Source organism: Enterobacter sp. JBIWA003 (assembly GCF_019968825.1).
GTDB classification, from domain to species: Bacteria; Pseudomonadota; Gammaproteobacteria; order Enterobacterales; family Enterobacteriaceae; genus Enterobacter; species Enterobacter quasiroggenkampii.
The window spans coordinates 1145042-1258806 of the sequence record NZ_CP074170.1 but is presented as its reverse complement, the minus strand read 5'-3'; the positions used below and the strand labels follow the sequence as shown (position 1 = coordinate 1258806).

Annotated in this window: 107 protein-coding genes, 1 tRNA gene, 1 other RNA gene, 2 pseudogenes and 1 other annotated feature (2 of these 112 running past the window's edge); of the genes and pseudogenes, 51 read left to right on the top strand and 60 right to left on the bottom strand. The window is 56.5% G+C overall.

What is annotated here, in order from left to right; all coding sequences use genetic code 11:
- The 3 genes from KGP25_RS05970 to KGP25_RS05960 form a co-directional block, all read right to left on the bottom strand.
- Positions 1-424 carry the 5' end (the start) of an efflux RND transporter permease subunit gene (locus KGP25_RS05970; RefSeq protein ID WP_223540105.1) on the bottom strand. 2732 nt of this gene lie to the left of the window's left edge, so 424 of the gene's 3156 nt are visible here — the first part of the coding sequence; the start codon lies at positions 422-424; its stop codon lies beyond the left edge, outside the window.
- A gap of 9 nt (positions 425-433) precedes the next feature.
- Positions 434-1495, bottom strand: a complete 1062-nt coding sequence (locus KGP25_RS05965) for an efflux RND transporter periplasmic adaptor subunit (RefSeq protein ID WP_223540104.1) — start codon at positions 1493-1495, stop codon at positions 434-436.
- A gap of 120 nt (positions 1496-1615) precedes the next feature.
- Positions 1616-4324 (bottom strand): cation-transporting P-type ATPase, encoded by a 2709-nt coding sequence (locus tag KGP25_RS05960; RefSeq protein ID WP_223540103.1) that lies wholly within the window; start codon positions 4322-4324, stop codon positions 1616-1618.
- A 479-nt stretch (positions 4325-4803) separates the two neighbouring features.
- Between KGP25_RS05960 and KGP25_RS05955 the strand changes: the two genes are divergently transcribed.
- A complete protein-coding gene (locus KGP25_RS05955; protein ID WP_013097677.1) occupies positions 4804-5052 on the top strand; it encodes a DUF1158 domain-containing protein in 249 nt (82 codons plus the stop codon).
- Between the two features lie 54 nt (positions 5053-5106).
- Here KGP25_RS05955 and KGP25_RS05950 read toward each other — a convergent pair whose 3' ends face one another.
- Both KGP25_RS05950 and KGP25_RS05945 read right to left on the bottom strand, forming a co-directional pair.
- Positions 5107-5448 (bottom strand): RamA family antibiotic efflux transcriptional regulator, encoded by a 342-nt coding sequence (locus tag KGP25_RS05950; protein WP_010428317.1) that lies wholly within the window; start codon positions 5446-5448, stop codon positions 5107-5109.
- A 32-nt stretch (positions 5449-5480) separates the two neighbouring features.
- The gene (locus tag KGP25_RS05945; protein ID WP_223540102.1) at positions 5481-6584 is read right to left on the bottom strand and encodes an MBL fold metallo-hydrolase; all 1104 of its coding nucleotides are present in this window, start codon (positions 6582-6584) and stop codon (positions 5481-5483) included.
- A gap of 190 nt (positions 6585-6774) precedes the next feature.
- Here KGP25_RS05945 and KGP25_RS05940 point away from each other — a divergent pair, with 190 nt between their 5' ends.
- The 3 genes and pseudogenes from KGP25_RS05940 (at position 6775) to nfsB (ending at position 8483) form a co-directional block, all read left to right on the top strand.
- Complete coding sequence (locus KGP25_RS05940) at positions 6775-7365, top strand: TetR/AcrR family transcriptional regulator (RefSeq protein ID WP_048026898.1); 591 nt, start codon at positions 6775-6777, stop codon at positions 7363-7365.
- Complete coding sequence (locus KGP25_RS05935) at positions 7355-7723, top strand: MmcQ/YjbR family DNA-binding protein (RefSeq protein ID WP_023293103.1); 369 nt, start codon at positions 7355-7357, stop codon at positions 7721-7723. Before KGP25_RS05940 ends, KGP25_RS05935 begins: the two co-directional genes overlap by 11 nt.
- 120 nt (positions 7724-7843) lie before the next feature.
- Positions 7844-8483: pseudogene (gene nfsB, locus KGP25_RS05930) on the top strand (oxygen-insensitive NAD(P)H nitroreductase).
- Between the two features lie 35 nt (positions 8484-8518).
- Here the strand turns inward: nfsB and KGP25_RS05925 are convergent.
- From KGP25_RS05925 to KGP25_RS05915, 3 genes are all read right to left on the bottom strand, one after another.
- Entirely contained in the window at positions 8519-8806 is a 288-nt protein-coding gene (locus KGP25_RS05925) for a helix-turn-helix transcriptional regulator (RefSeq protein WP_045909670.1), read from the bottom strand.
- Positions 8787-9116, bottom strand: a complete 330-nt coding sequence (locus KGP25_RS05920; protein ID WP_048026897.1) for a type II toxin-antitoxin system RelE/ParE family toxin — start codon at positions 9114-9116, stop codon at positions 8787-8789. The genes KGP25_RS05925 and KGP25_RS05920 overlap by 20 nt, the downstream gene beginning before the upstream one ends.
- Positions 9117-9255: 139 nt before the next feature.
- Complete coding sequence (locus tag KGP25_RS05915) at positions 9256-10125, bottom strand: helix-turn-helix transcriptional regulator (RefSeq protein ID WP_045909671.1); 870 nt, start codon at positions 10123-10125, stop codon at positions 9256-9258.
- Between the two features lie 107 nt (positions 10126-10232).
- On the opposite strand from KGP25_RS05915, the gene KGP25_RS05910 reads away from it, so the two are divergent.
- Together KGP25_RS05910 and KGP25_RS05905 are read left to right on the top strand one after the other, a co-directional pair.
- On the top strand, positions 10233-11669 hold the full coding sequence (locus KGP25_RS05910; protein ID WP_223540101.1) for an MFS transporter: 1437 nt from the start codon (positions 10233-10235) through the stop codon (positions 11667-11669).
- A 65-nt stretch (positions 11670-11734) separates the two neighbouring features.
- Entirely contained in the window at positions 11735-12979 is a 1245-nt protein-coding gene (locus KGP25_RS05905) for a mechanosensitive ion channel family protein (RefSeq protein ID WP_223540100.1), read from the top strand.
- 104 nt (positions 12980-13083) lie between these two features.
- Here KGP25_RS05905 and pheP read toward each other — a convergent pair whose 3' ends face one another.
- The 4 genes from pheP to KGP25_RS05885 all read right to left on the bottom strand — a co-directional run bounded on the left by pheP (position 13084) and on the right by KGP25_RS05885 (position 18168).
- Entirely contained in the window at positions 13084-14472 is a 1389-nt protein-coding gene (pheP, locus tag KGP25_RS05900) for a phenylalanine transporter (RefSeq protein ID WP_045909674.1), read from the bottom strand.
- 103 nt (positions 14473-14575) lie between these two features.
- Positions 14576-16759, bottom strand: coding sequence for a TonB-dependent siderophore receptor (locus tag KGP25_RS05895; RefSeq protein ID WP_063621050.1), 2184 nt, complete (start codon positions 16757-16759; stop codon positions 14576-14578).
- A gap of 166 nt (positions 16760-16925) precedes the next feature.
- A complete protein-coding gene (locus KGP25_RS05890; RefSeq protein ID WP_048026892.1) occupies positions 16926-17390 on the bottom strand; it encodes a hypothetical protein in 465 nt (154 codons plus the stop codon).
- Positions 17377-18168, bottom strand: coding sequence for a winged helix-turn-helix domain-containing protein (locus KGP25_RS05885; RefSeq protein WP_048225983.1), 792 nt, complete (start codon positions 18166-18168; stop codon positions 17377-17379). The genes KGP25_RS05890 and KGP25_RS05885 overlap by 14 nt, the downstream gene beginning before the upstream one ends.
- A 569-nt stretch (positions 18169-18737) precedes the next feature.
- Here KGP25_RS05885 and KGP25_RS05880 point away from each other — a divergent pair.
- From KGP25_RS05880 to KGP25_RS05865, 4 genes are all read left to right on the top strand, one after another.
- Complete coding sequence (locus KGP25_RS05880; RefSeq protein ID WP_045416609.1) at positions 18738-19178, top strand: winged helix-turn-helix domain-containing protein; 441 nt, start codon at positions 18738-18740, stop codon at positions 19176-19178.
- Between the two features lie 129 nt (positions 19179-19307).
- Entirely contained in the window at positions 19308-20471 is a 1164-nt protein-coding gene (locus KGP25_RS05875; protein WP_223540099.1) for a methyl-accepting chemotaxis protein, read from the top strand.
- A 30-nt stretch (positions 20472-20501) separates the two neighbouring features.
- A complete protein-coding gene (locus KGP25_RS05870) occupies positions 20502-21245 on the top strand; it encodes a methyl-accepting chemotaxis protein (RefSeq protein WP_223540098.1) in 744 nt (247 codons plus the stop codon).
- 53 nt (positions 21246-21298) lie between these two features.
- Positions 21299-22162 carry an EAL domain-containing protein gene (locus tag KGP25_RS05865; protein WP_223540097.1) on the top strand — a complete coding sequence of 288 codons (864 nt, stop codon included), beginning with the start codon at positions 21299-21301 and terminating at the stop codon, positions 22160-22162.
- 2 nt (positions 22163-22164) lie between these two features.
- Here KGP25_RS05865 and yahO read toward each other — a convergent pair whose 3' ends face one another.
- From yahO to KGP25_RS05835, 6 genes are all read right to left on the bottom strand, one after another.
- A complete protein-coding gene (gene yahO, locus KGP25_RS05860; RefSeq protein ID WP_021241596.1) occupies positions 22165-22440 on the bottom strand; it encodes a DUF1471 family periplasmic protein YahO in 276 nt (91 codons plus the stop codon).
- Between the two features lie 149 nt (positions 22441-22589).
- Positions 22590-23621 (bottom strand): ABC transporter ATP-binding protein, encoded by a 1032-nt coding sequence (locus KGP25_RS05855; protein ID WP_045416620.1) that lies wholly within the window; start codon positions 23619-23621, stop codon positions 22590-22592.
- A gap of 1 nt (position 23622) precedes the next feature.
- The gene (locus KGP25_RS05850) at positions 23623-25197 is read right to left on the bottom strand and encodes an iron ABC transporter permease (RefSeq protein WP_223540096.1); all 1575 of its coding nucleotides are present in this window, start codon (positions 25195-25197) and stop codon (positions 23623-23625) included.
- 24 nt (positions 25198-25221) lie between these two features.
- Complete coding sequence (locus tag KGP25_RS05845) at positions 25222-26238, bottom strand: iron ABC transporter substrate-binding protein (protein WP_048026887.1); 1017 nt, start codon at positions 26236-26238, stop codon at positions 25222-25224.
- 357 nt (positions 26239-26595) lie between these two features.
- Positions 26596-27426, bottom strand: coding sequence for a CPBP family intramembrane glutamic endopeptidase (locus KGP25_RS05840; protein WP_223540095.1), 831 nt, complete (start codon positions 27424-27426; stop codon positions 26596-26598).
- A gap of 102 nt (positions 27427-27528) precedes the next feature.
- Positions 27529-27605: transfer RNA gene (locus KGP25_RS05835), tRNA-Arg, on the bottom strand.
- A 278-nt stretch (positions 27606-27883) separates the two neighbouring features.
- On the opposite strand from KGP25_RS05835, the gene KGP25_RS05830 reads away from it, so the two are divergent.
- From KGP25_RS05830 to fimZ, 3 genes are all read left to right on the top strand, one after another.
- Complete coding sequence (locus KGP25_RS05830) at positions 27884-28582, top strand: EAL domain-containing protein (protein ID WP_045909720.1); 699 nt, start codon at positions 27884-27886, stop codon at positions 28580-28582.
- A 24-nt stretch (positions 28583-28606) separates the two neighbouring features.
- Positions 28607-29335 (top strand): response regulator transcription factor, encoded by a 729-nt coding sequence (locus KGP25_RS05825; RefSeq protein ID WP_048225963.1) that lies wholly within the window; start codon positions 28607-28609, stop codon positions 29333-29335.
- Between the two features lie 800 nt (positions 29336-30135).
- Complete coding sequence (gene fimZ / locus KGP25_RS05820) at positions 30136-30768, top strand: fimbria biosynthesis transcriptional regulator FimZ (protein ID WP_008499339.1); 633 nt, start codon at positions 30136-30138, stop codon at positions 30766-30768.
- Positions 30769-30819: 51 nt separating this feature from the next.
- Here the strand turns inward: fimZ and sfmF are convergent, their stop codons facing one another.
- The 6 genes from sfmF to fimA form a co-directional block, all read right to left on the bottom strand.
- Positions 30820-31341, bottom strand: coding sequence for a fimbria assembly protein (gene sfmF, locus KGP25_RS05815; RefSeq protein ID WP_045909722.1), 522 nt, complete (start codon positions 31339-31341; stop codon positions 30820-30822).
- A 9-nt stretch (positions 31342-31350) separates the two neighbouring features.
- Positions 31351-32358 (bottom strand): type 1 fimbria D-mannose specific adhesin FimH, encoded by a 1008-nt coding sequence (gene fimH / locus KGP25_RS05810; protein ID WP_045909723.1) that lies wholly within the window; start codon positions 32356-32358, stop codon positions 31351-31353.
- Complete coding sequence (locus KGP25_RS05805; protein WP_223540094.1) at positions 32351-34912, bottom strand: fimbrial biogenesis usher protein; 2562 nt, start codon at positions 34910-34912, stop codon at positions 32351-32353. Before KGP25_RS05805 ends, fimH begins: the two co-directional genes overlap by 8 nt.
- Positions 34913-34926: 14 nt before the next feature.
- Positions 34927-35619, bottom strand: coding sequence for a type 1 fimbria chaperone FimC (gene fimC, locus KGP25_RS05800; RefSeq protein ID WP_048030144.1), 693 nt, complete (start codon positions 35617-35619; stop codon positions 34927-34929).
- A gap of 34 nt (positions 35620-35653) precedes the next feature.
- A complete protein-coding gene (gene fimI, locus KGP25_RS05795; protein WP_223540093.1) occupies positions 35654-36199 on the bottom strand; it encodes a type 1 fimbrial protein subunit FimI in 546 nt (181 codons plus the stop codon).
- 68 nt (positions 36200-36267) lie between these two features.
- Entirely contained in the window at positions 36268-36831 is a 564-nt protein-coding gene (gene fimA, locus KGP25_RS05790; protein WP_008499333.1) for a type 1 fimbrial major subunit FimA, read from the bottom strand.
- Between the two features lie 310 nt (positions 36832-37141).
- Here fimA and folD point away from each other — a divergent pair, with 310 nt between their 5' ends.
- The 5 genes from folD to KGP25_RS05765 all read left to right on the top strand — a co-directional run bounded on the left by folD (position 37142) and on the right by KGP25_RS05765 (position 41700).
- Positions 37142-38008, top strand: a complete 867-nt coding sequence (gene folD / locus KGP25_RS05785; protein WP_008499332.1) for a bifunctional methylenetetrahydrofolate dehydrogenase/methenyltetrahydrofolate cyclohydrolase FolD — start codon at positions 37142-37144, stop codon at positions 38006-38008.
- Position 38009: 1 nt separating this feature from the next.
- Complete coding sequence (gene ybcJ / locus KGP25_RS05780) at positions 38010-38222, top strand: ribosome-associated protein YbcJ (RefSeq protein WP_028012224.1); 213 nt, start codon at positions 38010-38012, stop codon at positions 38220-38222.
- 283 nt (positions 38223-38505) lie between these two features.
- Complete coding sequence (locus tag KGP25_RS05775) at positions 38506-40005, top strand: PTS transporter subunit EIIC (protein WP_045909726.1); 1500 nt, start codon at positions 38506-38508, stop codon at positions 40003-40005.
- An 83-nt stretch (positions 40006-40088) separates the two neighbouring features.
- Positions 40089-41105, top strand: a complete 1017-nt coding sequence (gene malI / locus KGP25_RS05770) for a Mal regulon transcriptional regulator MalI (RefSeq protein ID WP_223540092.1) — start codon at positions 40089-40091, stop codon at positions 41103-41105.
- Positions 41106-41178: 73 nt separating this feature from the next.
- Positions 41179-41700 (top strand): metal-dependent hydrolase, encoded by a 522-nt coding sequence (locus tag KGP25_RS05765; protein WP_023326825.1) that lies wholly within the window; start codon positions 41179-41181, stop codon positions 41698-41700.
- Positions 41701-41786: 86 nt separating this feature from the next.
- On the opposite strand, the gene cysS is transcribed toward KGP25_RS05765, so the two are convergent.
- Positions 41787-43172, bottom strand: a complete 1386-nt coding sequence (gene cysS, locus KGP25_RS05760; RefSeq protein ID WP_045909729.1) for a cysteine--tRNA ligase — start codon at positions 43170-43172, stop codon at positions 41787-41789.
- A 174-nt stretch (positions 43173-43346) separates the two neighbouring features.
- Between cysS and ppiB the strand changes: the two genes are divergently transcribed.
- From ppiB to mnmH, 6 genes are all read left to right on the top strand, one after another.
- Positions 43347-43841, top strand: coding sequence for a peptidylprolyl isomerase B (ppiB, locus tag KGP25_RS05755; protein ID WP_008499327.1), 495 nt, complete (start codon positions 43347-43349; stop codon positions 43839-43841).
- A gap of 3 nt (positions 43842-43844) precedes the next feature.
- A complete protein-coding gene (gene lpxH / locus KGP25_RS05750; protein WP_063621920.1) occupies positions 43845-44567 on the top strand; it encodes a UDP-2,3-diacylglucosamine diphosphatase in 723 nt (240 codons plus the stop codon).
- A gap of 136 nt (positions 44568-44703) precedes the next feature.
- The gene (locus KGP25_RS05745; RefSeq protein WP_008499325.1) at positions 44704-44913 is read left to right on the top strand and encodes a YdgH/BhsA/McbA-like domain containing protein; all 210 of its coding nucleotides are present in this window, start codon (positions 44704-44706) and stop codon (positions 44911-44913) included.
- A gap of 171 nt (positions 44914-45084) precedes the next feature.
- Complete coding sequence (gene purE, locus KGP25_RS05740) at positions 45085-45594, top strand: 5-(carboxyamino)imidazole ribonucleotide mutase (RefSeq protein WP_023616863.1); 510 nt, start codon at positions 45085-45087, stop codon at positions 45592-45594.
- Positions 45591-46658: a 5-(carboxyamino)imidazole ribonucleotide synthase gene (gene purK, locus KGP25_RS05735; RefSeq protein ID WP_111967319.1), complete on the top strand. Its 1068-nt coding sequence runs from the start codon at positions 45591-45593 to the stop codon at positions 46656-46658. The genes purE and purK overlap by 4 nt, the downstream gene beginning before the upstream one ends.
- 85 nt (positions 46659-46743) lie before the next feature.
- Positions 46744-47814: a tRNA 2-selenouridine(34) synthase MnmH gene (gene mnmH, locus KGP25_RS05730; RefSeq protein ID WP_223540091.1), complete on the top strand. Its 1071-nt coding sequence runs from the start codon at positions 46744-46746 to the stop codon at positions 47812-47814.
- A 90-nt stretch (positions 47815-47904) separates the two neighbouring features.
- Here mnmH and KGP25_RS05725 read toward each other — a convergent pair whose 3' ends face one another.
- The 3 genes from KGP25_RS05725 to ybbA form a co-directional block, all read right to left on the bottom strand.
- Positions 47905-49050, bottom strand: coding sequence for a porin (locus KGP25_RS05725; protein WP_048030137.1), 1146 nt, complete (start codon positions 49048-49050; stop codon positions 47905-47907).
- Between the two features lie 183 nt (positions 49051-49233).
- Positions 49234-51648 (bottom strand): putative ABC transporter permease subunit YbbP, encoded by a 2415-nt coding sequence (gene ybbP, locus KGP25_RS05720; protein WP_223540090.1) that lies wholly within the window; start codon positions 51646-51648, stop codon positions 49234-49236.
- The gene (gene ybbA, locus KGP25_RS05715; protein WP_008499319.1) at positions 51645-52331 is read right to left on the bottom strand and encodes a putative ABC transporter ATP-binding protein YbbA; all 687 of its coding nucleotides are present in this window, start codon (positions 52329-52331) and stop codon (positions 51645-51647) included. Before ybbA ends, ybbP begins: the two co-directional genes overlap by 4 nt.
- Here ybbA and tesA point away from each other — a divergent pair.
- Genes tesA through KGP25_RS05700 form a run of 3 tightly spaced genes read left to right on the top strand, consistent with a single transcriptional unit; the run spans position 52302 to position 54637 of the window.
- A complete protein-coding gene (tesA, locus tag KGP25_RS05710) occupies positions 52302-52925 on the top strand; it encodes a multifunctional acyl-CoA thioesterase I/protease I/lysophospholipase L1 (protein ID WP_028015818.1) in 624 nt (207 codons plus the stop codon). The two genes, ybbA and tesA, sit on opposite strands and share 30 nt — an antisense overlap.
- Positions 52926-52953: 28 nt before the next feature.
- On the top strand, positions 52954-53724 hold the full coding sequence (locus KGP25_RS05705) for an SDR family oxidoreductase (protein WP_023617270.1): 771 nt from the start codon (positions 52954-52956) through the stop codon (positions 53722-53724).
- Positions 53725-53782: 58 nt separating this feature from the next.
- Positions 53783-54637 carry a co-chaperone YbbN gene (locus tag KGP25_RS05700; RefSeq protein WP_048030131.1) on the top strand — a complete coding sequence of 285 codons (855 nt, stop codon included), beginning with the start codon at positions 53783-53785 and terminating at the stop codon, positions 54635-54637.
- 87 nt (positions 54638-54724) lie between these two features.
- Here the strand turns inward: KGP25_RS05700 and fetB are convergent, their stop codons facing one another.
- Both fetB and fetA read right to left on the bottom strand, forming a co-directional pair.
- Positions 54725-55507 carry an iron export ABC transporter permease subunit FetB gene (gene fetB, locus KGP25_RS05695; protein ID WP_023617520.1) on the bottom strand — a complete coding sequence of 261 codons (783 nt, stop codon included), beginning with the start codon at positions 55505-55507 and terminating at the stop codon, positions 54725-54727.
- Positions 55500-56171 carry an iron ABC transporter ATP-binding protein FetA gene (gene fetA, locus KGP25_RS05690; protein WP_048030129.1) on the bottom strand — a complete coding sequence of 224 codons (672 nt, stop codon included), beginning with the start codon at positions 56169-56171 and terminating at the stop codon, positions 55500-55502. Before fetA ends, fetB begins: the two co-directional genes overlap by 8 nt.
- A 143-nt stretch (positions 56172-56314) precedes the next feature.
- Between fetA and KGP25_RS05685 the strand changes: the two genes are divergently transcribed.
- From KGP25_RS05685 to KGP25_RS05675, 3 genes are read left to right on the top strand one after another with little or no spacing between them, the layout of a single operon-like run.
- A complete protein-coding gene (locus KGP25_RS05685) occupies positions 56315-57166 on the top strand; it encodes a hypothetical protein (RefSeq protein ID WP_045909737.1) in 852 nt (283 codons plus the stop codon).
- Positions 57167-57210: 44 nt separating this feature from the next.
- Entirely contained in the window at positions 57211-58125 is a 915-nt protein-coding gene (locus tag KGP25_RS05680) for an SPFH domain-containing protein (protein WP_008499312.1), read from the top strand.
- On the top strand, positions 58122-58574 hold the full coding sequence (locus KGP25_RS05675; RefSeq protein WP_063621005.1) for an NfeD family protein: 453 nt from the start codon (positions 58122-58124) through the stop codon (positions 58572-58574). The genes KGP25_RS05680 and KGP25_RS05675 overlap by 4 nt, the downstream gene beginning before the upstream one ends.
- On the opposite strand, the gene cueR is transcribed toward KGP25_RS05675, so the two are convergent.
- Positions 58571-58981, bottom strand: a complete 411-nt coding sequence (cueR, locus tag KGP25_RS05670; protein WP_045909739.1) for a Cu(I)-responsive transcriptional regulator — start codon at positions 58979-58981, stop codon at positions 58571-58573. The genes KGP25_RS05675 and cueR overlap by 4 nt on opposite strands.
- Before the next feature lie 108 nt (positions 58982-59089).
- Between cueR and copA the strand changes: the two genes are divergently transcribed.
- From copA to ybaK, 3 genes are all read left to right on the top strand, one after another.
- The gene (gene copA / locus KGP25_RS05665; RefSeq protein WP_223540089.1) at positions 59090-61588 is read left to right on the top strand and encodes a copper-exporting P-type ATPase CopA; all 2499 of its coding nucleotides are present in this window, start codon (positions 59090-59092) and stop codon (positions 61586-61588) included.
- A 50-nt stretch (positions 61589-61638) separates the two neighbouring features.
- Positions 61639-62433 carry a TraB/GumN family protein gene (locus KGP25_RS05660; RefSeq protein ID WP_223540088.1) on the top strand — a complete coding sequence of 265 codons (795 nt, stop codon included), beginning with the start codon at positions 61639-61641 and terminating at the stop codon, positions 62431-62433.
- Positions 62434-62632: 199 nt separating this feature from the next.
- Positions 62633-63112, top strand: a complete 480-nt coding sequence (gene ybaK / locus KGP25_RS05655; RefSeq protein WP_008499307.1) for a Cys-tRNA(Pro)/Cys-tRNA(Cys) deacylase YbaK — start codon at positions 62633-62635, stop codon at positions 63110-63112.
- 90 nt (positions 63113-63202) lie between these two features.
- On the opposite strand, the gene ushA is transcribed toward ybaK, so the two are convergent.
- On the bottom strand, positions 63203-64855 hold the full coding sequence (gene ushA, locus KGP25_RS05650; protein WP_045909743.1) for a bifunctional UDP-sugar hydrolase/5'-nucleotidase UshA: 1653 nt from the start codon (positions 64853-64855) through the stop codon (positions 63203-63205).
- Between the two features lie 161 nt (positions 64856-65016).
- Here ushA and KGP25_RS05645 point away from each other — a divergent pair, with 161 nt between their 5' ends.
- On the top strand, positions 65017-66225 hold the full coding sequence (locus KGP25_RS05645) for an MFS transporter (protein WP_223540087.1): 1209 nt from the start codon (positions 65017-65019) through the stop codon (positions 66223-66225).
- A gap of 230 nt (positions 66226-66455) precedes the next feature.
- Positions 66456-68132, top strand: coding sequence for a YbaL family putative K(+) efflux transporter (gene ybaL / locus KGP25_RS05640; protein ID WP_045909744.1), 1677 nt, complete (start codon positions 66456-66458; stop codon positions 68130-68132).
- Between the two features lie 92 nt (positions 68133-68224).
- Here ybaL and KGP25_RS05635 read toward each other — a convergent pair whose 3' ends face one another.
- The 9 genes from KGP25_RS05635 to KGP25_RS05595 all read right to left on the bottom strand — a co-directional run bounded on the left by KGP25_RS05635 (position 68225) and on the right by KGP25_RS05595 (position 77628).
- On the bottom strand, positions 68225-69529 hold the full coding sequence (locus KGP25_RS05635) for an inosine/guanosine kinase (protein ID WP_045909745.1): 1305 nt from the start codon (positions 69527-69529) through the stop codon (positions 68225-68227).
- A 62-nt stretch (positions 69530-69591) separates the two neighbouring features.
- Complete coding sequence (hemH, locus tag KGP25_RS05630; RefSeq protein ID WP_045909746.1) at positions 69592-70554, bottom strand: ferrochelatase; 963 nt, start codon at positions 70552-70554, stop codon at positions 69592-69594.
- 125 nt (positions 70555-70679) lie between these two features.
- A complete protein-coding gene (gene adk, locus KGP25_RS05625) occupies positions 70680-71324 on the bottom strand; it encodes an adenylate kinase (RefSeq protein ID WP_006809841.1) in 645 nt (214 codons plus the stop codon).
- A gap of 229 nt (positions 71325-71553) precedes the next feature.
- Entirely contained in the window at positions 71554-73428 is a 1875-nt protein-coding gene (gene htpG, locus KGP25_RS05620; RefSeq protein WP_045909747.1) for a molecular chaperone HtpG, read from the bottom strand.
- 110 nt (positions 73429-73538) lie between these two features.
- Positions 73539-74144, bottom strand: coding sequence for a recombination mediator RecR (recR, locus tag KGP25_RS05615; protein WP_008499298.1), 606 nt, complete (start codon positions 74142-74144; stop codon positions 73539-73541).
- Positions 74144-74476, bottom strand: coding sequence for a YbaB/EbfC family nucleoid-associated protein (locus tag KGP25_RS05610; RefSeq protein WP_003858972.1), 333 nt, complete (start codon positions 74474-74476; stop codon positions 74144-74146). The genes recR and KGP25_RS05610 overlap by 1 nt, the downstream gene beginning before the upstream one ends.
- Positions 74477-74530: 54 nt before the next feature.
- Positions 74531-76459 (bottom strand): DNA polymerase III subunit gamma/tau, encoded by a 1929-nt coding sequence (gene dnaX, locus KGP25_RS05605; protein ID WP_223540086.1) that lies wholly within the window; start codon positions 76457-76459, stop codon positions 74531-74533.
- Positions 75137-75201, bottom strand: a sequence feature (DnaX frameshifting element). Its footprint overlaps the gene before it by 65 nt.
- Before the next feature lie 88 nt (positions 76460-76547).
- Complete coding sequence (gene apt / locus KGP25_RS05600) at positions 76548-77099, bottom strand: adenine phosphoribosyltransferase (RefSeq protein WP_000127359.1); 552 nt, start codon at positions 77097-77099, stop codon at positions 76548-76550.
- A gap of 151 nt (positions 77100-77250) precedes the next feature.
- The gene (locus KGP25_RS05595; protein ID WP_013095896.1) at positions 77251-77628 is read right to left on the bottom strand and encodes a DUF454 family protein; all 378 of its coding nucleotides are present in this window, start codon (positions 77626-77628) and stop codon (positions 77251-77253) included.
- A gap of 50 nt (positions 77629-77678) precedes the next feature.
- Between KGP25_RS05595 and priC the strand changes: the two genes are divergently transcribed.
- Together priC and rsmS are read left to right on the top strand one after the other, a co-directional pair.
- Complete coding sequence (gene priC, locus KGP25_RS05590; protein ID WP_045909749.1) at positions 77679-78206, top strand: primosomal replication protein N''; 528 nt, start codon at positions 77679-77681, stop codon at positions 78204-78206.
- 14 nt (positions 78207-78220) lie between these two features.
- On the top strand, positions 78221-78403 hold the full coding sequence (rsmS, locus tag KGP25_RS05585) for a pleiotropic regulatory protein RsmS (protein WP_063620991.1): 183 nt from the start codon (positions 78221-78223) through the stop codon (positions 78401-78403).
- Here rsmS and mscK read toward each other — a convergent pair.
- Together mscK and acrR are read right to left on the bottom strand one after the other, a co-directional pair.
- Entirely contained in the window at positions 78400-81747 is a 3348-nt protein-coding gene (gene mscK, locus KGP25_RS05580) for a mechanosensitive channel MscK (RefSeq protein ID WP_045909751.1), read from the bottom strand. The genes rsmS and mscK overlap by 4 nt on opposite strands.
- 113 nt (positions 81748-81860) lie before the next feature.
- Positions 81861-82514: a multidrug efflux transporter transcriptional repressor AcrR gene (gene acrR, locus KGP25_RS05575; RefSeq protein WP_048225918.1), complete on the bottom strand. Its 654-nt coding sequence runs from the start codon at positions 82512-82514 to the stop codon at positions 81861-81863.
- 141 nt (positions 82515-82655) lie between these two features.
- On the opposite strand from acrR, the gene acrA reads away from it, so the two are divergent.
- The 6 genes from acrA (at position 82656) to KGP25_RS05545 (ending at position 89492) form a co-directional block, all read left to right on the top strand.
- Positions 82656-83849 carry a multidrug efflux RND transporter periplasmic adaptor subunit AcrA gene (gene acrA / locus KGP25_RS05570; protein WP_045909753.1) on the top strand — a complete coding sequence of 398 codons (1194 nt, stop codon included), beginning with the start codon at positions 82656-82658 and terminating at the stop codon, positions 83847-83849.
- Between the two features lie 22 nt (positions 83850-83871).
- Positions 83872-87018: a multidrug efflux RND transporter permease subunit AcrB gene (gene acrB, locus KGP25_RS05565; RefSeq protein WP_045909754.1), complete on the top strand. Its 3147-nt coding sequence runs from the start codon at positions 83872-83874 to the stop codon at positions 87016-87018.
- A 508-nt stretch (positions 87019-87526) separates the two neighbouring features.
- On the top strand, positions 87527-87901 hold the full coding sequence (gene tomB / locus KGP25_RS05560; RefSeq protein ID WP_008499288.1) for an Hha toxicity modulator TomB: 375 nt from the start codon (positions 87527-87529) through the stop codon (positions 87899-87901).
- Positions 87902-87928: 27 nt separating this feature from the next.
- Complete coding sequence (locus tag KGP25_RS05555) at positions 87929-88147, top strand: HHA domain-containing protein (RefSeq protein WP_008499287.1); 219 nt, start codon at positions 87929-87931, stop codon at positions 88145-88147.
- Between the two features lie 208 nt (positions 88148-88355).
- Positions 88356-88907: a maltose O-acetyltransferase gene (gene maa, locus KGP25_RS05550; RefSeq protein WP_045909755.1), complete on the top strand. Its 552-nt coding sequence runs from the start codon at positions 88356-88358 to the stop codon at positions 88905-88907.
- Between the two features lie 117 nt (positions 88908-89024).
- Positions 89025-89492 carry a YlaC family protein gene (locus KGP25_RS05545; RefSeq protein ID WP_045909756.1) on the top strand — a complete coding sequence of 156 codons (468 nt, stop codon included), beginning with the start codon at positions 89025-89027 and terminating at the stop codon, positions 89490-89492.
- Here the strand turns inward: KGP25_RS05545 and KGP25_RS05540 are convergent.
- On the bottom strand, positions 89464-90924 hold the full coding sequence (locus KGP25_RS05540; RefSeq protein ID WP_223540085.1) for a PLP-dependent aminotransferase family protein: 1461 nt from the start codon (positions 90922-90924) through the stop codon (positions 89464-89466). The two genes, KGP25_RS05545 and KGP25_RS05540, sit on opposite strands and share 29 nt — an antisense overlap.
- Positions 90925-91025: 101 nt before the next feature.
- Between KGP25_RS05540 and KGP25_RS05535 the strand changes: the two genes are divergently transcribed.
- A complete protein-coding gene (locus KGP25_RS05535; protein WP_223540084.1) occupies positions 91026-91736 on the top strand; it encodes a GNAT family protein in 711 nt (236 codons plus the stop codon).
- On the opposite strand, the gene ykgO is transcribed toward KGP25_RS05535, so the two are convergent.
- Complete coding sequence (ykgO, locus tag KGP25_RS05530) at positions 91733-91873, bottom strand: type B 50S ribosomal protein L36 (RefSeq protein WP_003859006.1); 141 nt, start codon at positions 91871-91873, stop codon at positions 91733-91735. The genes KGP25_RS05535 and ykgO overlap by 4 nt on opposite strands.
- Positions 91874-91875: 2 nt before the next feature.
- A complete protein-coding gene (locus tag KGP25_RS05525; RefSeq protein ID WP_006176933.1) occupies positions 91876-92136 on the bottom strand; it encodes a type B 50S ribosomal protein L31 in 261 nt (86 codons plus the stop codon).
- A gap of 219 nt (positions 92137-92355) precedes the next feature.
- On the opposite strand from KGP25_RS05525, the gene KGP25_RS05520 reads away from it, so the two are divergent.
- Positions 92356-93921 carry an EAL domain-containing protein gene (locus KGP25_RS05520; protein ID WP_223540083.1) on the top strand — a complete coding sequence of 522 codons (1566 nt, stop codon included), beginning with the start codon at positions 92356-92358 and terminating at the stop codon, positions 93919-93921.
- Here KGP25_RS05520 and KGP25_RS05515 read toward each other — a convergent pair.
- On the bottom strand, positions 93914-94186 hold the full coding sequence (locus KGP25_RS05515; protein ID WP_024906840.1) for a metal/formaldehyde-sensitive transcriptional repressor: 273 nt from the start codon (positions 94184-94186) through the stop codon (positions 93914-93916). The genes KGP25_RS05520 and KGP25_RS05515 overlap by 8 nt on opposite strands.
- 133 nt (positions 94187-94319) lie before the next feature.
- Here KGP25_RS05515 and KGP25_RS05510 point away from each other — a divergent pair, with 133 nt between their 5' ends.
- Entirely contained in the window at positions 94320-95141 is an 822-nt protein-coding gene (locus KGP25_RS05510) for a nickel/cobalt efflux protein RcnA (protein WP_223540082.1), read from the top strand.
- 39 nt (positions 95142-95180) lie between these two features.
- Here the strand turns inward: KGP25_RS05510 and KGP25_RS05505 are convergent, their stop codons facing one another.
- From KGP25_RS05505 to KGP25_RS05495, 3 genes are all read right to left on the bottom strand, one after another.
- Complete coding sequence (locus KGP25_RS05505; RefSeq protein ID WP_223540081.1) at positions 95181-98270, bottom strand: beta-galactosidase; 3090 nt, start codon at positions 98268-98270, stop codon at positions 95181-95183.
- A gap of 102 nt (positions 98271-98372) precedes the next feature.
- Positions 98373-99443 carry a LacI family DNA-binding transcriptional regulator gene (locus KGP25_RS05500; protein WP_126534539.1) on the bottom strand — a complete coding sequence of 357 codons (1071 nt, stop codon included), beginning with the start codon at positions 99441-99443 and terminating at the stop codon, positions 98373-98375.
- Between the two features lie 78 nt (positions 99444-99521).
- Positions 99522-100133: a membrane protein gene (locus tag KGP25_RS05495; RefSeq protein ID WP_032656565.1), complete on the bottom strand. Its 612-nt coding sequence runs from the start codon at positions 100131-100133 to the stop codon at positions 99522-99524.
- 86 nt (positions 100134-100219) lie between these two features.
- Between KGP25_RS05495 and KGP25_RS05490 the strand changes: the two genes are divergently transcribed.
- A complete protein-coding gene (locus KGP25_RS05490) occupies positions 100220-101641 on the top strand; it encodes a PLP-dependent aminotransferase family protein (RefSeq protein ID WP_223540080.1) in 1422 nt (473 codons plus the stop codon).
- Positions 101642-101723: 82 nt separating this feature from the next.
- Here KGP25_RS05490 and KGP25_RS05485 read toward each other — a convergent pair whose 3' ends face one another.
- The 3 genes from KGP25_RS05485 to ffs form a co-directional block, all read right to left on the bottom strand.
- Complete coding sequence (locus KGP25_RS05485; RefSeq protein WP_008503298.1) at positions 101724-101939, bottom strand: hypothetical protein; 216 nt, start codon at positions 101937-101939, stop codon at positions 101724-101726.
- Entirely contained in the window at positions 101936-102187 is a 252-nt protein-coding gene (locus KGP25_RS05480; protein ID WP_223540079.1) for a hypothetical protein, read from the bottom strand. The genes KGP25_RS05485 and KGP25_RS05480 overlap by 4 nt, the downstream gene beginning before the upstream one ends.
- Positions 102188-102449: 262 nt before the next feature.
- Positions 102450-102546, bottom strand: an RNA gene (gene ffs / locus KGP25_RS05475) — signal recognition particle sRNA small type.
- An 84-nt stretch (positions 102547-102630) separates the two neighbouring features.
- Between ffs and KGP25_RS05470 the strand changes: the two are divergent.
- Positions 102631-103028: pseudogene (locus KGP25_RS05470) on the top strand (MGMT family protein).
- A 30-nt stretch (positions 103029-103058) separates the two neighbouring features.
- Here the strand turns inward: KGP25_RS05470 and KGP25_RS05465 are convergent.
- Positions 103059-103586: a YbaY family lipoprotein gene (locus KGP25_RS05465; RefSeq protein WP_045909766.1), complete on the bottom strand. Its 528-nt coding sequence runs from the start codon at positions 103584-103586 to the stop codon at positions 103059-103061.
- A 203-nt stretch (positions 103587-103789) separates the two neighbouring features.
- Between KGP25_RS05465 and tesB the strand changes: the two genes are divergently transcribed.
- Entirely contained in the window at positions 103790-104650 is an 861-nt protein-coding gene (gene tesB / locus KGP25_RS05460; protein ID WP_023293157.1) for an acyl-CoA thioesterase II, read from the top strand.
- A 95-nt stretch (positions 104651-104745) separates the two neighbouring features.
- Here the strand turns inward: tesB and amtB are convergent, their stop codons facing one another.
- The 5 genes from amtB to KGP25_RS05435 form a co-directional block, all read right to left on the bottom strand.
- Positions 104746-106035: an ammonium transporter AmtB gene (gene amtB, locus KGP25_RS05455; protein ID WP_047074530.1), complete on the bottom strand. Its 1290-nt coding sequence runs from the start codon at positions 106033-106035 to the stop codon at positions 104746-104748.
- A 35-nt stretch (positions 106036-106070) separates the two neighbouring features.
- Positions 106071-106409 (bottom strand): P-II family nitrogen regulator, encoded by a 339-nt coding sequence (gene glnK / locus KGP25_RS05450; RefSeq protein WP_008503304.1) that lies wholly within the window; start codon positions 106407-106409, stop codon positions 106071-106073.
- Between the two features lie 220 nt (positions 106410-106629).
- Positions 106630-108411, bottom strand: coding sequence for a SmdB family multidrug efflux ABC transporter permease/ATP-binding protein (locus KGP25_RS05445; protein WP_048030098.1), 1782 nt, complete (start codon positions 108409-108411; stop codon positions 106630-106632).
- A complete protein-coding gene (locus KGP25_RS05440; protein WP_223540078.1) occupies positions 108404-110176 on the bottom strand; it encodes a SmdA family multidrug ABC transporter permease/ATP-binding protein in 1773 nt (590 codons plus the stop codon). The genes KGP25_RS05445 and KGP25_RS05440 overlap by 8 nt, the downstream gene beginning before the upstream one ends.
- Before the next feature lie 30 nt (positions 110177-110206).
- Positions 110207-110665: an Lrp/AsnC family transcriptional regulator gene (locus tag KGP25_RS05435; protein ID WP_008503307.1), complete on the bottom strand. Its 459-nt coding sequence runs from the start codon at positions 110663-110665 to the stop codon at positions 110207-110209.
- 115 nt (positions 110666-110780) lie between these two features.
- On the opposite strand from KGP25_RS05435, the gene KGP25_RS05430 reads away from it, so the two are divergent.
- Complete coding sequence (locus tag KGP25_RS05430; RefSeq protein WP_048030096.1) at positions 110781-111827, top strand: PLP-dependent cysteine synthase family protein; 1047 nt, start codon at positions 110781-110783, stop codon at positions 111825-111827.
- A gap of 41 nt (positions 111828-111868) precedes the next feature.
- On the opposite strand, the gene cof is transcribed toward KGP25_RS05430, so the two are convergent.
- Positions 111869-112687, bottom strand: coding sequence for an HMP-PP phosphatase (cof, locus tag KGP25_RS05425; protein WP_045909771.1), 819 nt, complete (start codon positions 112685-112687; stop codon positions 111869-111871).
- A 101-nt stretch (positions 112688-112788) separates the two neighbouring features.
- Here cof and KGP25_RS05420 point away from each other — a divergent pair, with 101 nt between their 5' ends.
- Positions 112789-113765, top strand: partial view of an SgrR family transcriptional regulator gene (locus KGP25_RS05420; protein WP_045909772.1) — the 5' portion only. Its footprint extends 724 nt past the window's final position; 977 of the gene's 1701 nt are visible here — the first part of the coding sequence; it begins with the start codon at positions 112789-112791; its stop codon lies beyond the right edge, outside the window.

The following is a 113765-nucleotide window of genomic DNA, read 5'->3' as shown; positions in this document are numbered from 1 at the left end:
GACTTACCCCCATCATCAGGTTGGTGGCCCGCTTGCGCACCTGCACGCCGTTTTGCTGCGCCTCGGTCGGCAGCTGCGCCACGGCCTGCGCCACGCGGTTTTGCACGTCGATGGCCGCGAGATCCGGATCGGTGCCCGCCGCAAAGGTAATGTTCAGGCTGTAAGTGCCTTCGTCCGAACTGGTGGACTCCATGTAAAGCATATGGTCCACGCCGTTCAGCTGCGTCTCCAGCGGCGTGGCGATGGCCTCCGCCACGTCAGCGGAGCTGGCACCCGGCCAGCTGGCAGAGACGTTCACCACCGGCGGCGTGATCTGCGGGTACTGCTCCACCGGGATAATCCTCAGCGCAATGGCCCCCAGCAGGGTCATGACCAGCGCAATCACCATCGCGAAGCGCGGGCGTTTGATGAAAAACGTCAGCATGATGGCTCCTTAATTCAGTATCTGGAGAGCAGCGCCGGGCTGCACGCGCTGCGCACCGTCAGTGATCGCTCGCTCACCGGGCTTCACGCCAGAGGTGATCTGGAACTGCTGGCTAATCTGACCAGCCACGTTCAGCGGGCGCATTTCGGCGTTGCCGTCGGCATTAACGACCCAGGCAAAGTAGCCGTCGCCGTTCTGCTGGACCGCGGCGGCAGGCAGGGTCAGCACCGGCTGTTCGCTTGCCGGGCGCAAAAACACGTTCACATTGCCGCCGGGCAGCAACTGATGGCGCGGATTGGCAAACTCGGCGCGCAGCATCACGCTGGCGGTACGCGGGTCAACGCGGTTATCCACTGACGTCAGCTCGCCGCTGACGCGCTGGCCGTTGCTGTCGATCAGCGCCTGCCAGGCACGCTTCATGGCGTTGATATCCGCATGCTGTCCGGCTTTGGCGGCAAACGCCCCCTCTTCCAGCGCAAAGGCGATGCGGATCGGGTCAAGCTGCACCACCTCCACTAAAACGCCGCTCGCCGGGTTGACCAGGCTACCCACATGGAAGCTGCTGTGCCCCACGCGGCCGTCAATCGGCGAGGTGATACGGGTGTAGCTCAGGGTGACGTTGCGGGCTTCGAGCCGGGCCTTCGCCTGCTCGAGAGCGGCACTGGCGACGTCGCGCTGCATGCGGGCGTTGTCCACGTCGTGACGGCTGATGGCGTTGCTGCTGCCGAGACTTTCAAAGCGGGAAAGCTGCTGCTGCGCCTGGCGCAGCGTGGCTTCGGCGCTTTTCACTTCGGCCTGCGCCAGGCGCAGGGCGGCGCGCGGCTCGGCGTCGTCCAGTTCAAACAGCACGTCGCCTTTTTTCACGTACTGCCCGTCGCGGAAGTGGATTTTGGCAATCGCGCCTTCCGTGCGCGCCCGTAGCTCAACGGTGTGAATGGCTTCGATGCGGCCCGGGATCTGGCGCTCGGCGGCGTGGGCGGTTTGCCCCACAGTGGCGACGCGAACGGGGATGGCGGCGAATGCGGGTTGCAGGGTGCAGGCGAGGAGCGCGAACAGGACCGGGAATTTCATGGGAGTACCTCAGCGTTGTCTCCCCTCACCCCGGCCCTCTCCCAAAAGGGGCGAGGGAGAAAACCGGGCGGTCCCCTCTCCCCTGTGGGGAGAGGGTTAGGGTGAGGGGTAAGGTTTTCGTTATGCAGCCTTACGGAACCTGCGGGTCAGTCGCTTCTCGATTTCGACGACGAAGAACATCACGCCTGCAACGGCCAGGGTCACAAACCAGTAACGCAGCGGCAGGGCTTCGGTACCGAACAGCATCTGCATAAACGGCAGGTAGATAATCGCCGCCTGGAGCAGGAACAGCACGCCCGTCACCAGCCAGATCCCTTTGTTCGCCAGCAGACCGCGGTTGAGGGAGAACCCTTCGGTGTTGCGGCAGTTAATCATGTATACCCACTGGGCGCAGACCAGCATCTGCAGCAGCACGGTGCGGATAAACTCCGCGCTGTGGCCGCGCGGAGCCAGCCAGGCTTCCAGCGCAAAGGCGGCGATGGCAATCATGGTGCCGACGAAGGCCACGCGCCAGACGGCGTAGGCGTCCATCACGTGCTGCCCGGTCTGACGCGGCGGACGGCGCATGATGTTGCGCTCGGCGGCCTCAAAGGCCAGGCCGAAGGAGAGCGTGGCGGAGGTGGCCATGTTCATCCACAGAATCAGCACCGGCGTCAGCGGAATGATGTTCCCCGCCAGCAGCGCAATCACAATCAGCAGCCCCTGCGCCAGGTTGGTCGGCATGATGAACAGGATGGTCTTCTTCAGGTTGTCGTAAACGCGACGCCCCTCTTTCACCGCGCTGGCGATGGTGGCGAAGTTATCGTCCGTCAGGACCATGTCCGCCGCCTCTTTGGTCACTTCCGTGCCCTTAATGCCCATCGCAATACCCACGTCCGCCTGACGCAGCGCCGGGGCATCGTTCACGCCGTCGCCGGTCATGCCGACGATTTCGCCTTTGTCCTGCAGCGCTTTCACCAGGCGCAGCTTATGCTCCGGGCTGGTACGGGCGAAGATGTCATACTTCACCGCCGCGTCCGCCAGCTCGGCGTCGTCCATCTTCTCCAGCTCATAGCCGGTGACCGCCTGCTCGCTGTTGCTGATCCCCAGCATCTGCCCGATGCTCATTGCCGTCTGCGGGTGATCGCCGGTGATCATCTTCACGCGGATCCCCGCCTGCTGGCAGGCGTTAATCGCGTCAATGGCTTCCGGGCGCGGCGGATCCATCATCCCGGCGATGCCGAGGAAGATCAGACCGTGGCTCAGGTCATCGTGCGTCAGTTCCTGCTCGCCGTTCGCTGGTTTGAACGCCGCGGCGACCATGCGCAGCCCCTGACGCGCATAGCGCTCCATCTCACTTTCCCAGTACGTGCGGTTGAAGGCTTCTGCACCGTGACGGGTCTGCTGCTGCGCACAGAGGGCGAAAATGACGTCCGGCGCGCCGGTGATCAGGATCTGCTCCTCACCGCCAATCTGGTAGTGGGTGCTCATGTACTTGTACTGCGAGTCGAACGGGATCTTGTTAACCAGCGTGGTCATCACCGGCTCAAGGCTGGCTTTCGCCGCCAGCACCTTCAGCGCGCCCTCGGTTGGGCCGCCGGTGATGCCCCACAGCCCGCGATCGTCCTGAATCAGCTGGCTGTCGTTACACAGGTCGATGGTGCGCAGGTACTGCTCCATCACGGTGCCCGGCTGGATCTGCACCGGCTCGTCGCTGCCTTCCAGGTAGATGTTACCCACCGGCTCGTAGCTGTTGCCGTCCACGCGGTAGCAGGCGTCGGCGGTGATGATGGCTTTGACAGTCATCTCGTTCATGGTCAGGGTACCGGTTTTATCCGAGCAGACCACGGTCATCGCGCCGAGCGTTTCAACCGTCGGCAACTTGCGGATAATCGCCCGCTTGCGCGCCATCGCCTGCACGCCAAGGGAGAGGATGATGGAGATAATTGCCGGCAGACCTTCTGGTACGGAGGCCACCGCCAGGCTAATCAGGGAGAGCAGCAGCTCGCCCATCGGGATCTCGCGGAACACCAGGCTGAAGACAAACAGCGCGGCCATCATTGCAAGGATAATGGCGAAGATCGCTTTACCCAGCTTGTCCATCTGCACCAGCAGCGGCGTACGGTGCTTCTCGATACCCGCCATCATCTGGTTGATGTGGCCGAGTTCAGTATCCTGACCGGTCGCGGTGACCACACCGATGCCGCCGCCCGCGCTGACGGTCGTCCCGGAGAAGACCATATTGGTGCGATCGCCCAGCGGTAATTCGCCGCTCAGAGGATTAACGTGTTTATCCACCACGGTGGATTCACCGGTCAGAATCGCCTCTTCCACACGTAAATTATGCGCTTCAATTAAACGCATATCCGCCGGAATACGATCCCCCGCGCGTAATACAATAATATCGCCCGGGACTATTTCAGTTGTGGGGATTGTTTCATGGTTGCCGTTACGAATAACGCGCGCCTCGCTGGCAAGCATATTACGAATACTCTTCAGGGATTTTTCCGCGTTACTTTCCTGAATATGACCAATTAAGGCATTGATTACCGCCACGCCCAAAATAACCAGCGTATCAACCCAGTGGCCCATTACTGCCGTTAATACGGCGGCGGCCAGCAGGACATAAATCAGCACATCATTAAAATGGGCCAGGAAACGCAGCCAGGCGGGTTTGCCTTTTTTCTCCGGCAGCGCGTTCGGCCCTGTTTTTTGCAGACGCGCCTGCGCCTCTGCACGGTCCAGACCGCTGGCCTGGCTCTGCGCGTGTGCAAGCACCTGCTCTACGGTCTGCTGGTATGCCAGCCCGCCGGAAGGCGGCACGTTCGGAATCACTTTTTTTTCAGTCATCGTATTTTTCCTTCAATTTCCGGTGAACAGAAGCCTGAATTCCTTTCGGGCTTAAATAAATTCATTTTAAAGTCTTGCGGGTAAAATTGATCTACCGCAATATAATGACTTCTCGGTTATTCAAAACTGATTAAAACTATTTCGATGATCTGATTTTTACAAAATATTTCTAAACCAAAACTAAACGAGGGGGAACCATGTGGGGTATTTATCGCGGGCGCAGACTGGTGTTATACGTTATCGCGGCCATTGTTATTGCCACGTTAATTGGTTATAGCACCTATACATTTGTAAAATTATTTTCCTGATGCGGACGTTTATTTACATAACGCGATATTAATATAAACGCCGGGTCGTATGTTGTTATTTGTGCGCAGTAATAATGTCTTTGTTTTATTCAAAAAGGTCAGCGGGGCTGATATTGCTTTACGTTACAGAATGCCGGACAATGACATTTTTAACTGACGATTAACATTACGATGAAACACCCGCTAGAATCGCTGCTCACCGCAGGCGGCATTTTATTACTGGCCCTGCTTTCGTGCCTGCTGCTCCCGGCGCCTTCGCTTGGGCTGGTGCTGGCGCAGAAGCTGGTTCAGACCTTTCACATGGTCGATCTTAACCAGCTCTATACCATTCTGTTCTGCGTGTGGTTTTTACTGCTCGGGGCGATTGAGTTCTTCGTGCTGCGTTTCGTCTGGCGACGCTGGTTTTCACTCGCGTCCTGAGCCCATAAAAAAGCCGGGTGGCGGCTACGCCTTACCCGGCCTACACGCGACAGGTTAATGTGTCTGGCTATGGTTCTCTTTACGGTACGCACCCGGCGGCTGGTTGAACGTACGGGTGAAGATACGGGTAAACGTCTGCTGCGAGTCAAACCCGTAACGCAGGCAGATGTCGTACACCCGGGCGTCGGATTCTCGCAGATCGCGCGCCGCCAGCAGCAGCTTACGTTCACGAATATAACGCCCCAGACTCTCCCCTTTGTACTGCATAAACAGCCGCTGCAGGTGCCATTTCGAGTAACCCGCATGGCGGGCAATCTCTTCTATTCGTAATGGCTGGTGCAGATTGTCGTCGATCCATTCGACGATAGTGTCGATGACTTGAGCGGAAATGGTCATACTGCTGTCCCCCTCTGCTTCTCGCTTAAACATTATTCCCACCACGCACGAAAGGTTTGTGCGCTGTCGCTTACCCGGACGGGCTCGCCCAGTTCCGGCGTCAGCAACCGATAATTTTTATCCTTGCTGGCTTTTGCCAGCTGGATCAGCGGATCGTTCCAGGCGTGTTTCGCCAGCACGAAGCGTCCGTTATGCCCGGGCACCACGGCTTTCGCGTTCAGATCCGCCGAGGCCTGCGCCGTTTCCTCCGGCAGCATGTGGATGTACTTCCAGTCCTGGTCGTACTGGCCGTTTTCCATGATGGCGACGTCCACTTCGCCAAACTGTTCACCGATGGCCCTGAAGTGCGGGCCGTAACCGGAATCTCCGCTGTAGTAAACCTTCTGCTCTGGCGTGACGAACATGAAGCTGCCCCACAGGGTGCGATCGCGTTTGATGCCGCGACCGGAGAAGTGACGCGCTGGCAGAACGTGCACCGTCAATTCATCGCTGATGCGTACCGACTGGTTCCAGTCGCGCTCGTCAATAATCTCGGGCTTCATCCCCCAGTAGCGCAGGTGGGATCCCACGCCCAGCGGCGTCACCACCCGCTTCACCTTCGGCAGTAGCGCCTTGATAGTGGCGTAATCCAGATGATCGTAGTGATCGTGCGAGATAATCAGCAGGTCGATCGCCGGCATGCGTTCAGCACGCCACGGATACTCGCCGGCAAAGGCCTTATTGAGGAACGAAAACGGCGCGGCATAGTTGCCAAGCACCGGGTCAATCAGGATGCGTTTGCCTGCGAGCTGCAGATACCACGAAGAGTGACCGAGCCACACCAGGGTGTCCTGCTCCAGCGGCAGGCTCGCAAGATCGGTTTTCACCAGCGGCAGCGGCTGGGCCGGGCGGGCGTTTTCAGTTTTTTTAGTCAGAAACTCCCACATCGCGACCAGCATATTTTTGTCACCGTTATATCCCGGCGTCGGCAGCGTATTGTGGAATTTCCCCTCGCGATACTGTGGGGAGGCCTCCACTTCGGTGAGCCGTTCACCCTGCGGCGGCTGGCCGAATCCGGCATTCAGAACAAACGGTAAACTCGCGGCTGAAGCAATAATCATGATAAACACCACGCAGATGAAGAGAGGTTTTTTCATATCCTGACCCGAAAACGCGCCCCATCCGATAGCGTGCGCAGGGTAAACTTGATTATGAGTGAGTAAGCACTCATTATAGATATGATGATAAAGTCGTCAAGACGTTTTCGATCTTTGACATTCCGCGTTGCAGCGTGTCAAAGCACGTGTTTCAATCAGGGTTTTTATAATTGACAGGAGGAAAAATTTAGTGGCACGTCCGAAGAGTGAAGATAAAAAACAGGCCTTACTGGACGCCGCAACGGCGGCGTTTGCACAGTCAGGCATTGCCGCTTCAACGGCGCTTATTGCCCGTAAGGCGGGCGTCGCCGAAGGCACCCTGTTCCGCTACTTTGCTACGAAAGACGATCTGCTGAATGCCCTCTATCTGCATCTGAAGCAGGATCTCTGCCAGACCATGCTGGCAAACCTCGATCGCACCATCACGCTGCCTAAAGAACATACCCGCAATATCTGGAACAGCTATGTGGACTGGGGTATTCGTAACCCCGTTGCGCATGCGGCGATCCGCCAGATTGGCGTCAGTGAAAAGCTGAGCGTCGAAACGGAACAGGCGGTGAAAGAGATGTTTCCGGAGCTGCATGAACTCTGCCGCCGTTCGGTGCGTCAGGTGTTTATGTCTGATGAATTTAAAACATTTGGCGATGCGCTTTTCTTATCGCTGGCCGAAAGTACGATGGAATTTGCCACCCGCGATCCGTCCCGCGCTGTTGAGTTTAAAGCGCTCGGCTTTGAGGTGATGTGGCGCGGGCTTGCCCAGGAAGAGAGCGATGGACAGTAAAACGTTGCAGGAGCATGCAAAACGCGTGGCGCTTGAACTGCCGTTCACCGAACACTGCTGGCCGTTTGGGCCGGAGTTTGACGTGTTTAAAGTGGGTGGAAAAATTTTCATGATTGTGGCCGTCGCACACGGGCGGCCGCACGTCAGCCTGAAGTCAGACCCGGAGAAATCGCTGTTAAATCAGCAGATTTATCGCGGCGTTGAACCGGGCTATCACCTCAACAAAAAGCACTGGATTTCCCTTTACGGTACGGACGACGTGACGCCGGAACTGGTTACCGATCTCATCAATGATTCCTGGCATCTGGTGGTAGATAAACTGCCGAAAAAAGACCAGAAGTGGATCCGCCCGGTCTGATTGTTCGTCTGAGACGAACAGATTAAACGCTCGAATTGCCCTTATCTTTTTCCCCGTCCCGCTGTAATCTGCTCATCTTTCGCGCCCGCACGCGGGCGAATTTCATCATCAGGAGTTGTTATGGATATCATTTCTGTTGCGCTGAAACGCCACTCCACCAAGGCGTTCGACGCAAGCAAAAAACTGACCGCTGAAGAAGCGGAAAAAATCAAAACCCTGCTGCAGTACAGCCCGTCCAGCACCAACTCCCAGCCGTGGCACTTCATTGTGGCCAGCACCGAGGAAGGAAAAGCGCGCGTGGCGAAATCCGCGGCAGGCACCTATGTGTTCAACGAACGCAAAATGCTGGATGCCTCTCACGTGGTGGTGTTCTGCGCGAAAACCGCGATGGATGATGCCTGGCTGGAGCATGTTGTCGATCAGGAAGAAGCCGACGGTCGCTTCAACACCCCGGAAGCCAAAGCCGCGAACCATAAGGGCCGCACCTATTTCGCCGACATGCACCGCGTGGATCTGAAAGATGACGACCAGTGGATGGCGAAGCAGGTTTAACTTCCTGCTGGGCGTGGGCGCTATGGGCCTGGACGCGGTACCGATCGAAGGTTTCGACGCCGCGATCCTCGACGAAGAGTTTGGCCTGAAAGAGAAAGGCTTCACCAGCCTGGTAGTGGTGCCGGTTGGGCATCACAGCGTGGAAGATTTCAACGCCACGCTGCCGAAATCTCGCCTGCCGCTGAGCACGATTGTGACCGAGTGCTAATCCCTCCTGGCACGCTGGGTTCCGGCGTGCCTGTTTCAATAAAGCGTAATCTGCGGGTGTTTAATCCCACACACCAGCGCATAACGCGTTAACGTATCAAGGCTTGCCCGGGTAATATTCGCTTCCATTCTGGATACCGTGGGTGCGCTGACGCCCATCCGCTCAGCCACCTGCGCGCGCGTCAGGCCAGCATGGTCTCGCCATTGCGCCAGCATCTCTCGCAGGCGTTCCTTGCGCTCTTCTGCATCAAAAGAAGCCTGCACTTCTGAATTGCTTAACAGTTCCGCTCTGAGCTCATCCCAGTCAATAATCTTTTTGCTCATCCAACATCTCCTGTTGTCGTTTCAATGCCAGACGGAGTTCAGCAGAGGGTGTTTTTTGCGTTTTCTTGATAAATACCCGCAGCAGAAAAATTGTCTTTTCCCGCTGATAAACGTAGATCCCACGAGTGTGGATCAGCCCGACGGTTCTGATTTCAAACAAACCATAGGGTAAGGGTTTGCTGTCAGGTTCTCTCAGTACTGTCGGATTGGTGCGTAATTTATCAAGCTGTCGAATCAGCTTCGCCTGCACCCCAGCAGGCAGTGAGAGAATCTCTTCCCTTACCGCCTCATGAACGATAAGTCTGAACACGATATTTCATCCCTGAGAATATTAGCATATAAGGCAATTTGCATTAAAGGCTAATTTAGCTTTTCGTGTCCCACCTTATCCGTTTTTAACAGACAGAACCGGATCCGCTTTGATTACATGAAAGCCCCTCGCAAAAAACTTACTTTCCCTGCGCCGCCAGCCACTCCATTGCCCGCTCTCCCGCTTCATCCACCGGCAGATACACCAGCAGCCGCGATCCGTTTCGCGGCGCGGAATACCAGTACATCTGCTGTAGCGTAAAATCCCCCAGCTCGGGATGGGTAAACAGTTTGAGCTGGTTCTCCACGCCGCGCACGTCGTTGCGCTGGTGCCACAGGGTTTTGAACTCTTCGGACACCGCGAAGAAGCGAGCCAGTTTGGCCTCCCACAGCGGGTCACCCCGGTGTTCGGCCATTGCCGCCCGGAAATAGGAGACAAAGATGGGCAGCACGTCGTCGCGTCTGCCGAGGCGCGCGCGCCACGCCGGATGCGTGAGGAACAGATAAATACAGTTGCGATCTTCGGGAGGGATGTCATTGAAATCGACGCCCATCAGATGCCCGAAGCTGTCGTTCCACGCCACGATATCGAAGTTCGGTTTTTGAATGCTCGCGGGTTTCGGCATCAGCGTATCCAGCAGGCGTCGGGTGCCTTCGCTGATGCCTTCACAGCAGACCGCCTGTGGTGCTTCACCCGGCGGCAAACCCGCTAACACAAACAGGTGCCGGGCCTCGGTCGGGGTGCATTGTAGCGCTTTTGCCACGGCCGCCATCACCGCGCTGGACGGATTGACGTCCCTGCCCTGCTCAAGCCAGGTGTACCAGGTCACGCCCACGTCAGCGAGCATCGCCACCTCTTCCCGGCGCAGACCCGGCGTGCGGCGACGACCGCTGCGCGGCAAGCCGAGACGCTGCGGATCGAGGCTTTCACGCCGGGCGCGTAAAAATGCCCCGAGCTGTTTTCGGGTGTCATCCTGAAGTGAGACGACAGGTTCAGACATCAGCGCCATAAATCCCCCTGCATGGTAGTGCCAGTACCAGTATAAGCAAGAACTGGTACCCGTTTATCTGATGGTAGATGCTACGACCATCTGTTGAATGACGCAATGGAGTTACCATGAATACGTCAGTTGTTTCACCGGGTCGCGCTGGCCTGATATTGCTGTTAACCGGCCAGATGCTGCCGATGATTGATACCTCAATCACCAACGTGGCGCTGGACGCCATTACCCATTCACTGCACGCTACCGCCACCGAACTGGAGCTCATCGTCGCGCTCTACGGCGTGGCCTTTGCCGTCTGCCTCGCGCTCGGCAGCAAGCTGGGGGATAATTTTGGCCGTCGCCGTCTGTTCATTTGGGGTGTGGCGAGCTTTGGCCTGGCCTCGCTGCTCTGCGGCATAGCGGGGAACATTGAACAGCTGCTCGCCGCGCGCATCGTTCAGGGCGCGGGTGCCGCACTGATCATGCCGCAAATTCTTGCCACGCTGCACGTGACGCTCAAAGGTACGGCGCATGCTAAAGCCATCAGCCTGTTCGGCGGCATCGGCGGGATTGCGTTTATCGTCGGGCAGATGGGCGGCGGCTGGCTGGTATCGGCGGATATCGCCGGGCTGGGCTGGCGTAACGCCTTCTTTATCAACGTGCCGATTTGTCTGGTGGTGCTGGCGCTGAGCCGCCGCTTCGTACCGGAAACCCGTCGCGAGACGCCGTCACGCATCGACTGGCCGGGTACCGTGTTGCTGGCCATCATGCTTTGCTGCCTGCTGTTCCCGATGGCGCTCGGCCCGCAGTGGCACTGGTCCTGGCCGCTGAAGGCGATGCTGCTCGCCCTTGTCCCGCTGGCATGGCTGATGGCGCTGAATGCGCGCAAAAAAGAGCGTGAGAATGCCCACCCGTTGATCCCGCCGCGCCTGCTTGCGCTTCGCAGCGTGCGCTTTGGCATTCTGATTGCGATGCTTTTTTTCAGCGTCTGGTCCGGGTTTATGTTCTGTATGGCCCTGACCATGCAAACCGGTCTGGGGATGGCGCCGTGGCAATCCGGGAACAGTTTTATCGCCCTGGGCGTGACCTACTTTGTTTCGGCGTGGTTCGCACCTCGGCTGATTGCCCGCTACAGCACCAGCACCATCCTGCTGACGGGTCTGGCGATCCAGATTACCGGCCTGCTGACGCTGATCGCCACGTTCCGCGTTTGGGGCATGGAGAATACCACCCTGACGCTGGCACCCGCGACCGGACTGGTGGGCTACGGGCAGGCGCTGATCGTGAACAGTTTCTACCGCATCGGGATGCGCGACATTCAGCCTGACGACGCGGGAGCCGCGAGCGCTATTTTAAGCACCCTGCAGCAGGCCGCACTGGGTCTTGGCCCGGCCATTTTTGGCGCCATTTTGCTGCACGCGCTTCAAAACCATCACGGGGATTACACCCAGGCGGTTAACGTCTTCCTCATGGTGGAAACAGCCATGATGGTGGTGCTGGCTCTGGCGACGCTGCGCATCCGCCATCGCCTGTGCCTGCCGGTGGTAAAGGTCTGCCAGACCGCCAAATAAGTTCGTGAATTTGCATAATAGATCCGCAGCCGCCATTATGGGGCTGCAAAAATACAGGAGACGTTATGCAGGAATTGATTGCTCAGGTTGAAGAGTTAGGCATTGAAATTAATCACACCACCTCTTTAGTGATTATCTTTGGGATTATTTTTCTTACCGCCATCATCGTTCATTTTATTCTGCACAAAGGGGTACTTCGCGCATTCGAAAAGCGCGCGCAGGCCAGCAGCCATTTATGGCTGCAGATCATCACCCAGAATAAATTATTTCACCGTCTGGCCTTTACCCTGCAGGGGATAATTGTCAACGTCCAGGCGGTACTGTGGCTGCAAAAGGGCAGCGAAGCAGCGGAAATACTCACCACCTGCGCGAAGCTGTGGGTGATGGTGTATGCCCTGCTCTCCTTCTTCTCACTGCTGGATGTGATTTTCAATCTGTCGCAGAAAATGGCTACCGCGTCACAGTTGCCGCTGAAAGGGATCTTCCAGGGCATCAAGCTGGTGAGCGCCATCCTGGTGGGGATACTGATTATCTCCCTGCTGATTGGCCAGTCCCCGGCGATTCTGATCAGCGGTCTGGGTGCCATGGCCGCCGTCCTGATGCTGGTGTTTAAAGACCCGATACTCGGACTTGTAGCGGGTATTCAGCTTTCTGCCAACGACATGCTCAAGCTTGGCGACTGGCTGGAGATGCCGAAATACGGTGCCAACGGTACGGTGACGGACATCGGCCTGACCACCGTGAAAGTGCGCAATTTCGATAATACGATTACGACCATTCCGACGTGGGCGCTGGTCTCCGATGCCTTTATCAACTGGAGCGGCATGTCGGCCTCCGGCGGGCGACGCATTAAGCGCAGCCTGAACATTGATACCACCAGTATTCATTTCCTCGACGAGCAGGAACAGCAGAAGCTCATTCAGGCGAAACTGCTGAAGCCTTATCTGGCCGCACGTCATGAGGAAATTAACCTGTGGAATCAGCAGAACGGTGAAGGGGAATCGGTATTAAACCTGCGCAAGATGACCAATATCGGCACCTTCCGCGCCTACCTGAACGAATATCTGCGCAACCACCCGCGCATTCGCAAAGATATGACGCTGATGGTGCGCCAGCTAGCGCCTGACGCGAATGGCTTGCCGATTGAAATATATGCCTTCACCAATACCGTGGTCTGGGCAGAATATGAGGAGATTCAGGCCGACATCTTCGACCATATTTTCGCGGTGGTGGATGAATTTGGTCTGCGTATTCACCAGTCGCCGACGGGGAATGATATTCGCGCCCTATCGGGTGTTGTCGCCAAATAATCTTTTTGTAGGCCCGGTAAGCGAAGCGCCACCGGGCGAAAAGGCAGGTGCGCTCTGGAGCCCTCACCCCGCCCCTCTCCCACAGGGAGAGGGAGAAAACGGCGCTACTTTTTGCGCGAGAGCTTAAAAGCAATAAACAGGAACACCACCCACACCGGCAGCAGCATCGCCGAGAGGCGCATCTCATCCATGGTGCACATCAGTACCAGAATCAGCCCCAGGAAAGCGATACAGAGGTAGTTCCCCGCCGGGTAAAGCAGCGCTTTGAACTGCGTTTCGCGCCCCTTGCGGCGCATCGCGGCGCGGAATCGCAGGTGCGCCAGGCAGATCATGATCCAGTTCAGCAACAGCGTAGCGACTACCAGCGCCATCAGCAGGCCAAAGGCCTCTTTCGGCAGCAGGTAGTTGATCAGCACCACCAGCGACGTGATGGCACCTGACAGTAACAAGGAGTTCACCGGCACGCCGCGACGGCTGACGCGGGTTAAGAAGCGCGGTGCGTTGCCCTGAACGGAGAGGCCAAACAGCATACGGCTGTTGGAGTAAACGCCGCTGTTATAGACCGACAGCGACGCCACCAGAATGACGAAGTTCAGCGCAGAGGCGACCACGTTGCTGTTCAGATCGTGGAAAATCATCACGAACGGGCTGCTGTCGGATTTCACTTCCACCCACGGATAGAGCGCCAGCAAGACCACCAGCGAGCCGATGTAGAACAGCAGGATACGGTACACCACCTGGTTAACCGCTTTTGGAATGCTTTTATGCGGGTCGCGCGCTTCGGCGGCGGTAATGCCAATCAGCTCCAGTCCGCCGAAGGAGAACATGATCACCGCCAGGGAAAGGATCAGCCCTTTCCAGCCGGTGGCGAGAAAGCCGCCGTGCTGCCACAGGTTGTCGATCGTGGCGCGCTCGCCGCCGTGGCCTGAGAACAGCAGCCACAGGCCAAAGCCGATCATGCCGATAATCGCCAGCACCTTAATCAGCGCAAACCAGAACTCGGTTTCGCCATACAGGCGGACGTTGACGAGGTTAACGGCGTTAATAATGATGAAGAAGGCCGCCGCCCAGATCCACGTCGGGACATCCGGCAGCCAGTACTGCATATAGATGCCTGCGGCGGTCAGCTCCGCCATCCCCACCAGCACGAACATCACCCAGTAGTTCCAGCCGGACAGGAAGCCGGCAAACGGGCCCCAGTATTTATAAGCAAAGTGCGCGAAGGAGCCTGACACCGGCTCTTCGACAACCATCTCGCCGAGCTGGCGCATGATCAGGAAGGCGATAATCCCGGCGATACCGTAACCCAGCAGCACCGCCGGGCCCGCCATCTGAATAGCGGGGCCGATGCCGAGAAAGAGCCCGGTACCGATTGCGCCGCCAAGGGCAATTAACTGAATATGTCGATTTTGCAAACCACGTTGCAGCGTCGGATTCTGATCCGACGAGGCTTCGGCGCTACCATGGCCTGAAGCGGATGACGCGTCTTTCACGTCCTACCCCTGTCTCTTTTTTAGAAGGGGCACGTTTTAACACTTCATGCTGGAGGTAGCAAGGGATTGGGGCATCCCTGCCCCGGATAACGAGATGGAACGCTTAGAATTCGTAGCCAACCGCGATCTTAAAGGTACGCGGTTCGCCCTGCGTGATGTAGGTACCGGAATCGTCCACGCTGGCCCAGTAGTTTTCATTGGTCACGTTGTCGATGCCCGCGCGCACCGTCATCTGGTTTGCATTGTGGTTCACCGCGAAGCGATAGCGCATCCCCAGATCCAGCGTAGTGTAGCTGTCCAGCTTTTTGGTGTTTGCCAGGTCAGCGTACTGCGCACCGGAGTGGTTGACGCGAGCGGTCGCCGTCAGGCCATCAATCGGCTTGATGTCATACTCTGCACCCAATACGGCGTAAAAGTTCGGAATACCGATCGCATCGTTACCCTGATTGACACCATTTTTGGTTTTGGTCAGCTCGGCCTGCAGCCAGGTGGCGCTGGCGTTGAGGCGCATCCCGAGCATGGGTTCGCCGAAAATGTTCAGCTCCACGCCACGGTTACGCTGTTCAGCATCCAGGCCGTAGTGATTGTTGCTGTCGAGGATCGCCGACGGCATCTTGATTTCAAACAGCGCAAGCGATCCGCCTACGCGGCCAAAGTCCGCCTTTACGCCCACTTCGTTCTGCTTAGAGTGAACGATACCAGTGCTCTGGCCGTAGTTGGTGGCGGTATTAGGCGCGGTTTTGCCCGGCTGCAGCGCTTCGGTATGGTTAGCATAGAGCGAGATTTCCTCCCACGGCTTGTAGACCACGCCGTAGGTTGGCATCCAGCGGCTGCCGTCGAAGCCGTCTGCCGCGTTTTCCGCACCGGTAATTTTGTTATACCCGCGAATGACCACTTTCTGGTGGCGTGCGCCAGCGGTAAACAGCAGTTTGTCGTCCAGCACGCCCAGGGTATCGCTCAACAGCCAGCCCTGGGTACGGGTGCGTCCGCTGGTCAGCGGGTCGCTGTACTTTCCGCCAGATCCGTTGAAGTTGCTGCTGTCCGGCATATCGACCCCGGTGTTGTGGTAGATGTTGGTCGTCGGGTTATCCTTCGTCGCCGACATTTTCCACGCGATTTTTTCGTTTTTGGTCATCGCCGAATAGCCAACGTTGACCTTGTGCGAGATAAAACCGGTATCAAAGTTACCGCGAATGCCCGCCATGCCGCTGACGGAATCGCTGATGCGGTTGGTATCAAGGCGGCTGACCGTTGCCTTACCGCTTTTATCCACCAGCTTCGGCGCGCTGTAGATCCCTTCCTCGTGCGCGTGCTGCGCGCCAAGCCCGGTATAGGCGGTCCAGCCGTCGGTGATGTCGTACTCGCTGCGCCACATCCCGAACTCGTTTTCGATATTGCTGTAGGCCCACTTCTGCGAGAAGTTGCGATCGTTTTTCGGCGGCTCGGGCACGAAATCCACCGCCGATATGTTGACGCTGGTTGGGCTGCCGTGGAAGGTTTTCTTCTGATAGCCCAGATCCAGCGAGGTGCGGAAGCGGTCACCGTTGTAATCCAGGCCGGTAGAGAGCAGCGTGGTGCGGCGGCGATCGTTCGGTATGCCGGTTTCCCCTTCGCGGTGCACCAGGTTCACCCGCGCGCCAAACTGGTCGTTGTCGCCGTAGCGACGGCCCGCATCCAGCGTGGTGCCAATTTGAGAATCTGAGGTGTAGTCGACGCCCACTTTCGCCTGCGGGAGTTCGCCCGCATGTTTTGGCTCAAGGTTGATCATCCCGCCCACGCCGGAACTCGCCGCGCCGTTCATCAGGGCGTTTGCCCCTTTGAAGATCTCAATGCGCTCAACCATCTGCGTATCCACCACCTGACGCGGCAGCACGCCGGACAGACCGCCAAAGGTCATGTCGTCACCGTCGAACTTCAGACCACGGATACGGTAGGTTTCCGCGCTGTTGCCGAAACCCTGGACGAACTGCACGCCCGCATCGTTGGCGACTACGTCAGCAATGGTTTTCGCCTGCTGATCTTCCACCAGCTTTGAGGTGTAGCTGATGATGTTGAACGGTACGTCCATGGCGTTCTGCTGGCCCAGCATCCCCATGCGTCCGCCGTTTGCCACCTGTCCGTCGAGGAAGGCCGGTACCAGCCGATCGCCACCGGGTTTGAACTCGCTGGCAGGCTTAGCCTGCACGACGAGGGTATCTTCTTTTTGATCGTCCGCCGCGAAGGCGGAATGTGTTACCGCGCCAACGGCGAGCGCCAGCAGCGTTTTGTGTATGTTGGTGTTGTTCATCGTTAACTCATTTGAAAGTGCGCGCAAAAATGACCCGTTGTCGGGCCTTAGAATGTATTGATAGCAATGCAAATGAGAACTATACGCATTATCCTTGATGATTCAAGTATTAGCATGCGTAAACTTCAAGCGAGAAAACGGTTCAAGAAGAAGGAGGCATGCTCTTTCAGCTTTTCGAACAGTAAAACGCAGGGGAATTTCCGAAGCTAAACAGATAGCCGGAGGCGTTCACCTGAACAATGCCAAGGCTGATACCGCGGTCGCGATAATAGAAAAAATCGGGAATATAATGGCGAAAGGGTTCGTCTTTTTTGGGCAAGGCATTCGTTTCGTCGGAAACCAATATGACCCTTCCTTCTTCATACCAATATTTGAAGTTAATCTTGTTGCTGATGGTAACGGTGGGCTGTCCTGGCGGACTATATTCACCGGTTGAGTCGTAGACGCCTGAACCATGTTGAAATGAAAAAGACATGAGAGAATCGACCGTCGAATCGCCCTCGACTATCGTTAAATGACTCTCGCAGGTAAAATTATTTCGCTGATAATGAAGCCGGGCGGCATAAAGTATAGGCGCAGCAATAGCCAGGATAACGATTCCCCAGCGCACAGTCTGGCTATCTATTTTCATGATATTGCTCCAGATACATAATCGAATCACAGCGCGCACCGGCGGCGTCGGGTAGCCTGTCGCACACGAGCACTGAAATACCATTCTGAAAATGATTTAGCGTCATCAGAGCCGTCCCCCCTGGAGGACAGTGAATGGGATAACGTTTTTCCAGGGCAGCAAAAATACGCTCACTTTTCGTTTTATCATGCCAGGACGAATAGACTTCACAGCCGTTAACGTTGCCAATGGAAAGATAGTCTTCAAGTCCGGTGCCCTGAGCGTTAATTTCATGGATAAGAGCCAGGCAAGAAGCAATAAATAATAATCCGGCCAAGCCCCACACCATTTTACCACGGAAAAAATGAAGCCCGTGATTAACCGAAGGTGGAGATGTGCGCTGTGCCTCGGGCAACGTCGAGACAGTCTCTAAGACTGCGGGCGTAATGAAATCGTCGAGTGACCCCGTCTGAATATGCGCAACTGACTTAAACCCCTCTTTTGGAATAGTCTGCACGATATTTTCTGTCAGCCCCGCCGTCTTTAGCGCTTTACGGATAGACGCGATAGTCTGATAAAGGGCATTAGTCGTGACGACCGCACCTTGCTTTTCCCAGACAGCAGCAAAGAGATAACGCTGCGACAGCACCTCACCGTTGTGTTCAAGCAGCTGTTGCAGACACTCACTAACGGGACCATGCAAAACAACAGCGCGTTCGGGGTAACTACCCCGTTGACAAAGCTGACGCTTGTCCGGCTCGAAAAGCACCACGTGATTGATCAGGAAAACGGGCTTCATGGCGCGCCTGCGACCAAAAGACAAAAGTAAAATGCATTCATCATTGTTATGTTTTCGCGTCCGTTGACTTTGTCTGATTAAGATTTTAATCAATATTTATCAATCGCTTATAAACAAATCTCGCTTTCACATCCTTTTTTCCCCCTGCTGCGACCTCCGCTTAATCAGTATAAATCATTTAACTTCACTCCTCTTTTTTATTGAAAAATCCTAACCTGACCTTCACCAGATGCCCCTTCATGAGGCTTCAGGTCGTGCGGAACATTCAGAGTGAAAAACTGAAATTTTCTTGAAATTCACGGTTTAATGTTGAGTCACCGTTCAATCACAGAAATTTAGAACAATAAGAAAGTTAAACAAGAAATACTGGAGTTTTATCCTTTATGTATGACTTAAATCGACTAATAAACCATGAGCGAGTGATGTTGAACCGGTTTCTTATAGCGCACAGGGATGTGTATTGGAAAGTATTGATAGCAGCCATATAATCCACCCTACAAACGGTATGGATTATCTCAGCGCTTATATGTAGTGATGCGTGTTCGTCTTCATTTATATGGGTTTTAGTTATGGGTTATCGTCTATACGGATTTATGATCGGTGATGACATTCATTTCGATATTGCCAATCGAAGGCTGTACCGACTCACTGGTAGCCTTACTGATAACAGCATCGCTTTCGCGTCAATCTATTTCAATGAAACGATGCTGCGACTTTTTCTTTATTTGATGATAAATGGCCGAAAAGAGCCTATTTCAAAAGAAGAACTGTTTGAAGAAATCTGGGAGGCACACAACCTGAGTCCTTCCACACAGCGATTATGGCAGGTTCTGCACAATCTCAAGAATAAATTGAAGCTTTTAGGCCTAAACGACGACTTTATTCACAATATTAAAGGGCGCGGTTACATCATTAATAACCCGGATGTAATCCCCGTTTATTACAGAATGAGTGAACTCCCGACTCATTCCGTTAAAAAAGAGGAGAAGACAGATACCCTGAGTGAGTGATGTCAATTCAGGTGTTTGCCCTGAGCACTGGCGTGCGAGGGGCTTTTTTTTCTCTTATTTTCAAAACAACTTTTACGTTAATGGTTTTAAAGCACTGTAAGTTAGCTTTCGCTGACGCTGGAATTCAATATGAGCATAATTAACCGCTTTACCGATTTAAAAGTGAGTAAGAAATTATTCTTTGGCTTTTTTACCGTCCTGCTCGTGACGATTATTATTCTGGGTTCCGGGCTGTTTGGCCTGAGTAGTATTCAGGATAAAGTTGAAAAGAACGGACATACAACCGACCTGTTTAACGCGCTGTCACAGGTCCGCCTGGGGCGAACCAATTTTCAATATACGCTTGATCAAAAGTATCTCGACCAGACCAATGCGGGTACCCAGCGCATGCAGAGTATTGTGTCTGAAATGAAAACGCTCAGCTGGTCGCCGGAGGGGAAAAAAGCGCTCGACGATACGGCGAATGCGGTAACAAGCTACGTAGCCACGCTGGTCCCGTTTACCCAATCGCTTTCTGAAAAGAAACTCAGCGAACAAAAACTGGACACCCAGGGGCTGTGCGATAACTCGGAACGGGCGTCACAACTAAGCCAAAGCGGTACCCTTGATCTCCAGCATTCGCTTATCGCCGCTCAGATCGCGTTTATTATGAGCGACATTGATTCGCAGGTCACCCTGTATAAGCAGCACCCTACGGATGCGCTAAGCAAGGGGATCCTGACGCGTCTGGAGACAGCGAGGTCTTTCACAGGGCAGCTGCTCACCGTTGCGTCTGAAGACCAAAAAAAGTGGCTGCAGTCTGGCCTCAACACGATGAATAACGTAGCCGAAGCGCTACCGAATTATAAGCTCGTCTGGACGCTGCAGACCACCCTGTCCGATACCCTTACCGGAAAGGCGATGATGCTGACGCAGGCCATCCAGACGCTGTTTAATTTACAACAGAAAAAAGTTGCCGATACGGTTGATAGCGTACAGATACAAATGGCCGTCGTTGCTGCCATTGGGATCGCGCTCGGTATCCTTATGGCAATGGGTATTACTCTTTCTATCACCCGGCCGCTGAATGAGACCCTGCGCGTAGCAGAACAGATCGCCAGCGGCGACCTGACCAGCACGCTGACCAGTACGCGCCGCGATGAGCCCGGACTATTGATGCAGGCTGTCGCCACCATGAACGTCAATCTTAAGAACATCATTAATGATGTCCGCGATGGCGTGGAGAGCGTTGCTCGTTCCTCAACTGAAATTGCGGCTGGCAATATGGATCTGTCGGCGCGAACCGAGCAGTAGTCTGCAGCCGTTGTCGAAACCGCTGCCAGCATGGAAGAGTTGACCTCTACCGTTGCGTTGAACGCGGAGAACGCCTCTCACGCCAGACAGTTAGCCGACGAAGCCGCGCAAAACGCCACCGAAGGCAGCCAGATTTCACTGCAGGTGATCGATACCATGAAAAACGTGCGCAGCAGCTCGCACCGTATTTCAGAGATTACCACCGTGATTAACAGCATTGCCTTCCAGACCAACATTCTGGCACTGAACGCCGCCGTTGAAGCTGCCCGCGCGGGCGATCAGGGCAAAGGTTTCGCCGTGGTCGCCGCGGAAGTCCGTACGCTTGCCCAACGTAGCGCGCAGTCGGCGAAGGAGATTGAAAACCTGATTAACGAGTCCGTGTTGCACGTTGACACCGGATTTAGTCTGGTTGAAAGCGCCGGCGATGCGATGACGAAAATCGAAACATCTGTCGCGCAGGTACGCGACATCATGAATGAAATTGCTGCCGCTACCGAAGAACAGAGCCGCGGTATTTCCCAGATTGCACAGGCGATGGCTGAAATGGATACCACTACCCAGCAGAACGCCGCCCTGGTGGAAGAGTCTTCGGCTGCGGCCAGCTCGCTGGAGGATCAGGCCGTACAGTTGGAAAAAGTGGTATCGATTTTCCGCGTATCAAAGGAAAGTGCCGCCCGCACTGAAAAACGCCGACCAAACAACGCGAGCAGCACCACCGTTGTTGCGATAAAACGTCCCACGAGCCACGACCAGGATGACTGGGTCAAATTCTGATGACCGCCGTACGGTAGCCTCCGGGGCTACCGTACGTTAAAGAACACACGAGAATGACAACGATAAAACGCCACCCGACATTGCTCTCAGGCATCCGATCCCTGCTGACGCCGTATTTTTATCACGTAACGGCAAGAACGCTAATTGACGCCATTGCTCAGCACCAAATCGTGCCGGTTTATCAGCCCTTCTACGACAGCCAGACGGGGCTGATGGCAGGTATTGAAGTGCTCGCCAGATGGAAGCACCCGCTTTACGGTAACGTCGCGCCGGACACCTTCATTCCCCTTGCGGAGAAGCACAACCTCATTGCTATGCTGACGCATCATCTGATTCAGCAGGTTATTACCGATCTCCAGCACCGGATCCATCTTTTTCCTGAGGGACTTTACATCAGTCTCAACCTGAGTCCCTCGAACTGTCTCGATCCTCGTTTTGAATCGGATACCGTGGCGCTTTTACAAAAGCTTGCTACCCGCCACGTGCAGCTGATAATTGAGATTACCGAAAAGCACCCGCTGCATGTCACGCCGCAATTAAGCGAGTGGTTTGCAGCATTACGGCGCTCCCCTATTTCTATTGCGCTGGACGATTTTGGAACGGGGTATTCAAATCTTGCCTACATCCACGCCCTGGATCCTGAGTACATCAAAATTGACAGGCTGTTTGTCAGCCAGATCGGAGAGCATGGCGATCTTCGGCTCATGGAGAGTCTGATTGAACTTGCAAAAAAGATGCATCTGCGGATCATCGCAGAAGGTGTCGAAACCCAACATCAGGCGGATTATTTACGGCTTAATGAGTGTGATTTCTTACAGGGCTACTATTTCTGTCGTCCAGTTCAGGCCGATGAACTCGTCAGTATAGTTAACCAGGGGAAGCGAGCAACCACCCCGAACACGGGGTGGCTGCAGTGACGTTATTTTTTCTTGTAGATATTGGCCGTACCGTGAATTTTATTGTTGGTGTTCCCTGAGGTGAGCACCAGGACATCCGCGCCTTGCTTATCGGCTTTCTCAATCAGTTCTTTTTTTGCATCATCAACCGATACTTCATTTGAAGTGCTTACCGTACCGATTTTTTGATACTGAGACTCGACTTTCTTGAACTCGTTTTTAGTCAGCAGTTGGGCAGCAAAAGCATTGGTCGTAAACAGTAACGCCGTTCCCAACAAAATAGCAGTCGTCTTTTTCATAACCTTTTTCCTTGAGATTAATCAGCAACTACGAAAAACCTCACGCATTATGGTGAGGTTTTATGAGCATGGTAGAGAATCTCAGGAAATGCCATTTTTTCGGGAAAATTCTTTTATAACAACCCATTGCATGAAATTATTAACGAATATTAAGAATAGTCGAATACACGCGCGGCGCCAGCAATATCAATGCGTACCGCCGTGCCCGGGTTCCATCCTGGCTGGCTGACGGTCTTCAGGGTCACGGGCTCGTGCTGCCCGGCGAGCCCAAGGGTGAGCGTCGACAGGTGGCCGGTAAAATCCACATCAAGAATGGAGATTGGGCTTTCATGTGAGGCACATGCCGTCACGCTCAGCTGCTCCGGGCGCAGCATCACTCTGCCCTGCCCTGTCGCCTGCGCGTTGTCCGTGGGCACCTCACCCAGGGCGCACAGGGCGTAGCCCGCGGTGAGCTGCGCAGGCAGGATTAGCGCATCACCAAGAAACAGTGCCGTCTCTTCGTCAACGGGACGGGTATAAACCTCATAAGGCGTCCCGACCTGCGTGAAACGTCCGGCACGCATGACGGCAACCTGCGTGGCAAAAGACAACGCTTCGTTCTGGTCGTGGGTGACCAGAATCGAGGCCACGCCCGCTTCGGCCAGCAGATCGGCCGTTGCCTTACGCGTCATCGCGCGCAGGCCGGTATCCAGCGCCGAGAACGGCTCATCCAGAAGCATCAGTGAAGGACGCTGGGCCAGCGCACGGGCGAGGGCCACGCGCTGCTGCTGTCCGCCGGAAATCTCGTGGGGCCAGTGCGTGGCGAGCTGCCTGTCCAGCGAGACCATCTCCATCAGCGCCTCAACGCGCTGGCGCTTCTCGTGGCGGGTCCCGTCCAGCCCCCAGGCAATGTTGTCTGCCACGTTGAGGTGGGGGAACAGTGCGCCCTCCTGCGGCACAAAACCGATCCCGCGCTGGTGGGCTGGGACAAAACGGTTTTCATCAAACAGCGTTCTCCCCTGCATGACAATACGTCCGGTGTCGGGCGTCTCAAACCCGGCAAGAATACGCAGCAGCGTGGTTTTACCCGACCCCGACGGCCCGACAATGGCCGTTCTGCTCCCCGGCGCAACGCTCAGGTTTAAGCTGTCGAGCACCTGCACATCAGCAAACGATTTAGAAATGGCGGTTAATTCAAGCATGTCATAGCCCTGCAATTTTCTTCGACTGCATATAGAGAATGGCGGTCAGCGGGAGGGAAATCAGGATCATCTGCATCGCGTAAGGTGCCGCTGCCACATAATCAATCTCGCTGGTCAGCGCCCAGAATCCGGTGGAGAGCGTGCGCGTGCCCAGGGGAGAGAGCAACAGCGTGGCGGTCAACTCGTTGCTGACGCCGAGGAAAACCAGCGCGGCTCCCGCCGCCGCACCCGGCGCGGCCAGCCGCATCGTGACGCTCCAGAGCGCCTTCGCGGGCGTGCTGCCAAGGCTTCGCGCCACGTTTTCCAGCTCAACCGGTGCCTGCGCAATTCCCGCCCGCAGGTTGATAAGCGCACGGGGCATAAACATCAGCAGATAGGCAAGGAACAGGGTTATTTCCGTCTGGTAAATGGGACGGGCGTAGTGAATGGTGACGGTGACCAGGGCCAGCGCCGTGACAATGCCCGGCAGCGAACTGGTGATATAGATGCACCCTTCCAGCATCCGGAAGATACGGTGCGGATAGCGGATACCGAGCCACGCGATGGGGATCACGCACGTCGTCGTCAGCAGCGCGCCGCCCACGCCGAGCATCAGCGTCTGGCGCAGCGAATGCCAGAGATCGGCGCTCATCCAGTTTTCCACACCGCCGAGCCAAATCCAGCGACACAGGACAACTAACGGCACGCCCAGCGCCAGCACGATCAGCACGATGAAAAACAGCTGCCCCAACGCGGCAGCCGCAGGCTTCAGCGGCCAGCGTTTCTGTTCGCGCGCGGCACCGGCGCCAATGCGCGCGTAGCGTGCCTTTCCACGCGTCACGCCTTCCAGCACTAAGATAGCCAGGCAGCATAACGCCAGCACGCCCGCCAGCATGTTTGCTGCCGGGCCGCTGAAGGTAGACTGAAACTGGTCATAAATTGCCGTGGTGAAGGTATCAAAGCGGATCATCACGTACAGGCCATATTCCGCCAGCAGGTGCAGCGCCACCAGCAGCGCGCCGCCGCAGATAGCCAGCTTGAGCTGGGGCAGAACCACGCGGAAAAAGACCCGCCACGGCGGGGTGCCGAGCGATGCGGCCACATCTTCGAGCGTCGGGTCAAGGCGGCGCAGCACCGCCGCAACCGGCATATAGATAAAGGGATAGTAGGCCAGAACGGAGAGAAACACGCCCGCGGAGAGCCCGTGCATGGACGGAACAACGCTCACCCAGGCATAACTTTGCACAAACGCGGGGATCGCCAGCGGGGCGACCGCCAGTGCAGACCAGATCCCTCGCCCGGCAAGCTGCGTGCGCTCGGTGAGCCAGGCTATCGCCACGCCCGTCACGATACACAGCGGAACCGCCAGGGCCGTCAGCCACAGCGTGTTGCTGAGCAGCTCAGCCACACGCGGGCGAAACACCAGCGCCTTTATCGTTTCCCAGCCCGTCTCAATGCCAATGGCAATGATAAAACCCAAAGGCAGAAGCGCCAGTAATGAAAACAAGACAGCTAACGCAACCATCGGCAGTGCAGGACGCCTGCGGGCAGGCTCCTGCACTCTGTTTTTTCCGATGTCGAGACTCAGACCAGACATAAGACGTTCACTTCACTCTCAGGATCACAGCAGACCGGCTTGCGTCATCAGCTCGATAACTTTCTTACTGTTGAGCGTTGAAGGTTCAACTTTCGGCGCATCAAGATCTTTCAGCGGAACCAGTTTCGGGTTAGAGGCCGCGTTCACACCCACGGCGTATTCAAAGGCGTTGTTGGTACGCAGACTTTCCTGACCTTCTTTGCCGGTAATGTATTTGATGAAGGCCTGCGCCTGCGCTTTGTGTTTGCTGGACGCCAGCACGCCACCGCCAGAAAGGCTTACGAACGCGCCCGGGTCCTGGTGTTTGAAGTAGTAGAGCTGGGTGTTTTTGCTGTTTTCACCGGTTTTGGACTGATCGACAAAGCGGTAGTAGTGATAAATCACCCCGCCATCAATCTGACCAGCATTGACCGCTTTCATCACCGTGCTGTTACCTTTATAGGCAACGAAGTTGGCTTTCATCGCCTTGAGCCATTCCAGGGTGGCTTTTTCGCCTTTCAGGGCCAGCATCGCGCTCACGATGGCCTGGAAATCCGCGCCTGAAGGAGATGCCGCCCAGCGGCCTTTCCACTCGGGTTTCGCCAGATCCATCAGCGATTTAGGCAGCTGCTGTTCGCTCAGCTTCGCCGGGTTATAGACGAATACGGTGCTGCGGGCGGCAATGCCGATCCAGCGGCCGTGCGCCGGACGATACTCTGCCGGTACCTGCTTCAGAGTGTCGGCATCCAGCGGTGCAAACAGGTTAGCGTTATCCACCAGCACCATGGATGGCGAGTTTTCCGTCAGGAATACGTCTGCCGGCGATGCGCTGCCTTCCTGAACCAGCTGGTTACCCAGCTCGCTGTCATCACCATTACGCAAAGTCACTTTAATCCCGGTTTCTTTGGTAAAACCGTCAACCCACGACTTCACCAGGTTTTCATGCTGCGCGTTATAGACAACGATACCGTCGTTGTTATCGGCGGCAACCGATTGTGTGGAAAGGAAAAGGGATGAAGACAACAAGGCAAGCGAGAAGCAGGACAGCAGGCGAGAATTCATGAACATATCCTTAATAGACCAACGGGAGTAACCACTCATAGCTTTGTGGGACAGGATTAAAGCATACAACAACGCTAATGATAATTAGTATCAATCCAGTTTACGCGTAAAAGTGTAAAATTTCTTTTTAGCCGATTTTGTAATGATAAAAATCCAAATTTTAACGCGAGATAATTTCTAGATTAAGAAAACCTTAAGCCTGCCAACAACGAAACTCATTAGCCTTCTATTCATTATGGCGCGAAGGTAAATCTGTTATTCGCGCTCCCGGCAGATATAAAAAGCCCCGATATTGCGGGGGCTTTTTATGGTTATCCGGAGATAGCTAAATTTATTAGGCTACTCATTTAAAAAGCATTACATAGCCGCATGAGGGGCATACACAGGATAGGTGAAGAACAATAAATGCACGCAGTTCAGTCCAAAATGGAATAACGTTGCAACCCAGAGCCTGCCGCTCCACATCCACGCCAGGCCGTAAATAATGCCGGAGAGACTGGCAAAAATAATCAGTAGTAAACCGCCGCTATAATGCATCAGCCCAAAGATGACTGAGGCAATCAACAACGCCACGACAGGATGAACGATCCGGGAAAAGCGCTGCTGCAGGTAGCCTCTGAACAGGGCTTCCTCGGCCAAAGAGACGAAGAAAATATTCGCAAGGGCAAATTGCGCGAACCATTCTGGCGCATGCGGCTCAATTCTCAGCCCGCCCAACGCCACAGCCAGAAGTAACAGCGCGGGTACCGCAAGTACCAATATTCCCCAGCCGAGCTTGCCAATTTTATAGAGGGGTTTTGCTACGAATAGAGTTGGCATGCACGTAATTAAAAAGAACGGCACCACCGCCTTGTCCATATTAAAGTACATACTGAACGGTATGCTTTGCGGACCAACGACGACAGCATCCAGCACTTTGGGATTATGGAAGCCCGGGAGCACATGCATAACCAGGGCAACGGCGATGACCACGCACAGGCCTTCAATCAGATAAGTATATTTATCATCTTTATTACGTAGCCATTCAACAACAGACCAGCCAATTACGATTGATGCAATAACCAGCAGCGCTGGGGCGTCAAGAATGCTCTGTTTCCAGCCGAGAAATGCCGTTAATCCCAGCAGCAGGTAAGCCAGGCTTTTATTAAGGGAAAGTGCGGCAAGCGAAATTGCGAGTAGATACCACATAAATGTCCTTCATGACCGATAAATTTTAGGGTCGATGTCCCAAATATGTCCCACAACGGAAATCAGGAGGGTGTGAGTGAGGCGTAACTCTATGAAATGAAATGGCACGCCCTGTAGGATTCGAACCTACGACCTACGGCTTAGAAGGCCGTTGCTCTATCCAACTGAGCTAAGGGCGCACTGAGAAGCGTGTACTTCGCGGCGGTGAAACGCGAAGAATTATACGGTCAATGGCAGGTGAGTCAATGCCTTTTCCGTTTTCAGGGGCAATTACCGCTAGCCGATTGTAAATACGGCTATTTTCTCAACATTTATCCCCGTTTTACCGTAAAATTTAGCGCTGCGAAAAGGCTTAGTTGCATTTAAGTAACGCCTGCTGTTTTCCTGTACGTCAGCTCGTCACACTAGAGTCAGATATCCCGGCCGCCTGGAGGCTGACAGACAACAGGACAATGGAGTGACAGCGCAAAACCTGATCGATACGCCCCCCCGGTTACAGTACCTATCTCAGGACATCGTCGGCATTAAGCTTGAGCCCATCGTCGCCCTTACCTCCTTGCGCCAGGTTGGCGTCGAGGTCCTTAGCGTTCTGGCCGACACGCGGCACAGTGAGGACTTTTTTTGCGATCGGTCCGCTGAGTGGTCGATAACGCTGCTTGAAGCGCAGCTTGCCACGTTAAAAAATACGCCGCACGGTCATAACCTTTTTATTAATCTGCCGATAACCGTCCTGACAGAGCCTGCGTCCTTTCAGCGTCTTATCAGACTCCCCTGCGTGCCGCTCAATATTGAGTTTGTCGACCCTGCGGCTTTTTTGGCGCTGTCTGTCGCGCGCAAGCAGCATGTGGTTCAGAATCTGCAGCAGCTGAGCAGACAGGGGCACGCAATCTGGCTGGATGACATCGATGACGTCTTAGTGCAGTCGTTTTTATCCTGTCGACTCCCGTTAAGCGGCATCAAAATAGATAAGGAAGCATTCTGGCGTTTACGCGATACCCCTGCGCTGAGGCACCTGGTTTCCCTTTGCTTTCAGCTTGCCGGGAAAGTGCTTATCGAAGGTATTGAGACTGAACGCGATCGTACCTGGGCACTGCAGGCAGGCGCAGACTTCGGCCAGGGATATTACTGGCCGTCCTGGACATGGCCGGAGGATTAAAACGCCATTTCCAGGAGGGAGACCATGCGAATGACAGTGCGCCGTTACCGGCGGCGGCGTACAGGAAGTGATGCACTGGGATTTACGCGCTCACCTTTTGCCCCCCCCTTTTTCGACCGGCTCGAATTCTTGAGCCAGTCCATCAGCCAGCCACGCAAAACAGACGCCCCGTTTATCCTTCTGGTGACGGAGGATCACTATCTGCGCACCGGTTTTCTCAACGGGCAGTTCCCGCTGAGCAGCTGCTGTGACTACGCCACGCTGGATGACGCCCTTGTCGCGCAGACGCAGTGGCCTTCTGCCCGTCTGGTCGTGGATATTGAAAGCCGGTCCACGGGGCTTCTGGAGAAACTGGATCAGTTGAGACGCCACAGCCTGTTTCCGCCTTTCCTTACGCCCTGGCTGTTAGTCCGGGCCGATAATTACGACACTCGCCTCTTCTGCAAAGCGGCAGGTCCTTTTCATGTGCTCGAACGCCAGCTGAACGCCGCAGCACTTCAGCACAGCCTGCTGGATACCCGCCCCCCACAGGGCTCCGACAAAGACTGGTTCTCCCGCAACGAATGGCCGATCCTGCAGGAACTTTCCCGGGGCAAGACGTTACGTCAGATTGCCCTTATGCAGAATCGTCCCTATAGCCGCATTATCTATCGTCTCAGCTGCATCCTGGTGAAACTGGGGCTGAGTCATCGGCAGGAATTACTTCACCTTCTTAATAACCTCTCAGACTGCACGTTTACACTCACGTCCTAACCCCTTATTTCCTAAAGCGCTTTAGGAATTTACTTACCATTCGTGTTTCAAAAATGTTAATTTTTAACAATAAAGTCGAAATTATAACTATTCCTAATTTATGGCCGCGAACCTTGCGAAATGCCACAAATTGAACGAACGGCAGCACTTTCCTCCATCCGTTAAGTGAATGCAGACAGCGTTAACAAGATGATAATGATGTAAAAACAAGCAGGTTAGCGGGAACGCTCAGGAGGAAAAAGCGAAGCGGATAGCATGTTCTCCTGTGCATGAGATGTGGGCCTTCGGGTCAACCTGCGCGCTTTCAGATGAAGGTCTGACGGCCTGCGAGGGCAATTGTTGTCCTCATCAGCGTGGGTTTGTCCCCCTGAATGATGCGTATTTTTGTTAACAATTGATCAACATAAAGAGATATGTGTTATTTTTTGTTATTACATAAAGATGAAAATATGCGGTAAATGAGATAACAGGATATTTCCGCTAAATTTAAAAAAATAACGATTCAGATCCAGAAGATAATACAAACCCATAAGCGGATATTAATTTACAGGGTTTTCGGAAAAAACTTACCCTGTATAATAAGATGCGTACCAAATCTGAATAAGAAAAACCTTTTTGCCAACACCAGCCAAATGAGATGACCGCGCTGAGGCATAGTTCTTTTCATTACGTAAACAAGGATGCTTTCGCTCTTTCCAGGGAAATACTACGGTATAGGGATCTGCACATTATATCCTTCCGGCATTTCGAGAGTTTTACCAAACTCTGCATAACGCTTTTAACAATCTGAGGCATTAAAAATGAAACCGGCATCCGTTATCATTATGGACGAACATCCTATCGTCAGAATGTCGATAGAAGTCCTGCTACAGAAAAATAAGAATATCACAGTCAAGCTCAAGTCTGGCGATAGCCATGAAGTTCTTGACTGTATCCGTAATCACCCTATCGATCTGGTGATCCTTGACATTGAACTCACGGGCACGGATGCTTTCGCTTTACTCAAGAGAATCAGAAACTTAAACAAAGACATTAAGGTTCTGTTCCTCTCGTCTAAATCAGAGTTATTTTACGCGGGTCGCGCTATTCGCGCCGGGGCAAATGGCTTCGTCAGTAAACGTAAAGATTTGGGTGAGATCTACAACGCCGTAGAAATGATCCTGATGGGCTATTCCTTTTTCCCGTCGGAAACGCTGAACTTTATAAACCATTTGGGTTCAGGGAAAGGGATGGCTGTCGATATGCCATTATCGAATCGCGAGGTCACGGTATTACGGTATCTGGCGAATGGATTATCCAATAAGGAAATTGCTGAACAGCTACTATTAAGCAACAAAACCATTAGCGCGCATAAATCCAATATTTATTCCAAACTGGGTGTGCAAAGCATCGTGGAATTAATTGATTACGCCAAAGCGCACGAGCTGCTTTAACCTGAATTCACTCCCTGCAGCTTATCTGAGCTGCAGGGAGTGCGGTCAGTGCTAATTATAGTTAATCATAAAGGTGGCATCCGCATCGGCTCGTCCGGGCTGAGGGTTATCTGCAGTGGCAATATAATTGGCATAAAACGACAATGTTGCATTCCCCTGCGCATCAACCGAGACCGGCTGACTGGCCTGCTGGAGAGCCAGACGCGTTTTATCCGCATCCCTGATCTCTACCGCAACACGGCTCGCTGTACTGGCGTCGTTCAGCGCCAGCAATCCGTTATTGCTCCCGTCGGCTTTGCCCGAAAACGTAATGGACGCCGCCCCCGGCGGACAGCCGGTCAGCTTCAGCGTAAACGGCATGGGCTGCGTGCGGCTCCCGGTCGTGCTGAGCTGTTTCGTGGGCCAGGTGCCCAGCGTAACGGTCTTGTCGCTGTCGCTCCCCTCGGCAACGCAGGTAAAATCGACAATATTGCCGTAGAGCCGAATGTTAATTTCGCCCAGCGCGGTGTCCGCCTGAGCCTGTGTGCAAAGCGCAAAAAGCGCCACGGTGATAAAACGAATCCCGTTTCGCATATCGGCTCCTTAGTCGTAATCCACACGCAGATACCCGCGCGAGGTAAAACGCCCTTCCGCTGGCTTATTGCCCGTCACGCTCACCGGCCAGACCCGGATCCCCACCTGCGCCTGCGCGCTGTCGTCAAGGCGGAACGGAATTTTGCTTGTCAGGTTGTTAGGCGTCAGCGGCGCCCCGCTCTCGTTGGCAATGATGAACCCGACGTCCGGGTTATCCGACACCAGCACATTATCAGAGACTTTTTCCGCCTCAACGCGCATCGTCAGCATGGCGTTCGCCTCCACGTTGGTGCATTTGATCGCAATGGTTTTGCTTTGCGATGAGACGCCCTCCGGTTTGTTACCTACACCCGCCTTGCTGAACAGGGAGGCGCCAATGTCACCGAAATCAAACTCCACCACGTTACCGGCATTGATGGCGCAGCTTTGCGGCACCTGGATGGTACCGCTGTAGCTGATGGTATAGACCGGCGTGGTGAGCGGATCGGAGGAGGTGGTGGTGACGTAAACGCGGAACATGGTGGCGCGCGGGATCACGACCATGTTAATAAAACGCCGGGTCACCTTAAGGCGGAAGACAAGGCTGGAGTCCTGAACGCCAAACGGTTTGTTTTTCGAGACGTTAGGGTGGCTCCCCATCTGGATATAGTTTTTAGGCGGATAAAACACGCCAGCATAGCTGTCCGTGATTTTCATGGCCCCGTCCAGATAGTCGTTAAGCTTCAGATACTGATAGCCATCGCTCGTTCCCGTGACCGGGTAGTCGGTCACATAGCTACGCTTGGTGGTATTCCCGACGGTGCCCTTCGGGCAGACGGCATTCACCCCTACCCACTGCGACTTCTCGCTAAGCGTCACGACCTGTCCAATCTGGTTATTCGAGCTATTGAATTTATCCGTCAGGTCGTAATGCACCTCCGTCGGCACGCCCTTTTCATTGACGCACACGGTAGCGAATGCGTTTGTCGCAGGCAGTAACGCCAGAAGCGACAAGGCAAAGATGTGGGTTTTATTCACAGCGAATCCCCTTCAGTGTGATTGCCTGTTGCAGGCTCTTTTCAGGCAAGCTGTAAGGCGCGCGACACTGGGACTGCGCCCCATCGCCCCACTGGATCAGCAGTTCGCCTTCCAGCGGCAGCCCGCTCAGGTAAATTTGCCCGTCGTCCCCCACCATGCTGGTGACACCGCTCCGGGTCTCACGGACCACCGCACCGAACGGCACCGGCTGGTTACCGCGCATCACCGTCAGCAGGGCGCGCACGCCAATGCGGGTATCAAAGCTGGCGCGCACCAGCGCGCCTTTGGTCGGCACCACGCTGCTCACGTTGTTTTCGATGTCGGTGTTGTTGCTCATGGTGTTGGTATCCAGCGCCACGCGGTTATAGCGGTAGACGGTGGCATACGGCATCACCGCATAGCCTCGCCAGTCGGTTCTCACGCCGGTCTGGTTTTCGACGCTGACGCCGGATGCCCCCGGAGCTTTTATCAGCACGTTGGTGTCGCCCAGCGGCTGGCTGAAGGTCACGCCGTCGGCATGGCCGACGACCCCGCCGGAGAGCTGCCAGTTGAGATCGTGCTGATCGTCGCTGTAGTTGTAGCCCACGCCCAACGTGCCGTAGGTCGCCTGCCAGTTGGCGCTGGCGCTTCCGCTTGCGCCGTTGGTGCTGGTGTGTCCCTGGGTCACGCTGTAGTTCAGGTTGCGGTCCTCCAGCAGCGTGCCGCTGACGCCGGTTTGCCAGCTCGTGTCACCATCGCTGTTCCGGCTGGCAGATGCCGTGGCATAGGCGCGGTCAATCGCGCTGTCCCGGCGATAGCCCTGGCGAGTAAAGATACTGAACGGCACGGAGACGTTAAACGACGCGATCCGGTCGGTGCCGTCGATCCCGACGGATTTGTTCCACGACCACGAAACGGAGTAGTTGATCCCCTTCACGCCCCCCGCGTAGCCCAGCTGGTACCAGAGGTTCGACTCGTCGGTTCCCCAGTAGGTCTGCTCGCTGCCGGAGATATAGATCGAGCCGTAGTCCCCCAGAGACTGAGATACGTTGAGCTGGAAGCGGCCTTTTTTATTCCACGTCAGGTTGTGATAACTCTGCACGTCCGGCACGCCGTCATTATCCTGGCTGTCGGCATACTGATAGCCTTCCATTGAGCGCCAGGCCACATCGTCCAGGGTGTAAAATCCTTTTGTGGAGTAGCGGTAGCCCAGCAGCTGGAAGTTGGTGCCGAAACCGTTAAGGGATTTCGCATAGAGGAAGCGCAGGGACTGCCCTTCATGCTTGCTGTCGTCCGCGAGCTGGCTGCGGGCGTGGGTGATATCGAGCGAAACCGCGCCCCAGTCGCCCAGGTTTTTTCCGGCCCCGACGGCGACCGCGGTATAGCGTGAGGCCAGCTGTGTTCCGCCGTAGAGCGTAAAGCCGTTGGCAAGTCCGGTAATCAGGGTGCCCTGGGTGAAGAACGGCGTGTCCTGATCGCTGTTACCGCTGCGGTAATCCCCCGCGACGAGGTCATACTTCCAGCGCCCTTCACGCTGCAGAAGCGGCACGGTGGAGTACGGCACGGTATAGCGCTGCTGGCTGCCGTCTTTCTCTTCCACCGTCACTTCCAGGTCACCGCTTGAAGAGGTGGGGTTGAGATCGGTAATCGCAAAGGCGCCCGGCTGCACATAGCTTTGATAGATCACGTAGCCATTCTGACGGACCACCACTTTGGCGGGCGTACGTGCGATCCCGCGCACGGTGGGCGCGTAGCCCTGCAGGCTGTCCGGATACATGCTGTCAGACGAGAAGAGCCGTCCGCCGCGGAACCCCATGCTGTCGAAGACGTCATTGCCGGTATTGCTGTCGCCCAGGACCAGTTCGCTTTTCAGCGGGATCACGGTGTGCTGCGCCCAGGTGCCAATATTCTGCCACTCGCTGTGTCGCTGCCCGTTGGTCTGCGTGTATCGCCAGGCGCCGTTGTTACGCAAGCGCCAGGCGCCATAGTTCAGCCCGCTCTGCAGGTTGAGATAATAGCTGTCGTCTTCGCTGCCCCGGTTGCCGGAGAAGCTGTAGTTCAGCAGCGCGGCGGGAATGCCCTCATCCCACTGTTCAGGCGGAATGTAGCCCCGGGCGCTGTTCTGTAATGCCACCTGCGGCAGGCTGACGTTCAAACGCTGTGAGGCAAAGTTAAATACCGTTTCGCTGCCGGGAATGGCCGTGGTCAACGGGACGCAGGTCTCGCCCTGGACCTGAGCCAGCTCGGGAAACGCCGCGACGTTGACGCCAAAGCGGTCGAGCATCGCCCGCGTAATACACGGCGATAACCCGCCCGCCACCGGCGGCGTGTTCTCAGCCTGCTCAAAACGCACGTCCTGAGTTCCGATAAATTCATCGTTACGCCAGATATCCACGCGATAAACGCCGGGCGCCTGCTGGTGTCCTTGTTCAAAACGCGACAAATCCGCCACGCTGGCGGTGTCGTCGGACAAAAAGGCCGGGTTGAAATAGCTTTCGCTCCAGCCAGCCTGTGGCCAGAGCGCAGCCATCAGCGCCAGCGCAACCGGGCAGTAACGTCTCTGGTGGTTTTTCATCGCCCTGACTCTGCTCACAGGTTGACGCTACGCGCCGGCGTGATGGCACCGTAGTCATTCACGCTCTGCCAGGAGAGCGTGCCGCTGGCACCGGCTGGCAGCACCTGCTGAGCCGCGCTTTTCGGCGCAACCATCAGGTTATCCAGCGTCTGACCGCCCAGCTTAAGATTGACGAGGGTGATGTAATACGGGGATGCGTTGCTGACTTTGAGATGGTTGCCGGCGCGCTCAAACCGCAGCTGGGAAAGCGCCTCTTCCGGCTGCATCGCCAGGTTGTTCGGTCGCACAAACAGCTTGATGCGCGAGAGAATAGCCAGCTGCAGCACGTTATTGTTTTCCGTTTTGGCTTTGTTCACTGACGGGATCGCTTTCACGTTCATGTAAAACAGCGATTCACGGTCGGCAGGCAGTGCCGGGCCGGCGTAAATAATGCGCAGCGTGTTTTCACTGTCCGGCTCGCTAACAAACAGGGGTGGCGTGACGGCAAACGTTTTTTCTTTTTGCCCGTTTGCATTTTCGATCCACGCGTTAATTAAATAGCGTTCCTGTTTATTGCTGTTGGTGATTGCCAGCGACGTTTGCTTCGCCTCTGCGGGATAAATAACGCGGGTGGCTCCCAGTGCAATACCGCCGGATGCATTCGCGCATGCGGAAACCATCATTAAAATAAACGATAAAAAAAGTCCTGGTTTAATTAGGGTATTCATCACAACCGTACCTTTAATAATGTGTTCGCAGGTGTTATGGATAAATCAACGTAAACCAGACATCCGACTGAATTTTGCCTGGCTCGAGGTGTTCGGAAATAGCCCGATAGCGGGCGCTAAAATGGAACGCCAGCTCGCGGGTATCGATCGGCAGCCAGCTGACGGCCGTGGCATTCGGGATAATCTGACGTTGCTGTTCGTCAAAGAGCGCCAGCCCGACGCCGCTGCTGACAGGCGTTTCATCTGGCCGCGATGTCGCCAGAAAGACCTGCGGATCCTCTGCGGGTGTGACGCCCTGAAACTGGATCCCCACGGTGCGCGAAACATCAACGCTGCAGTCCAGCAGCCGCACGGTGAACGGCACATTTACCGTGGAAAAACTGCCCACGCCGGAAAATGAGTTGGTTCGGTACTGCCCCATATCGATGCGCATATTCTGGCTGTCGGGCGCCACGGCGCAGCCGCCGTTCACCAGTTCACCCCGGAGATGAACCTTGCCGCCTTCAATCACCACGGTATGCGCCGATGCCGGGCAAGCCATCGCAAGGGTTAACAGCAGTAGTGTTCCTGTCCTTGTCATCCTTCGTTCCTGGCAATAGCGTATGACGGGCCTCGTCCCTGAGGCCTGAACATCCCTGTGCGGAGGAATTATTCGTATTTCATTACGAAGGTGGCGTCAGCGTTCGCCTGGCCTGGCTCGGTAGTCGCAGCCGTTGATTTATAACGCGCGGTGAACTTCAGGGTGTTTGTCCCTTCGATCAGCGTCTGCGCAGCAGAGAAGGTCGCACCGTCTGGGGTCAGAACGCTGGATTTGCTGTCGAGGATCTCGATACCCACGCCTTTCGCGGTGTTGTCGTTGCTGCCAGAGGTGACGGCCAGCAGGGTTTTATCGGTTGGGTCGATCTGACCGGTGAACGCAACGGCTGCGGTTTTGGCGACCAGCGGATCGCAATCGTTCAGTTCAATGTTGAACGGAATATTAGAGGTGGTGTCGCCCACTTTGGTGAATTTCGCGGTACGATACTGACCCAGATTAACGGTCTGCTCGGAAGAATCAGTATTGACTGAACAAGCCGCATTAACCAGCTCACCTTTAAAATGTACGGTACCGCCATTTACGGAAACCGGGGCAGCAGGATCTGCTGCATTTGCGGCACCCGCAACCAGGGCCAAAGTTGCAATAACAGTAGAAGCAATGTTGCTGAGTTTCATGTCTATTCCTTTAAAATGTAAATAACCCTTCCCGCGAATAATCGGGAATAAGAAATACGTTCAATTGATGAATTGAAAGCTTATTTCGGAGGAGACAAAGTAGCTCAGGAGGCGATTTTTAAATATGTCAAAACGCTGCCATTTCGCCAGGTCACATCCTAATCCCGCCTAAGAAATTGACCATCCCTTAAGAAGGGTTTTTGCGGCTTGCTGATAAAAACGCGCAAAGGGTGACTGACAGCGAGGCTCGCTTCTGACAAAATACACGCATCCCCCCTTTTCGAACGTTACAGACGGAATCTTCTCTCTGATGGCAGCAAAGATTATTGACGGTAAAACGATTGCGCAGCAGGTGCGCTCTGAGGTCGCGGAAAAAGTGAAGGCGCGTAAAGCCGCCGGAAAACGCGCCCCCGGGCTGGCCGTTGTGCTGGTTGGCAGTAACCCGGCATCGCAAATTTATGTCGGCAGCAAGCGCAAAGCGTGTGAAGAGGTCGGCTTCGTCTCCCGCTCTTACGATTTGCCGGAAACCACCAGCGAAGCAGAACTGCTGGAACTTATTGACACTCTGAATGCCGATAAAGAGATCGACGGTATTCTGGTTCAGCTGCCGCTGCCCGCCGGTATCGACAACGTGAAGGTGCTGGAGCGTATCGCACCGGATAAAGACGTGGACGGTTTCCATCCGTACAACGTGGGCCGCCTGTGCCAGCGTGCGCCGCGTCTGCGTCCGTGCACGCCGCGCGGTATTGTGACGCTGCTGGAGCGTTATAACATCGATACTTACGGCCTGAACGCCGTGGTCATTGGCGCGTCCAACATCGTGGGCCGTCCGATGAGCATGGAGCTGCTGCTGGCCGGCTGCACCACCACCGTTACCCACCGCTTCACCAAAAACCTGCGCCACCACGTTGAGAACGCCGATCTGCTGATCGTCGCGGTCGGTAAGCCGGGCTTTATTCCGGGCGAGTGGATTAAAGAGGGTGCGATTGTCGTGGACGTCGGGATTAACCGTCTGGAAAACGGCAAAGTGGTCGGCGACGTGGTGTATGAAGATGCCGCCGCGCGTGCCTCTTACATTACCCCAGTACCGGGCGGCGTAGGCCCGATGACCGTCGCAACGCTGATTCAGAATACCCTTCAGGCATGCGAAGAATATCACGACGTAGAGGACGCGTAAGATGGCCACATTTTCATTAGGCAAACACCCGCACGTTGAGCTGTGCGATCTGCTCAAGCTGGAAGGCTGGAGCGAAAGCGGCGCGCAGGCGAAAATCGTCATCGCCGACGGGCAGGTAAAAGTCGACGGCGTGGTGGAAACCCGCAAGCGCTGCAAGATCGTCGCGGGGCAGACCGTGAGCTTTGAAGGGCAGAGCGTGACCGTGACGGCGTAAGCCGTTTGATGCCCGGTGGCGCTGCGCTTACCGGGCCTACGTACTGTCTCCGTTTGTAGGCCGGGTAAGGCGAAGCCGCCACCCGGCAATTTCTATCTCTATCCCCTCACACCCATCACGGTTATTTATCGATCCACTTCAAATAATCACTATTTCATCTGTTGAAAAGTGAAAATTCAGTTGCGCGTTTTTCACTCTTTGCCCACGATAAGTAGAACGTTCTACTAAAACGTTCTACTTACAATAACAGCGCCAAAAAAAGCGCTACTCGGGGGAAATCAGCATGAGTCTGATATCAGGGTTTGTTAAATCGCTGTCTAAGTTATCGATGATTGGTCGCGCCTTAATGCTGCCAATTTCACTGCTTCCCGCTGCGGGCCTGCTGCTGGCCTTCGGCGATAAGTTCCATCTGCCGCTGATGATGAACGCGGGCGGAGTTATTTTTGATAACCTGCCGATGCTGTTTGCCATTGGTTCTGCCGTGGGCCTGGCGTCAGAATCCGGTATTGCGGCGCTGTCCGCGGCGGTCTCGGTGTTTGTCACCAATATCACCATCAGCACCGTGCTGAGCATCACGCCGGAAATGGCCTCCCAGGGCGGGAAATACGCCATGGTAGTGGGCATTCCGACGCTGCAGATGGGCGTCTTTGGAGGCCTGATCTGCGGTATTCTCGCGGCCTGGTGCTACAACCGCTTCCACACCATGCAGCTTCCGGAATTCCTGGGCTTCTTCTCCGGCAAGCGCTTCGTGGCGATTGCAACGGCGTTCCTCTCGTTCCTGATGGGGCTGCTGCTGCCGTATGTCTGGCAGCATATCCAGGCCGGTATCGACGCCCTCTCCGTGGTCGTTAACGGCGATAATCAGGCGGCCTCGACCTTTATCTTCGGTCTGGTGGAACGCGCGCTGATCCCGCTCGGTCTGCACCATATCTGGTATCCGTCGTTCTGGTATTCGTTTGGGGATTACACCACCCAGGCAGGCCAGGTGATCCACGGCGACCAGACCATCTGGTTCAAGATGCTGGAAGAAGGGGTGAAATCCTTCAGCAGCGACACCTACCAGAACGCCGGTAAGTTCATGCAGGGTGAATTCCCGCTGATGCTGTTCGCGCTGCCTGCGGCGTGCCTGGCGATGTATCACGAAGCCCATACGAAGAATAAAAAAATCGCGGCCGGTATTCTGTTCTCCGCGGCGCTCACCTGCTTCCTGACGGGGATCACCGAACCGGTTGAGTTTACCTTTATCTTCGTGGCACCGATTCTGTACGTCTTTAACGCCATCATGGCGGGCCTGGCCTACATGACTATGTACCTGCTGCATGCGCATATCGCCAAGTCGTTCTCTGCGGGCTTTATCGACTATCTGTCATTCGGGATCCTGCCGTCGTTTAACGGCTACCAGACCCACTTCCTGAGCGCCATTATCATCGGCATTCCAATGGGCCTGATTTATTACTTCACGTTCCGCTTTGTGATCCGTCGTTTCGACGTGAAAACGCCGGGCCGCACTGAAGTAACCGCCAACGCGGATGAGAAATCGGATTCCGAACTCGCGACCGAGATCATCACCCTGCTGGGCGGCGCGCATAACATCGACTCCGTCGGCGCCTGTATCACTCGTCTTCGCCTGGAAGTCACAAAAAGCGAGGCGGTGGATAAAGACGGCCTGAACGGGCTCGGCGCGCGCGGCGTAGTGTTTGTCGGCGACAACGGTATTCAGGTGATTTTCGGTGCCAGAGCACAGTTTATCGCCCAGACCATGTCCACCATGATCGGCAAATAATAAGATGCCTGAACGACACGTCTCCTGTACGCTGGGAGACGTGTTTTATCTGGCTGATAATCGGTAAATTTCAGGGAGCGGTTTTGAAGAAAGTCAGCATTATTGATGTCGCGAAGCACGCGGGCGTGTCGGTTTCCACCGTCTCGCTGGTGCTGCGCCAGAAAGGGAAAATCTCAGAGGCAACGATCGAGAAGGTCAACGCTGCCATCAATACCCTGGGCTATGTTCATAACGTTGCCGCTGCCAACCTTCGCGCCAATACCTCCAACCTGATTGGCCTGATCCTCCGTGACTTTAGCGACAGTTTCTCCATCAAGGTGATGGCGAGCATCGTTCAGGATCTTGAAAAACAGGGGTATATGGTTTTTCTCGGTCAGCCCCAGAACGACCATGACCATCTTGAGCGCTGCCTGCTGTCGTTTAAGCAGCAGGGCGTCGCAGGGGTGATCTATCTGGCCTCGGATACCCGCACCGCCACCCTCCCGGAAAAGATTCGCCACTGCCCTCTGCCGCTGGTGGTGGTCTCGCAGTCGCTGCTGGATGAAAAATGCAATCTGGTGATGCGCGATAACCGACAGGCGGCCAGTCTGGCGGTGCGTTATCTTATCGAACGCGGTCATCGTAATATCGCCTATATTGGCGGACGCGAAGGCTGCCTTATCCGCGAACAGCGCCTGCTCGGTTTTCGCAGCGCGATGGCGCAAAACGGGCTGGTCTGGCGCGATGAATACTCTCCGGCCTGCAGCGATGACACGCTGGCAGCCGGTTTCGCGACCCGCCAACTGCTGGAAAAAAACAATACCATCACCGCCCTGCTCTGCCACTCGCCGGATGCCATGATCGGCTCCATCTCCGGTATTCATCAGGTCGGGCGTACGGTGGGTAAAGATGTGTTTCTGACGCAGCAGGTCGCCCTGGTCGGTTTCGAAGATATGCTCCACGTTAACCTCACCTCGCCCTCGTTTACCTACGTTTCGTCCGCCAGCGAAGAGACGGGGCGTCAGGCGGCCGGGCTGATTATTCGCACGCTGAAGGAGTCGACGCTGCAAACCCAGCGCATTACGCTTTCCGGGCAGCTTATCGCACGCGAGTCGGCGTAAAATCAGAATTTCGCACAGGTTTTTTAGCGCGGAATGACTGCTATATTTCCATGATTTGCCATGGATAATCACAATGCCTACCGTCATTACACACGCTGCTGTTCCGCTTTGCCTGGGCTTAGGCCTGGGGACAAAAGTTATCCCACCCCGCCTGCTGTTTGCCGGCATTGTTCTCGCCATGCTGCCAGATGCCGACGTGCTGGCATTTAAGTTCGGCGTCGCGTATGGCAACGTTTTCGGCCATCGCGGCTTTACCCACTCCCTGCTGTTTGCCTTCGTGGTGCCGATACTTTGCGTACTAACTGGCCGACGGTGGTTCAGGGCCAGCCTGACGCGGTGCTGGCTGTTTTTAACCGTGTCACTGCTGTCGCACAGCCTGCTGGATTCGATTACCACAGGCGGGAAAGGCGTCGGCTGGCTGTGGCCGTGGTCGGATGAACGCTTCTTTGCGCCGTGGCAAGTGATTAAGGTCGCGCCGTTTGCGCTCTCACGCTATACCACGCCGTACGGGCATCAGGTGATTATTTCAGAGCTGCTGTGGGTGTGGCTGCCGGGGGTCGTGCTGATGGGAATGTTGTGGTGGAAAAGAAGGTAAAAAAAAGCCGGGTGGCGGCTGCGCCTTACCCGGCCTACTTTTGCCTGTAGGCCCGGCAAGCGTGAGCGCCACCGGGCGTTACAGACTTACTTACGGCGCCAGGTGGTGCCCTGTGGGCCGTCTTCCAGAATAATACCCATCTCGGTCAGACGGTTACGCGCCGCATCTGCCGCCGCCCAGTCCTTCGCCTGACGCGCTTCCAGACGCGCCTTGATCAACGCTTCAATCTCCGCCACTTCGCCGTCGTCCGCCTGCGCACCGCTCTGCAGGAACGCGTCCGGCTCCTGCTCCAGCAGGCCAAGCACGGCAGAGAGCTTACGCAGATGGGACGCCAACGCATTCGCCGCGGCCATATCTTCTGACTTCAGGCGGTTCACTTCGCGCGCCATGTCGAACAGCACGGAGTAGGCTTCCGGGGTGTTGAAGTCGTCGTTCATCACCTCAACAAAGCGCGCTTCGAACGCTTCGCCGCCTGCCGCCGGAACAGACTTGTCGGTACCGCGCAGCGCGGTGTAGAGACGCTCCAGCGCCGAGCGCGCCTGTTTCAGGTTCTCTTCGCTGTAGTTCAGCTGGCTGCGATAGTGGCCGGACATCAGGAAGTAGCGCACGGTTTCCGCGTCGTAGTATTTCAGCACGTCGCGCACGGTAAAGAAGTTACCCAGCGATTTCGACATCTTCTCGCGGTCAACCATTACCATCCCGGAGTGCATCCAGTAATTCACGTACTCGCCGCCGTGGGCGCAGGTGGACTGCGCGATTTCGTTTTCGTGGTGCGGGAACATCAGGTCTGAGCCGCCGCCGTGAATGTCGAAGTGCTTGCCCAGCTGTTTGCAGTTCATCGCAGAACATTCAATGTGCCAGCCCGGACGGCCTTCGCCCCACGGGGATGGCCAGCTTGGCTCACCCTCTTTGGACATCTTCCACAGCACGAAGTCCATCGGGTTACGCTTCACGTCAACCACGTCAACGCGCGCGCCGGCCTGGAGCTGATCCAGATCCTGACGGGAAAGCGCACCGTAGGTTGGGTCCGTCGGCACGGAGAACATCACGTCGCCGTTGTCGGCAACATACGCATGACCGCGGGCGATCAGCTTTTCGGTGATCTCGATGATTTCGTGAATATGGTGGGTCGCGCGCGGCTCGCTGTCCGGACGCAGAATATTCAGGGCGTCGAAGTCTTTGTGCATCTCAGCGATCATGCGATCCACCAGCGCGACAAAGCTTTCGCCATTTTCATTCGCGCGCTTGATGATCTTATCGTCGATGTCGGTGATGTTGCGCACGTATTTCAGGTTGTACCCCAGAAAACGCAGGTAGCGTGACACCACGTCGAAGGCGACAAAGGTACGGCCATGGCCAATGTGACAGAGATCGTAAACCGTAATACCACACACGTACATGCCGACTTCCCCGGCATGGATAGGTTTAAATTCCTCTTTTTGGCGCGTCATTGTATTAAAGATTTTTAACATCGAAGATTCCATGTAAACACGTGTGTGGTTGAAAACCGGCTATTCTACCCGTAATTCAAACCCGAAGCAGCACACAATGCAAGGTGATCGCATCCTGTGGTTATGCTATAACAAGCCCCTATAGATGACCCGAAGGCGGGTCGACGTACCACAATAACGGAACAGGATGCAAAAATGGTTACTTTCCACACTAATCATGGCGATATCGTAATCAAAACCTTTGATGACAAAGCGCCTGAAACAGTTAAAAACTTCCTGGACTACTGCCGCGAAGGTTTCTACAACAACACCATTTTCCACCGCGTGATCAACGGTTTTATGATCCAGGGCGGCGGTTTCGAACCTGGCATGAACCAGAAAGCCACTAAAGAGCCGATCAAGAACGAAGCGAACAACGGCCTGAAAAACACCCGCGGCACGCTGGCGATGGCGCGTACTCAGGCGCCTCACTCTGCTACTGCACAGTTCTTCATTAACGTGGCGGACAACGACTTCCTGAACTTCTCCGGCGAAAGCCTGCAGGGTTGGGGCTACTGCGTATTCGCAGAAGTGGTTGAAGGTATGGACGTGGTTGACAAGATCAAAGCCGTCTCTACTGGCCGCAGCGGTATGCACCAGGACGTTCCAAAAGAAGACGTTGTGATTACAAGCGTGACCGTCAGCGAGTAATTGGTGGCGACACTCTTTATTGCGGATCTTCATCTGCAAACAGAAGAACCGGCGATAACCGCCGGTTTTCTGCGTTTTTTACGCGGTGAAGCGAAAAGCGCCGATGCGCTGTACATCCTGGGCGACCTCTTTGAAGCCTGGATTGGCGACGATGATCCTAACCCGCTGCACCGTGAAATGGCCGACGCCATTCACGCGCTGGTTGATTCGGGCGTCCCCTGCTACTTCATTCACGGCAACCGTGATTTCCTGATCGGCAAGCGCTACGCCCGTGAAAGCGGCATGACGCTGCTGCCGGAAGAACAGGTGCTCGACCTCTACGGCCGCAAGGTGCTGATTATGCACGGCGACACGCTCTGCACCGACGATACCGGCTACCTGGCGTTTCGCGCCAAAGTCCACACCCCGTGGATCCAGAAAGTGTTCCTTGCTCTGCCGCTGTTTATCCGCAACCGCATCGCCGCCAGAATGCGCGCAGGCAGTAAAGCCGCCAACAGCAGCAAATCCATGACCATCATGGACGTCAATCCACAGGCGGTCGTGCGGGTGATGGAAAAGCATGACGTTCAGTGGCTCATCCACGGTCATACCCATCGTCCTGACGTGCATTCCCTTATCGCCAACGGCGAACCGGCCCATCGCGTGGTGTTGGGTGCCTGGCACACCGAAGGCTCCATGGTCAAAGTCACGCCTGAGGGTGTGGAGCTGATTGCGTTTCCGTTTTAACCCCCTTCACATTATTCTATTTTTTTGAACAATATTGGCAAATTGTTTCGATTTTAATCAGCCCGTGGTCGGCCTATTATTTATCACATCAGGGCAACATGCCCTATCCCAGACAAAACACTTAAGGAATACGACCATGAAATCCATCAAAACTTTCGTTGCAGTTGCGGCTCTCTCCCTGGTTTCTTTCGGTTCTTTCGCGCAGAGCGTGAGTGCAACCGCCTCTACCCTTGACCGCGCAGAAGCGAAAATCGCTGCACAGGCTGCTGAACAGGGCGCGTCTTACAAAATCACCAGCGCGAAGGTCGACAACCGCGTCTATATGACCGCAGAACTGACGAAATAATGATTGCCCTTCGACAAAAACAGACCGCCAGAATGCGGTCTGTTTTGTTATGAATTGATGGCAACAACGGCTCAAGATTTAACCGCGCAACCGTTTTCCTTGCCCGTATAACATGCTATTCTCTGTGCCCTCGAAAGCAGTGTGTTTCGCACCACAGGAGTTTTAAGACGCATGTCTTCCCGCAATAATCCGGCGCGTGTCGCCATCGTGATGGGGTCCAAAAGCGACTGGGCTACCATGCAGTTCGCCGCCGAAATCTTTGACATCCTGAATGTTCCGCACCACGTTGAAGTGGTCTCCGCGCACCGTACACCGGACAAACTGTTCAGCTTCGCCGAAAGCGCCGAAGAGAACGGTTATGAGGTGATCATTGCTGGTGCGGGCGGCGCAGCACATCTGCCGGGCATGATTGCCGCCAAAACCCTGGTGCCGGTGCTGGGCGTCCCGGTACAAAGCGCCGCGTTAAGCGGTGTGGATAGCCTCTACTCCATCGTCCAGATGCCGCGTGGCATTCCCGTCGGCACGCTGGCGATTGGTAAAGCGGGTGCCGCCAATGCCGCCCTGCTGGCCGCGCAGATCCTGGCGACGCACGATAAAGACTTACATCAGCGTCTGGCGGCGTGGCGTAAAGCCCAGACCGACGAGGTGCTGGACAATCCAGACCCGCGGGGTGCCGCATGAAGCAGGTTTGCGTTCTCGGTAACGGCCAGCTAGGCCGCATGCTGCGTCAGGCTGGCGAACCGCTGGCGATTTCCGTCTGGCCCGTCGGCCTGGACGCCGAGCCGGAAGCGGTACCGTTCCACCAGAGCGTCATTACCGCTGAGATCGAACGCTGGCCGGAGACCGCCCTGACCCGCGAGCTGGCGCGTCATAACGCCTTCGTTAACCGCGACGTGTTCCCGATCATTGCCGACCGTCTGACGCAAAAGCAGCTTTTCGACAAGCTGGGCCTCGCAACCGCACCGTGGCAACTCCTGTCTGATAAAAACGAGTGGAACGACGTCTTCGCCATGCTGGGCGAGCTGGCGATCGTGAAGCGCCGCGTGGGTGGCTACGATGGCCGCGGCCAGTGGCGCCTGCGCGCAGGCGACACCGCCGAGCTGCCGGATGATTGCTACGGCGAGTGCATTGTTGAGCAGGGCATTAACTTTAGCGGTGAAGTGTCGCTGGTTGGCGCGCGTGGACATGACGGGCACACCGTGTTTTATCCGCTGACGCATAACCTCCATCAGGACGGCATTCTGCGCACCAGCGTGGCCTTCCCGCAGGCCAATGCTGACCACCAGGCGCAGGCGGAAGAGATGCTCTCTGCCATCATGCACGAGCTCGGGTACGTGGGTGTGATGGCGATGGAGTGCTTTATCACCCCGTCTGGTCTGCTGATCAACGAGCTGGCACCGCGCGTGCATAACAGCGGCCACTGGACGCAAAACGGCGCCTCCATCAGCCAGTTCGAGCTGCACCTGCGCGCAATTACCGACCTGCCGCTGCCGCAGCCGGTGGTGAACAGCCCGTCGGTGATGATCAACCTGATCGGAACCGATCTGAACTACGACTGGCTGAAGCTGCCGCTGGTGCATCTGCACTGGTATGACAAAGAGGTTCGTCCGGGTCGTAAGGTTGGCCACCTGAACCTCAACGACAGCGACACGGGCCGTCTGAGCGCCACGCTGGAAGCCATGATCCCGCTCCTGCCGCCGGAATACGCGAGCGGTATTGTCTGGGCACAGTCAAAGCTTAAATAGTTATCCCTCCGCCGGGGAGTTGACCTCCTCTTTCCCCGGCGTACAATTCCCGCCCATTGCTGCTTAGCTTTCTTCTGGAATAACCATGAACGATGGAACGGACTATCGCGCGATCCTCGCGTCCGATACCCCTTTAATCGACGTTCGCGCGCCGATCGAATTTGCCCAGGGCGCGATGCCAGCGGCAGTCAACCTGCCTTTAATGAATGATGACGAGCGCGCCGCCGTCGGCACCTGTTATAAACGTCAGGGACCGGACGCCGCGCTGGCGCTCGGCCATCGCCTGGTGAGCGGCGACACGCGTGAGGCCCGCATCAACGCCTGGCGCGAGGCCAGCCTTGCCCATCCTGAGGGCTTTCTCTGCTGCGCGCGCGGCGGCCAGCGCTCGCATATCTCGCAGGCCTGGCTGAAAGAGGCGGGTATCGACTACCCGCTAATCCGCGGTGGCTATAAGGCCCTGCGCCAGACGGCAATTCAGGTGACCATTGAGCAGTCGCAAAAGCCGATGGTGCTTATTGGCGGCTGTACCGGGAACGGTAAAACCCTGCTGGTGAAGCAGCATGCACAGGGTATCGATCTGGAAGGACTGGCGCACCATCGCGGTTCATCGTTTGGTCGCACGCTGACGCCGCAGCTTTCCCAGGCCAGCTTTGAAAATCACCTTGCGGTTGAGCTATTGAAAAAAGATTCCGCGCGCTGGGTGCTGGAAGATGAAGGTCGGATGATTGGCTCGAACCACCTGCCAGCCTGCCTGCGCGACCGCATGGTTGAAGCCCCTATCGTGGTGGTAGAGGATCCGTTTGAGATCCGTCTTGAGCGCCTGCGCGAAGAGTATTTCGACCATATGTGGGCGGATTTTTCTGCTGCCTACGGCGAGGAAGCAGGCTGGAAAGAATACAGCGAGTACCTGCATCACGGCCTGTTCGCCATTCGTCGCCGCCTGGGGCTGCAGCGCTTTGCGGAATTTACCGCGCTGTTAGATTCCGCGCTTTTGGAACAGCAACGATCTGGCAGCACGGACGCGCACTTCAGCTGGCTTGTACCGCTCCTGAACGACTATTACGACCCGATGTACGGCTATCAGCTGGAGAAAAAGGCGGAGAAGATTGTCTATCGCGGGACGTACGAAGAAATTGCTGAGTGGCTTGATCGCTGAAAAATAAAGCCGGGTGGCGGCTACGCCTTACCCGGCCTACGCGTACTGTTGTAGCCCCGGTAAGCGCAGCGCCACCGGGGAACAGACGGCTTAGAAGTCGTAACGCAGACGCACCAGGTTCATGTCGCCCAGGTTGTCGGTGCTGGAAGTGAACACGTGTTCGTAATCCACGCGGAAACCGTAATCCAGCTGGAAGCTGATACCCACGCCGTTGTCGATGCGCTGGTAGTTACGGCCGTTCACGTACTCAATGCGGTCACCCATGAAGTAAGGCTGGATGGATTTAACCGCGTACTGACCGATTGGGAATTTATAACCTGCGAAGTACTCAATACCCCACGCGTCGCCCGCAAAGTAATCGTTAACAGACACTTTTTTGGTGGTCAGGAAGTTCTGGTACCAGCCGCCGCCTGCGGAGAAGGTCCAGTTGTCCGGGGTCCAGCTCAGCGCGGTACCGAGAATGTTCTGGTCGTAGGTTTTGCTGTCGCCGTTGTCCGGGTTACGCATGTCGGCGCGAGTGTAGTTCCACGCGGCGCCCCAGGTCAGGTCGGTAGTCAGGTGGTAATCCAGGCCCAGTGAACCGCCGCCTTTACGCTTGTAGCGCAGGCCGTTGCCCGGCAGGTATTCACTGTCTTCAAACAGGTAGGATGCATAAATATCAGCATCGCCCACGGTTTTCTTATATTTCAGCATCTGGCGTGAACGGTAAGAACCGTCGTAGTCGCCATTGATCCCGTTACCTGGCGCCTGAGCGATCATGTCGTAGTCCCAGATATCGGTTTTCGCGCCCACCACATCATAGTAAACGCTGTTCTGTTGACCGAAGGTCAGCGTACCCCAGGTGTCGCTCTTCAGACCGGTGTAGAGCATACGACGCGTGGTGTCGTGTGCGCCTTCGGCGTAGTGGTGATCCCAGTTAAACTGCGCAGGAATGTTCACACCCAGCTCGTAGTAGCTGATCCAGCTGATGTCATCAAACAGGTAGTAATCTGCAGCGAAACGGAAACGGGTGCCGCCGTCAAAGCCGTTACGCTTGTAGCTGTTTTTACCGTCGTCGCCGGTCATGTTCTGGAACTGAGGACGAATACTGCCGCCAACGGTGAAGTTCAGGCGGCTCAGCGGGTTACCCGCCTGAGGATCCTGCTTAAGAACGGTGATTTCCGCCTGAGAAGCGAAGGTCGTTAATGCCACTGCCGCGCCGATCGTTGCCGCCAGCGCTGATTTTTTTATAGTCATTATTTTTCCTTAATAGACACGCTGCTAAATATTTAGCGGGTGAATATTAACTGGAAATAATCGGGCTGTGTGGTTGGGTTTTTAATGTTTTGTGCTACTAAATGAGTGGGTATTATCACTTTGTGCTATTTAAACACTACGCACCGGCATAAAAATCCGGTGCGTAATTATCACCATACTAAATCAACTCGCAAACTGACGGAACAGGGCTTTGCCCTTTAACAGCCGCGTGCCGAGCCAGCCTCCGCAGAGAGAAAGCAGCGCAGCGCCGCACAGAGGCAGGATCAACCAAAGACGCCAGTCAGGCTCCCACGGGAAGTCGAAGACCTTTGTCTGCAGCACCGCCAGCGCCGTCTCTGCGCCAATGGCGGCCACCAGACCGGCCACCAGCCCCAGCAGCGCAAACTCGCTCCAGAGCGTCATTCGCAGCAGCCGCTTACCGGCCCCCAGCGTGCGGTAAACCACCAGTTCCTGATGGCGCTGGCGCATGCCCACCTGCACCTGGGCCAGCAGCAACAGCACGCCGCAGATCGTCACCAGCACCACCATGACCTCCAGCGCGCGACTCACCTGCTCCAGCACCTGCCCCACCTGCTTCAGGATCGCCCCAATATCCAGCAGGCTGACCGTCGGAAACTCCCGGTTAAGCTGGGTCAGCATGCCGTTACCGTTTTCCCAGCGGAAGCTGGTCAGCCAGCTCTGGGGTTGACCGTCCAGCGCCCCCGGCGGGAAGATAAAGAAGAAGTTGGGCCGCAGGCTTTCCCAGTCCACTTTACGCAGGCTGGTCACTTTCGCGGTGAAATCCTGGGTATCCCCTGTGAAGGTGACGCTGTCTCCCAGCTTCACGTTCAGGCGCGTCGCCAGCCCCTCCTCCATCGACACCTCTCCCGCTTTCGGCGGCCAGGTGCCGGCGGTTATCGGGTTGTGGTCAGGGCGTTTCTCCTGCCAGGTGAGGTTCAGCTCGCGGTTCAGCGACTCGTCCTTGTTCCCCTCCGTTGGCTGCCCGTTGATCTGCGTCAGACGCGCGCGAACGATAGGATAGAACGACTCGGGGATGATGTGATGCTCCGCCAGGAAGCCCTTCAGCGGCGTAACCTGCTCAGGGGCGATATTGATAAGGAAATAGTTCGGGCTTTCCGGCGGAAGCTGCTGCTGCCAGCGATCGAGCAGATCGCCGCGCAGCACCAGCAGCAGTGCCAGCAGCATAAACGACAGCGAGAACGCCGACAGCTGGCTGAGCGTAGACCAGGGCTGGTGCAGCAGACGGTTGACCGCCAGGCGCACGGGCAGGGATTTTACCGTCACCCTTTTCAGGAGGTTGAGCAGTATCCAGCCCAGCACGCCGCACAGCAGCGCCAGCACAACCGCCCCGGCCAGCACCGCCCACAGCAGCGTGCTGCCGCCCATCAGCCACGCCAGCAGCCCCACCGCCACCGCAATAATCACCGGAAGGTAGAACTTCAGCGGCCAGACGTTCGCCACCACATCGTTGCGAAGCACGCGCAGCGGCTGCGTGGCGAGCAGCAGGCGGTAAGGCCGGAGCCCCACCAGCACCGAGATCACCGTCATCGCGCCCATCGCCCACAACCACGGCCAGAGGCTGGCCGGCGGCAATACGGCCGGGAGCACCGGTTTTAGCATCACCATCAGCAGTTTTTCAAACAGCAGCCCCATTATTCCGCCGGTCAGCGCCGACAGGACCAGCAGCATCAGCCACTGGCCGACGATCAGCTTGCGCAGCTGCGCCCGGCCCGCCCCCAGGGTTTTGAGGATCGCCACCAGGTCGTAGCGGCTGCGGCAGTAGTGCCCCATCGCCACGGCCACCGCCGCCACCGCCAGCAGCAGGGTCAACAGGGCCGACAGCAGCAGGAACTGCTGAGAGCGCTCCAGAGATTTACCGAGCGCCCCCTCGTCCTGCTCCAGCCCGTACCAGCGGTGTTCCGGTTTGAGCTGCGGCAGAAGCCATTTTTCATACGCGTCAAGCTGGGCGGGCGTGCCGCCAAATTTATAGCGCCAGGTAACGCGGCTGCCCGGCTGTACCGCATGGGTGGCCGCGACATCCGCGGTGTTCATCAGCAGACGCGGCGCAAGCTGGAACGGGTTAAATCCGCCGTCGGGCTCCTGCACCACTTCCCCGGCAATCCTGAGGGTAGCGTCACCGACGTCAATACTGTCGCCGGGTTTCAGGTTCAGCAGCGCCATCAGACGCGATGCCAGCAGCACCGTACCGGGCATCGGCTTTAATCCCGGCGGGCGGGTCTGCAAGTCACCGTACATCGGGTAGATATTATCGACGGCCTTGACGCTCGCCAGCTGCGGCGTGTCGCCCGCGAAGGTCATGGTCTGGAAGGTGAGCTGCTCCCCCACCTTCAGCCCTTCTTTACGCGCTGCGTCAATCCAGCCCGGCGGCACGGGGCGGGAGCTTTCCAGCGCCCTGTCACCCACCATAAACTCCCGGCTCTGCTGGCTGAGCCCTTTTTCCATGCGGTCACTGACGCTGCCGAGCGCCAGCACGCAGGCCACCGCCAGGCTGAGCGCCAGCCAGACAATCAGCAGCGAGGGCGAGCGCCACTCGCGCCAGAACCAGCGGGTAATCATGCTTCCTCCTGCAGAACACCGTTGACCAGCCGCAGGCGACGGTCGCAGCGCGCCGCGAGCTGCGGATCGTGGGTCACGAGGATAAGCGTAGTGCCGTGCTCGCGGTTGAGCGAAAACAGCAGGTCGGCAATCCGGTCTCCGGTTTTACGGTCAAGGTTGCCGGTAGGCTCATCGGCAAACAGCACCTCAGGGCGGCCATTGAACGCGCGGGCCAGCGCCACGCGCTGCTGCTCACCGCCGGAAAGCTGGGCGGGAAGATGGTCGAGACGTTTACCCAGACCGAGCTGTTCCAGCAGCGCCTTCGCGTGAGCGCGGCTTTCACGGCTATTTTCACCGCGCAGCAGCGCAGGGAGTTCGACGTTTTCCAGGGCGTTCAGGGTCGGGATCAGCATAAAGGACTGAAAGACAAAACCAACGTGACGCGCGCGCAGCGCGGCCCGCGCCTCTTCATCAAGCTGATGCAGCGGCTGCCCGACAAGGTGGACCTCACCGCTGCTGCCGTCGTCCAGACCGGCTAAAATCGCCAGCAGCGTGGACTTACCGGAACCGGATTCGCCAATCAGCGCAATGGTTTCAGCGCGTTTGACAACGAGTTCAACTCCGGTAAGGATGGAAAGCTCGTGCTCCCCCTGACCGACGGACTTCTTAAGATGATGAACTTCAACACTGTTTTCCGCTGGCATTTGCCCTTCCTGTTTTTGATTCTGATGACTTTCCGCGCGGCGGCAGCGGACACGTTACTGGTTCTCGGCGACAGCCTGAGCGCTGGCTATCGCATGGCGGCCAGCGCGGCCTGGCCCGCTCTGCTTAATGACAAATGGCAGAGCAAAACGGCTGTAATCAACGCCAGCATCAGCGGCGACACCTCGCAGCAGGGGCTGTCGCGCCTGCCTGCGCTGCTCAAACAGCATCAGCCACGGTGGGTGCTGGTTGAGCTTGGCGGTAATGATGGCCTGCGCGGTTTCCAGCCTCAGCAAACGGAGAATACACTGCGCACCATTTTGCAGGACATCAGGGCGGCAAACGCCCAGCCGCTGCTGATGCAAATTCGCCTGCCCGCCAACTACGGTCGTCGGTATAATGAGGCCTTTAGCGCGATCTACCCCAAGCTTGCCAAAGAGTTTGATATTCCGCTGCTGCCATTTTTCATGGAAGAGGTCTATCTCAAACCCCAGTGGATGCAAGACGACGGGATCCACCCCAATCGCGATGCGCAGCCGTTTATTGCCGACTGGATGGCAACGCGGCTGGCTCCTTTAGTTAAACATGACTCCTGATTAAGCGGAGATCCTGACAGGTAAAGTTATGCAAAAATCGGTCTTAATTACAGGATGTTCTAGCGGAATCGGCCTGGAAAGCGCGCTCGAATTAAAGCGCCAGGGGTTTCGGGTTCTGGCGGCCTGCCGCAAACCCGACGATGTCGAACGCATGAACGGTCTGGGCTTTACCGGCGTGCTGCTGGATATGGACTCGCCGGAGAGCGTTGAGCGCGCCGCCGATGAGGTGATCGCACTGACCGGTAATCGTCTGTACGGCCTGTTTAATAATGCCGGCTACGGCGTGTATGGCCCGCTGGACACCCTCTCCCGCGAAACGCTGGAGAAGCAGTTTTCGACCAACTTCTTCGGCGTGCATCAGCTCACCATGCGTCTGCTCCCCGCGATGCTGCCGCACGGTGAAGGGCGCATCGTGATGACGTCGTCGGTGATGGGGCTAATTTCCACCCCGGGCCGCGGCGCCTACGCCGCCAGCAAATATGCGCTTGAGGCCTGGTCCGACGCCCTGCGCATGGAGTTACGCCACAGCGGTATCAAGGTCAGCCTGATTGAACCCGGCCCGATCCGCACCCGCTTTACCGAAAACGTTAACCAGACGCAGGCGGATAAACCGGTCGAGAACCCCGGCATCGCCGCACGTTTTACCCTCGGGCCAGAGGCGGTGGTGGCCAAAGTGCGCCATGCTTTTGAGAGTGAACATCCCAAAATGCGCTATCCGGTGACGCTGGTCACCCATGCCGTCGGCTGGTTAAAACGCCTGCTGCCGGGCCGGATAATGGACAAAATTTTACACGGTTGAGTTGAAGCGCCGACGCGCATCCCCATGTAAAGAACAAACCGACAAAAGAGAAAGCCGCATGTCCGTACAGAATATCGTCAATATCACAGAAGCTAACCTGCAACAGACGCTTGAACAGTCGATGACCAAACCGGTCCTGTTCTACTTCTGGTCTGAACGTAGCCAACACTGTCTGCAGCTGACGCCGGTGCTGGAAAGCCTTGCCGCCCAGTACAACGGTCAGTTCATTCTCGCGAAGCTGGACTGTGACGCCGAGCCGATGGTCGCGTCTCAGTTTGGTCTGCGCGCCATTCCTACCGTCTATCTGTTCCAGAACGGCCAGCCTGTTGATGGCTTCCAGGGGCCACAGCCGGAAGACGCTATCCGTGCCCTGCTGGATAAAGTGCTGCCGCGCGAAGAAGAGCTGAAAGCGCAGGAAGGCATGGCGCTGATGCAGGAAGGCAAATACGACGAGGCGCTGCCGCTGCTCAAAGAGGCATGGCAGCTGTCAAAACAGAACAGTCAGATTGGCCTGCTGCTGGCGGAAACGCAGATCGCCCTGCACCGCTCAGAAGACGCAGAAGCCGTACTCAAGACGGTTCCGCTGCAGGATCAGGACACTCGCTATCAGGGGCTGGTTGCACAAATTGAGCTGCTTAAGCAGGCGGCAGATACCCCGGAAATTCAGCAGCTGCAGCAGCAGGTTGCCGACAACCCGGCGGACGCCGCGCTGGCAAGCCAGCTGGCGCTGCAGCTGCATCAGGTGGGGCGTAACGAAGAGGCGCTTGAGCTGCTCTTCAGCCATCTGCAAAAAGATTTAGCCGCCGCAGACGGTCAGGCGCGCAAGATGTTCCAGGAGATCCTGGCCGCGCTGGGCACCGGAGACGCGCTCGCGTCGAAATATCGCCGTCAGCTTTACGCGTTGTTGTATTGATGCACTTTGCCCGGTGACGGCTTCGCCTTACCGGGCCTACAAAAGCACGAATCGTAGGCCGGGCAAACGCAGTGCCGCCCGGCACAATCACCGCACCTTTTTCAACTGCGTCACCACCAGCTGGTGGCGCGCGTTGTAGAACTTCCGATAGGTCAGGTAGCAGGCAATGATGGTGGACAGGCTTGCCGTGGAAAGCAGCATAAACGTCACCATGATCTGATACTTAATCGCTTTTACCGGATCGATACCGGCAAAAATCAGCCCCGACATCATGCCCGGCAGGCTCACCAGCCCCACCGTTTTGGCAGAATCTACCGTAGGGATCAGCGATGAGCGAATGCTCTCGCGAATCAGCCGCGCCGAGGCCACTTTTGGCGTTGCCCCCAGGCTTAGTTTCTCCTGCAGCTGCTGCTGTTCGCTGCTGAAACGCTGGCCGAGGTTGTTATAACAGAGCCCAACGGCCACCATCGCGTTCCCCGCAATCATCCCGGAAATAGGGATAACCTGCATCGGCGTAAACTCAATCGAGCCGGAAAGTACCAGCACCGCCAGCGTGAGCGCCGTTCCGGTGGTAATCGCGATAAACGATGAAACAAACGCCTTATCGATGTATTTACTGCGCTTTTGCGCATTCCACGCCGCGTTAAAGCAGATAAAGAGCACCATCAGCAGCGTCAGCACCGCGTGGTTAACGTTGAAGATATACTTCAGCACATAGCCGACGATGATGAGCTGAATCACCGCGCGGCAGATACTCCATACGATATCTTTTTCCAGCCCAAGCTTTTCGCGGTAGCTGACCACAATCGCAATCAGCACCAGCACCATCGAAAAGGCCAGCGATTCGTTGGTAATGTTGTGTTCACCCACGGTTTGCCTCCTGCATTTTCCCGCCGTGCGGCTGGAGCGTAATAACGTCATCCGCATGGGTTATTTCGTTAGCGTCGTGCGTCACCCACAGCACGGCAATGTTCTGCTCCCGGGCGTAACGATGAATAATCTCGTTAACGTTGCGCTTGTTGACGTCATCGAGCGCGCTGGTGATTTCGTCCAGCAACAACACCTTCGGTAAAAACTGCAGGTTGCGGATCAGCGAGACCCGCTGCTTTTCTCCGCCCGACAGCGCGTTGATGGATTTGCTCAGCGTCTCCTGCGCCAGGCCAAAGCGGGCCAGATCCTGGATAAACTTTTCCGGCTCCGGCGTTTTATTGCGGATTTGCCACGGGAAAATCAGGTTGTCATAGACCGTATCGCCAAAAAGCACGGGCGTTTGCACGCAGTACGAGACCTGCTGGCGATAGCTTTCCGGAGAAAGCGAGGCGATATCCTCGCCTTCAAACAGAATGGCGCCCTCCGTCGGGCTGAGGAGTGACGCCACAATCTTCAGCAGCGTGCTTTTACCACAGCCTGAGGGACCCGTGATTAATTTAAACTCGCCCGGCGACAGGCTAAACCCGACGTGCTGCAGGATCGTGTTTTCCCCGACTCGAAATCCGACATCCCTGAGCAGTAATACGTTTCTTTTATCGTTCATCGCGCTTCCGTTGACCGCTTCGTGTAATAACCGCCTGTAGCATAATCCTTTCGCCCGCACAGCGCGAATAGCCTCACGCTGAAGCAAGTGTTAAACTTTTTGTTTGCAAATTGTCACCTTCATCACTACAGGAAGTATGCGACATGGCACATATCTTTTATGAGTTTCCCTCCCTGAAGCCTGGTGTTCCTGATGTCGAAACATTAATGGAAGTCATCAAATCGTCGGAGCTCACGCGTTTTGTGATAGGTGCAGAGGTGGTGGACTTTGTTAAGAAGGCGCTCATCGTGAACACCACGATCGGCAGCTTCAAAAATTGCTATTTCGCCTTCGACAACGGAACACACTTCCTTGAATTTGACGGTGAAGGCAAATCAAAACGCTTCAATGAGGTGCCGGACTGGTTCGTCTCTCCGGCGGAATTTTCACGCACCCAGTGGCTTATCAACCACAATCTTGCGGATGTGAAAGCCACACAGTTCATTGACGTCCTGATGTCCTACCCGCTGAAAGCGCGCCGCGCGCACTGCAATTTGCTGTTCGGACTGGAGCTGGAAAAGGTGAACGCGGTTCCGGCCGCGGCATCAGCGGCAGGTAAAATCGGCAATAAAAACGGTAAAACCACCAAGCCCCGCGTCACCGATCTGGGCTCGTTCGAGCTGTTCAGCCAGTTCTTTGCGCGCATGAAAACCGCCGTGCTGGCCGATGAGTTCCCGACTCTGCAGATCCTGACGGGCATGGATAACCTGGCAAAAGCGCCGCATAATTTAAAGCAGGGCATCAGAACCTGGTTTAAAGCCATCGCGGGCGACCTTCCACCGAATAACAAACGCGTTGAAGCGGGGAATGCCGTTCTGTTCTGCGCCCCCATTCGCGAACAGATCCAGCGTATCGAAGCGCTGGGGCTGGAGAATTACTACCAGGGATTATCGAAAGCCATTGCTGAAGCGGGTGATGGATTCATCTCTGACTTTACCTATACTTACGAGCAATAAACACACACTTTCACTCGCCACAGCATGCAAAACAGGAGGTTTTTATGCTTATCGTTGTTCCCGTCCTTATTTTCGTTGCGCTGGTTATCGTGGGCGCCGGCGTCAAAATTGTCCCTCAGGGTTATCAGTGGACCGTCGAGCGTTTCGGCCGATACACCAATACACTCCAGCCAGGCTTAAGCCTGATTGTTCCGTTCATGGACAGAATTGGTCGCAAGATCAACATGATGGAGCAGGTTCTGGACATTCCGTCCCAGGAAGTGATCTCCAAGGATAACGCCAACGTCACCATCGACGCCGTCTGCTTTATTCAGGTGATTGACGCGCCGAAAGCGGCCTATGAGGTCAGCAACCTGGAGCTGGCGATCGTCAACCTGACGATGACCAACATCCGTACCGTACTCGGCTCGATGGAGCTGGACGAGATGCTTTCCCAGCGCGACAGCATCAACACCCGCCTGCTGCACATTGTCGACGAGGCAACGAACCCGTGGGGGATCAAAGTCACCCGCATCGAGATCCGCGACGTGCGCCCGCCGGCGGAGCTGATCGCCTCCATGAACGCCCAGATGAAAGCCGAGCGAACCAAGCGCGCCTATATTCTGGAAGCCGAAGGGGTACGCCAGGCGGAGATCCTGAAGGCGGAAGGGGAAAAACAGTCGCAGATCCTGAAAGCGGAAGGCGATCGTCAGTCCGCATTTTTACAGGCAGAAGCGCGTGAACGTTCCGCCGAAGCGGAAGCCCGCGCGACCCAGATGGTGTCCGAGGCGATTGCCGCCGGTGATATTCAGGCCGTGAACTACTTTGTCGCGCAAAAATATACCGACGCGCTGAAAGAGATTGGGTCGGCGAACAACAGCAAAGTGGTGATGATGCCGCTGGATGCCAGCAGCCTGATGGGCTCTATCGCGGGCATAGCCGAACTGATCAAGGACAGCGGAAACGAGCGTAAAAAATGATTGAGCTGATCGTTGCACATCCTCATGCCTTCTGGCTAAGCCTCGGCGGCTTATTGCTGGCGGCGGAGATGCTGGGCGGCAATGGCTACCTGCTCTGGAGCGGTGTTGCTGCCGTCATTACCGGTCTTCTGGTCTGGATCCTTCCCCTGGACTGGGCGTGGCAGGGCGCGCTGTTTGCCGTGCTGACGCTGGTGGCCGCCTGGCTGTGGTGGCGCTGGCTCAACCGGCGGGTTAACGAGCAGAAACCGGTGGACGCCCACCTTAACCAGCGCGGACAGCAGATTGTCGGCAAGCGTTTTACGCTCGACAGCACGCTGGTGAACGGACGTGGGCACATGCGGGTAGGTGACAGCTCGTGGCCGGTGGTGGCCGACGATGACCTCAGCGCCGGCACGCGGGTGGAGGTCATCGCGGTGGAGGGCATTACCCTGCGGGTAAAAGCCTGCTAAGCATGGGTTTTGCGGTGGCAGCAGCCGGCAAGGTTATCGATAATCGGGCAGTCGGCGCTGTCATCCCCCGGACAGGACGCCGCGAGCTGCAGCAGCTGTTCGCGCATCGCCTGTAGCTCGACAATGTGGCGTTCAATTTCAGCCACCTTTTCCAGCGTGCGTTTTTTCACGTCGGCGCTGTGACGCTTTGGATCGTTGAACAGGTTAACCAGCTCGCCGCACTCTTCCAGATTAAAACCGACCTGTCTGGCCTGGCGCAGCAGCGTCAGTTCATCCAGATGCAGCTGCGTGTAGCTACGGTAGCCGTTTTCACTGCGCAGCGGCGGCGTCACCAGCCCCTTCTCTTCATAAAAGCGAATCGCTTTGCTGGTTAAGCCGGTTTTTTTTGCCACATCACTGATATTCACATTTCCCCCTTTACCTTCCCCTTGATGGAAGGTTTAACCTTCATAACAGTTAGTGAAAAGCGTTACTCCGGTCAACAACTGACCAAAATATTATACGGGAGTTTTGTTATGTCTCACACTATTGACCTGACGCTGGACGGTCTCTCCTGCGGCCACTGCGTCAAACGCGTTAAAGAAAGCCTGGAACAGCGCCCTGATGTGGAAAGCGCTGACGTGACTATCGATCATGCCGCCGTGACCGGCAGCGCCAGCGCGGATGCGCTGATTGATACCATCAAGCAGGCCGGTTACGGGGCGGAGTTAAGCCACCCAAAGGCTAAACCGCTGGCAGAGTCATCATCCCCGTCGGAAGCACTGACAGCGGCCACTCCTGAGCTTCCGGCAGCGGATGATATTGATGACAGCCAACAGCTGCTGATCAACGGCATGAGCTGCGCCAGCTGCGTCTCCCGGGTACAAAACGCCCTGCAGGCGGTACCGGGTGTCGCGCAGGCACGGGTCAATCTTGCGGAGCGTACTGCGCTGGTAATGGGCAACGCCTCCGCCGCAGAGTTAGTGCAGGCCGTTGAGAAAGCGGGCTACGGCGCGGAGGCCATCGAAGATGATGCCGAACGCCGCGAGCGCCAGCAGGAAACGGCTATCGCCACCATGAAGCGCTTCCGCTGGCAGGCGATTGTCGCCCTGCTGGTCGGTATTCCGGTGATGGTGTGGGGCATGCTCGGCGACAACATGATGGTCACCGACGACAACCGCACGCTGTGGCTGGTGATTGGTTTGATTACCCTTGCGGTGATGGTGTTCGCAGGCGGACATTTCTATACCAGCGCCTGGAAGAGCCTGAAAAACCGCACCGCGACGATGGATACCCTGGTCGCCCTCGGTACCGGCGCGGCGTGGCTCTATTCGATAAGCGTGAACGTCTGGCCCCAGTGGTTCCCGATGGAAGCGCGGCATCTCTATTATGAAGCGAGCGCGATGATTATCGGCCTGATTAACTTAGGCCATATGCTGGAAGCCCGCGCCCGCCAGCGCTCCTCGAAAGCGCTGGAAAGATTGCTTGATTTAACCCCACCGACGGCCCGCGTGGTCACGGACGAAGGGGAAAAAAGCGTTCCGCTGGCCGAGGTTCAGCCCGGCATGACGCTGCGTCTGACCACCGGCGACCGGGTTCCCGTTGACGGCAAGATAACCCAGGGCGAAGCCTGGCTGGATGAAGCGATGCTGACCGGGGAGCCTATCCCTCAGCAGAAAGCAGACGGCGACGCCGTGCATGCCGGTACGGTCGTGCAGGACGGCAGCGTGCTGTTTACCGCCAGCGCCGTCGGCAGCCATACGACGCTGTCGCGTATTATCCGCATGGTGCGCCAGGCGCAGAGCAGCAAGCCGGAAATTGGCCAGCTTGCTGATAAAATCTCGGCCATTTTTGTGCCGGTGGTGGTCGGCATTGCCCTGCTGAGTGCGGCGATCTGGTACTTCTTCGGCCCCGCGCCGCAGATTGTGTATACCCTGGTGATCGCCACTACAGTGCTGATCATCGCCTGCCCTTGCGCCCTTGGTCTGGCGACGCCAATGTCGATTATCTCCGGCGTAGGCCGCGCGGCCGAATTTGGCGTGCTGGTGCGGGACGCGGACGCGCTGCAGCGGGCCAGCACCCTGGACACGCTGGTGTTTGATAAAACCGGCACGCTGACGGAAGGTAAACCGCAGGTGGTCGCCGTCCACACCGTGAGCATTACGGAAGAGGACGCGCTGCGTCTTGCCGCCGCGCTGGAGCAAGGCTCCAGCCATCCGCTGGCGCGCGCCATTCTCGATAAAGCCAATGCGTCTGCCCTGCCGCAGGTGAATCAGTTCCGCACCCTGCGCGGGCTCGGCGTGAGGGGTGAAGCAGAAGGTCACGCGCTGCTGCTGGGCAACCAGGCATTGCTCAATGAAAACGGCATTGATACCGCCGCGCTGGACAGTGAGCTGAAGGCGCAGGCGTCACAGGGCGCCACCCCGGTTCTGCTGGCGGTGGATGGCAAAGCCGCCGCGCTGCTGGCCGTGCGCGATCCGCTTCGCCAGGACAGCGTGGATGCCTTACAGCGCCTGCACCGTGCGGGCTATCGTCTGGTGATGCTGACCGGGGATAACCCGACCACCGCCAACGCCATCGCGAAAGAAGCCGGTATTGATGAGGTGATTGCGGGCGTACTGCCGGATGGCAAAGCGGACGCCATTAAAAACCTGCAACGCCAGGGCCGTCAGGTGGCAATGGTCGGCGACGGCATCAACGATGCCCCGGCGCTGGCCCAGGCGGATGTGGGGATCGCAATGGGCGGCGGCAGCGACGTAGCCATCGAAACCGCGGCCATCACGCTGATGCGCCACAGCCTGATGGGCGTGGCCGATGCGCTGGCCATTTCGAAAGCTACGCTGCGCAACATGAAGCAGAACCTGCTGGGGGCGTTTATCTACAACTCGCTCGGTATTCCGATTGCTGCCGGTATTTTGTGGCCGCTGACCGGCACGCTGCTTAATCCGGTCGTCGCGGGTGCGGCGATGGCGCTCTCCTCCATCACCGTGGTCAGCAACGCCAACCGACTGTTGCGCTTTAAACCGAAGGATTGAACCTTGTACCCGTACGCGCTAGCATGAACCTTTCCGTTTATGGAGCGCGTATGGGTCTGTTTCATCGTATAAAAACATCGTTTCGCGCCCTTTTCCCTCGCCGTTACGCCTGGCCCGGTCTGGATATCTCGCTTCCCGGCGGGCAACACCTGCACCTGGTTGGCAGCATCCATATGGGCACGCAGGATATGTCTCCCCTGCCTCCCGGCCTGATTAAACTGCTGAAACACGCCGATGCGCTGGTCGTTGAGGCGGACATTTCGGGTCAGGAGTCACCGTTTGCCGGGCTCGAGAGCGATCTCACCCTGGCGGAACGCCTGGATGAAGCCCAACTTGCTGAACTGACGCGCGTCGCCGATGAGACGGGCGTCTCGCTCTCCATGATTGACACCCTGCCGCTGTGGCAAATCGCGATGGTATTGCAGGCTACGCAGGCGCAGCGTCTGGGGCTGCGGGGTGATTACGGCATTGATTACCAGCTGCTGAACGTGGCAAGGGCGCGCAGCCTGCCCATCATCGAGCTGGAAGGAACGGACAGTCAGATTGCGCTCCTGCGACAGCTTCCCGACGACGGTCTGATGTTGCTGGATGATACACTGACCCACTGGCACACCAACGCGCGCCTGCTGCAGACCATGATTGGCTGGTGGCTGGATGCACCGCCCGCGGACGGCAGGCTGGCGTTACCGTCGACGTTCAGCGAATCGCTGTATGATGTGCTGATGAATGCGCGCAATAAAGCCTGGCGGCAGACGCTGCATGCCTTACCTGCGGGGCGTTATGTGGTGGCGGTCGGGGCGTTACATTTGTACGGAGAAGGGAACTTGCCGTCGTTGCTGGAATAAAAAAATGGCCAATATTTCTATTGGCCCGTCAAAGAGGAATTTCATCGTTTTTATTATGCCGAAGGAGACCTTCGGTTGAGCCGATTGTCGCTCAAAGTGACCATCACTGCCAACACTATTGCGCAAGATGGTGCTATTTTTTAGACAAACGTCAGGCGTATGCTGTTGGCATGATTTGTCTGTCGTAAGAAGGATAGCTATGACTCCCGCCGTTAAATTACTCGAAAAAAACAACATTTCTTTCCGGATCCACACCTACGATCACGATCCGAATGAAACCAACTTTGGTGATGAAGTGGTGCGCAAGCTGGGGCTGAACGCGGACCAGGTTTATAAAACGCTGCTGGTGGCGGTGAACGGCGATATGAAGCACCTCGCCGTCGCGGTGACGCCCGTGGCAGGACAGCTGGATCTAAAGAAGGTCGCCAAAGCGCTGGGGGCGAAGAAGGTGGATATGGCGGATCCGATGGTGGCGCAGCGCACCACGGGCTACCTGGTGGGCGGCATCAGTCCACTCGGGCAGAAAAAACGCCTGCCGACGCTGATCGATGCCCCTTCACAGGAGTTTGAGACCATCTATATTTCCGGCGGCAAGCGCGGGCTGGATATTGAGCTGGCCGCGGGCGATCTGGCGAAAATGCTGGACGCGAAGTTTGCGGATATTGCCCGCCGGGAGTAAAAAAAGCCGGGTGGCGGCTACGCCTTACCCGGCCTACATTTTGCACCCGTAGGCCCGGTAAGCGCAGCGCCACCGGGCAACACAACGGCACTACTGCCAGCTCACCTCACCTTTCGGCTCATACGCATTCACGTCAATCGGCGAATTCTGCTCGATATACTGCTTCAGCACTTCCGCGTCGATAAAGCCGGTGTTCACGTATCCTGGTTTATTATCAATATGCGGATAGCCGTCGCCGCCGGTAGCGTTAAAGCTTAACGTCGCCAGACGGTACGTTTTAGCCGGGTCAACCGGTTCGCCTTTGATCTTCAGGTCGTTAAGCTTGCCGTCTTTCGCTACGAAGCTCACGTTGGCAAACTGCGGATAGGCTCCGGAATCCGGCTTCATCTGCGCCACGGCGGTCAGGTACTCAACAACCTCTTTCCCGCTCATGTCGGCATAGACCACCACGTTACCGAACGGCTGCACCTTCAGAACGTCTTTATAGGTGATGTTTCCACCTTCGATGGAATCACGAATGCCACCGCCGCTCATCACGCCAAAGTCAGCCCCGGTGCGCGCCATTTGCGCCGCGAGCACCAGGTGGCCCATGTTGGTCTGCACGAAGCGAACTTTACTGCGGTCCCCCTCCAGACGACCGTTCAGCGTACCGATTTTCACATCCAGCTGCGCCTTGCCTTTGTTCTGGAACGGCGTCAGCAGGGAGAGCATCTGCTGGTTTTCAGCGATCTCTGGCGTGTAAAGTACGCGCTCACTTTTCCCGTCAGGGTAAGTGACTTTCTTCTTCAGGTTGACCGGAATGAGCTGATAATGAACCAGCTTCATCTCGCCGTTACGGAACTCAAAGTCTGCCCGACCCACGTATTTGCCCCACTCGTGCGCCTGCACAATCCAGATACCGTTTTGACGGTCCGGCGCGCAAGGCGTGCCCGGGACGTAGTCCACCTGCTTTTTGTTCTCGGATGCCATACACACTGGATCCTGTGAGTGACCACCCACAATCATTGCCAGCGAGCCCGCAGGCAGGCTGCGCGCCATCTCCACGTCACCGGGCGCGTTAGAGCCGTGCTCACCGTTGTCGTAGTGCCCCATGTGCGTGGTGGCGATAATGACGTCCGGCTTTTCGTTTTGCTGCAGCTCCTGAATCACCAGCTTCGCTTCGTCTGCCGGTTTGCGGAATTCGATATCGGTGAAGAACTCAGGGTTGCCAATTTTCGCCGTATCGTCGGTGGTTAAGCCGATGACCGCGATCTTCAGATCCTGACGCTTAAACAGCGCCCACGGCTTAAACAGGCGCTCGCCGGTACTTTTTTGGTAAATATTGGCGGAGAGGAACGGGAATTTGGCCCATTTTTCCTGCTGACGGAGTACGGTCAGCGGATTATCAAATTCATGGTTACCGACGGCCATCGCGTCGTAGCCAATCAGATTCATGCCGCGAAAGTCGGGTTCGGCGTCCTGCAAATCGGATTCCGGCACGCCGGTGTTGATATCGCCGCCTGAGAGCAGCAGCACGCTGCCGCCCTGGGCTGCAACCTCTTTACGAATGCCGTCCACCAGCGTTTTTTGTGCCGAGAGGCCATATTCGCCGTATTCACTGCGCCAGAAATGACCGTGGTGGTCGTTGGTATGCAGAATGGTAATTTTATAGGTTTTGTCTTTTTCATACGCCTGCGCAGGCAGGCTTACCAGCCCCCACGCCGCGATGAGCGCCAGCGCGACGCCCCGCTTCATTAACTTCATCTTCTCTCTCCCTGACCAATAGACAAAGGCAGAAATTACAGTGACTAATAAGAATAGACAAATAAGTTTTCATAATTGCGACTTTCTTCAAATGTCGCAGGCGGGTATGTTAGTCGGATAATAATTACCCCCTGCACTTCTGCTAACAAAACGTGGTATTTATGGCAACCAGTGAATCAACCCAGCCCGTTTCGGGCGCGCCGGCGTCGCGCACCTCCTTTAAAGTCTTAGGTGCAATCAGTCTTTCACACCTGCTCAACGACATGATCCAGTCGTTGATTCTGGCAATTTATCCGCTGCTGCAGTCCGAGTTTTCGTTAACCTTCGTGCAGATCGGGATGATCACCCTGACCTTCCAGCTGGCTTCCTCGCTGCTACAGCCGGTGGTGGGCTACTGGACGGATAAATACCCGATGCCGTGGTCGCTGCCGATCGGCATGTGCTTTACCCTAAGCGGTCTGGTGCTGCTCGCCATGGCCGGGAGTTTTGAAGCCGTGCTGATCGCCGCCGCGCTGGTGGGTACCGGCTCGTCCGTGTTCCATCCGGAGTCCTCCCGCGTGGCGCGGATGGCGTCCGGTGGTCGTCACGGCCTGGCGCAGTCACTTTTCCAGGTGGGCGGTAACTTTGGTAGCTCACTCGGCCCGCTGCTGGCCGCAGTCATCATTGCCCCTTACGGTAAAGGCAACGTGGCGTGGTTTGTGCTGGCCGCACTGCTGGCGATTATTGTGCTGGCGCAGATTAGCCGCTGGTATGCCGCTCAGCATCGCGTCAATAAAGGAAAACCTAAAGCGAAGGTTATCAATCCCCTGCCGCGCAATAAGGTTATCCTGGCGGTGGCCGTCCTGCTGGTGCTAATTTTCTCGAAATACTTCTATATGGCGAGCATCAGCAGCTATTACACCTTTTATCTGATGCAAAAATTCGGATTATCGGTACAAAACGCGCAGATTCACCTGTTTGCCTTCCTGTTCGCCGTTGCGGCCGGTACGGTCATTGGCGGACCTGTGGGGGATAAGATTGGGCGTAAATATGTCATTTGGGGCTCTATCCTCGGCGTGGCGCCCTTTACCCTCATTTTGCCGTACGCCAGCCTTGAATGGACGGGAATTTTAACCGTGATTATTGGTTTTATCCTCGCTTACGCGTTTTCCGCCATTCTGGTCTATGCCCAGGAGCTGCTGCCTGGCCGTATCGGTATGGTTTCCGGACTCTTTTTCGGTTTTGCCTTCGGCATGGGGGGGCTGGGTGCAGCGGTGTTAGGGATGGTTGCGGATCACACCAGCATCTTCCTGGTTTATAAAATCTGCGCTTTCCTGCCACTTCTTGGGATGTTGACCATATTCCTGCCTGATAACCGCCACAAAGCGTGAATTACGGGCAGCCAAAGTGTGACGTTGGCTGCCTGACACCCTGATGCCATAAGGGTTTCTTCTTTCTCCTCTCGCTGAATTTATCAAAATGCGCTTTTTTACGCGCATATTGCTGTTTTATTCAAACTTCAACAATTATTCATAAACATAAGAGTAAAAATTGTCATAAACTATTACTCGGTTTTTTGGTTTTTCACCAAAAAGGAACACCCACAACGAAAGGAGACGGAATGCACCACGCCACACCGCTTATCACCACCATTGTTGGTGGACTTGTGCTCGCTTTTATCCTCGGCATGATTGCCAATAAACTGCGTATTTCTCCTCTTGTCGGCTATCTGCTGGCAGGTGTGCTGGCGGGACCGTTTACGCCAGGTTTCGTTGCGGATACCAAACTGGCCCCTGAACTGGCGGAATTGGGCGTGATTCTGCTGATGTTTGGCGTCGGTCTGCACTTTTCCCTGAAGGATTTGATGGCGGTAAAGTCGATTGCCATACCGGGAGCGATCGCCCAGATAGGGGTGGCGACGCTGCTTGGGATGGCGCTTTCGGCCGTGCTGGGCTGGTCGTTAATGACCGGTATCGTATTTGGGCTGTGTCTCTCAACCGCCAGTACCGTGGTGCTGCTGCGCGCGCTTGAGGAGAGACAGCTGATTGACAGCCAGCGCGGGCAGATCGCGATTGGCTGGCTGATTGTTGAAGATCTGGTCATGGTCCTGACGCTGGTGCTGCTGCCCGCCGTCGCCGGGATGATGGAAAAAGACAACGTCGGCTTCGCCTCGCTGGCGCTGGATATGAGCATCACCATCGGTAAAGTGGTGGCGTTTATCGCCATCATGATGCTGGTGGGCCGCCGTCTGGTACCGTGGATCATGTCCCGCAGCGCGGCGACCGGCTCCCGCGAGCTGTTCACCCTCTCCGTGCTGGCGCTGGCGCTGGGCATCGCCTTTGGTGCCGTTGAGCTGTTTGATGTCTCCTTTGCCCTGGGCGCGTTCTTCGCCGGGATGGTGCTGAACGAATCCGAGCTGAGCCACCGTGCGGCGCACGATACGCTGCCGCTGCGCGATGCGTTTGCCGTGCTGTTCTTCGTCTCCGTCGGGATGCTGTTCGATCCGCTGGTGCTGATCCAGCAGCCGCTGGCCGTGCTGGGCACGTTGGCGATCATTATTTTTGGTAAGTCGCTCGCCGCCTTCTTCCTGGTGCGAATGTTCGGCCACTCCCCGCGGACGGCGCTGACCATTGCCGCCAGCCTGGCGCAGATTGGCGAGTTCGCCTTTATTCTGGCCGGTCTGGGCATGGCCCTGAACCTGCTGCCGCAGGCGGGGCAAAACCTGGTGCTGGCGGGGGCGATCCTGTCGATTATGCTGAACCCGGTCCTGTTTGCCCTGCTGGAAAAATACCTCGACAAAACCGAAACGCTGGAAGAGCAGACGCTCGAAGAGGCCATCGAAGAAGAGAAGCAGATTCCGGTGGATATTTGCAATCACGCCCTGCTGGTCGGCTTTGGCCGCGTGGGCAGCCTGCTCGGCGAGAAGCTGATGGCGCAGGGCATTCCGCTGGTGGTGATTGAAACCTCACGCACCCGCGTCGACGAGCTGCGCGAGCGCGGTATTCGCGCGGTGCTGGGCAATGCGGCAAACGAAGAGATCATGAATCTGGCGCATCTGGACTGCGCCCGCTGGCTGCTGCTCACCATACCCAACGGCTATGAAGCGGGTGAGATTGTGGCCTCCGCACGCGCGAAGTGCCCAACGATTGAGATTATCGCCCGGGCGCATTATGACGACGAGGTGGAGTACATTACCGAGCGCGGTGCAGATAAGGTGGTGATGGGCGAGCGCGAGATTGCGAATACCATGCTGACGCTGCTGGAGAAACCGCCGGTTGAAGAGGCGGTGACGGGGTAAGTTTGGTGCGGTCTGATGCCCTCACCCTGGCCCTCTCCCACGGGGAGAGGGAACAAACATTAAAAAAGGCAACTTACGTTGCCTTTTTACATTTACCGATCCCAATACGCCTCTTCGAGGCTGTCTTCCCGTTCCGGCAGGCCACGCGTTAAGCGCGGTGAGTGCTGGTTCAGCACCTGATAGCTTACGCGGTTGGCGTACTTGCACACCTGCGCCAGCGACGAATAGGTCAGCCAGCTGAACTTATGCTTGCTGGAATTCGGCACGTTGGTTTTGTGGTAGGCATTGGCGGTAATGTCGTGCAGCAGCGCGGCCAGCGCGCCGTCGCCTGCGCCATTGGTGTTCATGATCTTCTCCGGACCGCCCATGTAGGGGGCGATGTGAGAGTAGATGCGCAGCGGGTTAATGCAATCTTTATAACGCATGCCGCGGCTGAACTCGTACTGGTTAAACTCGGCAATCGCGCCGGGCAGCAGCGGGTGCTGGGTTTTGCGTTTGCTCTCTTCCTCCGTGAAGCCAGCCATATACAGTCCGACAGGGCCCGCGGTGCAGAGCACCAGATCCACCCAGTCCAGCGCTTTATCGGACGCCAGCAGCGGATCGCTTTCACCGGTCAGCGCTTCGGCCTCCTCTTCGTTCATCGCCAGAATCGAGACGTGCTCTTTCAGGAACGCCTGCCACCACTCTGGGTTATCGGCAATCACGAATTTGGTGCCCAGCGTCAGAACGACCGGCACGTCGTACTTCTTCGCGTACTCAATCGCCTTCATGGTCGCTTCAGGCATCGGCTCGCCCGGCTTGCAGCGCACCAGGTAGGAGGTCAGCACCAGCGCCGAGGCGCCCGCAATCACCTCTTCGGGAATGCTTTCCGCGCGCAGCTTGTTCATATGCCCAGGACTGATGGCAAAGGTCCGCTCGCCGGATTCGCCGATCAGCGTAAAGCAGCGGCCAATCGGGCCGTCGACGCCCTGAAGATAGTTCAGATCGGTACGGCTGGAGGTGTTGCACAGATAGCGGTAAGCGTAGCCGCCAATTTCAATGTTGCTGCACATCACGCCGAGCAGTACCGAACGGTCGTCGGCCAGCACGGAGTAGTTGTGCATGGTATTGCCGATGGTACCGCCGGCGAACTGATGAGTAATCAGGTTTTCGCGCACCAGCTCCTGGTACAGCGCTTCGGCAACGTCATCCTCAATCACCAGCGAGTGCCCGGCGCTCAGACCGTAACGGGCGACAAACGCATCATCCACTTTCGCCTCAATGTCCACCAGCGTCTGATCGATACCGACGACCCACGCCGCGCTGGTTTCATTTTCTGGCTGGATTTGCTGCAGGAGCGGATCGCGAGCATCGACGGGGAAGTAGTGTTTGGATTTACGTTTACCGGGAAATTTCATGGTCTGAACTGTACGAAGAATATGGGCCGGGAATGGTAGCACAAACCCGGCCCGGAGTGCGATCAGCGGCTGTTCGTCACCAGTGAGACCATCATGTCGATATGCTCAGGCGAGTCGTTAAGCGCCGGAATGTACTCGTACTTTTCGCCGCCAGCCTCCAGGAAAAATTCCCGGTTTTGCACCGCGATCTCCTCCAGCGTTTCCAGACAGTCTGCCGAGAAGCCCGGCGACATCACCTGAATATGCTTCACGCCCTTCTCGCCGAGCATTTTGAGGGTTTCATCGGTGTACGGCGTCAGCCACGGCTCGCGGCCGAAGCGCGACTGGAAGGTCATCATCACCTTCTCCGGCGGCAGGCCAAGGGCGGAGACCAGCTCGCGGGTGGTATCGCGACAGCGCTGCGGGTAATCATCCCCTTCGTTAGCGAAACGCTGCGGGATCCCGTGATAGGAGAGCAGCAGCAGATCCGGCTCACCGTGCTTTTCAAACGACGCGCGCGCGCTGTTAGCAAGCGCCTTGATGTACAGCTCGTTATCCGCGTAGTCGCGAATAAAGGTCACGCCCGGAATGCGGCGGCGGGTCGCCAGAATGCGCGCCAGTTCGTCCCAGACGGCGGCCACCGTCGAGCAGGAGTACTGCGGGTAGAGCGCCAGCACCACGATATGGTCCACGCCCTGCGCCAGCAGGGATTCTACCGCGCTTTCCAGAGAGGGTTTGCCGTAGCTCATGCCGAGCGCGACGGGCATCTCCGGCAGGCGGGCGGCCAGCGCTTTTTCCTGGCGACGGCTGTAGACCATCAGCGGCGAGCCCTCTTCCATCCATACGGACTGATAGAGTTTGGCGACGCGCGGAGAGCGAATCGGCAGAATAACGCCACGCAGCAGCGGCCACCACAGCAGTCGCGGAAAATCCACGACGCGCGTGTCGCTTAAAAATTGTCGCAGGTAGCGTTTTACCGCGTCTGATGTAGGTGCTTCTGGAGTGCCCAGATTGGCAAGCAGGATGCCGGTTTTCGCCTGACTCATTCACGCCTCTTAACCATTTGAATGGTTGTCAATTGTAGCGGAAATGCGTTTAAACGGAACCCATTGCTGCAATAGGTAAGATGAGAATATTTCTCACCCGGAGGACCCGGGTGAGAGAAGTGCAATTAGCCGAGGATTTTTTCCAGCTCTGCACGTACGTCAGCCACGGCTTTGGTGCCGTCGACTTTGGCGTATTTGGTGTTACCCGCCTGCGCTTCTTTGGTGTAGTAGCCGATCAGCGGCGCGGTCATCTGATGGTATTCCACCAGGCGCTTGCGCACGGTCTCTTCCTGATCGTCTTTACGGGTGGTCAGCTCTTCGCCGGTCACGTCATCTTTGCCTTCAACCTTAGGCGGGTTGAATTTGATGTGGTAAACGCGGCCAGAAGCAGCGTGTACGCGACGACCAACGATGCGGTCAACGATCAGCTCGTCCGGTACGTCGAACTCCAGAACGTAGTCCACGTTGATGCCCGCTTCTTTCATGGCGTCAGCCTGAGGAATGGTACGTGGGAAGCCGTCCAGCAGGAAACCGTTACGGCAGTCTTCCTGAGCAATGCGCTCTTTGACCAGAGCAATTACCAGCTCGTCGGTCACCAGCTTGCCTGCGTCCATGATGTCTTTCGCCTGTTTACCCAGCTCGGAGCCAGATTTAACAGCGGCGCGCAGCATATCACCGGTGGAGATTTGCGGAATACCGTATTTCTCCATGATGAACTGAGCCTGAGTTCCTTTACCCGCGCCCGGAGCGCCAAGCAGAATAATACGCATTGCGAAAATCCCCTCAAAAGTCGTTTCAATTTTTCAAAAGCGCTAAACAATACCACCAGAACGGGCATCGCTCAAGGAAGGCAGGAAGGCTGAAACGGTTAATGGGGGGAGATAATTTGGGATAGTGCGAGAATGCCCCCTCACCCTAACCCTCTCCCCAAAGGGGAGAGGGGACGATTATACCCTCTCCCCTTTGGGGAGAGGGCCAGGGTGAGGGGCAGGTGTTTAATTACGCCAGCAGCAGCGCATTCACACGTTTAATGAAGAGGTTAGGATCTTCCAGCGTGCCGCGTTCGGCCAGCAGGGACTGATCCAGCAGCAGTTCAACCCACTCGGCAAAGCGGGCGTCGTCCTGGGTATCCGCCGCGCGTTTCACCAGCGGATGATCCGGATTAAGCTCAAAGATATATTTCACTTCCGGTACCGCCTGGCCCGCTGCCGCGAACAGCTTCGCCATCTGGGTGCTCATTTCGTCGGCATCGGTCGTGACGATGGCCGGGGTGTCGGTCAGACGGTGAGTGAAACGCACCTCTTTCACGCGGTCGCCCAGCAGGGTTTTCACGCGCTCAACGAACGGCTCCAGCGCCTTCTCGGCTTCTTTCGCGTTCTCATCCACTTCATCCGCCAGCTTGTCGATAGATTCGTCGGCTTTGGCAACGGACTGGAACGCCTTACCGTCGAACTCGGTCAGGTAGTTCATCATCCACTCGTCGATGCGGTCAGAAAGCAGCAGCACTTCGATGCCTTTCTTACGCAGCAGCTCCAGGTGCGGGCTGCTCTTCGCCGCGGCATAGCTGTCGGCGGTGATGTAGTAGATCTTCTCCTGCCCTTCTTTCATGCGGGAGACGTACTCTTCCAGCGACACGGTCTGCGCGGAGGAGTCGGTGTGCGTAGAGGCGAAGCGCAGCAGTTTGGCGATGGTTTCAACGTTCGCGGTGTCTTCTGCCGGGCCTTCTTTCAGCACCAGGCCGAACTGTTTCCAGAAGGTCTGATATTTTTCCGCATCGTCTTTCGCCAGTTTTTCCAGCATCTGCAGCGCACGTTTGGTCAGGGCGTTGCGCAGGTTACGGGTGACGGTGCTGTCCTGCAGAATTTCACGGGAGACGTTCAGCGGCAGATCGTTGGAATCGATCAGGCCGCGGACAAAGCGCAGGTAGTTCGGCATGAACTGCTCGGCGTCGTCCATGATGAAGACGCGCTGCACGTACAGCTTCAGGCCATGCTTGTGATCGCGGTTCCACATGTCCCACGGCGCCTGTGCCGGGATGTACAGCAGGCTGGTGTACTCCTGCTTACCTTCCACACGGTTGTGGCTCCAGGTCAGCGGGTCGGTAAAGTCGTGGGCGATATGCTTGTAGAATTCGTTGTACTCGTCGTCTTTAATTTCAGACTTGTTGCGCGTCCACAGCGCCTGCGCCTTGTTGATTTTCTCCCAGGAAACCACGGTTTCACCGTCTTTCTCTTCCTGTTTTTCAATCTCGACCGGCAGGGCGATGTGGTCGGAATATTTGCTGATGATGGAGCGCACGCGCCAGTCGTTCAGGAAATCATCTTCCCCTTCACGCAGGTGCAGGGTGATTTCGGTGCCGCGGTCCGCTTTGGTGATGTCATCAACGGTGTATTCGCCTTCCCCTTTGGATTCCCACAGCACGCCGTTTTCAGCGCTGTCGCCCGCCGCACGGGTGCGCACGGTAACTTTGTCCGCCACAATGAACGCCGAGTAGAAACCGACGCCGAACTGGCCGATGAGCTGGCTGTCTTTCGCCTGGTCAGAGCCCATGGACTCCAGGAACGCCTTAGTGCCGGATTTCGCGATGGTCCCGAGGTGGTCGATCACCTCGTCGCGGTTCATCCCGATGCCGTTATCGGCGATAGTCAGGGTGCGGTTCTCTTTATTAAACGAGACGCGCACGCGCAGCTCGCCGTCGCCTTCGTACAGATCCGGGTTAGACAGCGCGCGGAAGCGCAGCTTGTCCGCCGCATCCGAGGCGTTGGAAATCAGCTCACGCAGGAAAATTTCTTTGTTGGAATACAGGGAATGGATCATCAGGTGCAGAAGCTGTTTTACTTCTGACTGGAAACCACGGGTTTCTTGTCCTTTCATCTATGTCGACCTCAACAATGCCATTTAATGGGGTTTTAAAACATTGAGTGAGAGATGGGGATACGGGGGGAAATTTTCAAGCGGAGGCCGCGCGCGCAGCCTCCGTTTGGTCAGAAAATAATCTTGTGACGTCCGGCCAGAGAGTGCGACAGCGTGGTGCCGTCCACCATCTCCAGCTCGCCGCCGACCGGCACGCCATGGGCGATGCGGCTGGCGTCAACGCCATACTGCGAGCACAGCTCGGCGATGTAGTTGGCGGTTGCCTCCCCTTCCACCGTGGGGTTGGTGGCGAGGATCACCTCTTTGATCGTTTCGGACTCAAGACGCTGTTCAAGGCGGTCAAGACCGATATCGTCAGGGCCAATACCGTCCAGCGGGGAGAGATGCCCCATCAGCACGAAATAGCGCCCGGAAAACTGCCCGGTTTGTTCGATGGCGTAGATGTCCGCCGGACTCTCCACCACGCAAATCTGGCCGTTTTCCTGACGACGCGGGTTCGTGCAGATGTTACACACGTCCTGCTCGGTAAAGGTACGGCAATCCGCACAGTGACCGATTTCTGACATGGCGCGGGTTAAAGCCTGCGCCAGGCGCATCCCGCCGCTGCGGTCGCGCTGCAATAGCGTAAACGCCATGCGCTGCGCCGACTTCGGGCCAACGCCCGGCAGGCAGCGCAGTGCTTCCATTAACTGCGTGAGCAGCGGACTGGTTTGCATCAGAACGGCATCTTGAAGCCAGGCGGCAGCTGCATGCCGCTGGACACGGAGGCCATTTTCTCTTTCTGGGTTTCGTCGATACGGCGAGCGGCATCGTTAAACGCGGCTGCAACCAGATCTTCCAGCATCTCTTTGTCGTCTTCGAGCAGGCTCGGGTCGATTTCCACGCGACGGCAGTTGTGCGCACCGTTGATGGTCACCTTGACCAGACCGGCACCGGATTCACCCGTGACTTCCAGCTGAGCGATCTCTTCCTGCATCTTCTGCATTTTTTCCTGCATCTGCTGAGCCTGCTTCATCAGGCCACCCAGACCGCCTTTTCCACCAAACATAGGCTTCTCTCTTCTTTCACGTTTAAGGATTACAACCGTAAGTCAGACTCACGATCAAATGGGGCGAATACTCTCTTCATCCAGATCGGCGTCGAAGAACCGGCGCAGGGTCTGAATGTTGTTATCCGCAATAATCGCCTCGCGCGCCTGCGCGAGCTTCTCTTCATAAATGGCCTGGCGCCACTCGAGCGGCGTTTTCACTGCCGGATTATCATCTTCAATGATAGTCAATTCAACCGGTGCCCCCTGTAAAGCGGCAAGCGCCTCGGCCAGCGCCTTTTGCGCGCCCGGGGAATTCAGGTGACGCTGGCCCGGACGCAGGTGCAGACGCACCTGATTGCCGTCCTGCTCTTTCCAGGCGTTCAGCGCGACCTGCTCGACCAGCTTCGGCAGCTGGAGTTTGCTGACCTCTGCGGCCCAGGCGTCGCGCGCAATGGACTCTTCGGCAAGCTTCGCGGAAAGCTCCGGCGTTTTTTCATGCTCCAGCGCCTTTTTCAGCGCTTTCGGCGTGGCAACCTCTTCCTTCACGGTTTCGGTGATGGTAGTTGCCTTCCAGCGGTAAGCCTCTTCTTTCACCGGGGCTTTCTGCTCGAGCGCGGACGGTGCCGGACGCGACTGAACGCGCTCCGTTACCGAGGCCAGTCGTTCAAGCGCGGCGTTGTTCACCGGCCGCGCTCTTCCTGGCGCTGCCGGTTCACTCTTTTTTGGTTTGGTTACTCCCTGGGCACGCTGCAGCTGGCTGCGCGCGGCAAGCACCGAACTGGTGGCATCCGACAGCGGTACGTTCTGCTGCGGCGGCGGCGTCGGCTGCGGCGGCACCTGCTGCGGCGACATCACTGCCGTGGGCGCGACCGGCGCGAAAGACTGTCGCGGCACTTCCGGCTCCGGCAGCGGCATGCGCGGGTGGAACGCCAGCGCGCGCAGCAGCGTCATTTCAACGCCCATACGCGGATCCGGCGCAAACGGTAACTCTTTGCGGCCAATCAGCAGCGTCTGGTAATAAAGCTGCACGTCGGCAGGCGGCACGGTGCGGGCAAGCTCACGCATCCGCTGTTCAATGGCCGCCATATCCGCACCAATCGCGGAAGGAGAAAGCTGCAGCATCGCCACGCGGTGCAGCAGGCTGAGCATCTCAACCAACAGCCCTTCCCACTCAATACCGCGGGCAGCGGCCGCGTTCACCTGCGACATCACGCGTTCGCCGTTAGCGGCAATCATCGCTTCGATAAGCGACAGCGCCTGATCGTCATCCAGCGTGCCAAGCATGGTGCTGACCGCCTCGGTGGAGAGCTTGCCGTCACCGCTGGCAATCGCCTGGTCGGTCAGGCTTAATGCATCACGTAGGCTGCCGTCCGCCGCGCGGGCCAGCAGCTGCAGGGCGCGCTGTTCGTGGACAATCTTCTCTTCATCAAGAATGTGCTCAAGCTGCGCACGGATCTGCTCGACGTCCAGCGCCTTCAGGTGGAACTGCAGGCAGCGCGATAAAATCGTGACCGGCAGCTTTTGCGGATCGGTGGTCGCCAGCAGGAACTTCACGTGCGCGGGCGGCTCTTCCAGCGTCTTCAGCAGGGCGTTAAAGCTGTGGCGCGACAGCATGTGCACTTCATCGATCAGGTAGACCTTGAAGCGGCCGCGCGCCGGGGCGTACTGCACGTTGTCGAGCAGGTCGCGGGTATCTTCCACTTTGGTGCGCGAAGCGGCATCGATCTCGATCAGATCGACAAAACGCCCCTGCTCGATCTCCCGGCAGTTATCACACACGCCGCACGGCGTGGCGGTGATCCCGGTTTCGCAGTTGAGACCTTTTGCCAGCAAACGGGCAATAGAGGTCTTACCGACGCCACGGGTGCCGGAAAAAAGATAGGCGTGATGGATGCGACCTAGCGACAAGCCGTTCGCCAGGGCCGTCAGCACATGTTCCTGACCGACAACGTCAGCAAAGGTTTGTGGTCGCCATTTACGGGCTAACACCTGATAACTCATGGGCAGGCTCTGCAACGCTGGAAGGTGAATTTATGGAGGGGAATGCTATCACAACCTCACCCATTGAGCGAGGTTGTGAAAACCGGGATTAGTGGCCCGGGAAAGGCACCAGGCTGTAGCTGGTAATACCCTGTTTTTCCAGGCGCTGTTCACCGCCGAGATCGAACAGGTTGATGATGAAGGCCGCGTCGGTCACTTCCCCACCCAGACGGCGGATCAGCTTCACGGTCGCTTCAATGGTGCCACCGGTCGCCAGCAGATCGTCAACCACCAGCACTTTGTCGCCAGGCTTGATCGCGTCAACGTGGATCTCCAGCTGATCGGTGCCGTACTCCAGCTCGTAGCTTTCTGCAATGGTTTCACGCGGCAGCTTGCGCGGCTTACGCACCGGCACAAAACCTACGCCCATCGCCAGCGCAACCGGTGCGCCAAACAGGAAGCCACGGGCTTCGGTACCTACTACTTTGGTGATCCCGGCGTTTTTATAACGCTCGACCAGCAGTTCAATGCTGAGCGCGTACGCTTTCGGGTCTTCCAGCAAGCTGGTGACATCACGGAAAAGAATGCCAGGCTTTGGATAGTCCTGGATGCTTTTGATGCTGTTTTTCAGATATTCAAGCTGCTGTGCAGTTGCGGTCATCGGTTTGTGCCTAAATGAAACAGTGTTACTCACGGCGCGCAACGAGTCGGCAAAGGTAACAATTGTTTAACCTTTAACCAGGCGCGCCAGTGCTCGAAAACGGTCGAATTTACTGGCTGTACGCAATAATTGCAACAGCCATGATAAGGCTTCAGTGCTTTTGTTGCTTTTCATCAACCACGGGGATCCGCCACATGAAGATAAGCAGGCAGGTCAGGATGACCAGCAGCAGGATCCGCACCCACATCATTTTCACCAGCCATAATGAAATGGCGAAGGTGATGAGGATCACCGCGATCGCGCGCGGCTTGGCGCCGGGCGGCATGGCCCGGTGTTTTTGCCAGTGCCGCAGATAGCCGCCAAACCATGAGCGATAGAGCAGCCAGTGGTGAAAACGCGGTGACGAGCGGGCGAAGCACCAGGCCGCCAGCAGGATAAACGGCGTGGTCGGCAGCAAGGGTAAAACCACACCCAGCGTGCCAAGCACTACCGCGAGCCAGCCAATGATGATTAAAATAGTACGCTGCATAATGCGAATCGTTATCAAACTGAACGGCTACTTTACCACTGGAGAGCGCCTTGAAAACAGCACTGCTTCTTGAGAGGCTGCAAAATCAGCTGATTGCTCTGCGGGAGCAGGCCACGCCGCTGATGGGACACGCCACGCTGAAACCGCGCTTTGACCGGCAGCTTTTTCGGACCCGCAGCACCGTTATTCAGGATTACCTGGCTGAAGCGCAGACGAACCTCGACGAGCTTCGCCATGCGGTTGAGCATGAACAGCAGGAACAGGTGGCATGGCTTGCGGCGCATCTCACCGAGCAGATCACCGCGCTGCATCGCGAAATCGCCGCCTGGCCGCTGCGCGCCTGGGACAGCGCCTCACCGGGGCTCGGCAAATGGCAGCGCAAGCGGCTGGAGAACCAGGAGTTTGAACGCCGACTGTTTGAGATGAAGCGCGAACGCGAGGTGCGCCTGAACAACAGCGAAACGCTGGAAGAGCAGCAGCTATTGATGCGCGAGATTAGCGCGCTGGAAGGACGCATCGTCCGCTGCCGTCAGGCGCTGGATGAAATTGAACGCGTCATAGAACGTTTGACCCGTTAACAGGAGCCACACCCATGTCACTGGAAAATGCACCCGATGAGGTCAAGCTGGCCGTCGATTTGATTATGCTGCTGGAGAATCATGAGATCCCCGCCGGGACGGTGCTTAAGGCACTGGAGATTGTACGGCGGGATTTTGAGGGGAAACTTACCCCTCACCCTGCCCTCTCCCCTGAGGGGAGAGGGAAAATAGATTAAGCCGGAGTTGGGTCGTCGCCCTTAATGTCGCGCTTCACTTCCGTATGCTCATCACCTTTCTCGTTACGCAGGTGAACCTCAAGCTGGTTGAAGGCGATATTAATATCGTTTTCACGACACAGACGATCGATAGAGCGGTTAAGCTCATCCACCGTGTAGCTGCGGTCACGCAGTTCACGCACGTATAAACGCAGCTCGTGATCCAGCGTACTCGGCCCAAAGGTGGTGAAGAAGACCGCCGGAGCCGGATCGTGCATCACTTTCGGATGTTCAGACGCCGCCTTCAGCAGCACCTCTTTCACCTTATCCAGATCCGATCCATAGGCCACGCCCAGGCGGATCACCACGCGCGTCACCGTATCCGAGAGCGACCAGTTGATCAGACGCTCGGTCACGAACGCTTTGTTCGGGATGATCACCTCTTTGCGATCGAAGTCGGTGATGGTAGTCGCACGAATGCGGATCTTGCTGACCGTTCCCGAGAACGTGCCGATGGTGACGGTATCGCCGATACGTACCGGACGTTCAAACAGGATGATCAGGCCGGAGACAAAGTTACCGAAGATCTCCTGCAGGCCAAAACCAAGACCGACCGAGAGGGCGGCCGCCAGCCACTGCAGTTTATCCCACGAGACGCCAAGCGAACCAAAGACCGTCATCGCTCCAACAATAATGATGACGTAGTTGAGGATCGTGGTGATGGCGTAGGACGCCCCCTGGCGAAGATTCAGACGTGACAGGAGCAGCACTTCGAGCAGGCCAGGCAGGTTGCGGATCAGCGCCCAGGCGACCACCGACGACACCAGCGCAAACAGCAGGCTGCCCATGGTCACGCTTTTCATGACCGCCGCGCCGGCTTCGGTTCCGTTGTATTGCCAGAGGGTAATACTGTCGAGATAGGCGAAAACGGTAATAAGATCGGACCAGATCGCCCAGAACATCACGGCAAACAGGGCGATCATCACCAGCATGGTGATGCGCAGCGTCTGCTGGTTAACCTGCTCCAGCGCGATGGTCGGCTCTTCCTGCGGCTCCGCGCCCTCGGCCCCCTCTTTCACCTGATGTTGACGACGCGCGATGGCACGGCGATAGGCGATGCGGCGGGCAGCCACGCTCAGGCCGCGCAGCACGGTCTGATAGAGCAGGTTCCAGACGATCACCAGATAGACCGTTTCAATCCAGCGCCCGGACAGGCGCAGCGTGGTATAGAAGTAGCCCGTTGCCGTCAGCACCATCAGCGCCAGCGGAATGATCGCCAGCACGGTCACGGTGGCCAGACGGATATTGTGGGACTCTTTATCACGCCAGCTGTCGCGGCACATCGGCCACATCAGGATAGCAATCAACAGCAGGTTCAGCAGGATGACCAGCTGGCCCAGCACATCATCCATCAGATGCAGCGGGGAAAGTTCAGAGACAACCGACCAGAAGTGCAGCGGCAGCAGCGCCAGGCTGATGCGCACAATCTGACGACGCCAGTGACTGGTCAGCTGCGCAGGCATGTTGAAATGACGCACCGCCACGCCGTCTTTTTCCAGCACCTTCCAGCACAGGCCAAACACCAGCCAGAACAGCGCCAGTTTTTTACTGAACGCCCACAGCAGATCGCTGACGTTGAGCTGCATGGTGAGCAGGATCAGGCCCACGGCCAGAATAATCAGGCACACCGGCAGGGCGCGAATAAGGTCGATCAGAATCGCTTTTGGCGTATGGAGCTGGCTATCGTTACGCAGCTGCCCCACTTCGGACGCCAGCTTCGCCTGATATTTTTTCAGCCAGCCCAGACGCCAGCGAATCAGACCTGCGATCAGCAGCAGCGGTAGCCCCGCCAGCAAGGCAATCATCACCGCAGGCCAGGCTTTCTCCCAGTTCACGGTGATCTTCATGCTCTTGATCTGCGTTTTCAGCGTCTCAGGGAAGGATTTAATCCAGTCCCAGTCCATCGGTTTGTTGCTGTTTACCCAGAAAATCTGCTGGGTCAGGATCTCCTGCAGACTTTTCGAAACGCTCACCAGCTGCTGCTGGTTGATTTGCAGGTTAATGGCCATCATCAGCTGGTTGCCCAGCTGTTTGTTGAGCTGATCCAGCAGCTCGCGACGCATATCCACGACCTGGAGCAGCGCATCGTGCACTTCCGGGTTCACGTCGCTGGAGTGCCCTTCTTCAATTTTGGCGACAAAGGTATCGCTCTGGAAAAGGGCATCGCGCTGCTGGTTGACGTCAAACTGTTCCAGACGTAAATCCGCAATGCGGTTGGTCATATCTTCCAGCTCATCGGCTGACGGAAGCGTCTGCTGCTGCTGGTAAAGAATACGCGACAGCAGGAGACTGCCTTTCAGGACCGCGATCTGCTCTTTGATGTTGCGTTCCGCCTGCAGGGCGCGATCCAGCCAGTTCTTCACCTTGATATTTTGCTGAACCAGCGAGTTGCCGTTTTCGGTCGCCAGTATCAGGCGCTGGCTAAGCTGGTGGTTGGCTTCGAGCTCCTGCTTCACCAGCGGGTTGGCCTGGATGCGGGCGGTTTCGTCAGGGGATACGGCCTCCTGGGCGGTTTTTTCCGTCAGCGTCAGACGCTTGCTGTTAACCGCCTCCTGCAGCAGCTGTAGCTGGTGCTCCAGACGATTAATGTTCGCGGTGACGTAATCGCGCTGTTTCTGCAGGGTGTCCTGCAGCACCGTATTCCCTTCCAGGCTTTTACGCTGCTGTTCAATCTGCGCATTGAGCAACGTCTGCTGCACCAGCAGCAGGGTTTGCTGCGTCGGGCGCAGCGTGCCCTCTCCTACCGTTGTGCCGTTGAGGCGGTTGCGGATCTGCTGCAGCTGCTGAGACGCGGCGTACATCGCATTTTGCACGCGCTCGGGCTGGGTCTGCAGGGAGACAAGCTGGCTGTTGTAGGTGGCGAGATCGGACTGCGCCGTTTGCAGGTCGTCGAGCAGTTGCGCAACGCGCGACTCGAGCTGGCGTAAGGAGAGCGCGGCGAGCGTTTTGCGCGTTTCGTCGTCGTTATCCACGTCGCTCAGGGCATTCAGCGATTCCGTCGCTTTGCGCATGTTTTCTGGGGCCTGGGCCACCTTCTGACGAAGCTGTGCGGTTTCAGCCTTAACGCGTTCAATTTTATCCAGCGTTTCCAGTGTTTCCGTCAGATCCTGCTGCGTCAGTTTTTCCTGAGGAGAGAGTTCTTTTTGTTTGTTCAGCGTGTCGAGCTGCGACTGAACATCCGCACGCGTGGGGATATCGTTGCTGTTGTCGGCGCGGGCCCAGGTCAGCGGCGCCGTGGCGAAGAAAAACAGCATCGCAAAGAGCAATGCAAAAACAGGATGTTGCGAGCGATTGATGGGCAGCATAGTTGTGAATGATGTCAGAAGATGACCGAAAATAGTCCGGCGTGAAGAATATCACGCTCGCCGGAAGCAGAATAGCGCGAACGTGAGCCTCTGAGATAAATCCTGGAAATGAGTCAGGCGGTTAGCGACGGCGCGTCACTGCGCAGCGTCGGGCAGAGCTGTAGCATTTCCAGTAAAATCGCGACGTAGCTGCGGGCCTCCGCTTTAAGATCAAACGACTGTGGCGCAAACAGCCAGTTTTCCATCAGACCGGAAATGTAGCTACGCATCAGAATCGCCGCCCGGCGGGTCAACAGGTTGGCCGGCAGCAGTTTTGCCTGCATGCACTGATTCAGGTTGTATTCAATACGGTCATAGCTCTCCAGGCTGAGGCTGCGTTGTGCCTGCTGAACAATCGCCATCTCGCCCACGAACTCGCATTTATGAAAGATTATTTCCATCATTAATCTGCGACGTTCTTCAACTACCGTAGCTTCAAGGATATATACTAATATTTCTCTCAATACTGAGAGTGGATCGTCAGGGAATTTTGCCCGATACTCACTCTCGAGATCGCTAATGCTGGACTCTGAAAGCTCCCAGATTTCACTGAACAGATCTGACTTGTCTTTAAAATGCCAGTAAATCGCTCCCCGCGTCACACCGGCAGCCTGAGCAATTTGTGCCAGCGAGGTAGATGAAACACCCTGCTGCGAGAACAAACGTATTGCCACATCCAGAATGTGTTGTCGGGTTTCCAGCGCTTGTTGTTTAGTTTTTCGTGCCATAGGTGGGTGAATTTACAGGAGTCAGATTTACATACATTTGTGAATGTATGTACCATAGCATGACGATAATATAAACGCAGCAATGGGTTTTTAGACTCAGGACCCTTGATCAATTTGAAATCGGACACTCGAGGTTTACATATGAACAAAAACAGAGGGTTAACGCCTCTGGCGGTCGTTCTGATGCTCTCAGGCAGCTTAGCGCTAACAGGATGTGACGACAAACCGGCTCAACAAGGAGCTCAGCAGGCGCCAGAAGTAGGCGTTGTGACGCTCAAATCTGAACCTCTACAAATCACCACCGAATTACCCGGCCGTACAAATGCTTACCGCATTGCGGAAGTGCGTCCTCAGGTTAGCGGCATTATCCTGAAACGTAACTTCACCGAAGGCGGTGATGTAAAGGCCGGTGAGTCTCTGTATCAGATTGATCCCGCAACCTATCAGGCGTCTTATGAAAGCGCGAAAGGCGATCTGGCTAAAGCACAGGCCGCGGCTAAAATTGCTCAGCTGACGCTGAACCGCTATCAAAAACTGCTCGGCACCAAGTACATCAGTCAGCAAGATTACGATACCGCCCTGGCGGATGCCCAACAGGCTAACGCAGCCGTGGTGGCAGCCAAAGCGGCCGTCGAAACCGCGCGCATTAACCTGGCCTATACCAAAGTGACCTCGCCTATCAGCGGTCGTATTGGTAAATCTTCCGTGACGGAAGGGGCTCTGGTGCAGAACGGTCAGACCACTGCGCTGGCGACCGTGCAGCAGCTCGATCCGATCTACGTTGACGTCACGCAGTCCAGCAATGATTTCCTGCGCCTGAAACAGGAGCTGGCTAACGGCACCCTGAAACAGGAAAACGGCAAAGCCAAAGTGGAGCTGATCACCAACGACGGTATCAAGTTCCCGCAGGAAGGTACCCTGGAATTCTCTGATGTGACGGTCGACCAGACCACCGGTTCCATCACCTTACGTGCGATTTTCCCGAACCCTGACAAGAATCTGCTGCCAGGTATGTTCGTTCGCGCGCGTCTGGAAGAAGGAACGAATCCAACCGCACTTCTGGTTCCACAGCAGGGTGTGACCCGTACGCCACGTGGCGATGCGAGCGCGCTGGTTGTCGGAGCAGATGACAAAGTCGAAACGCGCAATATCACCGCCACGCAGGCGATTGGCGATAAATGGCTGGTGACGGAAGGTCTGAAAGATGGCGATCGCGTGATTGTTTCTGGTTTGCAAAAAGTTCGTCCTGGCGCGCAGGTTAAAGCACAGGAAGTGAAATCTGACGATAAACAACAAGCTTCGGCCGCTGGCCAGTCAGAACAAACCAAGTCTTAACTTAAACAGGAGCCGTTAAGACATGCCTAATTTCTTTATCGATCGCCCCATATTTGCGTGGGTGATCGCCATTATCATCATGCTGGCCGGGGGACTTGCGATCCTGAAGCTGCCTGTCGCGCAATATCCAACGATTGCGCCACCGGCGGTGACTATCTCCGCAACCTACCCGGGGGCTGATGCGAAAACGGTGCAGGACACCGTCACTCAGGTTATCGAACAGAACATGAACGGTATCGATAACCTGATGTACATGTCCTCAAACAGTGACTCTACCGGTACAGTTCAGATCACCCTGACCTTCCAGTCAGGTACGGATGCTGACATTGCGCAGGTTCAGGTGCAGAACAAACTGCAGCTGGCGATGCCTCTGCTGCCGCAGGAAGTACAACAGCAGGGTGTGAGCGTCGAGAAATCGTCCAGCAGCTTCCTGATGGTTGTCGGCGTTATCAACACCAACGGCACCATGACGCAGGAGGATATTTCCGACTACGTGGGTGCCAACATGAAGGACGCCATCAGCCGTACTTCCGGTGTGGGTGACGTTCAGCTGTTCGGTTCTCAGTACGCGATGCGTATCTGGATGGATCCGAACAAACTGAACAACTTCCAGCTGACCCCCGTTGACGTGATCAATGCGATTAAAGCGCAGAACGCCCAGGTGGCAGCCGGTCAGTTAGGCGGTACGCCGCCGGTGAAAGGCCAGCAGCTTAACGCCTCGATCATCGCACAGACCCGTCTGACCTCTGCCGATGAGTTCAGCAAAATTCTGCTGAAAGTGAATCAGGACGGTTCCCAGGTTCGCCTGCGCGACGTGGCTAAAGTCGAGCTGGGCGGTGAGAACTACGACATCATCGCGAAGTTCAACGGTAAACCAGCTTCCGGTCTGGGTATCAAACTGGCGACAGGGGCTAACGCCCTGGACACCGCCACGGCGATCCGCGCAGAGCTGAAGAAGATGGAACCGTTCTTCCCGTCAGGTCTGAAAATCGTTTACCCGTATGACACCACGCCGTTCGTCAAAATTTCGATTCACGAAGTGGTTAAAACGCTGGTAGAGGCCATCATCCTGGTGTTCCTGGTGATGTACCTGTTCCTGCAAAACTTCCGCGCGACGCTTATCCCAACGATTGCCGTGCCGGTTGTTCTGCTCGGGACCTTTGCGATCCTGTCAATATTTGGCTACTCGATAAACACCCTGACGATGTTCGGGATGGTGCTCGCCATCGGCCTGCTGGTGGATGACGCCATCGTCGTGGTCGAGAACGTCGAGCGCGTGATGGCGGAAGAAGGTCTACCGCCGAAGGAAGCGACCCGTAAATCAATGGGTCAGATCCAGGGCGCGCTGGTCGGTATCGCGATGGTACTGTCTGCGGTATTTATCCCGATGGCTTTCTTCGGGGGCTCTACCGGTGCGATTTACCGTCAGTTCTCGATTACCATCGTTTCCGCGATGGCGCTGTCGGTGCTGGTCGCATTGATCCTGACCCCTGCGCTGTGTGCCACCATGCTGAAGCCGATTCAGAAAGGCGGTCACGGCGAGCATAAAGGGTTCTTCGGCTGGTTTAACCGCATGTTTGATAAGAGCACGCACCACTACACCGACAGCGTGGGCAACATCCTGCGCAGCACCGGTCGTTACCTGCTGCTCTATATCATCATCGTCGTGGGGATGGCGTTCCTGTTCGTTCGTCTGCCAAGCTCGTTCCTGCCGGATGAAGACCAGGGCGTGTTCCTGACGATGGCACAGCTTCCTGCGGGCGCATCGCAAGAGCGTACCCAGAAAGTGCTGGACGAAGTGACGGACTACTACCTCACCAAAGAGAAAGACAACGTTGAATCCGTGTTTGCGGTTAACGGCTTTGGCTTTGCAGGTCGTGGTCAGAACACCGGTATTGCCTTCGTTTCTCTGAAAGACTGGTCTGAACGTCCGGGCAAAGAGAACAAGGTTGAAGCCATTACCGGCCGTGCGATGGGCACCTTCTCGCAGATTAAAGATGCGATGGTGTTCGCCTTCAACCTGCCAGCGATTGTTGAACTGGGTACCGCGACCGGCTTCGACTTCCAGCTGATTGACCAGGGCGGTCTGGGTCACGAAAAACTGACGCAGGCGCGTAACCAGCTGTTTGGCGAAGTGGCTAAGCACCCTGACCTGCTGGTCGGCGTGCGTCCGAACGGCCTGGAAGATACGCCGCAGTACAAAATCGACATCGACCAGGAGAAAGCCCAGGCGCTGGGCGTATCCATCAGTGACATTAATACCACGCTGGGCGCCGCCTGGGGCGGTAGCTACGTTAACGACTTCATCGACCGCGGTCGCGTGAAGAAAGTGTACGTGATGTCCGAGGCGCAATATCGTATGTTGCCAAACGATATCAACAGCTGGTTCGTGCGCGGCAGCAATGGTCAGATGGTACCGTTCTCGGCGTTCTCAACGTCTCGCTGGGAATACGGTTCGCCGCGTCTGGAACGCTATAACGGTCTGCCATCGATGGAGATCCTGGGTCAGGCCGCTCCGGGCCGAAGCACCGGTGAAGCCATGAACCTGATGGAAGAGCTGGCGAGCAAACTGCCTTCGGGTATCGGCTACGACTGGACCGGTATGTCCTATCAGGAACGTCTGTCCGGAAACCAGGCCCCTGCCCTGTACGCGATTTCACTGATCGTCGTCTTCCTGTGTCTGGCAGCGCTGTACGAGAGCTGGTCAATTCCGTTCTCCGTTATGCTGGTGGTACCGCTTGGGGTTATCGGTGCACTGCTTGCGGCAACGTTCCGCGGACTGACCAACGACGTGTACTTCCAGGTAGGCCTGCTGACAACCATTGGCTTGTCGGCGAAGAACGCGATACTTATCGTTGAATTCGCTAAAGATCTGATGGAGAAAGAAGGTAAAGGTCTGATTGAGGCAACGCTTGAGGCTGTTCGTATGCGTCTGCGCCCAATCCTGATGACATCACTGGCGTTTATCCTCGGCGTACTGCCGCTGGTTATCAGCTCCGGTGCTGGCTCCGGTGCGCAGAACGCGGTTGGTACAGGCGTGATGGGTGGTATGGTTACCGCAACCGTACTCGCTATCTTCTTCGTACCGGTGTTCTTCGTGGTGGTTCGCCGCCGCTTCAGCCGGAAAAATGAGGATATTGAACACACGCATTCGGTAGAACCTCACTGATACCGGTTTCACATGATAAAAAGGCCGCATTAGCGGCCTTTTTCATTTTCAGAAAAAATCATAAATTACGCTTATTGTGGTTCTATTTATTTTCTGCCATCTTAATTAGACATATCATAATTAACTGATAACTTAATCGGTGAATTCAGGATTTTTTTAATTTCATTTCCCCGCTTAAGCTATTAGGAATATTCCTAATAAGAAGTTCTGACAAAGAGAAGTTCGAATCTGAACTTTTCAGGCCGTTTTGCTAAGCCAATGAAACGTAAGGAAGCGATAAAAAATCGTGTTAATTTGGATAAAAAAAGGGTGTCCAGGACGGAACATTGCGTACATGCTCGCAGTCTACGGTTTTATTTGTAATTTTTCGTAATAGCGCGATGAAATCCAGGAAGGAGTGGCTTATAGTTAAGTTATCAGGAACACAGCACTCATGTAGCTAAGTCAGTTGTATCCATCCCGACTATGATGTTCGGTGAGTAAGAAATCACTCAGAAGGGGATGCGCTATGGACGAGTACTCGCCAAAAAGGCATGATATCGCGCAGTTGAAATTTCTCTGCGAATCCTTGTACCATGACTGCCTTGCCAACCTTGATGAAAGTAACCATGGCTGGGTAAACGACCCAACGTCTGCCATCAATTTACAGTTGAATGAGCTGATAGAGCATATCGCAACCTTCGCACTTAATTATAAAATTAAGTACAATGAAGATAATAAGCTCATTGAGCAAATTGATGAATACCTGGACGACACCTTTATGTTGTTCAGTAGTTACGGCATTAACGCCCAGGATTTGCAAAAATGGCGTAAATCGGGAAACCGGCTATTCCGCTGTTTCGTCAACGTGAGCAGAGCTAACCCGGTTAGTCTTTCCTGTTAAAATTATTACAATTACTAAGGTGAATTTATGTCTGATAAACCACTCACAAAGATCGATTATTTGATGCGCTTACGACGTTGTCAGTCAATTGACACGCTCGAACGCGTCATTGAAAAGAATAAATACGAGCTTTCTGATAATGAACTGGCCGTATTTTATTCAGCCGCGGACCATCGTCTTGCTGAACTGACCATGAATAAGCTGTATGACAAAATCCCTACTTCTGTATGGAAATTTGTCCGTTAATGTTTGAAGGGTGTCTGTAGAGTTCTACGCCACGTTCTAAGCTGTTTTTACCTATCCCGTTATGCTCCCTGTGCCCAGGCCAGGTCTCCGTGTAAAACGTGTTTATCAGCAACATTGTTGTGACGCCAGTCACATCGGCTTTTCGGGAACGTTCCCCTCCCGGCCTGTTCCTATTACTCTGCGGTAATCTTTTCCAGAGAGGTTTCCTATGAGCGTAGAAAAACAGAAGATGATTGCCGGTGAACACTACCGCCCCGGCGATGAGACGTTACGGGCCGACAGGCTGCGGGCCCGCCATCTGGTGTATCGCTATAACCACACCGCGCCCGATGAAAAGACAGAACGCCAGAACATCCTGGCGGAACTGCTGGGGCAAAGCGAAGGCGCTTATATCGAACCGAGTTTCCGCTGCGACTATGGATATAACATCTCTCTGGGTAAAAACTTTTACGCGAACTTCGACTGCGTGATGCTGGATGTCTGCCCCGTTCGTATCGGCGATAACTGCATGCTCGCGCCGGGTGTGCATATTTATACGGCCACCCATCCGCTGGATGCAGAGGAACGGAACAGCGGCGTGGAGTTTGGCAAACCCGTCACCATTGGGAATAATGTCTGGATCGGTGGTCGGGCGGTTATTAACCCTGGCGTCACCATTGGTGATAATGTGGTGGTGGCCTCCGGAGCCGTGGTGACGAAAGACGTCCCGGCTAACGTTGTCGTGGGCGGCAATCCGGCAAAAATCATCAAAACGCTGTGAGGGAGTAGGGAGCCAACTGTTATGGTCTTTTAGCACCAGACTGTTACTTTTTTCAGCCCAATGGCTCCCCTAAAATTGGCAGACACCCTGTATTGTCAACTCTCATAAAGGCAAAAAATGACCGAGATACAGCGCCTGCTCACCGCCACCATCGACGATCTTAACCTCCGCGAAAAGCGCGACAATCGCCCGCGCTTTAGCATTAGCTTTATTCGCAAACATCCTGGACTGTTTGTCGCCATGTATGCCGCCTGGCTGGCGACGCTTATTGTGATGCTGAAGTCTGAAACGCTGGTGGACTCCGTCTGGCTGCTGGTTGTGCTGTTTGTGGTCTTTAACGCCTTTTTCTTTTTCGACGTGAATCCGCGCTACCGTTACGAAGATATCGACGTCCTCGATTTCCGGGTCTGCTATAACGGCGAATGGTACAACACGCGTTACGTACCAGAGGAGCTGATCGACAGCATTCTGCACTCTCCGGCCGTTGAAACCGTGCAAAAAGAGAAGCTGCAGAAAATGGTCTCTACCAAAGGTCAGCTCTCTTTCTATGACGTCTTTACCCTTTCGCGCCCTGCTGCTGCGTAATTAACGCCTGCAGACGCCGGATCCCCGACGCAAACTGAGAAGCAGAGGTATTGCCGTAACCTAAAACCAGACCGGTTTGCCCCTGCTTCGCCTCCAGGTAGTACCCGCTCAACGCAGCGGGTGCCAGCTGAAACGCCCTCGCCTGCTCCACCAGTTTCTGGTCATCAATATCGTCTATCGCCAGCGTCAGATGCATCCCGCCTTCACCGGCCAGAATACGGTGCGGCGCATGAAGCTCTGCGCCCAGCACCTCTCGCAGCTGGCGGTATCGTTTACGATAGAGCCGACGCATGGCGGCAAGATGACGGGCATAGTGACCTTCTTCGATAAACAGCGCCAGCGTGCGCTGTTCGGCACGATGCCCACCGCGCAACAGCGAGCCGATGGCCGGACGAACCGCCTTCGCCAGCGCAGGCGGCAAGACCATGAACCCTATTCGGAGCGACGGAAACAGCGTTTTACTGAACGTCCCCAGATAAACCACGGGCGCATTGTTGACCATTCCCAGCATCGCCGGCACGGGCTCACCGGCATAACGGAATTCGCTGTCGTAATCGTCTTCTATGATCCACGCGTTGTGCTGCCGGGCGAGCTCCAGCAGTGCAAGACGCCGTCTGGCGCTGAGCACGCTTCCGTAGGGGAACTGGTGTGAAGGTGAGGTAAAAATTAACGAGGGAGAAGGGGCATTCAATCCCTCCCAGCACATCCCCTCGTCGTCAACCGGGATCCCCGTCATGGTCAGGCCGGTTTTAACAAACGCGCTTTTTGCCCCGCTATAGCCGGGGTTTTCTACCCAGGCGATATCCCCCGGCTCGCTCAACAGCATCGTGCACAGGTTGACACCCTCAAGCGCGCCTTCCGTGATCACAATCTGGCTCGCGTCGCAGTCGATACCGCGAGACAGGGCGAGATGCCGGGCAATCGCTGCCCGCAGCGACGGTTCACCGGCCGGGTCGCCATACCCCAGCAGGGCATTTCCCTCCTCCCGCATCACGCGATCGTACAATCGCCGCCACAGCGGCAGAGGGAAATAGTTGATGGCGGGTGTCCCCGGCGTAAATGCCAGTACCGGGGTATCCCGCTGCACCGGCGCAGGCAGCAGGCCAACCCGCCGGGCGAGCCTGATGTCAGGGTCCGGCAATGTCCGGGTGGCCGAACGGTAAGCCAGCTGTGCCACCCGCGTTCCCTGGCGGTTACGCTGCAAATACCCTTCCAGCGTGAGCTGGTCCAGCGACGCATTGACGGTATTGCGGGAAAGGGAGAGCTGCTGGGCCAGCGTTCGCGAACCGGGAAGCTGGCTGCCGGACAGGAGTCTTCCGCACAGAATCGCCTCCCGTAAAGCAAGATAAAGCGCGCGCTGGAGCGTCTCTTCCCCGCGTTTTTTCAGGGCTGCGTTGAGCAAGGTATAAAATTCATCACCCGGTATATTCATCTCGCCTCCTCGTGGCACCATCAAAACATAGCGCAGTGGTTCTTTTTAAGGAACCAGCAATTCACTAGTCTGAAACTCTTTTCAACGTCACGGAAATTAAGATGAAGACATTCAATCAGTTCGGACAGCCAGTGGGCGAAGCGCTTAGCGACTGGCAACCTCGTCAGCCCCCATCCCGCATCGTGCTTCAGGGCCGGTATTGTCGCCTTGAACCGCTGCGCGTGGAGCATGCCAACGCGCTGTTCTCCGCCTATTCCCTGGCCGGAGATACGCGCAGCTGGACGTGGCTACTGCGTGAACCCGACGCTACCGCAGAGGAGTTTGCCGAATGGGTCGCGAGCGTGAGTGAGTTATCCGACCCCATACACTTTACCGTTATGGATAACCGGACTCAGTCACCTGTTGGAACGCTGTCCCTGATGCGGATCGATCCTAAAAACGGGGTCGTGGAGGTGGGGCACGTTCACTTCTCGCCTCTTTTAAGCCGCACGCCCATGTCAACAGAGGCGCAATATCTGCTGATGCGGTATGTGTTCGATACCCTGGGCTACCGGCGTTATGAGTGGAAGTGCAATAGCCTGAACGAACCTTCCCGCAAGGCCGCCCTGCGTCTGGGTTTTCAGTTTGAGGGGCGTTTTCGTCAGGCGCTGGTGATTAAAGGCCATAACCGGGATACCGACTGGTTTTCGATTCTCGATAAAGAGTGGCCGACGCTGGCGAACGCCTTTGAAAGCTGGCTTGCCACCGACAATTTTACTGCCGATGGCAAACAGAAAAGATCCCTGGAAAGCTGGCGAGAAACGCGCGTTTAGCGTCTTTTTTTACGTCCCTGAACCGCCTTAAAGCGCGGATTGGATTTGCAAATCACGTACAAGCGTCCCTTGCGTTTGACTATCTGGCAATCCGGGTGACGCTGTTTTGCACTGCGCAATGAGTTAAGTACCTGCATGGTTAGCCCCGCTTCGCATTGAGAAATCCACCAAAACGCTTGCGGAAGCGCGCTGCGCTACCGTCCGTGGAGAACGTTTTCTGCTTACCGGTATAAAACGGGTGCGATTTTGAAGAAACCTCGATGGTGATGTACGGATACGTTTCACCGTCGAGTTCAATTTCGCGGTCGGTCTTAATGGTTGAGCCCACTTTGAAGTATTCATTCGCGCTGGTGTCATGGAAGACCACGGTGCGATAGGCGGGATGGATATTGGGTTTCATCGTCAATCCTTTATGTTTTGTTATAACATAACAAAATAATATCCAGGCCAGATTCAAAAAACAACCCCTCCCCTCTGACGATATTTTCTGGTTTACCTGAGATAAAATGAAAACCAGGCCACCCACGTGCTATAACTATATCATTTCGCGGTAAAATCTTTCTCTTCAGGCAGGGAACTCAGTGCTCAGGAACGGGTATACGAGGAAGGACACGACAGCATGAAAACCCGACATCTGGTCAGTCTGGTGACTGGCGTACTCATCTTTTCCGTGCTGGTCCCCATTTGCCTGAGCATCTGGCTGGCCCATCGCCAGGCGGAAGATAAATTTGTCGATGCGCTGGAAAACTATGCCTCACGCGTGCTGATACGCACCGACAAGGTCGTGGATCAGGCGAAAGAAGCGCTTAATCATCTGCAGGCCTTTGAGGGCGTGCCGTGCAGCCCGTTGCAGTTAAGAGAGATGCGACGGGTCGCTTTCTCGTGGCGATACGTTCAGGAAGTGATTTATATCGACAACCTCAGGCCGCTCTGCTCCTCTCTTGAGCAAACCAGCCATGCCGCCCCTTTCCCCCCGCCGATGCGCATTACCGAAGACGGTTACAGCGCATGGCTGACCACGCAAAACGATCTTGGGTTTCATCGCTACATGGCCGTGCTGGGGCAAGGTCATTACCTTGTCCTGGTCGATCCGGCCTCACTGGTGGATGTCATCCCTTTCGGCGAGATAGCGATTGATGCTGCCCTGGTAGGAAGCACAACACACCGTATCTTCGCCAGCAGCAATACACTCGATCCGCATATCCGTGACATGATCAAAGGTCAGGCGATGACCAGCATACAGTACGACGGTTCAATGTACGTTATGAAGCCTGTACCTGAACTGGGATTTACCGTTGTCGCATGGGCTACGCTCAAACCGCTGGCGGAAACCTGGCACCGGCAGCTGCTTTTATGGCTGCCCTTCGGCGTCCTGATAAGCCTGCTTGCCGCGCTCTTTGTCCTGCGGATACTGCGTCGCATCCAGTCGCCGCGCAACCGCCTGCTTGACGCCATTAACAGCCGCGATTTTGTGGTTCACTATCAGCCCATCGTGGCGCTGTGTAGCGGAAAAATTGTCGGCGCAGAAGCGCTGACGCGCTGGCCGCAGCCGGACGGAAGCAGCCTCTCGCCTGATATTTTTATTCCCCTTGCTGAGCAAACCGGGCTTATCTCCCAGTTGACGCAGCTCGTTATCGAAAAAGTGTTCGAGGATATGGGCAGTTGGCTGCACCTTCACCCCGATCAGCATATCTCCATCAACCTCGCGCCCGCCGATTTGACCTCCGGCACGCTGCCGCCGCTGCTGAGTCACTTGCTGAACAAATGGAAGGTCCACCCGGGCCAAATCGCCCTTGAGGTCACCGAGCGCGGCTTTGCCGATCCCAAAATCAGCGCGCCGGCAATCGCCGCATTCCGCCGTTCGGGGCATCCTGTCTATATTGATGATTTTGGTACGGGCTATTCCAGCCTGAGCTATCTGCAGGATCTGGATGTCGACACGCTAAAAATTGATAAATCGTTCGTGGATGCGCTGGAGTACAAAAACGTGACGCCACACATTATTGAAATGGCGAAGTCGCTGAATCTGGCGATGGTGGCGGAAGGCGTCGAGACCGCCGGGCAGCTCGCCTGGCTGCACCAGCACGGCGTGCAGTACGGGCAGGGCTGGTACTACAGCAAAGCGCTGCCGAAAATGGAATTTATCCTTTGGGCAGAGAATAACCTCGGCACGCACGCTACTTAAGATAGGATTTGATCACCTGCAGCACCACGCCAAGATCGGCTTCACGCTGCGCTTCTTCAGGTTCTTTCACCACATGATCGGTTAAATGCCCTTCGATCACCTGCATCATCATGCCGTTGACCGCCCCGCGGATCGCCGCAAGCTGCTGTAACACCTCGGCGCATTCGTGATCGCTGTTCAGCATTTTCTCCAGAGCGTTGCTCTGCCCCTGAATTTTCTTCAGCCGAGTCAGTAACATTTTCTTGTCGCGAACGGTATGTGACATCTCTCTATCCCTTATTTTTGGCTTTTAAAGCATAACACGCTCTACTCCCCCTGAGTATTTTTCTACTGGGGGGTAGTATTACCCTACTGGGGGGGAGTAGTATTTGCAGACATTTTCCATGCCGGAATCCCCCATGACCGATTTTGCTTCACTTCTGCAGCAGGGTAATGCCTGGCTGTTTGTTCCCAGCGCCATCCTGCTTGGCGCGCTGCATGGCCTGGAACCGGGCCACTCAAAGACCATGATGGCCGCCTTTATCGTGGCTATCCGCGGTACGCTGAAACAGGCGGTCCTGCTCGGCCTGGCGGCCACGCTTTCCCATACGGCAGTGGTCTGGATTATCGCCATGGCGGGTTTATGGTTTGGTCGGGGATGGGATGCGCATACGTCTGAACCCTGGTTCCAGCTGATCTCCGGGGTATTGATCGTTGCGATCGCCCTGTGGATGGCGTGGCGAACCTGGAAAGAGAGCCAGCCACACGATCATCATCACGACCATGATCATCACCACCACCATGATCATGACCATCATCATGAACATCACCACCACGAACACCCGCTGGTTGAAGAAGAGTGGCAGGACGCCCACCAGCGCGCGCACGCGCAGGATATCAACCGGCGCTTTAGCGGACAAAACGTCACCACAGGACAGATCGTCATGTTTGGCCTGACCGGCGGGCTTATCCCCTGCCCGGCATCCATCACCGTTCTGCTGATCTGCCTGCAGCTGAAGCATTTTGCCCTCGGCGCGACGCTGGTGTTCAGCTTCAGTATTGGTCTGGCGTTAACCCTGGTGGCTTCCGGTGCGATTGCCGCCTTAAGCCTCAAGCACGCGACAAAACGCTGGCCCGGGTTTAACGAGCTTTCCCGTAAAGCGCCGTGGATTTCCGCTGCGCTGATTACCCTAGTAGGAATTTATATGAGCCTGCACGGTCTGAGCGGCATTCTGGCGTAAGCCTGCGGCCACGCCCTGTGGCCGCATCTCAATGATCCGTTAAGGATTTTGCTGCCAGCTAAAGGTGTAGCGAAGCTGGCGTGTCTGCAAAATGAATTCCGGTGAAACGCTGGGGCTCCAGGAATCGTCGCCGCCCACGCCCATATGGAACGCGTCGAGGTTGAGCCAGCACCCCGGCTCTTCCCGCAGCAGATGGTGATGGGTTGTCTCCCGCAGCTGCTGCTGGCTGTAGCGGCTCACCGAGAAATGGAACCGGCCATGTAGCTGATGCGTTCCCAGCACCAGCTCCCGCGTATCACAGCGCAAACCATTTTCCGTCGGGAAGATATACGGCGTGTGCATCTCCGCCAGGGGTAATGTCCAGCGTCCCTGCTGTGCCGCCAGCGTTCTGTCCGGGTAGTTTTCATGCGGCCCCAGCCCCAGCCAGGACACATTTTCCGGCGTTTCGGCGAGATGAACGCTCAGGCCAATACGTGCGGGTTCCGGGATATCGGACGCAATATCCACCTGAATATCGCCGTGCAGCCTCCCCTGGTCATCCACCCGCCAGACTTTACGGCTCAGGAACAGCGTTTTGCCATGATACTCCCCGACGTGAAGGGTGTTGACCACGACTTCACCCGCATGCTGCTCTGCCTCACAGCGCAAAACGCGTAAGGTGAGATCGTACATTCCCGCCGCTTTCCAGCGTTCAACCCAGGCATTCGGATCGATCCTCGTCGCTTCACTCACGCCAATATCATTGTCCAGCGGCGCACGGCTGACGTTATCCGTCAGAGGTGACATCAGCGTTTCCACGCCATTTCGCCACCATTGGGTTAGGTTTCCGGATGAACGATCGAACTGCCAGCGCTGTTGACCATGCGCGATCGCCAGGATGCGGTCGTTTTGCGTCAAAACCGGCGGCTCCCCCGCAGAGGCTGGCGGTGCGACAAACAGCGGAGACGAAAGCGGCCACTGCTCCCACGCGCAGCGATGGTCAGCCGGTGACCACGGCGTTGCCCGCGGCTGGCGCACTTCAACATTCAGCCAGACTTCCCCCGGTTCGGCTTTCAATTCCGGCAGAGCGATCTCCAGACGCTGAGCGCCTTCAGGGGCTATCGCCAGCGTCACCTCGCCCGAAGCCAGCACCTCCCCATCCCGGGCGACCGTCCAGCTCAGCACTTCGTTATCGGTATGGCGGAACAGGTAGCCGCTTTGCACCTCAATCACCAGCGGAGAGGTGCTGACCCGCGTAAAGGTGAAGAACTGCTGCGCGCGCTGCGCCTCGTACAGCGCCGGGTGCGGCGTGCGATCGGGGAAGACCAGCCCATTCAGGCAGAACTGTCGGTCGTTTGGCTTATCGCCAAAGTCCCCGCCGTATGCCCAGAACGAATTGCCCTCTTCATCTTGCTTCGTCAGAGCCTGATCGACCCAGTCCCAGACAAATCCCCCCTGCAACCGAGGGTGGCTGCGAAACGCCTGCCAGTACTTCGCGAACCCGCCGAAGCTGTTCCCCATCGCGTGGGCGTATTCGCAGAGGATCAGCGGGCGTGTTTCATCCGGCATGCCGATCCATTTCTTGATTGACCATTTAGGCACTGCCGGGAAGGGTTGATCCTGATCGACCCGGGCATACATCGGACAGACAATATCGGTCGCCGCCGTGTTCGCGCCGCCACCTTCATACTGCACCGGACGCGTCGGATCCGTGGATTTCACCCAGCGGTACAGCGCGTCGTGGTTTGCACCGTGCCCGGACTCATTGCCCAGCGACCAGATGATAATTGAGGGATGATTACGATCGCGCTGCACCATACGGGTCACGCGCTCGCTCATGGCGGGCAGCCAGCGCGGATCGTCAGCAAGGCGGCTCATCGGCACCATGCCGTGGGTTTCGATGTTGGCTTCGTCAACAACGTACAGCCCATAGCGGTCGCAAAGCCGGTACCACAGCGGATGATTCGGGTAATGCGAGCAGCGCACGGCGTTGAAGTTGTGCTGCTTCATGATCTCGATATCGCGACGCATCGTCGCTTCGTCCATCACCTGGCCGTTTTCCGGATGATGCTCGTGCCGGTTAACCCCGCGGATCAACAGCGGTTTACCGTTGAGCTTAAGCAGGCCGTTGCTGATGTCAACGCGGCGGAAGCCGACATCGCACGCTTCCGTCTCCAGCACGGTGCCCTGCGCATCCAAAAGCGCGATCGTCAGGCGATAGAGTTCCGGGGTTTCTGCACTCCATAACGCCGGGGCTGTAACCGGGATCGCCGCCGTTAACCGCTCGGCCCAGTTGCCGCGCTCGTCCACAATGGCAGAGCCTGGCCGTTGGGTAGTGCTGCCACAGCGTTCACCGTTGCGCCACAGCGTTATCGCCAACTCGCACTCAGCGTAGTCAGCGCCTGTCAGCGCGACCTCGACTTTCAGCACCGCGCGGTCCAGCTCCGCATTCAGATCGGTGACCACATGATAATCCGCAATGTGCGTCTCCGGCTTATGCAGCAGGGAGACATCACGGAAAATGCCGCTCATGCGCCACATGTCCTGATCTTCCAGATAGCTGCCGTCACACCAGCGCAAGACCATGACCGCCAGGCGGTTCTGCCCGGGGCGTAATGCCGCCGAGAGGTCAAACTCGGCGGGCAATCGACTGTCCTGGGAATAGCCTATCCACTGCCCGTTGCACCACAGATGGAACGCCGAGTTCACGCCATCAAAAATAATTCGGGTTTGCCCGCTCTGAAGCCAGGCGTCATCCACGTCGAATGTGAGCGAGTAACAACCTGTCGGGTTTTCCTGCGGTACAAAAGGCGGGTTAACGGGGATCGGATAGGTGACATTGGTATAGATGGGCGTATCGAACCCCTGCATCTGCCAGTTCGACGGCACGGGCATCGCGACGGCATCCGCGCAATCTTCGCTGACCCATGCCTCAGGAACCCGCTCGGGCGCAGAAAAGTAGCTAAATCGCCACATCCCGTTAAGAGAGCGCCTGCTGATAGATCCAGCGTCATCTCTGGCGGAAGATTCATTACGCCAGCTGTGCAACGGCGCGTGTGCGGGCAGGCGGTTCCACTGGGTAACGCCGGGGTTTTCCCAGTCCCGACGGGCCAGGATGTCGCTGAGGGTCAGCGAAGGTGTATGAGACATATCAACCTCTTTGCGAAGCGCTCACAATTTTGGTTAACATGCCCTGGCACTCTGTGACGGTAAAGCGTTCGATCGCAGGGTAGCGAGTCCGATCACAAAGTTTTATTTGCGGGCAAGCTGCTCGGCCAGAAGTGCCAGACTTCTGAGCTGCTGCGCCAGATCCTCGCGTTCGGCCTGCTGCGGCGCGCGGCGCGCGGTGGAATGCCGGGTAACCAGCGCCACCGGCAGCTGAACCTGCCAGCACGTCTCGCCTTCGGTGGGGGCCAGCAGCCACTCCACGCTGCGCTCGCCCGCCTCGCGAAATGCCTGGCGAATGGTCGTCAGCGGCGGGGAAAACCAGGCGCTGTCAGCCGTATCGTCGAACCCGACCACCGACATCTGACCTGGAATCGCGATCCCCTTTTCAGCACAGGCGCGCATCACTCCGAGCGCCATTTGATCGTTAGCCACCAGAATGGCATCCGGCAATGCGCTCCCCGACAGCAGCACATGTCCTTTCTCATAACCGCTGGCCGCGCTCCAGTCTCCATAAGCCACCGCAGCGGCGTCATGCCCCGCGCGGGCCAGAGCCGCTTTCCAACCTGCCAGACGCGCCCGAGCAGAGACCGAGCTTTCCGGCCCGCTCAGCAGGGCAATATGCTGATGCCCCAGTGAAAGCAGGTGCTCAACGCCCAGATGCGCACCCTGACTGGCGTTAAAGACGAGGCTGTTTACCTGTGCTGAAGGCGAGACATCAAGGAACAGCACCGGAACGGGTGATGCCAGCGCCCTGAGCGCTTCAGCGTCAGGATCGTCGAGCGGCACATTCACCAGCAACGCCTCCACCCGCTGTGCCAGCAGCGCCTGAAGCGCGGCCTGACACTGCTGCGGCTGCTCCACCATGGAAATGAGGACGCTCGCCCCTTTTTCGGCCGCACGTGATTTTACCGCCGACACAATTTGCGAGGGCGCATGCAGGGCAAGATCGGTGGTGATGAGTCCCAGCGTGCGGGTGCGTTTACCCGCCAGCTGCTGTGCCCGCAGGTTAGGCACGTAGTGCAGCTCCGCCATCGCCTGCTGCACCTTTTCCCGCGTGCGGGCAGAGACATGCTCGGCGTCGTTAATGACGCGAGAGACGGTCTGATAAGAAACCCCCGCAAGGAGGGCGACATCATAGAGAGTGATCGCTTTCATGCATTGTGGCATCGCGTGAGTCGTGGCCCATTATTGTGGCACAGCGACGCCGTTAAAGCATGTGAGCGCTTCGCAAAATTAGACAACCCGCTCCGGCTGCGCGATTTCAGCAACGCGCGGCTTCTGGCGGAACCAGGGCAGACAGAGCTGGATAAGTGGGCCAATGGTCAGGGCATACACGACCGTTCCCACCCCAAACGTGCCGCCAAGCACGCACCCAATCAGCAGGACGGACACCTCAATGGAGGTACGCACGCTGCGAATGGACCACCCCAGACGGGCATGAATGCCGGTCATCAGGCCGTCGCGCGGGCCAGGCCCAAAACCGGCGCCAATGTACATGCTGGTCGCAATCGCGTTCATCACGATGCCCGACACCAGGAAAGCGATGCGAACAGGTAACGAATCCAGTTCCGGAATAAGCGCCATGCTGGCGTCCGCCGCCAGACCGATACAAATCACGTTGCTGATGGTGCCCAGGCCCGGCATCTGGCGCAGGGGGATCCACAGCAGCAGCACCGCAGCACCGGTTAAAATGATCACCGTCCCGATGGTCATCCCCAGCTGTATCCCCACCCCAAGGTGAAAAACATCCCAGGGATCGACACCCAAATCGGAACGAATAAACATCGCGGTGGACAGGCCATACAGTCCTAAACCGACATAGAGTTGTAGCAGACGACGTACCATTTTTATCTTCTCCAGTGAACCAGATTTTCATCCTGACCCAAAATGGCACTATGATTAATGTCCAGTTTTCAAATAGTGGACTGCATATGTCGTCACGTCGCTTCGGAAGCCAGTCGCTGGTACGCCTTTTAGGCCACTGGCAGCAAACCTCATCCCGCACGCCGCTCTGGCGACAGCTGGCCGATGCGCTGCGCCTGTTAATTCTTGATGGACGTCTGGCACTGAATACACGGCTACCGGGAGAGCGCGAGCTGGCCACGGCGCTGGACGTAAGCCGGACTACCATCAGCAGCGCCCTCGCCCATCTCCGCGAGGAGGGATATCTTGAGAGCCGCCACGGCAGCGGGTCACGCGTGATCCTCCCGGATACGCGCGCCGTTCCCACGCTTTCCGCAGCGAGTGCCGCGCTGGATCTTTCCACTGCCGCCCTCAATGCCGGACCGGAGATCCACCAGGCGTATACCCATGCGCTCACGGCCATTACGCAGCACCTCTCGCTGACGGGCTACGATCAGCTGGGACTGCCAACGCTACGGGAGGCCATCGCTGCGCGTTATACCGCGCGGGGCCTTCCCACCCGCGCGGACGAAGTGATGGTGGTCAATGGCGCCGTCAGCGGCTTCGCGCTGGTACTGCGGATGATGACCGGGCCCGGGGATCGCGTCGTGGTCGATCACCCCACCTATCCGCTGGCGATTGCCGCCATTCAGGGCGCGCAGTGTCGGCCCGTGGGGGTGTCGCTACCGGAAACGGGCTGGGATACGGATGGCTTCGCCGCCACGCTTGCCCAAACCGCGCCGCGCCTGGCGTACCTGATGCCTGATTTTCATAACCCCACCGGGCGCTGTATGGATATCGCGACCCGTCAGGCCATTACCGATATTGCTGCGCAAACCCGTACGGCGCTGGTGGTGGATGAAACGATGGTGGATCTCTGGTTTGACGCCCCTCCTCCGCCTCCGCTGGCCTCCTTTAACCCGCAGGCCACCGTCATCACCTTAGGCTCCGCCGGAAAAAGTTTCTGGGGCGGGCTGCGTCTCGGCTGGATCCGCGCCTCCTCGCGCACGATCGCCACGCTTGCCCAAACGCGAGATACCCTCGATTTAGGTTCACCGCTGCTGGAACAGCTGGCGGCGCTGTGGCTCATCAACAACAGTGAGACGTTTCTACCCGCCCGCCGCAAAATGCTGGCGGAACGACGCAATCGATGCGGTGAACTGCTGCGTGAACATTTCCCGGACTGGACATTCCATGAAGCGGAAGGCGGGCTCTCTTACTGGATCGAGCTACCGGGCATGCTGGCGACGCAGCTTGCCGCGAGGGCTGAGATCCTGGGGATTAATCTGGGAACCGGTACGCGGTTTGGTTTATCGGGTGCGTTTGACCGCTATTTGCGGATGCCCTTCTCGCTCGAGCCAACAGAGCTTGAACAGGCGCTGCTGAGGATTAAACCGTTATGGCTCGCCCTGAATAAAAACGTGCCAGCCGCTAAACGCAGCGTGATTTAATATTAAAAGTTTGAAGCCGATCATAAAAAATAAAAACTGCTGACTGTCACGGATACAGTCAGCAGTTTTCACCCATCCGGAATTAATGCTGAGCAGGAATAGGAAAACCTTTCAGTGAAATAACGAAGTTTTCACCGTCTTTCTTTATTTTTGCGCCAGTATCACACCAGTCAGACGCAATACGAAAGAACTCATCACTTCCGACATTCCAGCCAAGACGTACATGCTTCACGTAGCCTGAACGCAGCAGATCGCAGGCCTCTTTGTAGTCACTGGCAGTTGACAGTTGTTGTTTCATTTTCTCTTCTTCAGAAGTTTACGTAGAGCCTTGATTTCTTTAGGAGTAAATGGAGAAACACTCTCTTCTTCCGTATGCTGATTATCAATATCCTCTTCCGATACTCCCGCCTCTTCTACTGCTTCGAACGCCAGCAGCAGCAGTTTCTCTGTCGTCACGCTTAAGTTCTCGTTATTCACTTCCGCATAGTGGCGAAGCCTTTCTTTTAGCGCGTCATCAATCTTAACGTTTAATACCGCTTTAGCCATGTTTGTCACTTCCCTTCGGAATAAGTACTTTATTTAATACACGAAGTTAACAATGTTATCCAGATATATATTTTTTTGAGTTATGCCAGAAAATAGACGGCCAATGATAAAATGCCCGACTATTATTACAGGTTTATGACAATAATATTTCAGCACGATGAAATATATATTACACGATATAGGCATAATATTATTGTGGGATAGCCGTCAAAAGTGAGAGGTGAAAGCAGGAAGATTTTATGAGGGCGGAAATGGGTGGGGGCCCTGCCAGCTACATCCCGGCACACACGTCGTCTGCCCTGGCTGCTTCCTTCCGGACCTGACCTGGTGAACAGAGTAGCGTTGCGGGAGAACCAACAGAGCCCCCATTGAGAGCGTTGATAACCAACGCGCTGGCGCATTATCCCTGTGCGAAGGCCCAATTGCAAGCCGCCAGGAACCGGATGCTGGTTTCTTGCGCAAACAGGCGCAGCAATCATGACGATCTTCGTTTACCATGGCTCTCCAGAAACTCCCCACAGGTGAAGGTATGGACGAGCACGACTCCTTTCCACAGCGCGTATGGCAAATCGTGGCTTCAATCCCGGAGGGCTATGTCACCACCTATGGTGATGTCGCGCGCCTGGCCGGTTCCCCGCGCGCGGCGCGACAGGTTGGAGGCGTCCTGAAACGGCTGCCGGAAGGCAGTACGCTGCCCTGGCATCGGGTGGTGAACCGTCATGGCGTCATCTCACTCACCGGGCCGGATCTCCAGCGTCAGCGTCAGGCGTTACTTTCAGAGGGGGTGCAGGTGTCAGGGTCGGGTCAGATCGATTTGCAGAAGTACCGGTGGGTGTATTAACCCCTCTCCCGAAGGAGAGGGGAATACCCATTACATCTGAGTGGGTGGGGTTGGCAGGGACGGCTGATTGGTCTGCGGGGCGATCGGCACTTCGGTCTGCTGCACAGGCACCAGGTTCAGGTCGATTTTGGTCCCACCGTTGTTAATCGCTTCCTGGACCGTATCGGTGATAAACACCAGCTTACCGTTGATGGTGACCGCTGCGCTCAGCAGAATACGGGCATTAGGCTGCACGTCCGACGGGTTATACGGCAACACGAAGCTAAACGGCGCCTGCTTGCCTTCAGTACGGACGGCACGCTGAGCCACGACTTTCGACGGCGCGTCGGCCAGGGAAGCATCAGACAGCGTCACCGTTAATACCGCATCCGGCGGCAACGCAACTTTCTGTTTAATCCAGATGGTACCGGAAACGTTAGGCTGCTGAATGGACTGCTGCGAAAGGGTATTAATCCCGTTCGGGTCAGCTGCTGGTACTGGCACCTGGGCGCTCTTACCGGCACAGGCGGACAACGCCACCGCAATCGCTACACCACTTAGCATAGGCACGAGTTTCATTGAAGTCTCCTTATCATCAATGCACCAGCGGGATCGATCCCATCCGATGTCGTTTCAATCACATAACGTCATTAAGTGTGGCACAACTCACTGATTAATGCCTGAAATCATCCCGATATTCAGATTATTCTACCCATCGGACCACTTTCATTTCTGCGTTATACTCTGCCTATCTTTCGCTACGGCGTTTATTGAGGACAACTATGAGTCAGGCACTGAACAATCTGCTGACATTACTGAATCTGGAAAAAATTGAGGAAGGACTCTTTCGCGGACAGAGCGAAGATTTAGGCTTACGCCAGGTCTTCGGTGGGCAAGTCGTTGGACAAGCGCTGTACGCTGCAAAGGAGACTGTCCCGGCAGACCGTCTGGTGCATTCATTCCACAGCTACTTCTTACGCCCTGGAGATAGCGCGAAACCCATCGTGTATGACGTTGAAGTTCTGCGAGACGGTAACAGCTTCAGCGCGCGCCGCGTCGCGGCCATTCAGAACGGTAAGCCGATCTTTTACATGACCGCCTCTTTCCAGGCGCCAGAGCCGGGTTATGAGCACCAGAAAGTCATGCCCCCTGCCCCCTCGCCGGACGATCTCAAATCGGAGACGGATATCGCTCGCGCCCTGGCGCATCTGCTGCCGCCGCAGGTCAAAGAGAAGTTTCTCTGCGATAAGCCGCTTGAGATCCGCCCCGTCGAATTCCACAACCCAATGAAGGGCCACACCGCCGAGCCAAAGCGTCAGGTGTGGATCCGCGCCAACGGCACCGTGCCGGAAGATTTCCGCGTCCATCAGTATCTGCTGGGCTATGCGTCTGACTTCAACTTCCTGCCGGTGGCGCTGCAGCCGCACGGCGTCGGCTTCCTCGAAAAAGGGATGCAGGTCGCGACGATCGATCACTCGATGTGGTTCCACCGTCCCTTCAACATGAATGAGTGGCTGCTCTACAGCGTGGAGAGTACGTCGGCATCCAGTGCCCGCGGGTTTGTGCGTGGGGAGTTTTATACTCAGGACGGCGTGCTGGTAGCTTCAACGGTGCAGGAAGGGGTAATGCGTAACAGAGGTTGATGTAAAAAGCCCGGTGGCGCGACGCTTACCGGGCCTACGTTTTGTGCTGTTGTAGGCCGGGTAAGGCGAAGCCGCCACCCGGCAAGACACTCAGATCATGCGTTATACGCATTCTCGCCGTGGCTGTTCACATCCAGACCTTCGCGTTCCTGCTCTTCCGGTACGCGCAGACCAACCGTCATATCCGCCAGCTTGTAGCCGATGAACGCGACAACCGCAGACCACACCACGGTGATAGCAATACTCTCCAGCTGCACCAGCACCTGATGAACCATGGTGACGCCTTCTGCATAGCCCACACCACCGAGTGATTTCGCCGCGAAGATACCGGTCATGATACAGCCGACAATCCCGCAGACGCCGTGAACGCCAAATACATCGCAAGGGTCATCCACGCGCAGCAGACGTTTCAGTGCGGTCACGCCCCACAGACCCGCCAGACCGGACACCAGGCCAACCAGCAGCGCGCCGCCTACGCCGACATAACCACACGCAGGCGTAATACCGACCAGACCCGCAATCGCCCCCGAGCAGGCACCCAGCAGGGAAGGTTTACCGCGCACCGCCCACTCGCCAAATACCCAGGAGAGGATTGCGCCCGCCGTGGCCACCACGGTGTTCACGAAGGCCAGTGCGGCAATTTCGTTTGCGGCACTGGCTGAGCCGGCGTTGAAGCCAAACCAGCCAAAGTAGAGGATCGCGGTACCGGTAAAGACCATCGGCAGGTTGTGCGGTTTGAACGCCTCTTTACCGAAGCCCACGCGTTTGCCAATCAGGTATGCGCCCACCAGACCCGCGACCGCGGCGTTAATGTGAACAACGGTACCGCCCGCGAAGTCCAGCGCGCCGTGCGTCGCCAGCAGACCGCCACCCCAGACCATGTGCGCAATCGGCACATAGGAGAGCGTCAGCCAGACCACCACGAAGATCAGGACCGCAGAGAAACGAATACGCTCAGCGAGCGCGCCCACAATCAGCCCGACGGTAATGCAGGCGAAGGAGCCCTGGAACGCCACGTGAATATACTGATAGAAGCTGCCCATCAGCGCGGTCAGTTCAATGTTTTTCAGCATCACCCAGTCGAAGTTACCAAAGAACGCGTTGCCCGTGCCGAACGCCAGCGAGTATCCGTAAACCACCCACAGCACGCAGACCAGTGCGAACGTCACGGCAACCTGCGTCAGCATGGAGAGAACGTTTTTGCCACGGATCAGGCCGCCGTAGAACAGCGCAATGCCCGGAATGGACATGAACAGCACCAGCGCGGTGCTGATCATCATAAAGGCGTTATCGGCTTTGTCAGCCACCGCTGGGGCAGCAGCCAGCGCCAGGCCCGGCAGCAGCGCCAGCGAACCCAGACCCGTTTTAAGTGTTGCTATCTTCATTTTCTCGATCCCTATCACTGTGTGCCAGGCGTTAATTACAGAGCCGCTTCGTCAGATTCGCCGGTACGGATGCGAATGACGCGCTGCAGTTCGGCAACGAAAATTTTGCCGTCGCCAATTTTGCCGGTGTAGGCCGCTTTGCTAATGACATCAATGACTTCATCAAGCTGATCGTCAGCAATCGCGACATCAATTTTTACTTTTGGCAGAAAGTTAACGCTGTATTCCGCCCCGCGATAAAGCTCGGCATGACCCTTCTGACGACCAAAGCCTTTCACTTCGGTGACAGTCAGTCCCTGAATACCCATTGAAGACAATGCTTCACGCACGTCTTCGAGTTTGAATGGTTTGATTACAACCGTAACCAGCTTCATAGATCCCCTCCAGTCAGAATTCGGTAATGGCCGCAGCTTACGCGGAAGGTACTGCAAGGGATGTGCCAGAAATGAAAACGGGAGGAAATCGCGGTGCGATGTGCGTTACACGGTCCTGATAAATGAACCGGTGAAAAAAAACGCACCATGCCGGTGCAGGGTGCGTTTCAGTTTTGCACCAACAGGAATGACTGTTAGCGCGGCGCCTCATTTTAGTGCATCAGGCGCTAAGCGACTCTTCATCACGCACGCTGGCCGCCAGCTCTTCGCCCGCCAGCTGCAGCTGGTACATCTGCCAGTAGCGCCCTTTTGCTTCCAGCAGCTCGCGGTGCGTACCGCGCTCCACGGCCTGTCCGCGATGCAGCACCAGAATAGTGTCCGCGTCGACGATGGTGGAAAGACGGTGGGCAATCACCACCAGCGTCGTATGGTCGCGTACGGCGGCCAGCGCCTGCTGAATCGCCTGCTCGGTACCGGAATCTATGCTGGCCGTGGCTTCGTCAAGAATCAGCACCTGCGGCGTTTCAATCAGGACGCGCGCCAGCGCCAGGAGCTGTTTTTGCCCCACGGAGAGATTGTTGCCCTGCTCGCCCAGCTTCGTGTTGATCCCGTCGCTGAACCCGCGCGCCAGCTCTGCCAGCTGCACCGTTTCCAGTACTGCCCAAACCTGCTCCTCCGAATAGTCCCGTCCCAGGGTTACGTTGGCAAAGAAGGTATCGGCCAGTACGACCGGATCCTGCTGCACCATCGCAACGCCTTTGCGTAACACCGTGTGGCTAAGAGACGCGAGCGGGCGCCCGTCGAGGCGGATTTCGCCTTGCGTGACCGGGTAGTAGCCCATCAACAGGCTGGCGAGCGTGCTTTTACCGCTGCCGGTATGACCCACCAGCGCGACGAAACCGCGCGACGGAACGTCAAGCGTGATGTCCTGCAACACCAGACGGTCTTCACGATAGGCAAACGAGACGTTATCAAAGGCGATAGTCCCGCTTTGCAGAGGTCGCTCATCATTGCCGTAGGCCTGACGCGGCCTGTCCATCAGCTCAAAGACACGCTCACCGGCGACGACCGCCTGTTGCAGCATCGATTGCTGCGTAGTGAGCTCGATCAGCGGCTCGTTGAGGCGTCCCAGATAGCTAATAAAAGCGTACAGCACGCCCACCTCAATCGTACCGTTTGAGCTCAGGCCAAAGAGCATCAGCAGCCCACACAGCACCAGCGCTGAGAACAGGCTCAACAGCGGTCGCAGCAGGAAACCGTCCAGGCGCAGCGTCTGCATACGCGCCATATAGTGTGAACGGCTGGCTTCGCCCATGCGCTCGCCAAAGCGCGCCTGCTGGCGGAACTGCTGGATGACGCTCATGCCGTTAATCACTTCGTTGAAGCCATCGTTGATATCGGCCAGATAGGCGCGAACCCGACGCACAATCGGCGTGCTGTAACGCTGGTAAATCACCATGACGATCAGCACCGCCGGGAAGATGGTGATCGCCACCAGCGCCATGCGCCAGTCGAGGCTGAACATCGCCACCAGCATCGCGCCAATCAGCGCCGCGCTGCGTAATACCGTCGCAACCACGGTCACGTACAGATCGCGGATCACCTCGGTATCGTTGGTTACGCGCGAAATCACCTGCCCGACCGGCTGGATATCAAACTCGCTGAGCGGCTGGCGAAGCGCCGCGTCCATGACATCGGTACGCAACTGCTGAACAACGCCCACGGCGGCCCGGTTAAACAGCAGCGACTGAGCATAATGCAATCCTGCCGCCGTCAGCTGTAAGCCAACGTAGGCCACGCCTAACCCCGCCACCAGCCCGAGCGGCAGGTAGCTTTTGGCGACCATATTATCGATGAAGTAGCTGATGAGCAGCGGACCGCTCACTTCGGCAATCGCCGCAATCCAGAGTAAAAGCACGGCCACCGAGAGCGGTTTACGCCACGGTGAGCCGTAGGCCAGCAGACGTTTAAGCGTCGGCCACATCGTTCCGAGCTTACGCATTGGCGGCCTCCTGATCCTGCTCCGGCGCATCGTCAAGCGCCGCTTCAAGCTGTTGATAGCGGTACATATCGCGATACCAGCCCGGCTGCTCGGCCAGCGCGTCATGCTGCCCGCGCTGGGCAATATGGCCGTGCTGCAATACCAGAATTTCGCTGGCTTCGGTAAGCGCTGACAAACGGTGGGCACTGATGATTATCGTGCGTCCGTCCCCCCACTGGCGCAGGTTATGCAGGATCTGATGCTCGGTACGGCCATCCACGGCGGAGAGCGCATCATCCAGGATCAGGATTTCCGCATTCAGCAGCAGCGCGCGGGCAATGGAGATACGCTGTTTTTGCCCGCCGGACAGCATGACGCCGCGTTCCCCGACTTCGGTGTCGTAGCCCTGCGGCAGGCGCAAAATGTCATCATGCACGCTGGCCAAACGTGCCACATGCTCGATCTCTTCCTGCGTTGCCGCCGGGCAACCAAGCGCGATGTTGTTCGCCACGGTGTCAGAAAAAAGAAACGGCGTCTGGCTGACAACCGCCAGGCGACCACGCCACTCATCCAGCAGCAGGCTGGTGAGCGGAATATCATGGAAGCGAATATCGCCCTGCGTGACGTCAAAGTGGCGCTGGAGCAGCGACAGCACGGTACTTTTACCGGATCCCGTCGGGCCACAGATGCCCAGCATCTGGCCAGGCTGCAGCGTAAAGCTGACGTTCTCCAGCACCGGATGCTCCGTATGCGGATAGACAAACTTGCGGATGTCGACATGCATGACGCCGCGCCCTTCCGGTACGGCTTCGCTACCGTCGATGACCACCGGCGCTTCGGCCAGCATGGCGCGAATGCGACTATAGGCGGCACTGCCGCGCTCCACAATGTTAAACATCCAGGCCAGCGCCAGCATCGGCCAGATCATCAGCCCCAGATACATGGCAAAGCTGGTCAATTGCCCCAGGGTGAGCGTGCCCTGTACCACCATCCAGCTGCCGCCGCCAATGGCCAGCAGGTTTGCCATGCCGATTGCGATATAGATCGTCGGGTCAAAGCGAGCATCAATACGCGCGACGCGCATGTTCTTCGCTCCCGTGTCCGCGGCATCGGCCGCAAACAGCGCTGATTGCCGGTCCTCCAGGCCAAACGCTTTGATCATGCGGATGCTGGTCATGCTCTCCTGGGTGCGATCGTTCAGCGACGAAAACGCCGCCTGCGCCAGCTTGAAGCGCTCGTGCAGCTGTTCACCATAGCGATTGATCGCCAGCGCCATGATCGGCATCGGCAGCAGGGCCAGCAGGGTCAATTGCCAGCTGATCTGCGTGGACATGACGATCAGCACCGCACAGCCCATCACCAGCGAGTCCACCAGCGTCAACACCCCTTCCCCGGCGGCAAAGACCACGCGGTCAACGTCGTTAGTGGCGCGTGCGATAAGATCCCCGGTGCGGTGGCGCAGATAGAATTCGGGATGCTGTCGGCTCAGCTGGTGATAAAAATCTTCGCGCAGCTCAACGGCCAGCTGATAGGACGCACCAAACAGCAGCACGCGCCAGACGTAGCGCAGCAGATAAACAATGACCGCCGTCAGCACCAGCGTGCCAACCCACATCAACACCCGTGCGGTGGTGTAATGCTGTTCGGTGACGCCATCCACGACGTAGCCCACCACTTTCGGCGGAATCAGCTGCAGGATGGCAATGATAATAAGCAGGGCGACTGCACCGAGGTAGCGTTGCCACTCCCGACGAAAGTACCAGCTTAATTGGGCAAATAATCGCACGCGGTTTGTTCCTGAAGGTATTTTACGAAGTTATTCAATAGGTAATGCTGTGGTGTATTTAATCTGTTCCATGGCGAAGCTTGAGGTGACGTCCGATAACCCCGGCACGCTGTTCACCAGCCGCTTGTAGAAGTCATCATAGCGCTTCATGTCGGCCACCTGGACGCGCATCAGGTAATCGTACTCGCCGGCCATGCGCCAGAAACCGAGCACTTCGGGCATCTCAGACACCTGGGTGACGAAGCGGCAATACCACTCGCTGCTGTGATGCTGGGTTTTTATCAGCACAAATGCCGTCAACCCAAGCCCCAGTTTTTCGGGATCTAACAGCGCGACGCGCCCCAGAAGAATGCCGTCATCTTCCAGCTTCTTAAGACGCTTCCAGCACGGGGTGGTGGTCAGATTAACGGCATCTGCCAGCGCCTGCAAAGAGAGGGTACAGTCACTTTGCAGCAATGAAAGGAGCTTGCGGTCAATTTTATCTAGCATACCCACCTCACAGAGAAAATTTTTCTCCCTTCATTCTATTTTAAAGGCCAGATAGCAACAATTTTTTCTGTGCTTTTCGCTATGCTAGGCACAAAATGACAAACGGATAACGACGATGAATAGCACCTGGGTTAAACATGCGATCAGCGAAATCAATGCCGACTATCAGCGCTCGGCGGATACGCACCTGATTCGCCTTTCCCTGCCGGGATTTGACGGCATTCAGCTCTATCTGAAAGATGAAAGCACCCATCCTACCGGCAGCCTGAAGCATCGCCTGGCGCGCTCGCTGTTTTTATACGGTTTATGTAACGGCTGGATTAAAGAGGGTACCACCATTATTGAATCCTCTTCCGGTTCAACGGCAGTATCCGAAGCCTATTTCGCCCGCCTGCTGGGTCTGCCGTTTATCGCGGTGATGCCCTCCTGCACCGCAAAACGCAAAATCGAGCAGATCGAATTTTACGGCGGTCGCTGCCACTTTGTGGAAAGCGCCTGCGAAATCTACGCCGCCTCCGAAATGCTGGCCCGTGAGCTGAACGGCCACTATATGGACCAGTTCACCTTCGCCGAGCGCGCGACGGACTGGCGCGGGAATAACAACATTGCCGACAGTATCTTCCGCCAGATGACCCACGAACCGCATCCGGTTCCGTCGTACATTGTCATGAGCGCCGGTACCGGCGGCACGTCAGCCACGATCGGACGCTACATCCGCTGTCAGGGCTACGATACCCAGCTGATGGTGGTTGATCCGCAGAACTCCGTGTTCCTCGACTACTGGCAAAACCGCGATGCCGACCTGCGCAGCCCGGTAGGCAGCAAAATTGAAGGCATTGGTCGTCCGCGCGTCGAGCCCTCTTTCATCCCCGATGTGGTGGACGAGATGATGCGCGTGCCGGATGCCGCCAGCGTGGCAACTGCTCACTGGCTGGAGACGCAACTGGGCCGCAAAGTGGGTGCCTCGACGGGCACCAATATGTGGGGTGCGCTGCAGCTTGCCGCACGCATGCGCGAAGCGGGCCGCAGCGGTTCCATCGTCACGCTGCTGTGCGACAGCGGCGAGCGTTACCTTGATACCTACTACAATGCGGAGTGGGTGCAGGCTAACATCGGTGACATCGCCCCCTGGAAAGCGCAGATTGCGCAGCTGCTGAAATAAAAAAAAGCCAGACCGAAGTCTGGCTTGCTGGAAGGGTCTCACTATTCGGGGGAATAGGGGAGGTTGTTATTGTCCAGCCAATGCGTCAAAAAATGGGACACTGCTTCATTACGGCAGTGACCAATAACCGGCAGATGAGGAAGTTCTGCTTTCAGCTGCGCCATCGCATTCCCCATGATCAGACCGCGACCTACGCTACCCAGCATTTCGCGGTCGTTCATGGCGTCGCCGAACGCCATACACTCCTGCAGCGTTAATCCCAGGTGGTCGCTCAGCACCGCCAGAGCGGAACCTTTGTTACAGCCCACCGGCAGCACTTCCAGGCAATCCACCGCCGAGAAGGTCAGGTGTGCCCGGTCACCCAGCGCCTCATTCAGTTGAATCCGTAAGCGACAGAGATCGTCGTGATCGCCGCAGAAGCAGATCTTGGTCACCGCATGGGCGGGGATCCGACGCAGATCGATAAGCTGATATGTAAAACCGCTATACACATGCGCGTGCAATAATTCCGGGATGTCGCTTCCGGTAAACCAGCCCCGATCGTTGAACACGTGAATACTGGCCTGCGTGTCCCAGGTACTGTGCAGCACGATGTCCGCCACTTCCGGGTTGAGATCCTGTCGGTGCAGCACATCGCCTTCTACGGAGTGAATTCGCGTCCCGTTGCCGGTGATCAGAAAGGCGTCGAGGGAAAACGCGCCCAGCAGGTGGCGCATCTCCAGCACATGGCGGCCAGTGGCAAACGTCAGGGTGACATTACGCTCGTGCAGACGCTTCAGCGTGTTCAGGGTTTTCTCCCCTAAACGGTGATCCGGCATTAACAGCGTACCGTCCATATCAAATGCAGCGAGCCGAGCCATGATTACTCCCGAAATGTGATGCGGTTAACTTGTGCAACAGTATCGTGTGAGATATACGGAAGTAATAGTGAAAAGATGATAATTATTGTTCCGGGTTTAGCATGCGCCAGCTCAATCGACTTAATCAGTATCACCGGCTCTGGCAGCCTTCCGAGGGTGCAACGCAACAGGTCACCATCAGCGAGCTGGCCGCCCGCTGTTTTTGCAGCGAGCGGCATGTCCGAACGCTGCTGCGTCAGGCACAGGAGGCGGGCTGGCTGAGCTGGCGAGCGCAGTCCGGCCGCGGTAAACGGGGTGAACTGACGTTCCATGTCGCGCCTGAATCTCTGCGCAATACCATGATGGAGGAGGCGCTGAGGCGGGGAGAACAGCACAACGTGCTTGAGCTGGCCCAGCTCGCCCCCGACGCATTGCGATCATTGCTGCATCCCTTTTTAGGCGGGCAGTGGCAAAACGATACGCCAACGCTGCGCATCCCCTATTACCGCTCGCTGGATCCGCTTCATCCGGGTTTTTTACCCGGTCGGGCGGAACAGCATCTGGCAGGACAGATCTTTTCAGGACTGACGCGCTTTCACGGCAACAGCAGTGAACCGACTGGCGACCTTGCCCATCACTGGGAGGTGTCGGCGGACGGTTTGCGCTGGCATTTTTATATTCGTTCCACCTTACACTGGCATAACGGCGATAAGGTCGAAACCGGACAGCTTCAGCAAAGCCTGAATGCGCTTTTTGCCTTGCCCGCCCTGCGGAAACTGTTCCAGAGCGTCCTGCGCATTGACGTCACACACCCTCAGTGTCTGACGTTCACGCTGCACCAGCCGGACTACTGGCTGGCACACCGCCTGGCCACCTACTGTAGCCGGCTTGCACATCCCGAACAGCCCATGACGGGCTGCGGCCCCTTCAGGCTAAGCGTATATGAGCCCGATCTTGTCCGTCTGGAAAGCCACGAGCAGTACCATCTCAGCCACCCGCTGCTTAAGGCTATCGAATATTGGATCACACCGACGCTGTTTGACTATGGGCTGGGTACCAGCTGTCGCCATCCGGTGCAGATCGCCATTGGCGAGCCGGA

What these genes read in the sequence shown, in the direction of transcription:
- tesA (WP_028015818.1), top strand. Translation starts at nt 52,302, where the DNA reads ATGAACTTCAACACTGTTTTCCGCTGGCATTTGCCCTTCCTGTTTTTG.
- KGP25_RS05515 (WP_024906840.1), bottom strand. Translation starts at nt 94,186, where the DNA reads ATGTCACATACCGTTCGCGACAAGAAAATGTTACTGACTCGGCTGAAG.
- fimC (WP_048030144.1), bottom strand. Translation starts at nt 35,619, where the DNA reads ATGAATACCCTAATTAAACCAGGACTTTTTTTATCGTTTATTTTAATG.
- KGP25_RS05635 (WP_045909745.1), bottom strand. Translation starts at nt 69,529, where the DNA reads ATGAAATTTCCCGGTAAACGTAAATCCAAACACTACTTCCCCGTCGAT.
- mnmH (WP_223540091.1), top strand. Translation starts at nt 46,744, where the DNA reads ATGAACGATGGAACGGACTATCGCGCGATCCTCGCGTCCGATACCCCT.
- dnaX (WP_223540086.1), bottom strand. Translation starts at nt 76,459, where the DNA reads ATGAGTTATCAGGTGTTAGCCCGTAAATGGCGACCACAAACCTTTGCT.
- tesB (WP_023293157.1), top strand. Translation starts at nt 103,790, where the DNA reads ATGAGTCAGGCACTGAACAATCTGCTGACATTACTGAATCTGGAAAAA.
- mscK (WP_045909751.1), bottom strand. Translation starts at nt 81,747, where the DNA reads ATGCTGCCCATCAATCGCTCGCAACATCCTGTTTTTGCATTGCTCTTT.
- ybbA (WP_008499319.1), bottom strand. Translation starts at nt 52,331, where the DNA reads ATGCCAGCGGAAAACAGTGTTGAAGTTCATCATCTTAAGAAGTCCGTC.
- KGP25_RS05935 (WP_023293103.1), top strand. Translation starts at nt 7,355, where the DNA reads ATGGACAGTAAAACGTTGCAGGAGCATGCAAAACGCGTGGCGCTTGAA.
- KGP25_RS05775 (WP_045909726.1), top strand. Translation starts at nt 38,506, where the DNA reads ATGAGTCTGATATCAGGGTTTGTTAAATCGCTGTCTAAGTTATCGATG.
- recR (WP_008499298.1), bottom strand. Translation starts at nt 74,144, where the DNA reads ATGCAAACCAGTCCGCTGCTCACGCAGTTAATGGAAGCACTGCGCTGC.
- yahO (WP_021241596.1), bottom strand. Translation starts at nt 22,440, where the DNA reads ATGAAAAAGACGACTGCTATTTTGTTGGGAACGGCGTTACTGTTTACG.
- folD (WP_008499332.1), top strand. Translation starts at nt 37,142, where the DNA reads ATGGCAGCAAAGATTATTGACGGTAAAACGATTGCGCAGCAGGTGCGC.
- KGP25_RS05610 (WP_003858972.1), bottom strand. Translation starts at nt 74,476, where the DNA reads ATGTTTGGTGGAAAAGGCGGTCTGGGTGGCCTGATGAAGCAGGCTCAG.
- KGP25_RS05805 (WP_223540094.1), bottom strand. Translation starts at nt 34,912, where the DNA reads ATGAAAAACCACCAGAGACGTTACTGCCCGGTTGCGCTGGCGCTGATG.
- KGP25_RS05595 (WP_013095896.1), bottom strand. Translation starts at nt 77,628, where the DNA reads ATGCAGCGTACTATTTTAATCATCATTGGCTGGCTCGCGGTAGTGCTT.
- KGP25_RS05490 (WP_223540080.1), top strand. Translation starts at nt 100,220, where the DNA reads ATGTCGTCACGTCGCTTCGGAAGCCAGTCGCTGGTACGCCTTTTAGGC.
- fimA (WP_008499333.1), bottom strand. Translation starts at nt 36,831, where the DNA reads ATGAAACTCAGCAACATTGCTTCTACTGTTATTGCAACTTTGGCCCTG.
- KGP25_RS05700 (WP_048030131.1), top strand. Translation starts at nt 53,783, where the DNA reads ATGTCCGTACAGAATATCGTCAATATCACAGAAGCTAACCTGCAACAG.
- copA (WP_223540089.1), top strand. Translation starts at nt 59,090, where the DNA reads ATGTCTCACACTATTGACCTGACGCTGGACGGTCTCTCCTGCGGCCAC.
- KGP25_RS05965 (WP_223540104.1), bottom strand. Translation starts at nt 1,495, where the DNA reads ATGAAATTCCCGGTCCTGTTCGCGCTCCTCGCCTGCACCCTGCAACCC.
- KGP25_RS05505 (WP_223540081.1), bottom strand. Translation starts at nt 98,270, where the DNA reads ATGTCTCATACACCTTCGCTGACCCTCAGCGACATCCTGGCCCGTCGG.
- KGP25_RS05510 (WP_223540082.1), top strand. Translation starts at nt 94,320, where the DNA reads ATGACCGATTTTGCTTCACTTCTGCAGCAGGGTAATGCCTGGCTGTTT.
- KGP25_RS05850 (WP_223540096.1), bottom strand. Translation starts at nt 25,197, where the DNA reads ATGTCTGGTCTGAGTCTCGACATCGGAAAAAACAGAGTGCAGGAGCCT.
- KGP25_RS05480 (WP_223540079.1), bottom strand. Translation starts at nt 102,187, where the DNA reads ATGGCTAAAGCGGTATTAAACGTTAAGATTGATGACGCGCTAAAAGAA.
- tomB (WP_008499288.1), top strand. Translation starts at nt 87,527, where the DNA reads ATGGACGAGTACTCGCCAAAAAGGCATGATATCGCGCAGTTGAAATTT.
- purE (WP_023616863.1), top strand. Translation starts at nt 45,085, where the DNA reads ATGTCTTCCCGCAATAATCCGGCGCGTGTCGCCATCGTGATGGGGTCC.
- htpG (WP_045909747.1), bottom strand. Translation starts at nt 73,428, where the DNA reads ATGAAAGGACAAGAAACCCGTGGTTTCCAGTCAGAAGTAAAACAGCTT.
- KGP25_RS05745 (WP_008499325.1), top strand. Translation starts at nt 44,704, where the DNA reads ATGAAATCCATCAAAACTTTCGTTGCAGTTGCGGCTCTCTCCCTGGTT.
- KGP25_RS05535 (WP_223540084.1), top strand. Translation starts at nt 91,026, where the DNA reads ATGAAGACATTCAATCAGTTCGGACAGCCAGTGGGCGAAGCGCTTAGC.
- KGP25_RS05430 (WP_048030096.1), top strand. Translation starts at nt 110,781, where the DNA reads ATGAATAGCACCTGGGTTAAACATGCGATCAGCGAAATCAATGCCGAC.
- KGP25_RS05725 (WP_048030137.1), bottom strand. Translation starts at nt 49,050, where the DNA reads ATGACTATAAAAAAATCAGCGCTGGCGGCAACGATCGGCGCGGCAGTG.
- KGP25_RS05855 (WP_045416620.1), bottom strand. Translation starts at nt 23,621, where the DNA reads ATGCTTGAATTAACCGCCATTTCTAAATCGTTTGCTGATGTGCAGGTG.
- ybaL (WP_045909744.1), top strand. Translation starts at nt 66,456, where the DNA reads ATGCACCACGCCACACCGCTTATCACCACCATTGTTGGTGGACTTGTG.
- maa (WP_045909755.1), top strand. Translation starts at nt 88,356, where the DNA reads ATGAGCGTAGAAAAACAGAAGATGATTGCCGGTGAACACTACCGCCCC.
- ykgO (WP_003859006.1), bottom strand. Translation starts at nt 91,873, where the DNA reads ATGCAGGTACTTAACTCATTGCGCAGTGCAAAACAGCGTCACCCGGAT.
- cof (WP_045909771.1), bottom strand. Translation starts at nt 112,687, where the DNA reads ATGGCTCGGCTCGCTGCATTTGATATGGACGGTACGCTGTTAATGCCG.
- ybcJ (WP_028012224.1), top strand. Translation starts at nt 38,010, where the DNA reads ATGGCCACATTTTCATTAGGCAAACACCCGCACGTTGAGCTGTGCGAT.
- KGP25_RS05905 (WP_223540100.1), top strand. Translation starts at nt 11,735, where the DNA reads ATGCAGGAATTGATTGCTCAGGTTGAAGAGTTAGGCATTGAAATTAAT.
- KGP25_RS05890 (WP_048026892.1), bottom strand. Translation starts at nt 17,390, where the DNA reads ATGAAAATAGATAGCCAGACTGTGCGCTGGGGAATCGTTATCCTGGCT.
- KGP25_RS05680 (WP_008499312.1), top strand. Translation starts at nt 57,211, where the DNA reads ATGCTTATCGTTGTTCCCGTCCTTATTTTCGTTGCGCTGGTTATCGTG.
- KGP25_RS05545 (WP_045909756.1), top strand. Translation starts at nt 89,025, where the DNA reads ATGACCGAGATACAGCGCCTGCTCACCGCCACCATCGACGATCTTAAC.
- KGP25_RS05705 (WP_023617270.1), top strand. Translation starts at nt 52,954, where the DNA reads ATGCAAAAATCGGTCTTAATTACAGGATGTTCTAGCGGAATCGGCCTG.
- KGP25_RS05685 (WP_045909737.1), top strand. Translation starts at nt 56,315, where the DNA reads ATGGCACATATCTTTTATGAGTTTCCCTCCCTGAAGCCTGGTGTTCCT.
- sfmF (WP_045909722.1), bottom strand. Translation starts at nt 31,341, where the DNA reads ATGCGAAACGGGATTCGTTTTATCACCGTGGCGCTTTTTGCGCTTTGC.
- purK (WP_111967319.1), top strand. Translation starts at nt 45,591, where the DNA reads ATGAAGCAGGTTTGCGTTCTCGGTAACGGCCAGCTAGGCCGCATGCTG.
- KGP25_RS05645 (WP_223540087.1), top strand. Translation starts at nt 65,017, where the DNA reads ATGGCAACCAGTGAATCAACCCAGCCCGTTTCGGGCGCGCCGGCGTCG.
- acrA (WP_045909753.1), top strand. Translation starts at nt 82,656, where the DNA reads ATGAACAAAAACAGAGGGTTAACGCCTCTGGCGGTCGTTCTGATGCTC.
- KGP25_RS05555 (WP_008499287.1), top strand. Translation starts at nt 87,929, where the DNA reads ATGTCTGATAAACCACTCACAAAGATCGATTATTTGATGCGCTTACGA.
- fetA (WP_048030129.1), bottom strand. Translation starts at nt 56,171, where the DNA reads ATGAACGATAAAAGAAACGTATTACTGCTCAGGGATGTCGGATTTCGA.
- KGP25_RS05955 (WP_013097677.1), top strand. Translation starts at nt 4,804, where the DNA reads ATGAAACACCCGCTAGAATCGCTGCTCACCGCAGGCGGCATTTTATTA.
- ybaK (WP_008499307.1), top strand. Translation starts at nt 62,633, where the DNA reads ATGACTCCCGCCGTTAAATTACTCGAAAAAAACAACATTTCTTTCCGG.
- KGP25_RS05865 (WP_223540097.1), top strand. Translation starts at nt 21,299, where the DNA reads ATGACAACGATAAAACGCCACCCGACATTGCTCTCAGGCATCCGATCC.
- KGP25_RS05845 (WP_048026887.1), bottom strand. Translation starts at nt 26,238, where the DNA reads ATGAATTCTCGCCTGCTGTCCTGCTTCTCGCTTGCCTTGTTGTCTTCA.
- ushA (WP_045909743.1), bottom strand. Translation starts at nt 64,855, where the DNA reads ATGAAGTTAATGAAGCGGGGCGTCGCGCTGGCGCTCATCGCGGCGTGG.
- amtB (WP_047074530.1), bottom strand. Translation starts at nt 106,035, where the DNA reads ATGAAGATAGCAACACTTAAAACGGGTCTGGGTTCGCTGGCGCTGCTG.
- KGP25_RS05895 (WP_063621050.1), bottom strand. Translation starts at nt 16,759, where the DNA reads ATGAACAACACCAACATACACAAAACGCTGCTGGCGCTCGCCGTTGGC.
- KGP25_RS05495 (WP_032656565.1), bottom strand. Translation starts at nt 100,133, where the DNA reads ATGGTACGTCGTCTGCTACAACTCTATGTCGGTTTAGGACTGTATGGC.
- KGP25_RS05885 (WP_048225983.1), bottom strand. Translation starts at nt 18,168, where the DNA reads ATGAAGCCCGTTTTCCTGATCAATCACGTGGTGCTTTTCGAGCCGGAC.
- acrR (WP_048225918.1), bottom strand. Translation starts at nt 82,514, where the DNA reads ATGGCACGAAAAACTAAACAACAAGCGCTGGAAACCCGACAACACATT.
- KGP25_RS05660 (WP_223540088.1), top strand. Translation starts at nt 61,639, where the DNA reads ATGGGTCTGTTTCATCGTATAAAAACATCGTTTCGCGCCCTTTTCCCT.
- cysS (WP_045909729.1), bottom strand. Translation starts at nt 43,172, where the DNA reads ATGTTAAAAATCTTTAATACAATGACGCGCCAAAAAGAGGAATTTAAA.
- KGP25_RS05445 (WP_048030098.1), bottom strand. Translation starts at nt 108,411, where the DNA reads ATGCGTAAGCTCGGAACGATGTGGCCGACGCTTAAACGTCTGCTGGCC.
- KGP25_RS05870 (WP_223540098.1), top strand. Translation starts at nt 20,502, where the DNA reads ATGGAAGAGTTGACCTCTACCGTTGCGTTGAACGCGGAGAACGCCTCT.
- fimZ (WP_008499339.1), top strand. Translation starts at nt 30,136, where the DNA reads ATGAAACCGGCATCCGTTATCATTATGGACGAACATCCTATCGTCAGA.
- fimI (WP_223540093.1), bottom strand. Translation starts at nt 36,199, where the DNA reads ATGACAAGGACAGGAACACTACTGCTGTTAACCCTTGCGATGGCTTGC.
- KGP25_RS05915 (WP_045909671.1), bottom strand. Translation starts at nt 10,125, where the DNA reads ATGGCGCTGATGTCTGAACCTGTCGTCTCACTTCAGGATGACACCCGA.
- KGP25_RS05525 (WP_006176933.1), bottom strand. Translation starts at nt 92,136, where the DNA reads ATGAAACCCAATATCCATCCCGCCTATCGCACCGTGGTCTTCCATGAC.
- KGP25_RS05840 (WP_223540095.1), bottom strand. Translation starts at nt 27,426, where the DNA reads ATGTGGTATCTACTCGCAATTTCGCTTGCCGCACTTTCCCTTAATAAA.
- ppiB (WP_008499327.1), top strand. Translation starts at nt 43,347, where the DNA reads ATGGTTACTTTCCACACTAATCATGGCGATATCGTAATCAAAACCTTT.
- KGP25_RS05875 (WP_223540099.1), top strand. Translation starts at nt 19,308, where the DNA reads ATGAGCATAATTAACCGCTTTACCGATTTAAAAGTGAGTAAGAAATTA.
- KGP25_RS05950 (WP_010428317.1), bottom strand. Translation starts at nt 5,448, where the DNA reads ATGACCATTTCCGCTCAAGTCATCGACACTATCGTCGAATGGATCGAC.
- KGP25_RS05520 (WP_223540083.1), top strand. Translation starts at nt 92,356, where the DNA reads ATGAAAACCCGACATCTGGTCAGTCTGGTGACTGGCGTACTCATCTTT.
- ybbP (WP_223540090.1), bottom strand. Translation starts at nt 51,648, where the DNA reads ATGATTACCCGCTGGTTCTGGCGCGAGTGGCGCTCGCCCTCGCTGCTG.
- apt (WP_000127359.1), bottom strand. Translation starts at nt 77,099, where the DNA reads ATGACCGCAACTGCACAGCAGCTTGAATATCTGAAAAACAGCATCAAA.
- KGP25_RS05675 (WP_063621005.1), top strand. Translation starts at nt 58,122, where the DNA reads ATGATTGAGCTGATCGTTGCACATCCTCATGCCTTCTGGCTAAGCCTC.
- KGP25_RS05435 (WP_008503307.1), bottom strand. Translation starts at nt 110,665, where the DNA reads ATGCTAGATAAAATTGACCGCAAGCTCCTTTCATTGCTGCAAAGTGAC.
- KGP25_RS05540 (WP_223540085.1), bottom strand. Translation starts at nt 90,924, where the DNA reads ATGAATATACCGGGTGATGAATTTTATACCTTGCTCAACGCAGCCCTG.
- KGP25_RS05960 (WP_223540103.1), bottom strand. Translation starts at nt 4,324, where the DNA reads ATGACTGAAAAAAAAGTGATTCCGAACGTGCCGCCTTCCGGCGGGCTG.
- KGP25_RS05765 (WP_023326825.1), top strand. Translation starts at nt 41,179, where the DNA reads ATGCCTACCGTCATTACACACGCTGCTGTTCCGCTTTGCCTGGGCTTA.
- KGP25_RS05485 (WP_008503298.1), bottom strand. Translation starts at nt 101,939, where the DNA reads ATGAAACAACAACTGTCAACTGCCAGTGACTACAAAGAGGCCTGCGAT.
- adk (WP_006809841.1), bottom strand. Translation starts at nt 71,324, where the DNA reads ATGCGTATTATTCTGCTTGGCGCTCCGGGCGCGGGTAAAGGAACTCAG.
- KGP25_RS05880 (WP_045416609.1), top strand. Translation starts at nt 18,738, where the DNA reads ATGGGTTATCGTCTATACGGATTTATGATCGGTGATGACATTCATTTC.
- glnK (WP_008503304.1), bottom strand. Translation starts at nt 106,409, where the DNA reads ATGAAGCTGGTTACGGTTGTAATCAAACCATTCAAACTCGAAGACGTG.
- KGP25_RS05825 (WP_048225963.1), top strand. Translation starts at nt 28,607, where the DNA reads ATGCGAATGACAGTGCGCCGTTACCGGCGGCGGCGTACAGGAAGTGAT.
- KGP25_RS05910 (WP_223540101.1), top strand. Translation starts at nt 10,233, where the DNA reads ATGAATACGTCAGTTGTTTCACCGGGTCGCGCTGGCCTGATATTGCTG.
- hemH (WP_045909746.1), bottom strand. Translation starts at nt 70,554, where the DNA reads ATGAGTCAGGCGAAAACCGGCATCCTGCTTGCCAATCTGGGCACTCCA.
- KGP25_RS05925 (WP_045909670.1), bottom strand. Translation starts at nt 8,806, where the DNA reads ATGAGCAAAAAGATTATTGACTGGGATGAGCTCAGAGCGGAACTGTTA.
- rsmS (WP_063620991.1), top strand. Translation starts at nt 78,221, where the DNA reads ATGTCACTGGAAAATGCACCCGATGAGGTCAAGCTGGCCGTCGATTTG.
- KGP25_RS05945 (WP_223540102.1), bottom strand. Translation starts at nt 6,584, where the DNA reads ATGAAAAAACCTCTCTTCATCTGCGTGGTGTTTATCATGATTATTGCT.
- KGP25_RS05465 (WP_045909766.1), bottom strand. Translation starts at nt 103,586, where the DNA reads ATGAAACTCGTGCCTATGCTAAGTGGTGTAGCGATTGCGGTGGCGTTG.
- KGP25_RS05500 (WP_126534539.1), bottom strand. Translation starts at nt 99,443, where the DNA reads ATGAAAGCGATCACTCTCTATGATGTCGCCCTCCTTGCGGGGGTTTCT.
- acrB (WP_045909754.1), top strand. Translation starts at nt 83,872, where the DNA reads ATGCCTAATTTCTTTATCGATCGCCCCATATTTGCGTGGGTGATCGCC.